This is a genomic window from Bacillus sp. MC1252 (genome assembly GCF_056838025.1).
The window spans coordinates 1,265,271-1,380,613 of sequence record NZ_CM166369.1; the positions used below are offsets into that span (position 1 = coordinate 1,265,271).

Genomic DNA, 115,343 nt, shown 5'->3' on the forward strand with positions numbered 1-115,343 from the left:
ATCTATAGGTAAGAGGTGAACGAGACGTGCTGGATGTAATATGGAAAGCAATTGTCATGCTGCTAGTTGGTACCTTGCTGCTGAGAATAGCAGGGCCTAAATCCATTAGTCAATTAACTGTACAACAAACGGTCATCATGATTTCAATCGGATCGATTATTATCCAACCCTTTATTGAGCATAATTTACTTGAAACGATTTATGCCGCCGCTACATTTATTATTGCACTCGTCATCATGGAAAAATTGTCTATCCAATCTGATTTTTTTGAAAAATTGGTGTCAGGGAAATCTGTGGTCATTTTGCAGGATGGAGAAATGCTTGATCACAAGCTGAAGAAAACGAGGCTCACAAGGGATGAATTCAAAATGCGCTTAAAGCAACAAGGCATCACGGACATCAGCAGTCTCAAAAAAGCTACGTTAGAAGCCAATGGGCAAATTGGCTATGAATTAAAACCTGAGGAAAAACCAGTAACGGTTAAGCAAATGAAAGAGCTGTTTGAACAATTAAGAGAAGAACTAAACATACCAAAAAAGGAATGATTTCAAATGAAAAGAAAAGCAGCGAAAAATGAAGCACTCACAAACAATATGACGCCAACTGAAAGCATGGTACATGACCAAGGTCAAACACAATATGACGAACAATCAAAAGATCGTCAGGCAAACCGAAATTCTCACCAAGGTAAACAAGGGGGAGCATCTCGTGACTAAAAAACATGTGAAGAGCAAGGATATCAAAGACCATAAAAAACCGATGAACCCAGACATCTTAGAAGAGGAATTTGGCAGTGAGCTTGGAGATGTGAACAGCAGCAAATGGATTGATACCCTCATGAAGCCAAAAAAGGATGCTGAATGTAAGAACCAGAAATAGAAAAAACGATCCTCGTGGGATCGTTTCAGCGTGTAGACAAACCCTCGCATTCTTTGTCAGGTCTGCGCTCCGGTGCTCACGAATGTCAAATTCGCTCCGCTCCGGTACTCGTCCTTCCTAGACTTCAAAGGTTTTCTATCACGCTGAAAAGAAGACAAAGGGCTAAAATAAACATCATTTTAGCCCTTTGTCAACAATCTGAAACGATCCTCGTGGGATCGTTTTTTATTTGATATAGCTGCTTTGTCTGCCAGTGATCGTTCGCATGAGATTGGTCATTTTGAGCTCAATCACTGGCTGTGCAACGGTTTTGACAAATGTACTAGATAGGGTAAAGGTTAAGAGGATGGTTAGCAGCAATAAAATCAGTACACTTGATGTATTTAGTGCCCAATCATCAAACCACGTTGTTCTGAGCAGCTTGATGACAAAGCCATGCAATAAATAGACATATAATGTTCTCGTGCCCCATTTTGTAAAGAAGAAACGGCGTGTTGGGACTAATGCAAAGAAGCTAAACGTAGCGCCAAAGGCAAGCAAATACCATGCCATTCGTTTCATAGCCGCAATCAGTCCTTCATCTCCAAGAGAAGAGTATGATTGTGACCCAAATAAGAAGGAATAATCGAATTCATAGAAATAGCAAAACATGAACACGCCCATCAATACAAGAAATGCTGTTATTTTCCCTTTGCTTGTTCGGATGAATTCAAAGTGCTGCTTCTTTAAATAAAAGCCAGCCAAAAACATGGGCAAAAAGACAAACGTACGCGATAAGCTGAGCGTATTGCTAATGCTGTCCACGTAACCGACAAGTAATGCAATCGATAAACTGACGATCATCGCCCAGTGGAACGGCAGTTTGGAAAAAGGAATGAGCAGCAAATTCCAAAAGAATAAACTAATTAAAAACCATAAAGACCATTGCGGATCAATTGGATTTAAATTGGACATACTTTGATCCTGCAAGAGATAATAGTACACAGAATAGATTACCTGGAAAATTAAATATGGAATGATCAGCTTAACGGCGACTTTTTTCATAAAACCAGGCTTTCTAAACCCTTTTGCAAAGAAGCCAGAAACCAAGATAAAGGCCGGCATATGAAATGTATAAATAAACTTGTATAAGTAGAGCAGCCAATCATTATCATGGATGAATGATCGTAACAAATGACCAAAAACAACTAGAAAAATCAGAAGAAATTTCGCATTATCAAAATAATGATCTCGTGAAGATGCCATAACATCACCTTTCCTGCTTCATTTCAAACATAAACGTTCTATGTCCACTGTTCCCTCATTTGCCCCATTTTAAAGTACATTTTGGCTCATTTCGCTATTTGATTTGAAATTGTAGAATGGTTGTAAAAGAAGCGTAAGAAAAGAGATTCATTATACAATCGTGTCATCCGCATGAAATAAATTAAACAGTCTTCGTGTGAAAAGTTATCTTTTTTTATGAGTCCAATGAAGGAACAATGAAAAAATTGTAGAAATATTGTAGAGGAACGAGGCTGGAAAAGGAGTGTAAGAGAATGACTGAAACGCTCGATGGCAAGCGATTAATCCCCGCGGGAGATATCAGAAAATTAGAAAAAGAGAACGAATATTTGCGAACTGAGTTGATGCAGCAAAAAATGCTGTTAAATAAGACGTTAGATGCCATTTTTATATTTGATCAGCACCTCAACATTATCCAAGCCAACGAAGCGACATGCAGGCTTGTACAGACACCGAAAGAAGACCTCCTCAATAAATCCGTTCTAGATTTCCTATACGGCATCCCGAAAGATAAAATTGAATGCTCACTCGAGATTTTTTTTCGAAAAGGTACATTAAAAAGAGAAATCTCCATCCAGCTTGAAAATGGCGAGACAAAATACATTGAATTTGTCGCAGAACATGACGCCTTGAATCAACAATATATTGTGGTGATGCGAGATATTTCTTCAAAGAAAATCTTAGAACGAGAACGCTCCATGAATGAGCAGCTGTTCAAAGATTTGTTTGACCGAGCGATTGATGGTATGGTCATTTTTGATCAGGATGGCTGCATGATCGACGCCAATCACTCTTTTTGTCAGAGCTTTGAGCTTCAAAAGACAGATTTAGCAGATCGTTATTTAAATGAATTTGTCGAAGAAGAAAATCTTCCAGCTTTGCAGCACCTTTTAACGTCATTAAAAGAAACAGGGAAGGCAAAGGGAGAGCTTCCCGTTACCCTTCAATCTGGTCAGCACAAATTATTCGAACTGACCATTACATCAAATGTTATGAGCGGTTTTTATATGTCCATCATGCGGGATATTACAGAAAAAAGGTTAATGGAAGAGAAGCTGTTAAAAAGTGAAGAACGCTTTAGAGAAATATTCGAAAATGCGATGGATGCTATCATCATATGGGCGGACGATGGAGAGATTGTGAGAGCCAATGAATCGGCCTGCCGTATTTTTGAATTACCAATGCATCAGCTGATTGGCAAGAAACTCACAGACTTTCTCGTCAAATCTGATAAGAGATATAGACCGACAAGAAGACGTTATATCAGGAATGATGAAATAAGGGAAGAACTCCTGTTCAGAATGGCAAATGGTCAATTTAAAGAGCTCGAGTTCACCTCGAAGCATGCGGTATTAGAAGGACAGCACTTAACCATTTTACGTAATGTCAGTGATAGAAAGCGAATGGAGCAGGAGCTTCGTGAAAGTGAGCTCAAATTCCGTAAAGTATTTAACGGGTCAATGGATGGCATTGTTCTTTTCGATAATCAATACCGGATTATTGATGTCAATCCTTCTGCAAGCGAACTGCTAGAACTGAAGGACGATCATTTAACTGAAATGAATCTCTTTCATATACTTGCCCCATATCAAATTGAAAATTTAGCACAGCCCACTCAGGCGATGTCATTAGATGAGATGGACAATGAGGTTCCGTTTGTGCTGAGCCACCCAGATCAGCGCATACTGGAATTCTCCTTTAAACGCAATATTATTCATAACATGAATCTAGCGATCTTTAGAGATGTGACAGAGCGGAAGGAACTAGAAGAGCGGGTGAGAAAATCAGATACACTTCATGTGGTCGGAGAGCTTGCCGCTGGAATTGCACATGAAATTAGAAATCCGATGACGGCATTAAAAGGCTTCATTCAGCTGCTGAAAGGAAATATTGAAGGGGAGTATTCACTCTATTTCAATGTCATCACATCAGAGCTAAAAAGAATTGAATCCATTATTACAGAATTTTTGATTTTAGCGAAACCGCAAGCCATTGTGTATGAAGAAAAAAATGTGGTGCAAATTGTAAAAGACACGATGGATCTTCTGCACGCACAGGCGAATCTTGGCAATGTCCAAATGCACCTCAATGTCATGGATGAGATTCCGCTGATCTACTGTGAACAAAATCAATTAAAGCAAGTCTTCATTAACATTTTAAAAAATGCGATTGAAGTGATGCCGCGGAAAGGAAATGTATACGTGAGCATTCAGCGGAAGGGCGAGGAGCATATTGTCATTTCATTGCGTGATGAAGGCTGCGGAATGACAGAGGATAAGCTAAAGCGTCTTGGTGAACCATTTTATACAACGAAAGAACGAGGAACTGGACTTGGTTTAATGGTTAGTTATAAAATTATTGAAGAGCATCAAGGAACCATTGAGGTAGAGAGTGAGGAAGGAGTAGGGACAGTTTTCCACCTTACGCTGCCACTTAGGCAACAGAAACAAGAAGGAGAGCTTTAATATGTATTATACAGTCTATAGCGCACCAATCGGGGCATTATACATACTAGAAAAAGACGGTGTCATTATCGAAGTGGTGTTTGATGATGAACCGTTTTTGGCAAAAAAGCAGACAGCCGATCTTAAAAAAGCAGATACGCCGGTCTTGCGAGAAGCGAAAAAACAGCTTGATGAGTATTTCAAGGGAGATCGTAAAGTATTCGATCTTCCACTCAAGCAAGCTGGCTCTCCATTTCAAGAGCAAGTGTGGGAGGCACTTTCGGCTATTCCATACGGTGAATCAAAAAGCTATGCAGACATTGCAGAAGCGATTGGCAATCCAAAGGCCGTCAGAGCCATTGGACAAGCCAACCGGCGCAATGCCTTGCCTATTTTTATCCCGTGTCACCGGGTCATTGGAAAAGACCGGTCTCTCACGGGTTATGCAGGAACGAAGACAGATATGAAAGCGGTTCTGCTTGAATTAGAAGGCATCCCATTTGTTCAAAAATAAATCGATTGACCTGTTCCAAATGTTTAGTAAACGACATATCCTTTTATTAAGCTAAAAAAGTTGGTTGAGGGAAAAAGGAGGGCGCTAGGATGTTTTGGGGCAAAAAAGATAAAATGTATGCCGTCACGTCACTATGTGTCAAAATGAACGTTTTGACAGAGGAACAAAAAAAAGAAATTTTAGCCAAAACGATCGAAACAAAAAAGCGCGGTGCTCTTAAATGACAAGAACACGGCGCTTTTTTGTGATCAGAGTGAGATGCTTTCAGTGAAAAGTGCATCAATCTCCTCTGTGTAATTGGAAGTGATAATTCCTTTCTCTGTAATGATACCTGAAATGAGATGGTGGGGAGTGACATCAAAGGCGGGATTAAATACGTGAACATCGGGCGGTGCAATTTGTATGCCGTTTAATTCCTTAACTTCCAGCGGGTCGCGCTCTTCAATCGGAATATCTGCCCCATCGCGGGTCGATACATCAAAGGTCGAAAGTGGTGCTGTCACAAAAAACGGAATTTGAAAGTGTTTGGCCAGAATGGCAAGACCTAACGTTCCAATCTTATTCGCTGTATCTCCATTTCGAGCGATTCGATCAGCTCCAACAATGACAGCAGAAATTTGCTTTTCTTTCATCGTATGGGCTGCCATGTTATCTGTGATGAGCGTCACATCCACACCGCCCTGCATCAGCTCCCATGTCGTCAGTCGAGCGCCTTGAAGAACAGGGCGTGTTTCACAAGCATAAATGTGAAGATCAAGATTTTTCTTTTTGGCTAAATAAAAAGGAGCAAGTGCTGTTCCGTAACGGCTCGTTGCGATGGAGCCTGCATTACAAATGGTCATAATACGGTCACCTGATTTAAAGAGCTGGAGAGCATTTTGACCAATTTGCCTGCATGTTTCTTCATCTTCGATTTGAATTTGAATGGCTTCATGGACAAGATCTGTTTTGGCTGCATTCACCGAAGCAGCACGCTCAATGCGCTGAATCAGTCGGTCTAATGCCCAGGCAAGGTTCACAGCTGTTGGACGAGCACTGTTTAAATATTCTTTTAGTCGAGCGACTTCTTGTTGAAAGACATCAATGTCTTCTGTATCAATTCCTTGAGCACTCAGCGCCAGCCCAAAAGCTGCTGTAATGCCAATAGCAGGTGCTCCGCGCACTTTTAACGTCACAATCGCATCATACACATCTTCTTTAGTAAATAAATGCTCAAATACGGTTTCGGCCGGTAATTTTTGCTGATTCAAAATGTTAATATGGTTTTCTTCCCATTCGACGGAACGGGGAACTTCAAATTCTTTAGACAAAACCCGTCACTCCTTTACAGATTGCTGGAATAATGCGACGAGGTCAGACGCTGTTTCCACTGCATGATATTGTTTAATGAATGTTTTTCCGAGCGTAAGTGCTGCTTTTTTCTGCTGAATCCGTTTAGTTGATGATGGAATCGCATCCAGATCAGCCGCATGAGCAAGCCCAATTGTTCGGCGAACAAGCTCACAGCCGGCAAAGCCTGTCGCTTCTTTTAAAATACGGTCAAAGGTTGTTTCTAAAAAGCTGTCCGATACACTAAACGCTTCAATGCTGTCTTCTTTCCAAGCCTTTGTGAACACTTCTTTGAATGTGGCCCATACATTGACAACATGAGCAAAAAGGTGCTGCTGATCCTGTTCATTCTCATGAGATAAAGCATTCAAGAACAGATTGGCAATAAAGTGTCCTATATCAAATCCAAAGGGACCGTAAAAAGCGAATTCTGGATCAATGATCTTTGTTTCAGTCTCGCTTGCAAAAATACTGCCTGTATGAAGATCTCCATGAACCAGTGTTTCAGCTGAGGTTAAGAAAATGCGCTTTAGCTCTGCTGCTTTTGCTTGCACGGCAAGATCCGCCCACAGCGCTTCGGCATCTTCTCTTAATTCCTCTTCGAAGTCATTTGTTTCACTATTAAAGAAAGGGTCTGTGAAGACGAGCTTTTCTGTGATGTCACAAAGATCAGGGTTCGTAAACTGCTTCACGAATTGTTTTTTGATTTTAGGATTTGTGGCAAAGTCAGATGTGTAAAATAGTGTTTTGCCTAAAAATTCACCGACATGATCTGATAAGTGCGGATATTGTTTTCCGGCAATTAGCCCTTTTCTGACGATTTCTAAGTGTGATAGATCCTCCATTGCTGTCACAGCAAGAGCTGTATCAGAATAATAGACTGCTGGTACGAGGTGCGGCGCATATTCTGACTGCTTAATCAGTGCAGCACTTTCAATTCTTGCACGGTCTAATGTAAGCGGCCAGCTCTCCCCAACCACCTTTGCATAAGGCAGTGCCTGCTTGATGATCAATCCTTTTTCACGTTTGTGATCAAAAATATGAAAGACGTAATTTAAATTCCCGTCACCGATTTCAGTACATGTCAAATGACTGCTTTCTTGGATCAAACCAAGTCTAATCGCCAGTGCAACTGCCGAGCTCTCTGTTAATTCTTCATATGATGCCGTAAGTGTAACCAATTGCTTCCCCTCCAAATCATATAAAAAAGCCTCTTTCTCCTGAGAGAAAGAGGCTTGATAGCGTGTATGCTCTAAGCCTCTCTTATCTCTCAGCACATACGTCTGATGGAATTAGCACCGTGCCCTATAAGACAATTGTCTTGGCGCTTTACTTGCTGCGCCCCACTTCACAGTGGTATTAACGGTCGGTTGCTGTTGGGGTCAAAAGGCCAAATCCCTCGCCCAACTCTCGATAAGAGAAATCAATATGTCATTGTTTTGTCTGCATGCATTTCTTAATTCAAGATATTATCAGAGCTGCTCTTCACATGTCAATCTTTTTTCAAAATTGCTTTACAATTCATAAAACAATCCATTACAGTGAGTGTATTGTCACGTAACTTGAATAGAAGGTGAAAAAAATGGAATTCCAGCAATCAGATGTGTTGAAACATTTACCGAAACAGTTTTTTGCGTCGCTTGTCCAAAAAGTGCAGAAAAAAGTGCAGGAAGGAGCTGATATCATTAATTTAGGCCAGGGAAATCCTGATCAGCCAACTCCTCCGCATATTGTAAAAGCCATGCAGGAAGCGGTAGCAAAGCCTGAAAATCATCAATACTCTTCATTCCGCGGGACGGCGAAACTAAAAAAGGCCGCCTCAGCCTTTTATGAAAGAGAATATGGCGTCACGCTTGATCCGATGACGGAGATCGCCATTTTATTTGGCGGGAAAGCGGGACTTGTTGAGCTGCCGCAATGCTTACTGAATCCGGGTGATACGCTGCTTGTCCCAGACCCTGGTTATCCTGATTACTGGTCAGGCGCTGTGCTTGCTGGAGCTCATATGGTCACCATGCCTCTTCTTGAACAAAATGATTTTTTACCTGACTACCATCTATTGCCTGAGGCTGATAAGAAACAGGCAAAATTGATGTACCTAAATTACCCAAACAATCCGACTGGTGCCACTGCAAGTCGTGCATTTTTTGAAGAAACCGTTACGTTTGCGAAAGATCACAAATTGTGTGTTGTCCATGATTTCGCATATGGCGGCATTGGATTCGATGGAGAAAAGCCGGTCAGCTTCCTGCAAATAGATGGAGCGAAAGAGACGGGTATTGAAATTTACACATTGTCCAAAACATATAATATGGCCGGCTGGAGAGTTGGTTTTGCAGCAGGAAATCCCTCTGTCATTGAAGCGATCGAGCTTTATCAGGATCATCTGTTTGTGTCACTGTTTAAAGCTACCCAAGATGCAGCAGCAGAAGCTCTTTTAAGCGATCAAACGTGCGTACAGGTGCAAAATGATCGTTATGAAAAAAGACGAAATACATGGATCGCTGCCTGCAAGGAGATTGGCTGGGACGTAAGTGCTCCAAAGGGATCATTTTTTGCTTGGTTAAAGGTGCCAGAAGGATTTACATCTGAATCCTTTTCTAACTTATTATTAGAGAAAGCGCATGTTGTCGTGGCGCCGGGGAATGGCTTTGGTGCTGGCGGTGAAGGCTACGTCAGAGTAGGGCTTTTAACAAGTGAGAAGCGGTTAAAAGAAGCCGCAGAGCGCATCGCTGCCTTGCAGCTATTTGAAAAAAGCCATTGACAACGTAAAAAAATGGTGGGATAATTCAGGCAATATTGAAGAAAATTGAATATTCTTATCAAGAGTAGGCAGAGGGACTAGCCCAATGAAGCCCGGCAACCGACTTCCATGAAGCACGGTGCTAATTCTTGCAGCAGGCGCTGAGAGATAAGATTCGGATGAATGAGACGAAACCTCTTTAAGGCGCTGCCCAAGCACTTAAAGAGGTTTTTTTATTGAACATATAGAGGACGCAATCGAAAGGGGATTCCTAGTGAGTGAATTACTGGCAACATACGTATTAACACACCGAGAGGATGAACAAATTGACCGTAAAGCGGAGCAGATCGCACTTGGTTTAACAGTTGGATCATGGACGGATTTGCCGCAGCTCAAAAAGGAGCAGCTTAAAAAACATAAAGGCCGAGTAGAGAAAGTGACAGAAAAGGTTGCATCAGCTGAAAATCGCCTGTATCAATCAGAGGTAACAATTGCTTATCCTGAGGCTAACTTTTCAGCAGACTTACCAGCCGTTTTAACAACGATATTTGGAAAGCTTTCACTAGATGGGAAAGTAAAGCTTGTCGATATAGAATTTTCGAATAGGTTTAAAAGAAAGCTGCCTGGACCGGTATTTGGAATAGAGGGGATACGAAAGAAATTAGATGTGTTTGATCGTCCGTTATTGATGAGTATTTTTAAAGGCGTGATCGGCCGTGATATGGCGGATTTAAAAGAGCAGCTCCGTTTACAGGCATTAGGCGGTGTTGACTTCATCAAAGATGATGAAATTTTATTTGAAAGTCCATTAGCCCCTTTTGAAGAACGAATCAAAGAAGGAAAAAAGATATTAAAAGAAACATATGAAGAGACAGGGCACCTAACGCTGTACGCCGTTAATTTAACTGGCAGAACCTTTGATCTTAAAGGTCGAGCAAGGAAGGCCGCTGAACTTGGAGCAGATGCGCTTCTATTCAACGTCTTTGCCTACGGACTTGATGTCATGCAAAGCTTAGCTGAGGACCCAGACATTCAATTGCCTATTATGGCACATCCAGCAGTGAGTGGCGCGTTTACATCATCTCCTGAATATGGGTTCTCACATTCGCTTCTTTTAGGTACATTAAATCGATATGCTGGCGCTGATTTGAGCCTTTTTCCATCTCCTTATGGATCGGTCGCACTTCCGAAAACAGATGCCCTTGGTATCTATGAAGCTTGCGTAAAAGAGGATACGGTTCAAAAAACGTTCCCTGTCCCATCAGCAGGCATTCACCCTGGTATGGTTCCAGTATTGATCAAAGATTTTGGATTCGATCATGTGATTAACGCAGGTGGAGGAATTCACGGACATCCGCGGGGAGCCATCGGCGGAGGGAAAGCATTTCGATCCATTATTGATGCGGTGATAAATGAAGAGCCCATCCAAGAAAAGGCATCATCTTGCCAAGACTTAAAAGCAGCACTTGATCTTTGGGGAAGGGTAGCAGAATAAATGAAAAAACCAATTGTATGTTGTGATTTTGATGGAACGATTACGAAAAATGATAATATTATTCGCATCATGAAGCAGTTTGCACCAAGTGAATGGACGAAGCTGAAGGATGGTGTCCTGTCAAAAGAGATCACGATTCAAGAAGGCGTCGGACAGATGTTTCAATTACTAACGAGTGATCAGAAGGAAGCCATTCAGTCGTTTATTTTAGAAGATACAGAGATTCGAGATGGATTCGAACAATTTGTTGATGATGTAAAAAAAGCAGACATTCCTTTCTATGTGTTAAGCGGCGGTATGGACTTTTTTGTCTATCCCATACTCGAAGGCATTGTAGATCCAGCCGATATTTATTGCAATCATGCATCATTTAAAGAAGATCATATTCAGATTGAATGGCCGCATGACTGCGATTCAGAATGTCAAAATGGCTGTGGCTGCTGCAAGCCCTCGATCATTCGAGAGCTGACTCATGAAAATGACTTCATTATCATGATCGGAGATTCAGTGACCGATATTGAGGCAGCAAAACATGCGGATCTCACGTTTGCGCGTGACTATTTGCTGAATGAGTGTAAAGAGCTCGGGCTCGTACATAAGGAGTATGAAACATTTATCGATTTAAAAGCGCAATTTGTTCAAATAAAGGAAGTGAAGGAATGGCTGACGCAAAGAGTAAACGATGGCAGGAGCTAGCAGACGTCAAACGTGAATTGGCACAAAGAGACTGGTTTTACGGAACAAGCGGCAATTTATCTATTAAGGTGTCGGATGATCCAATCACATTTTTGGTGACGGCAAGCGGCAAAGATAAACGAAAAGAAACGGACGAAGATTTTGTTTTAGTGGATGCAGCAGGTCAGCCTGATGATCCAAATCAACCGCTCAGACCATCGGCCGAAACACTGCTTCACACATATGTGTATGAGCGGACGAAAGCAGGCTGCTGTCTCCATGTCCACACAATCGATAATAATGTCATTTCAGAGTTGTATGGGGATAAAGGAGAGGTTCGTTTTAAAGGCAACGAAATCATAAAAGCCCTTGGTTATTGGGAAGAGGATGCAGAAGCCATTCTTCCTATTATAGAAAACCCAGCCCATATTCCGCATCTTGCAGAACAATTTGCAGCGCACCTTACAGAAGAGACGGAATCAGGTGCTGTGCTCATTCGCAATCATGGCATCACTGTCTGGGGAAAAACAGCATTTGAAGCAAAACGAGTGTTAGAGGCTTATGAATTTTTATTTAGCTATCGTTTAAAATTAACGCTTTATCAAAAGCAGCTTGTTAGATAAAAAGGAGGAAAAACACATGGCGACGATTTTTATTCATAATGAAGAGAACACATTACTTGAAAACGAACAAGAGGTAGCGGCATATTTAGAAAAACAAGGGGTCATTTATGAACATTGGGATATTGAAAAGCTGCCAAACCGGTTATCAGAAAAGTATGATTTAACAGATGAGGAAAAAGAAGAAATTTTGACCGTTTTCCAAAAGGAAATACAGAATATATCTGAACGAAGAGGGTACAAAGCGCAGGACGTGATTTCATTATCTGATGCGACATCAAATCTTGATGAGCTGCTCCAAAACTTTAAGCGTGAGCATCATCATACAGATGACGAAGTACGGTTTATTGTGAGTGGGCACGGAATCTTTGCCATTCAAGGCAAGGATGGCGTCTTTTTTGATGTGAGACTGAATCCAGGAGATTTAATTTCTGTGCCTCCGAATATCCGTCACTACTTTACACTGCAAGAGGATCGCCAAGTGGTCGCAGTTCGCATATTTGTCACAACTGAGGGCTGGGTGCCAATTTACGAAGAAGAAACGGTTTAATGAAAGGAGCTGATCCTTCCGCATGAGGCGGAAGATCAGCTTTTTTTTAGGAAAATAGACATGAAATGAGAAAGAAAATGGTTGATTTTGATCTTCTGCATAGGATAAAATTCTGTTTAATCAATGTGTCAGTCCTGCCCAAATTTGAAGTTTACCCCCAGATATGATTGAGTAAGAGGTCTTTAGGCTGTAAAAAATTAAATAAAATAAGCATATTTAATTTAATTTACAAATAAAGTATAATTTTGGTGTCGGATCATTTAGAACATAGACAGACGAATTCATTGCGGGAGCTGAGATCATGAATATTTATGTAAGGAAAGAACAACTGCTGATGTCCATTGATGAAAAGAGAAAACAAATGGTAGAAGCAGCTCAAGTGGAAGGGTACACAGGTGAGACGACAATTAAATATAGTCAAGAACTGGACAACCTGATGAATGAGTATCAGCATCTTCTTTTTCATGAAAAACAATCTGTTGCATCCCTTCATGATCTTGTGTCCCAAATGAGTCTTCTATCTGTGAACCGGCCCTCTTACTGACATGAAAAAACCGGTCTTGCATAAGCAAAACCGGCTGAACTCTTCAGCTATGCTGAGTGAGCGGAAGGAAGCATGATCATAACGGTTGTTCCTTTATTCACTTCGCTGTGAATATCAATTGTCCCGCCATACATCGAAATGATTCGTTTACACACAACAAGCCCAAGACCTGTGCCTTTTTCCTTCGACGTAATAAAGGGGAGGAAGATATGCTTTAGCATCTCTTCTGGTATGCCTTCACCCGTATCCTTCACTTTAATGATGACATGTTCTTTTTCAGCCTCAATCACAATCTTCAAATGACCGCCATTTGGCATCGCTTCTAAAGAGTTTTTCGCTACGTTTAATACGACTTGTTTAATGTGATCCTTCGTGCAATACACACCAACATCTTGAATCGTATTGATTTGCAAATCAACCTCGACATTATACAGGTTCGCCTCAGAGAAAACGATCGGCATGATCTCACTCACAATTTCTTTTACAGAATTATTCTGCCATTTTTCTGCAGTAGGTTTTCCTAACACAAGAAACTCACTGACTATTTGGTTAATCCGTTTAATTTCTTCCTCTATGACAGAAAAATAGAGCTGATCTTCTTCTGAATGATACTTCTTTTGCAAAAGCTGTATAAACCCGCTAATCCCTGTTAATGGATTGCGAATTTCGTGTGCTGTACTTGCCGCGAGTGTTCCAATTAATTCAATCTTTTGCGCCTCATTTTGATGACGCTCCTGCTGGGTTTGACGCCTTAAAATGATATATTGGACAAGTGTGAATAAAATATTTAATAAAATAAACGCACTGGATAGAGGAACCAGCGTAACGGACAGCACTTCACTAGTTGAAGCACGCTGCGGAAAAACCTCTAGCTTCCAGCTGTTTTCATCTAAATATGTAGATACGGTGCTGCCATTTTCTGATGCTGGCTGCGGCCCACTTGTAAACACAACATGTCCATTTTGATTCAGCATCTTAAAATGAAGATCTGGGTTCAATACATTCATGATATTTCTTAAATAGTCAATTTGAATGGCGGCGACTAAAACATTGGTGACTTCTTCGTTTTCATTCAAAACAGGGACACAAATGGAGAGAATCCGCTGTTTTGTAATTCTACTCACATAGTTATCTGTGATCACGGTCTGCTTGGTCACTTGAATGCGCTTAAAATAATCTCTGAATGAAAGGTTGATTTTTTCCTTTAACGGTGTGGTACTTGCTGTTACATTTCCTTTTTTGTCTAAAAGATACAGGCCTGAAAAACGAGGTTCTTGTTTATAGATTTTCTCTAGGATGTTTTGTACTTTTTTCGCCTCAAGCGGCTGGTCAAATCCCATGGCAAGGGAAGTTAATCTCGCTTCTGTTTCACTAATTAAATAATTCATTTGGTTTTTGTGAATATTTAACATAAGTGTAGCAGTTTGTTTGTTTTTTAAATCGATTTTTTCAGTTTCTTTTTCGTAGATAAAATAACTAATGATTAGGGTTGGAATCATCACCAAAATAAGGTACAGCCTGATCTTCTTCCAAAACCCTTTCAGTATACTCATCATTCATCGCTCCAACGTATTACCTAATAAACTTATTATAGCATTGAACCTATCTTTATTACGATGACTTGTATGATTTTTAAAAAATTAGGTGATTCGTTCTGGTCTCATTTTCATGCTAAAGATGGGTCAACATGTTGACATTTTACTTATTGTTTATTAATGTCACATTAGTGGGTTGCATTTCATAAAGGATGATAAAAAATGGAAAATCATAATGTTGAGAAATCTTTGAAATTATTTATTGTATTATCACGTGCTTATCGCTCAATCAATCATCACATGAACAAACATATTGTCAAGCACGGTCTGAATCCGACTGAATTTGCTGTACTAGAATTGCTGTATCATAAAGGTGATCAGCCGCTTCAGCAAATCGGTGATAAGATTTTACTCGCAAGCGGAAGCATCACGTATGTGGTCGATAAATTGGAGAAAAAAGAACTCCTCAGTCGTAAGGCTTGTGCAGAAGACCGCAGGGTGACATTTGCGCATATTACGGAACAAGGACGAGCTTTGCTTGATGACATCTTCCCAGATCATGCGAAAGAAATTCATGAGATGATCAGTGTGCTGAGTGAAGAAGAGAAGGATGCCTGCATCGATATGCTCAAACATGTGGGGCTGCGTGCAAAGCATTTATATGATCATAAAGAATAAACAAATAAAAAAGGAAGCCGCTGGTGGCTTCCTTTTTTATTTCGCTTTTCTCTCAATCGGTAAAATAAGTACTTCTACGCGTCTGTTTTTACTTCTGCCTTCCGCTGTATCGTTTGAGGCAATCGGTTTGAATTCACCGAAGCCTTTTGTGCTAAAGTTCTCTTGGTCTAGGTTGCTGTTCTCAAGTAGAATACTTAAAAAGTTTACAGCACGAATCGCGCTTAAATACCAGTTTGATTCAAATTCTGAATTTCTAATGGGGACATTATCTGTATGTCCGCTAATGACAATGTCACGAGCAGGGTTAATGACAAGCAGTTTTGAAATTTCTCTTGCTAACGGGACATCCTGCGGGCGGATAACCGCTCGGCCAGAATCAAAGAAGATGCTGTCTTCAATCGTAATGAGCAGACCTTCATCCGTAAGCTTTGTTTCGAGCTTGGAGCCAAGTTTTTTATTTGCAATGAATGAATCTACTTGTTTTTTGACCTTTGTCAGAACCGCTTGGTCTCGCGCTTTTGCTTTGGCTTCTTCATCATCATCTTCTGCTGATTTCTTAGTTTGATTGCTGTTTTCGGTTTCCTCAGTGCTTTGCATGCTGGATTGATCCATGACACCAGTGCCGCCAGTAAAAACAACATTAAAAGACTTGGCCATCTGTTCATATTTCGCAGCATCAATGGAACTAGATGCAAAGAGCACTATGAAGAGGGCGAGAAGAAGCGTAAGAAGATCGGCATAAGGGATGAGCCAAGATTCATCTACATGTTCATCGTCATCATGTTTTTTACGTTTCCTAGCCATTCTGTTTTTCTCCTTCTTCAATGACAAGATTTGCGCGTTCTTTCGCTGGTAAGTACATGAGCAGTTTTTGTTCAATGACTTTTGGAGATTGACCTTCAAGGACAGAAAGAATGCCTTCGATCATAATGAGACGAAGCTTTACTTCTTCCTTAGATTTACGCTTCAGCTTGTTTGCAAATGGATGCCATAACACATACCCGGTAAAAATCCCGAGCAGCGTGGCAACGAAGGCCGCACTGATTGCATGTCCAAGTGCTTCAATATCTCCCATGTTTGCAAGTGCGGCAATGAGTCCGACAACGGCGCCAAGTACACCAAGCGTCGGAGCGTATGTACCTGCTTGTGTAAAGATTAATGCGCCTGACTGATGTCTTTCAGACATGGCGTCAACTTCTTCTGTTAAGACGTCGCGAATAAATTCAGCACTTTGACCGTCAACCGCCATGCTTAAGCCGTTCTTTAGAAAATCATCATCGACTTCCTCAAGGCTAGCTTCTAATGCCAAAAGACCTTCACGACGAGCAATTTGAGCCCAGTTTGAAAAAAGAGGGATCATTTCTTGAATCGTTGGAAGCTTGTTATCTTTGAAAATTTTCCCGAACAATTTTGGTGTTTTCTTAATTTCACTAGATGGGAATGCGATGACAACAGCTGCAATCGTTCCAACAACAATAATCAATATAGCCGCCGGGTTGATAAGAGCGGTTAGACTCACACCTTTCAAAACCATACCGACACTCAGTGCAATAAATGCTAAAATAATACCAATTAACGATGTTTTGTCCATTATCTCACCAAATCCTTTAACTATCTTTTTCTATAGTTAATATCGGTGTGTTCTAGAAGGGTTTTAGTCAGAATATAAAATTAAGACAGTTTCTGTGAAGAAATTTTGAAGAAAGCGCTTTCTATTTGCCGTAAAAAAGAAACTCCCTTATAGATGTAGGGAGTTTCTTTTTTCATTTTGTGGTGTTTCATGTATAAGCAGCTCTTTTAATTTTTCTTCATATATGATTTTGATCAGATCGTAGTTCCAATTTATCATGTGATCCATGTGCTCCACCTCTTTTTCTTTTATCATAAAGGAAAAGAGGCGGGGGAGCGTCAGCGTTCAGTTGGAACTTAGCCACCAGCACATGATGGAGCTGCTCCTCCTTCTTAGGATGTACTTATCTTTTTTTCACAACGATTTCGTCGTGTTCAACATCGACTGTAAATCCAAAAAGGTGTTCTTCTTCAAGCAAAATCTCCGTCATTTGATCCTCGACGTGCTCTTGAATGGTTCTTCGTATTGGACGCGCACCAAATGCAGGATGATATCCGAGCTCCGCGATTTTTTCTTTCGCTTCGTTTGTGACGTGGACCGTTAAATTTTGCTCTTTTAACTGCTCTGACAGTTCATTGATCAGAAGATCAACAATTTTCACTAGATCGTCTTTGTCTAATGAGTCAAATTGAATGATGCTGTCAAAACGGTTCAAGAATTCTGGTTTGAAATAGGTGCTGAGTGAATCAATCAGTGATTGTTCCTCAATTGCTTCTTCCTGATCAGACTGAAAGCCGACTTTAACCGTTTTATCTGTGCTGCCTGCGTTACTTGTCATAATGATGACCGTGTCTTTAAAGCTGACGGTTCTGCCTTGGCTGTCTGTTAACCGGCCATCTTCCATGATTTGAAGGAACATGTGCTGGACATCAGGATGTGCTTTTTCGATTTCATCCAGCAAAATGATGCTATATGGTTTTCTGCGAACCTTTTCAGTAAGCTGGCCAGCTTCATCATGTCCAACGTAACCAGGAGGAGAACCGATGATTTTGGACACGGAGTGTTTCTCCATATACTCACTCATATCTAAACGAATGATCGCATCTTTTGAACCAAATAATTCTTCGGCTAACGTTTTAGACAATTCGGTTTTCCCCACACCTGTTGGCCCAACAAAAAGGAAGGAGCCAGTCGGTCTATGTTTCGATTTTAAGCCAGCTCTGCTTCTTTTCACGGCCTTCGCTACTTTTTCCACGGCATGTTCTTGACCGATCACTCGTGCTTTTAAGCGAACGTCAATTTCTTTCATTTTTGTTTGTTCGTCTGCTTGCAGTTTGCCAACAGGGATGCCTGTTTTTTGTTCCACAATGCCCTGAATATCCTCTGCTGTGACGACATGTTCTTTGTGATCTGTTTTGTTTTGGAGTCTTGCTTCAATCGCTTCTTCTTCATCTCGAAGCTTCGCTGCTTTTTCATATTGTTCTTCTTTTAAAGCAGCTTGTTTTTCAGCGGCGATTTGCGCAAGACGGTTTGTCAGTTCATCTTCACTTGCTACATCAAGAGAGAGGTTCGCTTTTGAACCAGCTTCGTCCATTAAATCAATGGCTTTATCCGGCAATTGACGGTCTTGAATATACCGTGAAGATAATTGAACGCACGCTTTAATGGCTTCATCAGAATAGGTGACACCATGATAGGCTTCATACTTATCTTGAATGCCTTTTAAGATGTCGATCGCTTCATTCTGTGTTGGTTCATCCACGATGACGGGCTGGAAGCGACGTTCAAGTGCGGCGTCTTTTTCAATTTGGCGATACTCTTTTAATGTGGTCGCACCTACTAGCTGCAGCTCGCCTCGTGCAAGGGCTGGTTTTAAGATGTTCCCAGCATCCATTGATCCTTCGGCAGACCCTGCGCCTACAAGAAGATGGATTTCATCTACAAATAAGATGATATTTTTACGACTTTGCAATTCTTTGATTAACTGCTTCATTCGTTCCTCAAATTGACCACGTACCCCTGTGTTCGCCACAAGTGAGGAAACATCTAATAAATAGATTTGTTTGTTCTTTAATTTATTTGGTACATCGCCACTCGCAATTTTTAGTGCAAGTCCTTCGGCGATCGCTGTTTTACCAACACCTGGTTCACCAATCAGAACAGGGTTGTTTTTATTTCTTCTATTTAAAATCTCAATGACTCTTGCGACTTCTTCATCACGGCCAATGACTGGATCAATCAAACCAGCATTTGCGCCATCAGTTAAGTTCCGGCCAAGTTCATCGAGTAAGCCCTTTTGTTTAGGCTGCTCTCCGCTTGGGGCATGTCCTGTTGGCTCGGAGAAGAATGAACTTCCTCCGAACAATTGAGGTCCCATTTTCATTTTTGACTGCTCCATCAAAGAGGTGTAGCAGTCTTCACATAAAACCATTTGGCTGCGGGACGAATTCACTTGCATATTCAGGCGAATAGTTGCTTCATTTACTTGACAATGTTGACAACGCATTTGCCATGACCTCCTTAAATAAAGTTTGACTTTATTTGACCAATGAATGTTAAATAAAATGGTCTATTGTTTGACCATCTTTGACTATAGTATACTCTGACCTATTTTGACTTTCAACTGTTTTGCTCAAAGCCGGATGAAAAATCCTTTTTTGCATTTAATCATGGTTTGTCCTTCTTTTCAAGGAACTTGTCTCATAGGATAAAAAAGAGACAATCGAAAGTGATGGGTGCGGAGGGGTCACATGAAACGTTCAAATGAATCCGCTTTTCAGCTTGCCTTTGTATATGTAGGAACTGTAGTTGGAGCTGGGTTTGCGACAGGAAAAGAAATCGTAGAATTTTTTGTTCGTTTTGGCTGGATTGGGTTGCTGGGAATTCTGATTAGCGGAGCTATTTTTACTCTGCTTGGCGCAAAATTGATGCTTATTTCTAAACGAATTGAAGCAGAGTCTTATCAAGATATGAATCGTTTTTTATTTGGAGCAGCTGCGAGTCGATATATTAATGTCGTCATGTTTTTTATTTTACTTGGTGTCACCTCAGTGATGCTTTCTGGCGCAGGGGCTATTTTTGAGGAGCAGCTTGGTATATCGAAGGAATATGGGATTTTTATGACGATCATTCTGAGCGTCATTGTGCTTTTTAAAGGATCAAAAGGATTATTTGGTGTCAACGTACTCGTTGTTCCGATGCTTATTTTCTTTTCATTGATCGTGTTTCTTGATTCATTTGTTTTTAGCAGCAGTGAAAGTTATGTTCTTGCGCTGCAAATGGGAGAGGGCGAATGGATGTTGTCTGCCGTTTCATATGGTGCCTTTAATTTAGCGCTGTCTCAAGCTGTGTTAGTGCCGGTCGCAAATGAAATGACATCAGAAGCTGTGATTAAAAAGGGAGCGGTCTTTGGGGGCATCATGCTCACACTTATTCTGCTTGCTTGCTTTTTATCTCTTTCTTCATTAGACATGCTGGAGGCGTATGATATTCCAATGGCCCAAGTGGTGTATCAAGTAGCAAACTCTATTCATCTCATTTATTTATTCGTGATCTTCGGTGAAGTCTTTACATCCGTCATAGGCAATTTATATGGGCTGGAAAGACAAGTGAGGGCGTATATCCGAATGAAAAGCATCTATACGATATCTCTTATCCTCCTATGCTGTTATGTGATCAGTAAAATTGGATACGGTACACTGATTTCAACGGTTTACCCTATTTTCGGTTATGTCAGTATCTTTTTTATCCTCTTTCTTTGTCTGAAAAAAGTGCCTAAATCGTTTAATAGGTAAAGAAGGGATAGCCTGCATGAAAAATATGTGGTACACTATCCTCTGTGAAAATTGAACAAAAATCCGTGAAAACGGGAGAGGTTCTAGCAAAACCCTCTATAAAAAACTAAGGACTTGCCGTATCCTTGGATGTGGCACTTTTTATTTTTTATGGCTAGGACACCTCATATACATGTGAAGGTGTCTTTTCTTTTGAGAAAATAGGGGGTTTCATGAGCCTTTCAGATGCAGCTAGTACGGTTGTACTCATCTGCAAAAGGAGGAGAACAGGAATTGAAAAATGAAAAAGCAGTCGTTGTTTTTAGCGGGGGACAGGACAGTACGACATGTTTATTATGGGCACTTCAACAATTTGAAGAGGTAGAAACCGTAACCTTTCATTATAATCAGCGCCATCAAGAAGAAATTGATGTAGCCAAAAGAATCGCTGACAAGTTAGGCGTGAAGAATCATCTATTAGATATGTCTCTTTTGAATCAGCTGGCACCAAATGCTTTAACAAGAGATGACATAGACATTGTGGAAAAAGAAGGAGAGCTGCCTTCCACATTTGTTCCAGGGAGAAACTTAGTCTTCTTATCCTTTGCCTCTATTCTTGCGTATCAAATCGGAGCAAGACATATTATCTCAGGTGTTTGTGAGACAGACTTTAGCGGCTACCCAGATTGCCGAGATGAGTTTGTGAAATCTTGCAACGTCACAGTGAATTTGGCGATGGAAAAACCATTTGTCATCCATACACCACTAATGTGGCTCAATAAAGCAGAAACATGGAAGCTTGCCGATGAGCTGGATGCGCTAGACTTTGTGAAAAATGAAACGCTCACTTGCTACAATGGCATCATTTCTGATGGCTGCGGGGAATGTCCCGCTTGTAAGCTTCGGAAAAACGGCTATGACACTTATATGAAAATGAAGGAGGCGAAATAAATGCTTTCTCAAATCTATCCACAAACGAATCACCCATTTTCATTTGAATTGAACAAAGATATGCATCTATCTGCAGCACATTTCATCCCAAGAGAAGATGCCGGTGCATGCAGCCGCATACATGGTCATACGTATACGATTAATATCACGATTGCAGGAGACAATCTGGATGAATCAGGTTTTCTTGTCAATTTCAGTACGCTGAAAAAGCTCATTCATGGGCAGTACGACCACACGCTGCTTAACGACCATGAAGAATTTTCATCAAACGATCCATACGCCATGCCAACCACTGAGGTTGTCGCAAAGACCGTACATGACAAAGTAGCGGCATACTTATCGACTTTAGCGAACAGACCGACATGTGTTCAGGTCTTTGTCAGGGAGACACCAACAAGCTATTGCATTTACCGGCCGAAACGAGTTGAGCTCAATGGCTAAAGCGATTCCTGTATTAGAAATCTTTGGTCCAACCATCCAAGGAGAAGGAATGGTCATTGGACAAAAAACAATGTTTGTCAGAACGGCTGGCTGTGACTACTCTTGCAGCTGGTGTGATTCATCATTTACATGGGATGGGTCAGCTAAGCAGGATATTCAGTGGCTTCAAGCAGAAGATATTGTGAAAGAGCTGAAAAGAATAGGTGGACAGGCTTTCTCTCATGTCACCATTTCAGGAGGGAATCCTGCGTTATTAAAACAAATGGAATCACTCATTGATTTGCTGCATGAAGAAGGGATCGATACAGCGCTTGAAACACAAGGAACGATGTATCAGGATTGGTTTTTAAAAATTGATGATTTAACCATTTCTCCAAAGCCGCCAAGCTCGAATATGAAAACAGATTTTACGAAACTGACACGTATTATAGATGAATTGAAAAATGGAAACAGATTGCAGCATGCAAGCCTAAAGGTCGTGATTTTTGATGATCGTGATTTAGCCTATGCGAAGGATGTTCATGCGAAATACCCAGAGCTTCCTTTTTACTTGCAGGTAGGAAATGATGACACGACGACAGCTGACGACGCTTCCTTATTGACGCATTTATTAAAGAAATATGAAGCGCTTATAGATCAAGTGGCGCAAGATCCAGACTTGAATCGAGTGAGAGTCTTGCCGCAGCTGCACACGTTATTGTGGGGAAATAAACGAGGCGTATAGAAAGGAAGAGACAAGATGACGACAAGAAAACCAGAAGAATTAGAAGGTGTCACTTTATTAGGAAACCAAGGGACCAATTATTTGTTTGAATATGCACCACAAGTGCTTGAAACGTTCCCAAATAAACATCCAAATAGAGACTATTTCGTAAAATTCAATTGCCCAGAGTTTACATCACTTTGTCCGCAAACAGGGCAGCCAGATTTTGCGACGATTTATATCAGCTATATTCCAAATGAAATCATGGTCGAGAGTAAATCGTTAAAATTATATTTGTTCAGCTTCCGTAACCACGGTGACTTCCATGAGGATTGTATGAATATTATTATGAATGACCTCATTGAATTGATGGACCCAAGGTATATTGAAGTATGGGGCAAATTCACACCAAGAGGCGGTATTTCGATTGACCCGTATACAAACTACGGAAAACCTGGAACTAAGTATGAAGAAATGGCATCGTATCGTATGATGAATCATGATATGTATCCAGAAACGATTGATAATCGCTAATAAATAGGAAAAGACATGCCGGATGACATGTCTTTTTTTATGGCGCAAATATAAGGCTGAAACCATAAAAAAAGAGAAGAGTCATGTCACTCTTCTCATACCAATAGGAATAGAACTTGCTAGGACGGCTGGGGGCTACCAGCTCGTAAATTTATTATACATGGCAGAACGTATGTTTGTAAAGATGAATTGTGTTTTTTGCTTATCTTATTTGCTTTGAGATAAAATAGAGGCAATGAACGAAAAACGGAGGCGTTTGAGTTGGCAAACAAAGAAGAAAAGACAGAGAAGCTGCTGATGGAGCTAAAAGAAGAGCTTCAAATGCTCGAACATCAAAACAAAGAACGATATAAATGGAGTGCCTCCACATTGCTTGGAGTGATTGCACTTTTGATTGATAAAGGCGTTATCACCCCCGAGGAAGTTGACATGTACAAAACGAAAGCGGAAATGCAGACCTTTCATACGCAAAAAGACTGACACTCATATGGGTAAAATAATAAGAAAAGGACATAACAAATTGATGAATCAATTTATGTTACGTCCTTATTTCTGCATCTATTTTTATGGTATTAAACAAGTTTATACATTAAAACATCATCCCAGTATTCATGTTCACTTATTTTAAATTCTTTTATTTTACGTCCCTCTTCTATGAATCCCATCTTTTTGTACAAAGAAATAGCCTTTTGATTTGTAGAGAATACGGCTAAACTAACCTTTTCGATCGAAGGATTCTTTTCTGCCCAATTTAATAACGCTGTTAGCAACATTTCCCCTACGCCTAAACCTCTAAAGCGCTTATGAACCATCAAACCGAAAGAACCTGCGTGGGCAGTTCTTTTTCTATTTGATCCATTTTCAAATGCTATAAACCCAATGACTTTTCCGTCTTTTTGAGCAACTATGTATGTTTCGTTTTCGTTCTCTATTCTTTTTTGTATCCAAGCCTTGTGTTCTAAAAGGTTTTTTTTGTTTTCTTCAGGCGTTGTAAGTAAATAATCTGATTCAGCAATCACTGATGACTGTATGTCTAAAGTAGTATCAGCGTCTTCCATATTCCCAAAACGCACAATGATATCATTTGAATTTTGCATTTTAGTTTCTCCTGTCTAGAGCTAATACTGCATATCATCACTTTATAAAAAATAGAAAGTTGTCTGAAATACCATTCACCTTTTCAACAAATAAATGAACAGCTTTGCTTCGTATTTACGTATGTATCGATAGTCTGAATTGAGGATTGCAAATTAATGTACGGAGTCTTTGATGATTTTATAGTTTTTATGATTAACGACTGTTAGTGAATCCAGTTCTAAATCTCTATAGTTGTCCATGATGGTGACATCCACAATGACAGAGTTTTCATTCACTTTTTCAACTACACCTGTTAAACCATTTCTAAATTCGATCACATTTCCAATTTTTGCAATCTTCAACCGATCCCTCTCCTTTAAAAGCAGATTTCATTCCCTATTAAAAAGTATTTTGCAATATTTTCATACCAATGTAAAGGATAAAGACGTTTTTGTTTCGTTTTCGTTGTACGCTTTTCAAACGAATGGTATATTTAATATTTGATCATGGCAGAAAAGGAGCGGTTTTTTTGACTGAAGAACAAATCCTCACAATACTTGAATCATTACGGAATGGGACGGAGAAGCAAGTGACCATTCAAAAAGATGATTTTTTAACTTTTCGTTCTATTTTGGTAAAGCAAGATGATTTTAAATATTTTCGCGGAATGGCCAAACATCGTGGAGATGTTATTTTTGAATATCTTAAAGAAGCAAGAAGCTAAAGCTTTTTCTCACTAATGAGAGAAAGCTTTTTTATTTTGGCTCTTTTGTCATACTTCAAATCAGCCTGATACATATGAAAAGAAAATGTAATAACCCATAATCAGGAGCATAAGGATGATTATAGGCTAAAAAGGGGCTTTTTTAAGCGCTAACATTTCCAGTTCATGCGCATTTCAACTAGGACATGCCATTTAATGACGGAATTTGGACAGGCATGCAAATCTTTGTGCGTGAAAATAGAAGAAGCTCTTGTTAGAGTGGACAAGTATCTTACGGCCTACTTTGATTAAAGGAGGAATGAGGCGAATGATTAAGATTCATACAGCTCTTTTTGCCATCCTTATGCTGGTAGCAGCAATGAAGATGGACAATATACAAGAGCAGCAAGGCACATTAAGTCACGAACTTTCACAAGCACCTGTTAAGCATCAGCTTTCATATATAGATCAAGATGATCATCATAAGGTAATCCCAGCATTTTCAGAGGGGAAGCGTCAGCCGAAAGTCAAAATGCTAAGCACGTCAACAGAAGAAAAGGCTTCAAAACCGAAGCAAAAAAAACAAGTGAAGTCTAAAACGACGAAAGAGGCAAACTCCAAAAAACAAACGCGTTATTCTAATGAAGAAATGGACTTGCTTTCTCGATTGGTACATGCTGAAGCGAAAGGTGAATCTTACGCAGGGAAAAAAGCTGTAGCAAGCGTCGTCTTAAACAGGGTAGAGCATGGCTCTTTTCCTGACAGCGTCAGAGCGGTTATTTATCAGCGAAATGCCTTCCAGCCAGTATCGAATGGAAGCATCAATGATAAGGCAGATCAAGATTCCGTTAAGGCTGTGAAGCAGGTTGTGAAAGAACATGACAGAACGACAAAGGCTATTTATTTTTATAATCCAAAAACGGCGACAGATAACTGGATTCGTTCCCGTAAAATTGTAGAACGAATCGGCCGTCACGTATTTGCCGTCTAAAGAAAAGCAGCGATCAACAGGTCGCTTTTTTTTGTCTTCAATTTTAAAAATATTTTCAGGACTTGTCTCATAGAATGTGAAAAGAATTTGCTTTTAGACAAGGGGAGGCTACATGAATCGATTTGTAAAAGGGGTCATTCTGCTATCTGTCGCAGCTTTCATTGCGGAGTGTATAGAGTTCTTAGTCAATATGATTTTAGCGAGAGAGCTTGGAGAACATGGGATGGGTCTCTACATGAGTATCCTTCCAATCATCATGCTTGTACTTGTGATCGCTAGCCTAGAGCTTCCAGTCTCCATTTCTAAATTCATTGCAGAGTCGCATGAGCGGCTTCACAAAAGTATGCTCCGCCATGCCTTTAAAATGACGCTTGTGGTGACATGTACAACCACGGGAGCAGCAGCGATTGTACTGCCTTTCATTCCTGTGTTTCAGTCGTATCATCCGCTCATGAAAGGCTTAGTGCTGTCTCTTATTCCGATTATTGCGTTTACCTCTATTGCACGCGGTTATTTTATGGGAAAGCAGCAAATGGGCAGAATCGCCCTAGCAAATATGCTGAAAAAAACGATCCAGCTCATCTGCTTGTTTTTATTTTTCCATTGGTATTCCTTTGATATTGAAACAGCGGTGCTCATCGCCATTGGGGTCATTGTTGCGAGTGATCTTGTCGTCTTTATTTATTTATACTCCCAATACGTCATGGCGAAAAATGCTGTGAATGTGAGGTCTGTTGAACTAAGAGGGAGTGACGTGAGAAAGCGCCTGTTGGCTGTTTCGATTCCGACAACTGGGATGCGCATCTTTCATGCCATCGCCAATGCCGTTGAACCTTTTTTAATCAAAGGAGCCCTCGTTGCAGCAGGTATCTCTGGAACACTGGCTGTTGATCATTATGGAATGCTTGCTGGTGTAGCCATGTCGATCGGTTTCTTCCCAGCGTTTATCGCCCATTCGATCATGATTGTGATGATTCCGAATGTATCTGAAGCCTATGCTTTAGGGCAGTATGATCTCGTGAAAAAACGTGTCAGGCAAGCGATTCTCATTACGTTTGGGTATGGGGTGCCGGCAGTGATGGTGATGTATTATTTCGCTTATCCGCTCACGCAGCTCTTTTTTGATTCACCACAAGCTGCCGTCTATCTGCAGCTGCTCTGGCCGTACTTTTTATGCCACCTGTTTGTGATGCCATTTCAAGCGTGTTTAATCGGTATGGGCCTGATTAAAGACGTGTTCCTACATAATATATGGGTGCATGTCGTCTCATTTTCTATGGTATATTTCCTCGGGTCAATTGAAAGCCTGAACATGATGGGCGTTATATTAGGAATGAACACGGGTATGCTGCTGCTGACTGCGCTGCATTATGCCACCATTTGTAAGGAGCTTGGCGTTTCGATGTTTCTTAGAATGAAAAAAGCTTGAATGTCATCTTTATCGAGAGGGCAAGCTATAAGAAAACTGGGAAGGAAGATCTTGATGAAACGTAAATATCTACCCGCCAGTCTTCTGATGATGACCCTTCTTCTATTTCTGATGAATACAGAGACAGAAGCGAAAGAACCTGTTATGGCGCCGAGGATAGAGGTTCCTACATTAACTGGTGAAACGCAAATCGTTCCGCCGAAAGGAAAACGAACAATCCTGCATTTTTGGACAACATGGTGCCCTTCCTGCAAAATAGAGCTGCCAGCCTTTGAACAGATCGTGAAAGAAAATCAAAGTGATGTCGACATTCTGACCGTTAATTTACTAGGTGCTGAACAAAGTAAAAACGCTGTCGCCCAATTTGTGAAAGACAGAAAGTTTACATTCCCGATCGTTCTTGATGAGCACGGAGAAATGATGAAGAAATATCAAATCATCACGATCCCGACCACCTTTTTTATTAATGAAAAAGGAGAAGTGGTGAAAAACCATGTAGGTCCACTGACGAAAAAACAAATCAAAGAGTGGACGAATTCGTAAAACAAATGTTTTCTGTGAAGAACCAATGGTCATTCCGTTGGTTCTTTTTTAGTGTTCAATTGCTTTTCATCTGAATAAACTGTGCTCAGAAGAGGATGGAATGACCTGCATCAATAATGATAATTATTATCAAAAAGAAATTATAATAATTATTAATTGAAAATTGATCAGAACCTGTTATAATGAGTTACAGACCTATAAAAAGCTTGAAATAGCAGAAATTATAGATGAAAAACGGAACGGGCAACGATTGGTGATGTGAAAACCATTATCAATTAGAGAGGAGAAAACAATCATGAATGAGAATACAGCACTTTATCAAACGACAAAACAAAAGGAATCGAAATGGTCCTTTTACAAATGGACACAGCACGGAGAATTAATGGCAGCAGGGATCTCGGGAATTCTCATCTTGATTGGGTGGGTTCTAAAGGATGAAAGCATGTGGAGTATCCCTCTTTTCATCCTTGCTTTTGTTATTGGAGGTTTTGCAAAGGCGAAAGAAGGGATCGAAGAAACCATTTCGTCTAAGACGCTGAATGTAGAACTTTTAATGATTTTCGCAGCGATAGGCTCAGCTATTATTGGATATTGGGCAGAGGGTGCCATCTTAATTTTTATTTTTTCATTGAGCGGTGCGCTTGAAACGTATACGTCAAATAAAAGCAAGAAAGATTTAACAGCTTTAATGAGTATCGCACCAGATGAAGCGACTTTAATTGAAGACGATGGCACAACCATTCAAATCGCTGCTTCATCATTAACACCGGGCGACCGTATTATGATCAAAGCTGGCGAGCGTATTGCAGCAGATGGTGTGATCCTGAGCGGGAGAACAAGTGTGGACGAATCTGCACTCACTGGTGAATCGGTTCCTCAGGAAAAAGGGCAAGGGGAGGACGTGTTTGCAGGAACTGTGAACTTAAATGGTTCTTTAACAGTAGAAGTAACGAAATATAATGAAGAGACGCTTTTTCATAAAATTATTAAGCTTGTTGAATCCGCTCAAGAAAGTGTTTCGCCAAGCCAAGCATTCATTGAAAAATTTGAAGGTGCATATGTAAAAGGTGTGTTAATCACCGTCGCTATTTTAATGTTCCTGCCTCATTTTGTACTCGGCTGGAGCATGAGTGAAACCTTTTACCGGGCAATGGTGTTTATGGTGGTTGCTTCACCTTGTGCGCTTGTTGCATCCATTATGCCAGCCGCTCTTTCACTTATCTCAAACGGCGCAAGAAACGGGATGCTTGTAAAAGGAAGCGTCTTTTTAGAAAAATTAGGCACAAGCACCATGATCGCTTTTGATAAAACGGGGACGATTACAAGCGGGAAGCCAGCTGTAGAAAAGGTTGTGCTGGCTGAAGGACAAGAGAAAGCTGCTTTTTATCAGGCGCTTTATCAAATTGAAAGTCAATCAAACCACCCATTAGCAAAAGCGATCTCTGATATGGCAAAAGAGCACCAAGTAGAAAGATCAGCACACGTCACCATTGAAGAAACCTCGGGCTTTGGTGTAAAAGCACAATGGAATGGAGCAACGTGGCGCATAGGGAAGAAAGATTTTGCCGGCAAGGCTCCTATGGACCGAGAGATTGAAGAGACGGGTGATCTTCTTTCTGAAAAAGGATATACAGTGGTGTATGTTCAAAAGGATGAAGAAGTCGTTGGCTGCCTTGGCCTTAAGGATCAAATTAGACCTGAAGCTAAAAAAATGATTCAAGAGCTGAATGATTTAGGCATTCAAACGGTCATGCTCACAGGAGATCAACAAAAAACGGCTGAAGCCATTGCGCAGGAAGCTGGCATCCAAACAGTTGTCGCTGAGTGTCTTCCAGATGAAAAGGTACATGAGGTCAATCAACTTAAAAAACAAGGTAACTCGATCATCATGGTAGGAGACGGAATAAATGATGCACCGGCACTCGCCACAGCAGATGTTGGCGTTGCGATGGGCGGGGGCACTGACGTTGCCTTAGAAACAGCGGATCTCATTTTAATGAAGAACAATTTAAATAACCTAACAAAGATGATCCGCCTTTCAAGAAAGATGAATAGAATCATTAAGCAAAACATCATTTTCTCATTAACGGTGATTTGTCTGTTAATTTGTGCGAATTTCTTACAAGTGCTTGATTTGCCTTTTGGCGTCATCGGGCATGAAGGAAGTACGATTTTGGTCATTTTAAATGGACTGCGACTGCTTCGTGCATCTTAAGCAAATGATCATAGCGCACTTGGCTTCATGCCAGTGCGCTTTTGTGCGAAATACAGCAAAAACTGATACAATAGATCAGTAGTAAAACGTGTGAGGAGGATCACGATGAACCGAATGAAGAGCTTGTCTTCTTGGCTAAAGAAAAAAGACATTCAAGGTGCATTTATACATACAAAGGAAAATGTGTTTTATCTATCTGGATACTTCACAGAGCCGCACGAAAGAGTGATGGGGCTGTTTGTGTTTCAAGAGGCAGATCCATTTTTTATTTTGCCTAAGATGGAAGTGGAGCAGGCGAAGAATGCTGGATGGTCAGGCGATATCATTGGTTATGAAGACCATGAGAACCCATTTGATTTCATTCAGTCAGCAGTAGAAAAACGAGGTGTACGAGCGGCTCGACTTGCGATTGAAAAAGAGTCGATTCCGCTTCAAAGAGCAGAGCAGCTCCAAGCTGCCACTGGGGCGGAAACTTTCGTCAGGGCAGAAGAAGAGCTCAATCAGTTAAGACTGATTAAAGATGAATCTGAAATTGCTACACTGAAAAAAGCCGCTCAATTGGCAGATGAAGGGGTAAAAATTGGGGTGAACGCCTTAAAAGAAGGAATCACCGAAACTGAAGTGCTCGCTGTCATTGAATATGAGTTAAAGAAAAAAGGCATTCAAGGCATGTCCTTTTCGACGATGGTTCTCTTTGGCGAAAAATCAGGCGAGCCCCACGGAAATCCAGGGCAGGCAGCCTTAAAAAAAGGCGATTTTGTGTTATTTGACCTTGGTGTGATTGTCGATGGGTATTGTTCAGACATTACAAGAACATTCATCTATCAAGAAGCTTCTGACAAGCAAAAAGACATCTACCAAACCGTCTTGAACGCAGAAATGGCAGCAATTGAAATGAGCCAGCCAGGCGTGAGAATTGGAGACTTGGACTTAAAAGCACGAGGGCTGATCACAGAAGCGGGATATGGGGAGTACTTCCCGCACCGTCTTGGGCATGGTCTAGGGGTGTCTGTTCATGAGTTTCCTTCTATGAGCCAGGCAAATGACGACCTTCTCCAAGAAGGCATGGTCTATACGATCGAGCCAGGTATTTATGTCCCAGGAGTCGGCGGCGTGAGAATTGAAGATGATGTACTGATCACAGCAGATGGTCCAGTCACCTTAACCAATTATCCAAAAGAGCTGACGATCATCAAGTAATGAAAAAAATCACGATGAACGTCCATGCGTTGGAAGTGTCATCGTGATTTTTTGTCACTCTTTTCGATCCTTGTCAACAAAAAAATCATCAATTGATTGAAACGGTTTGATTTTATGTTCTTTTCCTAAAGGATGTAGTGCAAAGCGAGCAGAAAACAAAACAGCCATACATAATATAATCCATATGATAATACCCATCTTGAATTCCCCTTTCCATCCAGTGATTTGTTCAGCTCACATACATCTTAAAGTATGAAACGCTTACCATATCAAGAGAAAGTAGGAGAAAAAATGTCAAACATAAGGGAGATTGCGAAAAAAGCGGGCGTATCTGTGACAACCGTATCACGTGTGATGAATGATCATCCTTATGTCAAAGAAGAAAAACGAGAGCGTGTGCTGCATGCGATGAAAGAGCTCAAGTATACGAGAAACATTCAGGCTGTGCATTTAGCAAAGGGCTACTCTAATATGTTCGGAATCGTTCTTCCAACGATTGATCACTCCTATTTCAGCGGACTTGTCACAGGCATTGCCGAGAAAGCACAGGCACGCGGCCTGCACTTTGCCTTGTTTCAAACGGGGTATGATCCAATAAAGGAAAAAGAAGCTTTGATGAGCTTAAAGGAGCGGCGTGTGGACGGTTTAATCTTTTGCTCAAATGCGCTAAGTGATCGAGACATCTTAAAGTGGCAGGAATCCGGCCCCATTATTTTTTGTCATCCTACACCACATGATGACTGTTCAGCGGTGTCGATTGCACATGATCAAGCATTGAAAGAAGGGCTTCATCATTTAGCGGCATGCGGGCACGAGCGAATTGCGATCGTTCTTGCCAGAACAGAAGGAGCGAATAGCCAAACGCGCCTTCAAGCTTATCAAGATATGATGCAATCGCTTGGGCAGGACATTGATGAGGAATGGATCATTGAAGGGAAGTTAACACTTTTTGATGGGAAGCAATTATTTACAGAATGGCAGGGGATGAAAAATCGTCCCACAGCATTACTGATCACAAATGACGACGTGTCAGCAGGCTTTTTATTAGAAGCGCAGCGTCACCATATAAAAGTAGGGGAATCACCCGCCATACTCGGCTTTCAAAACGAACAATTGAGTGAGGCTTTAGGGATTTCCAGCATTGAAATTCCACTCAAACAAATGGGGCAGGAAGCATTTGACTTGTACGACCGGGCGTTAAAGGGAGAAGCATCAGAAAAAAGAGTGCTGTCATTTCGCCTCATAGAGCGAACAACCACCGTTTTGAAAAACAATCGTTGACGCACGTTTCATCTGTTTTGTACGATAAGAGGGATTGAATAAGAAGGAGGTGGGGATGTTCATGGAATCCTTCACCGTTGATAAAGCGTTAAATAATAATGTCATCATCGCAAGACACCCTTCTTTGGGCGAAGTGGTTCTGATTGGAAAAGGGATCGGCTTCGGAAAAAAATCGGGTGATGTTCTCGATCAAGCGGCATTTGAAAAGATGTTTGTGTTAAAAAACACGAAGGAACAAACAGAATATAAACAGCTGCTTCATCACATTGATGAGAACATGATCGAGCTTGCCAATGACGTCATTTATCATATACGAGAAAAAATGGGACATCGCTTGAATGAGCATATTCATATTGCACTGACCGATCATATAGCCTTTAGTTTTAAGCGGGTGCAGCAAGGTTATGATATTACCAATCCTTTTATGCTTGAGACACAATCGCTGTACCCGAAAGAATACGAGGTCGCAAAGGAAGTCGTTGAACTGATTAACGAGCGGCCAGATATTGAAACAAAGCTGCCAGAAGGAGAGATTGGTTTTATTGCGCTCCATATTCATTCGGCTTTAACGAACCGGCCCTTATCTGAGGTGAACCGTCATTCGCAGCTCATCACGCAGATGGTCCAAGTCATAGAAGATTCCTTTCATATGAAAGTAGACAGAGAAAGTATTCATTATTTACGCTTATTGCGCCATATTACGTTTTCGATTGAGCGTATTAAACGGGAAGAATCATTAGAGGAACCAGAAAAGTTGCTTCATCTATTGAAAAATGAATATCCTTTATGCTACAATACTGCTTGGAAAATGATCAAAATTTTGCAGCATGCATTGAAAAAGCCTGTACATGATGCAGAAGCTGTCTACCTGACGCTTCACCTGTACAGATTGACTAATAAAATTTCATAGTTTCCTTGAAACGTGTAACTGATTCGATCAGGCATGAGTGACTTAAGGTAAATACAGGATAAGATCCTGTTATTTGCGCAACCTTATATCACCATGCCTTTTTTTGTGTTTGAAAGTGAAATGTAAACGGTTAATTATGAAATGTACGTCAGGGAGCAACCCAAATGTATGTTGTAAGCGAAAACAAAAGGAGGTTCAACCAGTGTTTAAATCACTTTTTGGTGTGTTGCAAAAAATTGGACGAGCACTTATGCTTCCAGTTGCGATCCTTCCTGCTGCTGGTATTTTACTAGCACTTGGAAATGCGATGCAAAATCCGCAGCTGATTGATGTAGCTCAATTTTTAAGCAATGATACAATTCAGCTTGTTGCAAGTGTCATGGAAAATGCAGGGAACATCGTCTTCTCTAATCTTCCGCTCTTATTTGCTGTAGGGGTTGCGATCGGTCTTGCCAATGGAGACGGAGTGGCAGGAATTGCCGCGATCATCGGTTATCTTGTCATGAACGTTACGATGAGTGCCGTCTTAATGGCTAACGGATCGATTCCGTCAGATTCTATCAAATTGGCCCAGTTCTTTAAGGAAAGCCATCCAGCGTATATTAATATGCTCGGCATTCCGACCTTGTCTACCGGCGTTTTTGGCGGGATCATTGTCGGGGTATTAGCAGCTTATATGTATAATAAATTTTACAAAATTGAGCTCCCGCAATATCTCGGTTTCTTTGCTGGTAAACGATTTGTTCCAATCGTCACATCCATTTCAGCACTTATTTTAGGGCTTTTGATGCTAGTCATTTGGCCGCCAATCCAAGGTGCACTGAACTCGTTTTCAACAGGACTGCTTGCAGCGAATGAGCCGCTTGCTGCCTTTGTATTCGGTGTGATTGAACGCTCACTTATCCCGTTTGGTCTGCACCACATTTTCTACTCGCCATTCTGGTATGAGTTCTTTAGCTATAAGAGCTTATCAGGAGAGCTTGTCCGTGGTGACCAGCGTATCTTCATGGCACAAATCAAAGATGGTGTTCAGCTGACAGCCGGAACATTCATGACAGGGAAATATCCGTTCATGATGTTTGGACTTCCAGCAGCAGCACTTGCGATTTACCATGAAGCAAAACCTAAGAATAAAAAGCTTGTAGCTGGAATTATGGGTTCAGCAGCACTGACTTCTTTCTTAACAGGGATTACAGAACCGCTTGAATTCTCATTCTTGTTCGTTGCACCATTATTATTTGCAATCCACTGTGTATTTGCTGGATTATCCTTTATGATAATGGATATTCTAAACGTGAAAATCGGTATGACCTTCTCAGGAGGGTTAATCGACTTCTTCTTATTCGGTATTTTGCCAAACAGAACGGCTTGGTGGCTTGTGATTCCAGTAGGTCTCGTGCTTGCTGTCATTTATTACTTCGGATTTAGATTCGCAATTCGTAAATTTAATCTGAAAACGCCAGGCCGCGAGGATGAAGCAGCAGATGGTGCAAGCGGGGCTAAGGCTGGAAAAGCCGATGACTTGCCGTATGAAATCCTTGAAGCAATGGGTGACCAAGAAAACATTAAACACCTAGATGCTTGTATTACGCGTTTGCGTGTCACAGTAAATGATCAGAAGAAAGTGGACAAAGACCGCTTGAAAAAGCTTGGCGCTTCAGGTGTCCTCGAAGTAGGGAACAACATCCAGGCAATCTTTGGACCGCGCTCTGATAATTTAAAAACACAAATGCAAGACATCATTGCAGGCCGCACGCCGCGTCCAGCTAAAGACCCTTCTGCAAAAGAAGAAGTCAGCCAGCAGGTCGAAGAAGTCATTGCAAAACCGCTTCAAAACGAGCAAGGGGAAGAAATCTTTGCTTCACCAATTACAGGGGAGCTTCATCCGATTACAGATGTACCAGATCAAGTATTCTCAGGGAAAATGATGGGTGACGGTTTCGCCATCTTGCCAAAAGATGGAACGGTGGTTTCACCGGTGAAAGGGAGAATTCTAAATGTTTTCCCAACGAAACACGCAATCGGCCTGCAATCTGATGGTGGACTTGAAATTTTGATCCACTTCGGTATTGATACGGTCAGCCTCAAAGGAGAAGGATTTGAAGCATTTGTACAAGAGGGAGATCAAGTAGAAATCGGTCAAAAACTCTTAGAGGTTGATATTGATAAAATTAAGTCAGAAGTACCATCTTTGATGACACCAATTGTATTTACAAACTTAGGTGAAGGACAATTTATTGACCTTCAAGAATCCGGCGAGATCAAAGCTGGTCAAGAAAACATCATGAAAATTTCAAAATAATTTTCATAACTGCCGTTCTTGTTAGATGACAAGCTCGGCAGTATGATATAATATTGTGGATGTATTAATTGTATAAAAAGGAGATTGATAAAAATGGCTCAACAAACATTCAAAGTAACTGCAGATTCTGGAATTCACGCACGTCCTGCAACAGTTCTTGTACAAACTGCTAGTAAATATGATGCTGATATCAACTTAGAATATAATGGTAAAACAGTGAACCTTAAATCTATTATGGGTGTAATGTCTCTAGGAATTGCGAAAGGTGCTACAATCACAATCTCTGCTTCTGGTTCTGATGAAAATGATGCACTTGCTGCACTAAAAGACACAATGAAAAGTGAAGGCCTAGGCGAGTAATGCAACAACTGAAAGGAATCGGTGCTTCAGCAGGCGTTGCGATTGCAAAAGCATACCGTCTGGAAGAACCAGATTTAACAGTTCACCAAAAAGACATTAACGATCCAGAGACAGAAGTAAAACGTTTTGAAGAAGCAATTCATGTTTCAAAACAAGAACTTGAAGCAATTAAAGAACATGCGCTAAAAGAGCTTGGCCAAGACAAAGCAGATATCTTTTCTGCGCACCTTCTTGTGTTAAGTGATCCAGAGCTGCTAAACCCAGTAAAGGACAAAATCAAATCGGATAAAGTAAATGCTGAATTTGCTTTAAAAGAAACAGCGACCATGTTTGTCACGATGTTCGAAGCAATGGACAATGAATACATGAAGGAACGTGCAGCGGATATTCGCGACGTTACAAAACGTGTTACTGGACATTTGCTAGGCGTTGACATTCCAAACCCAAGTATGATTTCTGAAGAAGTCATTATCATTGCAGAAGATTTAACACCTTCTGATACTGCTCAGCTAAACAGACAATTCGTCAAAGGTTTTGCGACAGATATCGGTGGTCGTACTTCTCACTCAGCGATCATGGCAAGATCAATGGAGATTCCAGCCGTTGTTGGAACAAAAGAAGCAACAAAAACGGTCAAAAACGATGATCTCATCATTGTTGATGGTATTACTGGAGACGTCATCATTCAGCCTTCTGAAGATGAAGTGAAAGCGTATCAAAAAAAGCATGAAGACTTCTTAGCTCAAAAAGCGGAATGGGCGAAACTTGTTGACCAGCCAACGGTCACAAAAGACGGCGTTCACGTAGAGTTAGCTGCAAATATCGGAACACCTGAAGATGTAAAAGGTGTACTTGAAAATGGCGGCGAAGCGGTGGGATTGTACCGTACAGAATTTTTATACATGGGCAGAGATCAGCTTCCAACAGAAGAAGAACAGTTCAATGCTTATAAAACAGTGTTAGAGAAGATGGAAGGTAAAGCAGTTGTTGTCCGCACACTTGATATTGGTGGCGATAAAGAACTCCCTTACTTGCAGCTTCCAAAAGAAATGAACCCGTTCCTTGGCTTTAGAGCGATCCGCCTTTGCCTCGAAGAACAGGAGATTTTCAGAACACAACTACGCGCCTTACTTCGTGCAAGTACATATGGAAACTTGAAAATCATGTTCCCTATGATCGCGACGTTATCAGAATTTAGAGAAGCAAAAGCCATTTTACTTGAAGAAAAAGAAGCATTGGTTGCCGCTGGTACAGACGTATCTGATTCCATTGAAATCGGTATTATGGTGGAAATTCCATCAACAGCTGTCATCGCAGACCAATTTGCAAAAGAAGTGGATTTCTTTAGTATTGGAACAAATGATTTGATTCAATACACAATGGCTGCTGATCGAATGAACGAACGAGTGTCATATCTTTATCAGCCATACAATCCAGCCATTTTACGTCTGATTACGCTTGTGATTGAAGCAGCGCATAAAGAAGGTAAGTGGGTTGGCATGTGCGGTGAGATGGCAGGAGATGAAATCGCAATCCCGCTTCTACTTGGATTAGGATTAGATGAATTCTCAATGAGTGCAACATCCATTCTTCCAGCAAGAACGCAGCTAAGCAAGCTTTCTAAGGAAGAAGCTGCATCATTTAAAGAGCATATTTTATCACTTAGCACAACAGAAGAAGTAGTTGATTTCGTCAAGAAAACGTTTCAACATAACTAAGTGAATCAAACCAGACAGGTTCAACTGTCTGGTTTTTTTGTCGAATTTTATCATAATGGGTCATATCGAGCAGAGAGAAGGGCAACCTATAATTAAAAAATGGAGGTGACCAGATTGCCTTTTTCTGACTATAAGCCGGGTGATCAAGTATATGTGATTTATCGAAATCCACATGCAGCAAACGTAGCACAAATTAAAGAAGCGGAAATCGTTTCACATCCATACAACGAAGAGGAGCTTGCACTATTTTTACTGGAAACGTATCATCCATTAGCACCTGATGATGCCGTATTTTCAACATACGAAGAAGCAGAAGCCCTTTATCAAGATTTGTTTGAATAAGGGAGATTTTAGAAAGGATAAAAGCCATCCTGAGCGGTTAAAGTAACGGTATGAAACCTTAAAGGTAAGGATGTGCTAAATATGATCAAACCTTTCGTCCCCCAGCTTGTTTATATTGAACCTCGAGCGCTAGAGTACCCGTTAGGACAAGAGCTGAAGGAAAAGTTCGAGGGTATGGGAATTGAAATAAGAGAAACGACTTCACATAACCAGGTGAGAAATATCCCAGGGAAAAATGACTTGCAAAAGTATCGCAATGCGAAATCAACGCTTGTCATTGGTGTGCGGAAAACATTGAAGTTCGACTCGTCTAAACCATCTGCAGAGTATGCGATCCCATTTGCGACGGGATGTATGGGGCATTGTCATTATTGCTACCTGCAAACAACAATGGGAAGTAAGCCGTACATTCGCACGTATGTTAATGTAGAAGAAATATTAGATCAGGCTGAGCAGTACATGAACGAGCGTGCACCGGACATCACAAGATTTGAAGCCTCTTGTACCTCTGACATCGTAGGGATTGACCATTTGACACATACACTGAAGCGAGCGATTGAATATTTTGGGCAAACCGATCTTGGCAAGCTTCGCTTCGTCACTAAATTTCATCATGTCGATCATCTATTAGATGCAAAGCACAACGGTCGAACAAGATTCCGCTTTAGTATCAACGCTGATTATGTCATTAAATATTTCGAACCCGGAACATCACCGCTCGATCAGCGAATTGAAGCGGCTGTCAAAGTGGCAAAAGCAGGCTATCCTCTTGGCTTTATTATTGCCCCGATTTACATTCACGAAGGCTGGCAGGAAGGGTATAAAGTTCTTTTTGAAAAACTCGATGCCGCCCTTTCAGAAGATGTGAGACACGATATCACCTTTGAAATGATTCAGCACCGCTTTACAAAACCAGCGAAGCGTGTGATCCAAAAAAACTACCCGAAATCAAAATTAGAATTAGATGAAGAAAAAAGAAGATACAAATGGGGTAGATATGGAATTGGAAAATATATCTACCAAAAAGATGAAGAACAAGAACTAAGACAGACATTAGAATCATATATCGATCAGTACTTTCCGTCTGCAAAAATTGAATATTTTACTTAAAGCAAGCCTTTGTGGCTTGTTTTTTTCTATTTAAATTTTCTTACAACTATTGAATGCGGTACCAATTTTGCCGATATACAAAATAAGATACGAAAGTAGGATGTAGGGGTGATGAGATGTTTAAGAAACTTCAAATAAGGATAGCTGTTTTTATCTCAGTTATTTTAATTTTAACCGTTGTGGCAGTTCAAGTGGGTTCCAACATAGTATTAAGACCACTCATTGAACGTGATGCAAAAACCACCACAGCAGCAACGGCAGAAAGCATGAAAGACATCATTGCATTAAGACTTAATGGTTACAGTGATACAATTAACAAACTGGCAACAAGTACACTGACTGAAGATTTTGCACAAAAACAAACAAAACAAACATTGGCATTTGAAAGCGATGAACTAAAAGGCTTACAGGAGCAGGATGAACTCATCTCGCTTGCCTATATTGGAACAAATGATGGCAAAATGTTCGCTTTCCCAGAGTCCGATTTTGGCGAAGGATATGATCCTTCTAAACGAGATTGGTTTATTCAAGCGGCTGAAAAGCCTGATGAGGTCCTGTGGACAGACCCATATATTGATAAAGCAACCAATGAAATGGTCGTCTCAGCCACTAAGGCGATTGTGCGAAATGGAAAAGTCGTTGGAGTTGCTGGACTTGATTTGAAGCTGTCCTCCATTCAATCCTATATAAAGGAACAAAAAATTCCTTATATGGGAACCGCTTTCTTAGTTGACGGCACAGGCACCATTTTGGCGCATCCAACAGAGCAAGGAAAAAACATATCAAAAGTCGCTTCTGTGAAAAAAGCGATCGACAATTCTGGTATTGATGATAACAAACAGCTGACAGTCATATCTAAAATTAAAGAAGCCGATTGGACGATAGGGGTCAGCTTCGAGAAAAAGAAACTGCTTTGGATCACAGAACAAATGAATCAAACAAGTATCATCATATCTGTGATTGCGATTATTCTTGCTATGATCCTAAGCTACTTATTAGCAAGAAGCATTACAACGCCAATCAAGCGTCTGATAGAGCATGTTCGTAAAGTGTCTGAAGGCGATTTAACCAGCTCACTTGAAACAAAGTCCCAGGATGAAATAGGTTTCCTCACGAAAAGCTTTAATCAAATGACAGAGGGCATTAGGGAGTTAATTGAAAAAGTGAAAGGGGCTTCAGACCAGGTTGTGAAATCAACGGATGAAGTGACGCAAATTTCAAATGAGACCTTACTATCAAGCGAACAGATTGCAACTGCCATTCAAGAGGTGGCAACAGGGGCGTCTAAACAAGCAATAGATGCTGAAACAATTAATGAGAAATCAGAGCATTTGTATGAAAAAGTACGTCATATGGGTGAGCTTGCCACGCAAATGCAAGCCAACTCAAAATCATCTGAAGATGCAGGCTATAGAGGGCTCGATGCTCTTGGCCAGCTCGTCCAAAAATCAACACAAGCGAATGAAGAATCGAAGAAGGTAGAGCAAATGCTGCTGGATCTTGAGCATAAAACGAAAAATATTGAAAACGTCGTGACGGCGATCTCTGAAATCTCTGATCAAACGAATTTACTTGCACTGAATGCAAGCATTGAAGCAGCGCGAGCAGGAGAAAGCGGACGAGGGTTTGCTGTCGTCGCAGAAGAAGTAAGAAAGCTTGCTGAACAATCTGCACAATCAACAAAACACATTAGTGAAACTGTGAAACTCATTCAAGATGAATCGAAGAAGGCGGCTGAAGCAATGACAGCAGCAAGTAAAATGAATGAGGAACAAGGTGATGCCATCAATGCAACAGGTGAGGCACTCAGCAGCATCACAATGGAAATGCAGGCACTTGTCGGCTCCATTGACAGCATTCATACACAGATCAATGAAATGACAGAAGAACAGCAGAAAATGAATGATTCCATTCAAAGCATTGCTGCAATTTCAGAAGAATCTGCGGCTTCAGCAGAGGAAGTGCATGCTTCTACCGATGAACAAGTACAAGCTTTAGAAAGAACGAAAACCTCGACCGAAATGCTGAACGAATCAAGCCAGGCATTACGTCAGGCGGTTGACCGGTTTAAGGTGTAATAGAATGGAAAGGAGCCTTGCGACGTGAGCAAGGTTCTTTTTGTATGATAAAATAAGTGCAGAGGGGGTGTTGACATGGATGTCAATCTATTTGGAAAAAAAGCATTGGTAGCTGCAAGCAGTCAAGGTATCGGAAAAGCAATAGTCTTTGCTCTAGCAAAAGAGGGCGCAGATGTAATGCTCTCAGGAAGACATGAGCAGACGCTGAAAGAAACGGTCAAAGAATTGTCCCCGCTTGTAAAAGGGCAGCTGACTTATCAAGTATGTGATGTATCTGACGCCGAGCAAATCAAGGCGCTTGCCCAAGCAGCAGCTGGTGATGAAAAGCGTCTCGACATTCTTGTGAACAATACAGGCGGTCCTCAAACAGGGACGCTCGAGACCTTAACGGATCAAGATTGGATGGACTCATTTCAGCTTCATTTACTCAGCTATATCCGGTTATTAAAAGAGGCCTTGCCTTATTTAAAAAAACGCGGCGCACGCGTGTTAAATATTGCGTCTATGTCGGTGAAAGAACCGATTCCAGGCTTGATGCTGTCGAATACATTTAGACCGGCGATTGCTGGATGGACAAAAACAGCTGCCCAGGAGCTTGCACAAGATGGCATTTTGATCAATACGTTAGCCCCGGGAAAAATTGAAACAGAGCGCGTCAAACAGCTGGACAAGCACCGCGCGCAAACAGAGCATCAATCAGTTGAAGAGATCAAAGCACAAGCAGAACGAGCGATCCCGCTTGGCCGGTACGGACAGCCAGAGGAATTTGCGGCATATGCGGCTTTCCTTTTATCTGAAGCGAATACATATATGACAGGTCAAACACTGATCATTGATGGTGGATTGACAAAGTCTCTTTAAGGAGGAACACGTGATGGCACAAATCAAAACAGTTGGTTTCATTGGAATCGGTGTAATGGGACATAGTATGGCAGGACATTTAATGGATGCAGGATATGAGGTTCTCGTGTATACAAGAACGAAAACGAAGGCAGACGCATTGATTCAAAAAGGCGCTTCATGGAAGTCAACAGTGAAGGAAATCGCAGCAAGTGCGGATGCTGTCATCACTATGGTCGGGTATCCATCAGATGTGGAAGAGATCTATTTAGGGGAAGAAGGGCTCGTGACACATGCTGCTCCTGGTACTTATCTCATTGATATGACCACATCGAAGCCTCAGCTTGCAAAAGAAATTGAAATGAAAGCGAAGGAAAGAGGCCTATTTGCGTTAGATGCACCGGTATCAGGTGGTGACGTAGGGGCGAAGAATGGTACGCTGGCCATTATGATTGGCGGAGAAAGGTCAGCCTATGAAGCTTGTCTGCCTCTATTTGAGCACATGGGTGAGAACATTCAATATCAAGGACTGGCTGGAAGCGGTCAGCATACAAAAATGTGTAACCAAATTGCCATTGCAGCAGGCATGGTAGGTGTCGCAGAGGCAATGGCCTATGCCGAAAAATCAGGTCTTGATCCAGAGCAGGTGCTCAAAAGCATCACAACAGGAGCTGCAGGAAGCTGGTCCTTGTCAAACCTTGCGCCAAGAATGCTGAAAGGTGATTTCGAGCCAGGATTTTATGTGAAGCATTTTATCAAGGATATGGGCATTGCACTTGAAGAAGCAGAGCTGATGGAAGAAGAGATGCCAGGCCTCTCACTTGCGAAGTCACTTTATGAAAAGCTCAGCGAACAGGGCGAAGAAAACAGTGGAACGCAGAGTATTTATAAATTATGGGTAAAATAAAAGCCTGTCCCACGGTTGGACAGGCTCAGCGTGTAGACAAACCCTCGCATTCGTTGTCAGTCCTGCGTGCCGGTGCTCACGAAACTCAAATTCGCTCCAGTACTCGTCCTTCCTAGACTGCAAAGGTTTTTTATCACGCTGAAAAGAAGACAAAGGGCTAAAATAAAGTTCATTTTAGCCCTTTGTCAACAATCTAAAAGGCTGTCCCTCGGTGGGACAGCCTTTTTCATATTATTTTCCGATGAATTGCTGCGTCCAGTAGTTGCCATCTTTCACATAACCAACACCAATATGTGTATAGTTTTTGTTTAAAATGTTCGCTCTGTGACCTTCACTGTTCATCCAAGCTGTTACAACTTCTTGAGGTGACCTTTGACCTTGGGCAATGTTTTCACCTGCTGTTTTGTAAGTGATACCGAATTGCTTCATTTGATCAAATGGAGATCCGTAAGTTGGGCTTGTATGAGAGAAATAGTTTTTATCTTTCATATCTTGAGATTTTGCGCGCGCCGATTTGCTTAATTTTGAATCAACAGAAAGTGCCTTTAATCCTTGTTTTGCACGCTCTTTATTTGTCAGCTCAACTACTTCTTTTTCAAATGCATTTAAGCTGCTGTCTGCTTTTGCTGCAGTTGTGTCTTTTTGGTCAGCTTTTGTGCTGTTATTGTTGTTTGTGTTTTGTTTCGCTGGAGTGCTTGGTTTAGAAGCAGTTGGTTTTTTCACTGATTCTTGTTTTTGTTCATTTTTTGCTTTGTTTACTTCTTTCACCACTTTTGTACCAGTAACAGGTTGACCGCTTTTGATCAGCTTGTTTAATAGAGCTTCGATCTCTTTTTGGTTAGACTTGCTTAGCTTGTTCACATCTGAAGAGATATGTAATTTTGCAGCTAATGTATGAAGATCAATGGCTTGATGCTGTACGTGTATGACTTGTTTCAGGTTAAGCTCCTTTGCATCAGCTGAATGTCCTCCAGTGAACGTAATCAATGCAGCAGCTGTTAGCGCTGAAAAAAAGAATGATTTCTTCTTCATTTTGTAACTCCTCCTAAAATCTTTGTTTTGTTTTCTCACAGAAAATCATAACATAGACTTTTTGTTATAAATGTACCAGCATCCTCCATTGACAAAGCGTGTTTGTCATTTTTGTTAAAGTCATAGAAAGAGCCTCTTCATATCAAAGGATAGGGAATTCTTCCACTTAATGAAAACGACATAAACATACCAATATTTTAAAGTGTTAGTATATTTTTTTGCAGAATAGGGATTGACAGCTTTTTTTCACTTGTTTCGCTGTAACAACTATTACAAAAGTGTTACAATAATGAGTGGTAATTGTAAAAGATTGAAAGGATGAGAGGAGCTACATAAGTGGGAGAGAAACAGCATCAAGGTGCTGCCGAGCAGAAAAAAATCAAGCGCCGGAACGCCTGGAGGATTAATCTCTTTTTCTTCGCTGTATTTAGTTTATTTGCTGTACTTGTGATCAAGCTCGGTGTGCTGCAAATCGTCAATGGTGAGGATTATAAAAAGCAAGCAAACCGAACAGAGGTCAAAACAGCATCATACCCGTCTCCAAGAGGAAAAATGTATGACGCGAGAGGAAGAGTCGTCGTTGATAACGAAAGTGTACCTGCGATCGTTTATACATCAGAAAGCGGTGTGAAAGCGGAGGATAAGATTAAGGTAGCAAGAAAACTTGCGACTTATATAAAAATGGATACTGATTTTTTGAGAGAGCGAGACATTCGAGATTTCTGGCTGGCCAGCCACCCGGAAGAAGCCGATAAGCTTATTTCAAAAGCAGAGAAAAAGGATATCAATGCGAAAGATGTCTATCCGCTTCAAGTGAAGCGTGTGCCAAAGAAAGAAGTAAAGGCCATTGAAAACGATGCAAACGAAAAAGCAGTTGCAGCGATCTACCGAAGATTTACAGGCGGCTATGCCTTTGAGCCTCAAATTGTGAAAGCAATGGACCCAAACGAAGAGAAAAAAGGGGACGAAAAAGTTGCTTTACTCGATGAAACAAAAGAATCAAAACAGACATCATCAGAGAGTTTGACATACGAAGAAATTTCACTTGTATCAGAGCACCTTGATGAACTGCCTGGCGTGAATGTCATCAATGACTGGACAAGAAAATATCCGTATGAAAAGACCCTTTATAATGTACTTGGCGGTGTGACCACACCAGAGCAAGGAATCATGAAAGAGCGTGAAGATTACTATATGGCAAGAGGCTACTCGCGAAATGACCGGGTAGGGAAGAGTTATTTAGAATATCAATACGAGGATTTCTTAAATCCAGAAAAAGCAACCGTTCAATATACACAAGTCGGCGGGAAGCTGCTTGATGAAATCAAGCGGACAGAGGGACGAAGAGGACTTGACCTTGCGCTGACATTTGATATGGAGCTGCAAAAGGAAGTCGACAAGATCGTCGAATCAGAGCTTAGATCCGCTAGTGCAAGAAACTATATGATGGACCGGGCATTTGTTGTCATGATGGATCCTAACACAGGCGACATTCTCGCCATGTCAGGAAAGAAAATGGACGGCAGAGATGTCACAGATTATGCCATTGGAAACTTTACAACGCAATATGAGATGGGCTCTGTCGTAAAAGGAGCCACTGTCCTCTCTGGTTATCAAGACGGGATGTCACACAATCAATCCTATATGGATACACCGCTCTACTTTGCAGGGAGTGGGGGGAAACCGAAAAGGTCTTACAAAGTTCTTGGGTGGGTTAACGACCTTCAGGCGCTTCAAAAAAGCTCAAACGTCTATATGTTCCAAGTAGCGATGAGGATGGCAGGCATCACCTATCAAAAGGATGGTCCTCTGCCAGCAAGACCTGAGCATTTACAAAAAATGAGAAATTATTATGCGCAATTCGGTCTTGGCGTGAAAACAGGGATCGACCTGCCGCAGGAATCAAGCGGAATGCAGACGCATCCTAAGACGGTCGGCGGGCTCTTACTTGATGAAGCAATTGGACAGTATGACACGTACACACCGCTTCAAGTCGCACAATACATGTCGACAATCGCCAATGGAGGCAACCGTGTTCAGCCAAGAGTGGTGAAAAGTGTTCACCTTCCAACGAATAAGGAAGAAGTAGGCCCGGTTGTGAAAAAATATGAGCCGAAGGTGCTGAATACCATTAACAACTCGAAAGCTGATATTGACCGCGTGAAAATGGGCCTGAAAATGGTCACATCAACAGGCGGGACTGCCGCTGGCCGGTTCGGTCAGCATGATGTAGCGGGGAAAACAGGCACAGCCCAAACCTTTTACTATGGCGCCAACCGCAGCTGGTGGGGAAATGCCACGTACAATTTAACCTTTGGCGGATATTATCCTTCTTCTAATCCAAAGGTGGCTTTTAGTGTCGTGACCCCTTATGTCACAGATAAAGATCCTGTCATTAAAACGATCCCGAGTAAAATTGTTGATAAGTACGTTGAATTACAAAAAAAATACGAAAAGCAATAAACAGCAGAGAGCACAGCAAGAGAATGTGCTCTTTTTTGCTGAAAATATGGACGTTTCACTCGATTATGGAAGGAAAATACGGGTTTTCTAGCGAATCTTTTTTATACATCAATCTAAGGACAACCCTAAAAAAATAAAAGGAGGGTCGGACGACGATGGAACAAAAAATGAAAGATTCGAATCAGCTGTATTCGAATATTGATTTACATGCCGTTCTTTCTTCTAATGGCCGCTTTCTCTACATTTCTTCCAACTGTAAACAGCTTTTGCTCTATGAACAAAAGGATGTACTAGGGTGTTTTTTGAAGGACTTTGTTCATAACGAAGATCAATTTCTCGTCGAAAGTTATTTCTACAATCAGCACATGCTAGAGATTTGCCACTTTAGACTGCTAAGAAGTGATCTTACAGCTGTTTGGATTGAAGCAAGCATTGATTTTGTTGCTTGTGATGGTTTAGACAACGAATTAGGTAGAGAAATGATCCTGAAAATGAGGGTGCTGGACTCTGAGCCTCAAAAAGCAGCATTTCAAACAACATCAGACGTGTCAGAACAGTCGTTAGGCAGTCTACCGGCTTTCCAAAATGTCAGTGAAGCTGAAAAGTTAATTGCTATGCTGCCAAATCCGTTATGTATTACGGCGCTTGGGAAAATTGTGTATGCGAACGATGCGATGCTGCAATTAATGGGGGTATGCACAAGAGATGACATGATCGGCAAGTCCACGTTTGATTTTATTGCCGAGGAATACCACGACATAGTGAGAAACCGAATTACAAGGCTGCAGCAAGGCCTTCCAGTCGGAATGATTGAACAAGAATGGAAGAGGAAAGACGGGAGCAGCATTCACATTGAAGTAAAGTCATCGCCTACGATCTATCAAAATCAGCGGGCAGAGCTTTTGCTCTTAGTGGACATCTCATCCCGTAAAAAATTCCAAACCGTCCTTCAAAAAAGCCGAGAGCGGTATCAGCTGCTTATCCAAAATTCAATTGATACGATTGCGGTCATCCATGATCATAAATGGGTGTTTATGAATGAATCGGGCATTAAATTATTTGAAGCCGAACATTACGATAAATTAATAGGAAAGGATATCTTTCATCAAATCCATTCTTGTGATCAGCCAAAAGTCAAAAAAAGCTTGTCGCGTATTATTGAAAGAGCATCAGATTCTGAGATTGTCACGATGAGCTGCCATACGTTTAAGCATAAGCTGATTTATACAGAAATGGTTTGTATCCCAACAACATTCTTTGGAGAAACAGCCGTTCAAATTATTTTAAGAGATATATCCGAGCGAAAGCAGACAGAAGAACTGATGCTGCGCTCTGAAAAATTATCGATTGCAGGCCAATTGGCGGCGGGCATTGCACATGAAATAAGGAATCCATTGACGGCCATTAAAGGCTTTTTGCAGCTCATTAAACCGAAAACAAAAGATCGTGATCAATATTTCGACATTGTTTTCTCTGAGCTGAGCCGGATTGAGGTTATATTAAGTGAGTTGTTAATGCTCGCGAAGCCGCAGCAAACTGCATCGATGCAGACGCTTGATTTGAAAAAAATCATCAGCGAAGTCACGGCTTTGTTAGAAACACAGGCCAACTTAAATGGAATTTTAATGAACACAAGTGACATTGAGGAGGATCTCCTAATGAACGGGGATCAAAATCAGCTCAAGCAGGTGTTTATCAATTTAATCAAAAATGCTGTAGAATCCATGCCGGACGGAGGAAAGGTAGACATTACGGCCAAAGCAGAAAGAGATGGGATACTCGTCACCATTAGAGACGAAGGGGTCGGCATTCCTGAATCAGTCATGAAGCGAATAGGAGAGCCCTTTTTAACCACAAAAGAAAAGGGCACTGGACTCGGCCTCATGGTGACATTTAATATTTTAGAAAATCACAACGGGACGATCCGTGTCGATAGTCAGCCTGAGAAGGGCACCGTGTTTCACATCATGTTTCCTGCAAAATAAAAACAACGGCAAGAGAGCCGTTGTTTCATTCGTCTGTTGAATGTATGGAACGTTTTTCAAGTATAAATTGTTCTAGCCGGTCAAGTCCTTCTTTCAGCGTTTCAAGTGAGTATGCATAGGAAAGGCGCACATACCCCTCGCCTAATGGAGAGAAAGCAGAGCCAGGTACGACAGCAAGTCTTGTACTTTCTAACAGCTCCATGCAAAAATCAAATGAACTCATCCCAAACGATTCAATGGATGGAAAAATATAAAAAGCGCCAGAAGGTTTAATGACCGGAAGCCCCATAGAAATGAGCCGATCATATACATAATCGAGTCTCTTCTTATATTGCTCTCTCATGATGAGTGCATCATCTACACCATTTGTCACGGCTTCAAGTGCCGCCTTTTGTGAGACAGCCGAGGCACAAGACACGTTATATTGATGTACTTTTAATACATGTTTAGCAATTGGAGCTGAAGCAAATAAAAAGCCAATTCTCCATCCGGTCATGCTATGAGATTTTGACAGTCCGTTGACCACAATGGTCTGTTCCTTTAGGAAAGAGGCAATTGAATGATGGGGCCGATCAAATGTCAGCTCACTATAAATTTCGTCGGATAAAATAAAGATGTCCTTTCCTTCAAGCAGCTGGGCAATTTCTTTCAATTCTTCTTCAGAAAGTGTGACACCTGTTGGGTTTGAAGGGTAAGGAAGGACAACACACTTTGTCTTTTCCGTTAATGCATCCTCAATCAGCTTGGCATTTAATTTAAAGCCAGCATTCGTTGTGTCGATATGTACGGGCGCCGCGCCGCACATTCGAATGATCGGTTCATAGCCAGGGTAAACAGGTCCAGGTAAAATGACCTCATCACCCTCAGTCAAAATGGTTCGAAACGCAGCATCAATTGCTTGACTTGCACCTGTTGTGACAATGATTTCTGACTCTGCATCATAATCAAGATTCACTTTCTTCTTGATGTAATGCTGGATCGCTTGTCTTAGCTCTAGGAAACCAGCATTATGAGTATATGAGGTGAAATTCTCGTCAATGGCTGCTTTAGCAGCTGTTTTAACATGATGCGGCGTATAAAAATCGGGCTGACCTATAGTCAATGAAACGACATCCTCATATGACGATACGAGATTTGAAAATGTTCGAATGCCTGAAATTTCAATATCCTTTACTCTTGGATTCAGCAAATGCTCCATTTCTCATCACCTTAAAATATTTATGTTTTTATCCTATTTTACCATTCACTGCATAAATGTCACCTGCGGAAGGGCATCGGATATCATTATATGTAGTCTATTCTCCTATCCATCACAGCATGAGTGATATATTGAAGAAAGAGCAACATTTATTATAGCGTAACCAGCTCGGAAAATACAGGCTGTGATGATGATTAGAAAACGGCAAAACTGCGTAAAATGAAAGAACGTGAGAATGAAGTCATGGGAATGGCTTTCATAGACATACGATCTCCTGAAGGAGGACGATAGATGGAACAATCAGCGAAGACATCGAAAATAGCATTTCTATCCGTGATGAGTAACACATTTGTTGTGATCTTAAAAATCATTGTGGGGCTGTTAACTGGATCTGTTGCTGTTTTATCAGAAGCCATTCATTCCTTTCTCGATTTAATGGCATCTTTTATTGCATTTATCTCTGTTCGTATTTCAAGAAAGCCAGCAGATTCAAAACATCCTTATGGACATGGAAAAGTCGAAAATATTTCTGGAACCATTGAGACCCTGCTGATCTTTGTTGCTGGCATTTGGATCATATACGAATGTGTTCAAAAATTAATGCATCCAGAGCCCGTCAAGCTGCCTGTACTTGGCATTGTGGTCATGCTGTTAGGCGCGCTCATCAATTTTGTTGTATCGAGGGTTGTGAACAAAGAGGCAGAGAGAGTACATTCTGTCGCCATGAAATCGAATGCGCTGCATCTTTTAACAGATGTTTATACGTCATTAGGGGTGGCATTTAGTTTATTGCTTGTTGCATTAACAGATTGGTATTTCCTAGATCCGATCATTGGTATGATTCTGGCCCTTTTTATTATGCGTGAAGCGTTTAAACTCATGAAGGAAGCCTTCCCGCCGCTTGTAGACGCCCGGTTAACACCGGAGGAAGAACAATCGATAGAAGCTATCATTCAAGCATTCAGCCAAGAATTCATTGAATACCATGACTTTCGAACAAGACGGTCTGGTGCAGAAGAATATATTGATTTCCATATGATTGTGGATGGAAAAACTACCATTGAAGATGTTCACCAATTATGTGATCGAATCGAAGAGAAGATTCAGCATGAATTTCCGCATGCACAAATCTTTATTCATGTGGAACCTGAAAGTGAAAGAAGTTCACAAACGTAAAAAGGCGATCAACCTGCCTACAGGTTGTATCGCCTTTTTTTACGCTTCATCTATGAAATGAAATCAATAGCCATAAGCAGTATCGTAATCTTCATACCAAGAGATATAAGCTGTGTCATCATTTGACAAACCATGCTTCATGTCTAAAAAATCAGCTTCGCAAATATCTTCAATCACAGTCATTTCGTTGTTCTTTAATAGTACGACAGTTCCCATCATGAACACCTTTCTTTAAAAAATCCTTGACTATTGTACCATGTGAAGCGCGATTGTCAACAGAAGAATCGAAACAAGACGAAAATATCACAAAATGTTAAAAGGACAGGAGATAAAAGAACTAGAAGTGCCATGATTTTCACAAATTTTCAGTATTTATTCACATAAATCATTCATGACACGCTGATCTAAAATATATGTAAAAGTGTAAAGCTCCATTGATCTTGCTATATCCATAAGATATAATAACGAATGATTATAAGAAATTTATAGAAAACATACATAATAAAGGAGAAATAGGATGGAAACAAACATAGCAGAACCACACATTCAAGAAAAGAAGCATCCTGAGCTAGCAGGCGTGGGCTATCGTTTTCTTGCTCACCTTTTGGACGGTGTCATTATCGGTGTTCCGTATGCCTTCATCATGTTTATTTTGGCGACACTCTTGTTTGTCTCAAGCCCAGAGGCAGCATTGATGCTAGAGGATGACAGCTATTACTACTCTACAACCGTCATAACGGATGAAGAATGGGCTGTCATTATGGGACTTATCTTTTTCTACGTAGGAGCGATTTTGATCGGTATCGTGGTGACATGGCTTTATTACGCCATCATGGAATCATCAAAACTGCAAGGAACTCTTGGCAAAATGGCTCTTGGGATCAAAGTCACAAAAGTAACGGGCGAAAAAGTGACATTCGGAAGAGCAACAGGCCGCTTTTTTGCAAAAGGCTTTTTGTCTCCAATCTTATGTATTGGCTACATCATTGCTTTTTTCACAGAGAAAAAACAAGCACTTCACGATTTGATTGCAAGTACCATTGTAGTGAAGAAATAATGAAAAGAAGCACCTCTGCTAGTATAGTAAGGGGTGCTTTTTGCATAGATCGCTTGTATGGAAGAGGGCAACGTCACATAAAGTAGAATGATAGTGAAAATCCAGGCAGGGAAGGGAGACAATATATTGAGAACAGGAAAAAAGACCGTACAGAAAAAAGGGGCAGGCTTCGGGCTGTTTTTGACAGCACCTGTTTTGGCTTGGGCACTATATGATTTTGCAAATACGATATTTTCATCAAATATGATCACCATTTTCTTTCCATTCTACTTGCAGGAAACGATAGGGGACAGCGCGAGAATGGATCAGATCGCCAGTACCTTTATTTCTTATGCAAACGCACTAGCCAGCTTTTTCCTCGTGATTTTTACACCTTTATACGGTGTGCTAATCGATCGTACAGGAAAGAAGAAGCGCTACATCACGGTGTTTACCCTGATTTGTATTGCTTGTACATTTTTGATGGGGATCTTTGCTGGAATTGATTTCTCAAACGAATGGTTTGGGCTGCCTGTCTCCTTATTAGTGGTGGTCACCTTGTTTGTGATTGCAAAATTTTTCTATCATTCTAGTCTTGTTTTTTATGACACCATGTTGCCCGATCTTGGGACAAAGGATGAAATACCTCTTATTTCTGGATTTGGCATCGCCGTTGGCTATTTAGGAACACTTGTCGGCCTCTCTGTTTATTTACTTGTCGGCAATGACCAGTTTCATGAAGCGTTTATCCCAACAGCACTTTTATTCTTTCTCTTTTTTCTGCCCTTTCTCTTTTTTGTAAAAGATCCTTATCCGCTGCCACAGCAAGTGAAAAAAGCGTCTTTTTTCAGCGGGTATAAAGAGATTATTGGCACGTTCAAAGATATGAAGCAATACAAGCCAGCTTTTATGTTTATGATCGCTTTCTTTTTTATGAATGATGCTTTACAGACAGCAATTGCGATGATGGCCGTTTATGCCAAAATCATCATTGGCTTTACCGCTGGGCAATTTATTTTACTTTATCTTGTATCAACCATTTCAAGTATCATTGGATCCTTTCTATTTGGATATATCACAAAAGCCATCGGGGCAAAGCGCTCGATTACAGTCGTTTATGTCATTTTAATCGTTGCGCTGATTCTGGCTGTGACAGCTTCAACAGAATGGGTATTCTGGGTAGCGGGCAGTTTATTTGGGATCTCACTTGGCGCGAGCTGGGGGGCATCACGGATCTTGATTATTGAGCTGACACCGAAAGAAAAACGCGGACAGTTTTTTGGTCTCTTTGCCTTCTCTGGGAAGGTGTCTTCAATTGTCGGACCGATCATTTATGGCTCAGTCACACTGCTATTTGCAGAGCACGGAAATCTCGCAAGCCGCCTTGCACTAGGGTCTTTACTCATCCTTGCAGCGATAGGACTTGTGATTCATCAATTCGTACGAGAGAAAGCGTAAAGAAACGTCAACTTTTTACCCATGCTGCCGATATAAAAAGTACAATCTTATATAGAAGAATAGAGGGATTTCCGTGGCTTTAAACAAACAAGAAATTTTACTTGACTCTGGTACAAATGAATTGGAAATTGTGAAGTTTGAAATTGGTTCAAATCAATTCGGCATTAACGTGATGAAAGTAAGAGAAATCATTCAGCCAGTTGAGTTGACGGTTGTACCGCACTCTCACCAAGACGTAGAAGGTATGATTAGTTTACGAGGCGAGATTTTACCAGTCATCAATCTATTTTCCTTTTTTAATGTCGAGTCAGATCGGTCCGAACAAGAGAAGTATATCGTGACTGAATTCAACCAACGGAAATTTGTGTTCCATACAGGAACGGTTTCACAAATTCACCGCGTCAGCTGGGAAGAGATTGAAAAGCCGACTGCACTCAATCAAGGCATGGACCGTCATTTAACAGGCATTATTAAGCTTGATGGGAAAATGATTTTCCTTCCAGATTACGAAAAAATCATTTATGATATTGAATCCGCTTCTGGAGTAGAAACGTATCATATGTTTGACGGTGAGAAAGACGAGAGAAGAACAGGGAAGAAGCTGTATGTTGTTGAAGATTCTCCGCTGCTCATGCGTCTATTAACGAATGAATTAACTGAAGCAGGCTATAAAAACATTGTGACCTTTGAAGATGGCAAACAAGCATATGATCATGTCATGGATCTTGTCAGCAAAGGAATCAGTGTGACAGAAGAAATTGATATGATGATTACAGATATCGAAATGCCCAAAATGGATGGTCATCGATTAACAAAACTGCTAAAGGAAAACCCTTTAACGAGCTCCATTCCGATTCTAATCTTCTCTTCGTTAATCACTGAAGATTTGCGGCATAAAGGGGAAACAATCGGAGCAGATGATCAAATTAGTAAACCAGAAATTCATCAGCTCATTGAAAAGGTCGATCACTTTATTATCTAAAGAAAAAACCACTCGGCCTGAGTGGTTTTTTCTGTTTAAAAATAACTTTCCCCGAGTCGTTTGAAGACGGGTTTCGTATAATGTGATTTTTGTTTTGTGGCGGCAGGTTTTTCTTTTAAACCAACATACGTTTGAAGGATTTGTTTTGCTCGGTTTAATGACATATTCGCCTTCGGATTGCGATATGATTGATTTAAATTTCCTAAGTGTGGCAAAAATTCGAAGTCTTCTTTAGTTGGTGGCAGATGAAAATAATAATCTCCAATTTCAATCAGCACGTCGGACTGTTGTTGACTATATTTGGGATTGTTAGAGAAATGTAGGCCCACTTTTCTTCCTTTACCTTCTTGTAATAGTTTTTGCAGCGCACGTTTTTTCAAAAGATAAAGAAACTTGGGATTTGGTGCGGTTTTAGCATGGCGGTTAACAGTATAAATGGCTTTTGCGATGTTTTCTGCTGTAGGTTCTATGTCTTTAGTATGAGCATAATCGTCCATTTTTTCTCTCCTTTGTCTTTCGTCTTCCTGTGCTTAGTATAAATTATACGTTTTTATTGGTAAATTGCAAATGGAGTTATTGTAAAAAGAAAACCTTTGGTATAAAGGGATTAGGGAGGATTAAAAATTTAATGTTTTAGAATCAACCCCCAATACTTCCCCAAAATTATAAATTCATAACCTCTTCAAAAACTTCCACTGATTCTATTTCTAATTATTAGAAAGTATGGATATATATGTCGTTGATCATTGGAGGGGTATTTCCAAGACGGTCAGCAATTACTTTGTCTGGTATTCTTTTGCTTATCAGTATAGTCGCATGAGTATGTCTTAAACCATAAACGGTAATTTTCTTTAGATTTTGATTATCGGCAACTATATTGACAGCATAATTAAGTGAGTTAGGTGATATAGGTTTTCCATTCGTCCGACTAATTAATATGAAATCTTCTTCTTTTAAAGGATGACCAAAGGAAATCTTTAACTCTTTACACCATTTTAGGTACAATTTTAATTGGTTTATTACTTTCCCCCGACTTTATAGTGAGGTAACTATTATTAGTTTTTGGGGGGCCAAGTATGAGAAGCGCAGTATAGTGCGAAATACTTTTTGAGCGCCTTCAAGAAAAATGCTTAATTGTTCAGCAGTAAAAAAATTATCGACAATCATTGTGCTTGGGTTGTCTTTTTTTATTTTAATCTTTTTAAAGCGGTTCTTCTTTATTATTTCGTTTTCGACAGCCGCATTAATACCAATTTTGAAGATTGTATGGTACGCATTAACTGTACCTGGAGTCAATTTGTCTAATAATTAAATGGTGGAATGGTTTTAACAATTGTTTATCTTCAAAAGGAGTTAGTTGGGCGATGATTACATTAGCAGGAAGCATCTGTGGCGGAGCTTGTAGTGTAACAATGGGAACAGCTTGTGCGCCTTGCTTTTATGGCTTAACATTCTTATCAGGGTTTAACATAGGCGAATGCTTTGAAAAAAATATTAGTTAGGTGGTATATAAATGAATCTAGTTCGTGTATTGTGTATTCTGATTTTTATAATATCATTAACGGGATTTATACAAATCATTATAAATAAACAATTTATTTATAATGGGATTATATATATTAATATTCCTATTATCCTTAGCTCTTTCAATCACTATCCCTATACAAAATAAGAATAATAATTCGTAAAGTGAAAACACAATGTAAAAAATGCATCCCTGTTATTGACATATCATCATACAGTCAAAGGTGCAGTTTATCAGGAGCACACCATCTTCATAGCAAAAACACCCCCATACATCCGTCTTCATGTCTCATCTAGCCGTGTCAGCTGGAAAGAATGCGACTCTTTTCATTGAAGGAGCAAAAGAGAGACTTTGAGGTAATAGGGAGTTCTTATAAGAACTGATGGAAATGAAATATATATAAAGTGAACTATTAGATCTTGATAACCACCTATTTAAATAAATGGGTAGTTTCTCAATTTGTATTTCTTTCTTATGTTGAGTCATGATTCCGTCTGAAAGCTTATACCATATGCCAGACAAAAGGGTCGAACATATGGCTTAAAAAATGGACTATTTTGTATGACTAGAATAAGCGCAATAAAAACAACCATTAAAATCAGTGTCATTCGTCATTTTTTTGGCTTCTTCAATGGCGCTTTCACCATTCATGTGTAGACCAATTAATGTACGGCTTGAAGCATCTCCTAGAAACGCACAATCTTCTGTATGTACAACATACTGTCCGTGATCATCTTTTGAATGAATAAAGTAATAACTTTTTAGCATACCCCTCACCTCCAACTTGACTATCCTACTATAAAAATTCCAATAATGTAAAGAATTTTTATTAAAATTGTTACATTTTTATACATATATCTGTTATTTAAAAAAACAAAAAAAGAAAGGATGATCATCTAAATGAACCTTTATAATGAATATGAGATTAAGTTCAATGGGTGTATATGATAAAAGAAAGGAATGTGTCTATTGAAAGACATTTTAGCTCCTTTATTCATCGCTTTGGTCGTTGGAGGGATTGTGTATGTGATAGACGATCAACCAATTCATCCTTTACTTCTCTTTCTCATTTTGTTTATTAGCATTTATGCAGTCGAAAGAATCATTGATTTTGCTTCAAATCGGTTCAATCAACAGAAAAAATAAACGTCCTAGGACATGAAGGACGTTGAAGCCATGAAAAAAAGACTTTCTCAAAAAGAAAGCCCCAGCGTGTAGACAAACCCTCGCATTCGGTGTCAGTCCTGCGCTCCGGTGCTCACGAATCTCAAATTCGCTCCGCTCCGCTACTCGTCCTTCCTAGACTGCAAAGGTTTTCTATCACGCTGAAAAGAAGACAAAGGGCTAAAATGAAGATCATTTTAGCCCTTTTAGATGTTCATTTATTGAACTCCCTGACCTTTTAATTCACGCTGTACATCTAACTCGGCAGCTTCTCTGCTGAACTTTGGCAGTGTAATGAAGTAAAAAAGGAAGACGAGTAAAATAATCATGCCCATTCCGTAATAAATATATGAAATATTCGTCACGAGCTTTGGAAATAGTACCGCAATCAAACCTAACGTCATTGATTGGGCAAACATAGTGAGCGGATCAACCCATCCTGACACACGTCCCATCAGACGAGGGTGGACGATTCTTGGCAACCAGCCGCCAATAACAATGTTGATTGGACCGATGCATGTTCCAATGACAAATGATGTGACATAAAATAACCACAATGTATGGGTAGAACCAAGTACAAAAATGAGAATGCCTGCAATAAGAATCGGAATCGACATGAGATATTGCATTTTCACCTTTTTAGCGAGAACAGAGCCCATTACGCTTCCAACAAGAAGCCCTGCACCGATCGCGATCGTAAAGAAAGATGTATGCAATTCAAAGTGTTCTGGTGAAAGACCATATTTCATTGTAAACATTGGAAGGACTGCAAATGCGCCATTGACAAGACCGAAAACGAAGAAGCCAAAAATTAAGGAAGCCAGTAATTTATTTTTTAAAATATAAATAATGCCTTCTTTAAAATCCTTAAGAGACGTTTTAATGGTCATACTTTTCCAGCCTGCTTGTCCATTTGGCTGACGCGCTTCCATTGGAATGTTACATGAACGAATCAGGATGCCGGAAATAATAAAACTGATCAAATCGATCGTAATGGCACCATGAAGCCCAATGGTTTTATACATAATAGCACCGATTCCAACACCAAACACCATAAATAAACTAAACAGCATTTGATTTAAGCCAGCGGCTTTTGCATATTGATCTTTATTTAAAATCGCCTGTACGAGAGATGCTTCAGCTGGATAGAAGAACTTCGTAATGGCACTTCGTATAAACAAGATCAAGAAAATAAGTGGAAGTGAATTAAAATAAATGACGACAAATAAAACAATTGTCAGCCCAGCTCGTATCCAATCACAATTCTCTGCGACTTTTTTACGATCAAAACGGTCTGCGACCACACCGACCATAAAAAAGACAAAGATGGTAGGGAGTGAATACATTAGCTCTGCCAATGTGGCGTAGGCGGGCTGATGACTAAAATGGTCAAGCAAATAAAAGGCAAACGCCATATTGCCTACTGTTGTCCCCATTTGCGAGGCAAGTGCTGCAAAAAAGAGACGAACAAAATTTCTGTTTTTAAAAATATCCATAAATACGCTCCTTAACCTGAAGATCCCACTTTATATCATATAAAATTTTAACCATTCATACAATTGATTTCTCTTACTGGCTAATGGTCACAGGTGTTCCGTTGGGAACGAGTGAAGCAAGTTCGATGACATCCTGATTATACATGCGAATGCATCCTCTAGAAACAGCTTTACCAATTGAAGACGGGTTATTCGTACCGTGGATGCCGTAATGAATTTTCGAAAGGCTCAGCCAATAGGCGCCAAAGGGACCTCCTGGGTTGGGCTGTCTGTTGACAATATAATAAGAACCTGTCGGTGTCATATTTAATATCTTTCCTGTTGCAATCGGGTACGAACGAATGAGCTGTGATCCAGAAAACAAAACGAGACGTTTCGTTGAAATCGAAACAGAGATGCGGTAAGGGATCGTGCTAGGATCCGGCAACCCAGGAATGATGATGACCTCATTTTGTTCTGGCTCGCGAGCCTGAAGTGACGGATTTGCAGCCTTTAAGGCATCTGTCGTTGTTCGAAAATCAAGCGCTATAGAAGCAAGTGTTTCTCCACTTTTCACCGTGTATCGCAGCATCAAAGGACACTCCTTTTACTCAAATAAAAGAAGCCATAATGTCCGTCACCAGATATACTATATGGACGGAATCAGGCCCACTAAGGTTTCTCCTAACATTTGTCATGAGAAATATCTTTAATTATACATATGCAAGATAGGGCGGTTTGGCTTCTGTTTATACGCGAGATGTGAAAGTGAAAAAGGTTAATTCAGGTTTAGCTAAAAATCGAAGCGGCAGTCTTGTTGTCCCGAGCCCGCGGTTGACATAGATGCGGTGCTGATAGCTGCCGTATAAACCTTCTACATATGTATGGCCATAAGGTGCTGTGAGAATTGGTCCATAAAAAGGAAGCTGTATTTGACCGCCATGCGTATGCCCAGAGAGCTGTAAGTTAATGGGCGCTTGTTTCAGCTCCAGTGCAGCATCAGGCTCATGTACGAGCAGTAAAGTAAATAAATCAGAGGATACTTCCCGTTTGATGAGGTCGTAATCTGGCACGCTCATCATGAGGTCATCCAGTGTAGCGATCTGAATGTGCGCCCCTTCTTTTTCTAAAAGAAACACATCATTTTTACATAATGTAAATCCACAAGCTTCCATCGTTTTCTCATAAAGCTCCACGCCAAATGGTCCGTAGTCATGGTTTCCGCATATCGCCAGCTTACCAAACGGAGCATTCAGCTTAGTCAAATAAGCTTTTGCTTTTTCATGTTCTTCAATAGATGCCTGAAAATCAACTAGGTCACCTGTGAACACAATGAAGTCTGGAGATTCAGCATTGATTTTCTGGACGACGGCTTCTAGATCCTTAGCAGGAAATGTATCGCTTAAATGAACATCACTAAATTGGGCAATTTTAAACTGGTCAAATGAAGCTGGAAGCTGAGCATCTTGAATGGTCAGTGACACGGCATCGAGCATGTGCGGCTCGATGTATCTGGCATAGCCATATCCACATGTTGTAGCCAAAAAGCCGAGAATACTCGCACCAGCTGCTCCTTTTAAAAACTGTCTGCGGGTAAGTTGCTTCATATAAGACTCCTTTAAAAATAAAATTAAGTATAGCATGATATTTGTTAAATCTCCCATATGGTGCACGGAGGGGGAATCATGATATGATAGAAAAATAATGAATGAATAGTCATTCAAAGTGTACAAAGGGGGAGAACAAATGACGAAACAAACAGTGATTGTCACAGGAGGATCAAGCGGAATGGGGAAGGCGATGGCTACCCATTTGGCACTCGGAGGCTGGAATGTTGTGATTACTGGAAGAACAGAAGAAACGCTGGAAAAGACTGCAAGTGATATTAAGCAGGAAGGAGGATCGGTTGCTTACTTCCAAATGGATGTGCGAAAACCAGAGGATGCCGATCAGATGGTGAAGTTTGCGGTGGATACATTTGGCGATGTTGATGCACTCATCAACAACGCAGCAGGGAACTTTTTGGTCCCAGCAGAAAAACTGTCTCCAAACGGCTGGAAAGCGGTCATTGATATTGTGTTAAATGGCACATTTTTTTGCAGTCATGCAGTGGGTAATTACTGGATTCGTCAAAAGAAAAGGGGAAGTATGATCAACATGGTGGCCACTTATGCATGGGGTGCTGGTGTAGGTGTGGCGCATTCAGCAGCAGCAAAGGCAGGAGTTCTGTCTCTTACTCGAACGCTTGCAGTAGAATGGGGAAAGCAGTATCGAATTCGCGTCAATGCCATCGCACCAGGACCAATCGAGAGAACAGGCGGGGCTGATAAACTGTGGGAATCTGAAGAGGCAGCGCAAAAAACTTTAGATAGTGTCCCTCTTGGCAGACTGGGCACACCAGAGGAAATTGCAGAGCTTGCGGCCTTTTTACTATCTGAACATGCGTCTTATATTAATGGAGATTGTATCACGATGGATGGGGGTCAATGGCTCAACCAATCACCATTTTGAATGACCGTGTAAGACCTGCTTTTGATGTGGTATAATCACACAAAGAGAGAAGCAGGTGATGAAAATGGTCGATCCATTAGATATTTTAACGAATATTGAAGATGTTTTCCCGCACTATCAAGCGATCTTCAGTGCGGAAGAGCAAAAAGTGATAGGCTATGAAATTCTAGGAAGAATGAAGCTTGAGTCTGAAACGGTTAGCCTAGGCTCCTTCTTTACGGATTCATCTATTCCTGACGAATATAAACTGGAAGTAGATCAAAAAGTACTTAGTCAAGCACTTGATCTCTTCACAACAGCTGATGAAGATTTGCTCATTTTTATTAATCATGATGCCAATGTTCTCATGCTTGATCATGGCGAAAGCTTTTTAGAGCTTTTAAAGGAATATGAAGCAAGAGGCATTCAGCTTAATCGGTTTGTCATTGAATTTACTGAACATACGTTTAGCGGCGACATTGAACAGCTTTACCATACGTTAACGTATTATCGTACATATGGGATCAAAATCGCCGTATCTAATATAGGAAAAGAAAGCAGTAACCTTGACCGGATTGGCCTGCTTTCACCCGATCTATTAAAAATAGATTTACACGCATTAAGGGCATCCGCTCCTTCCCCTTCCTATGAGTATGTCTTGTACAGCATTTCATTGCTTGCGAGAAAAATAGGGGCGGCTTTAATTTATGAGGACATTGAAGCGAATTTTCAGCTGCAGTATGCATGGAGAAATGGCGGGAGATATTTTCAAGGGTTCTATCTGCATGAGCCTACGGCGGAATTAATCGACCGCAACAAACGAAAAGATCAGCTTAGAGAAGAATTTCAACAATTTATTGCCCATGAGAAAAAGAAGCTTCAAGCTGTTTACGAACATTCTGAAACATTTTATAAACGAATTCACCAAGCTGTTACGACCTTGAAAAAATCATGCCGCACAAATGATGAACTCATACAAAAACTGGCACTCGAACTAACAGATTGCAGCTTTCGAATTTATATGTGTAATGAGGAAGGATTTCAAATCACTGGAAATGTGTTTAAAAAAGAAAAAGAATGGCTGTTTCAGCCGGAGTATATAGAGAAAAACTGGAGCTGGCGCCCTTATTTCCTGGCGAATATTCTCCAAATGAGAATAAGCGGGAAAGGATTTTTCAGCGATATTTACAGTGATTTAGAAACAGGGGAGCGAATACGAACGTTTTCTTATCCGTTAGAGGGAGACATGTATTTGTTTATAGATCTTCCATATGCCTATCTATATGAGCAAGATGGATTAATTTAAAAGCAGCCAGAGCGGCTGCTTTTTTTGATAGAAAAAAGAAATAAAAAAATGGTTGACAATGAAACTGATAATCATTATCATTTAGTTATAGAGAGAAGCTACTCTCTGTTCCCCAACCCCTCTATCAGATCAAGATCCAAAAAACTTGGCGCTACCCCCGCCAAGTTTTTTTTGTGCTTCAATCTTTTCCTTTATGCATAGGACATCCCAAATCCTCCATACATCTTAAATGATGATAGTTAGACGGTAGGAGGGAAAAGTCATGATCAAACGTGACAAGCGGCTGCTGATTGATTTGCCAAGACCAGATCACCCAGATGCAAATGGGGCCGCTGCTGTGCAAGAATTACTCGGCGGGAAATTTGGTGAAATGTCCACATTAAATAATTATATGTTTCAATCCTTTAACTTTAGAGGGAAACGAAAACTCAAACCGTTCTATGACCTCGTATCAAGTATTACAGCTGAAGAATTCGGTCATGTAGAGCTTGTGACAACGGCTGTGAATCTCATGATTACGGGGACCACTCATGGCGGAGATCCAGATACGACACCGATGAAAGCGGCTGTCGATAAACGAAATACACAGCATTTTATTCAAACGGCACAAACAGGCTATCCGTTTGATTCAATGGCAAAACCTTGGACAGGAGAGAATGTGTTCTCAAGTGGTAACCTGATTCTTGATCTTCTTCATAATTTCTTTCTTGAATGCGGGGCTCGTACGCATAAAATGCGTGTGTATGAAATGACGGACCATCCTACGGCAAGAGAGATGATCGGATATTTACTTGTAAGGGGCGGTGTGCATGTTGTGGCATATGCAAAAGCGCTTGAGGTAGCCACAGGAGTAGATGTAGGAAAGATGCTGCCGATTCCAAACCTCGACAACAAATACTTTGACTCTGCGAGGAAATTTGAAGATCAAAACATGCATACGAAGCTGTACACATTTAGTGATACGGATTACAAGGATATCAATAAAATTTGGAAAGGCAGCCACCCGATTGATGGAAAGCCGCTGACAGTCATTGAGGGTACCCCGCAAGGTGCGCCTGTACCAGATTATAGAGAATTACCGGAAGAGTTTGCCCCGGGCATTTCAAAAGAGGATTTTGACGAAATTGCCAAACGGCTCATGAGATCTGCCGGTTTATAAAAAACATCGTGTATGAGATGAGAGAAAAGACTCAAAATAAAAAAACAGATTCTTTTTCTTTTTTTGAATTCAAGAGGAAAAATATCATCTGAGAACACTTTATGGTATGATGCTTTGTAGGACTTGTGTATAATCAATACGGGTTCATCTTGAGTTGTTTTTTTGAAAGGAGTCTTTTTTTAGAATGTCACAATTAATGGGTATCATTACAAGGCTGCAAAGTCTTCAAGAGACAGCAGAAGCTGCAAACGAGCCGGCACAGCGTTATTTCGAAGTGAACGGTGAGAAAATCTGTAGTGTTAAGTATTTCGAAAAGAATCAAACGTTTGAATTGACTGTTTTTCAACAAGGGGATAAGCCAAACACTTTCCCATTTGACAACATTGATATGATTTCGATTGAAATTTTTGAGCTTCTACAATCCTAAGCTGAATCGTATGAAATGTTTTTTCTGAGGATTCCTTCGCTTATTGCGGCAATATACACTTGTCATCATAGGTGATGTACAAATGGAAGATGATAAATCAGCGCATTTTTCGGAAAAGAGACCATTAAAAAGGAGTTCCTTTCTGTGAGTGATTCTTTTTTCTACAATCTTTCTGAAGATTATTTAGCGTTTTCTGATGTCGTCATGAGAATGAAAGACTTTATTCGAAAAGACCCTAGATCCGTCTATGTGTTATCAATCGGCACGGATTCTCAAGTCAATCAGAATATCACAACATTTATGACTGCAATTCATCTTCACCGGATTGGCAAAGGAGCTTGGGGCTGTCTCACACAACAAGTGATCAGCAGGCCTGTGCAAAGTCTTAGAGAAAAAATTTCATTAGAGACAGCGTTTACCCAAAAGGTATGTGCAGACATCCTGGAGGGTCCTTTAACAGAACTGATGGATTTGCTTCTTCCGTTTGCTGAGGAAGGGGCAGACCTTCGTTTTGAAGCCCATCTAGATATTGGCAAAAAAGGAAGTACGAAAGAGCTGATCCAGGAAATGACCGGAATGATCACAGCTATGGGAATTGAAGCAAAAATAAAACCCGACTCATATGCAGCATTTTGCTATGCCAATCGATACACAAAATAAATTCCGTCATTTTTCTCCAAACCTTGTCGAAACGTGCGGTTGACGATTCGATTCTAGTTCCTTATTCTAGCTGTATAGAGAGGAAGCAGACATTCAAAAGCCTGCTAATCAATATAAAAGCATATATGAAACAGGGGGCCTGATGTTGAATGAGCGTCATCGAAAATCGTTTTAATGAAGAAGAGAAAAAGCTATTATTAAACGTATTGCTGAATCAGGAATATGCTGTCGAATTACTAAGCAGTGAGATCAATGATATAGAATGTGGGACAAAAAATGTCGACGACAATACGTATAAGCAATTGATCACATTGTATGACAGAGTAAGGTTTGAGAATTAATATTGGTTTAACATTCTATTAGATACTCGAGGGCTGAGTATCTTTTTTATGCAGAAAAAATCTTTCGACAAATTTCGTTTTAGTTTATGCTTAATATTAAAGGGGAATGTATGATTGATGATCGAGAGAAAAGGGGTCGAAGAAACATGATAGAGATAGAACCGACTCAATTGCTTGAGTCAACAGTAGCGGAGCATATGATTGATGCAGATAAAGTGGCACATGTTCAAATTGGAAATAATCTTGAGCATGCCCTATTGGTCTTGACAAAAACAGGATATACAGCCATACCAGTATTAGATGCTTCTTATCATCTACACGGGTTAATCGGAACGAATATGATCATGGATAAAATTTTTGGTTTAGAACGAATTGAATTCGAGAAACTGGACCAGTTGAAGGTAGAAGAGGTCATGTTAACGGATATTCCAAGACTCAAAACAACTGATCCTGTGCTAAAAGGCGTTCACGCTGTGACGAATAATGGATTTGTTTGTGTAGAAAATGAGGAGCAAGTATTTGAAGGGATTTTTACTCGACGTGTTGTATTAAAGCGCTTAAATGAGGTCATTCATTCCGCGAAAAAATGAGCTGCAGCCCAGCTTATTTTTTTTGCCTTCATAAGTTAAAATTTATATAATGATCATATGGAATAAGAAAAACTTATAGAGGGAGAGGGGACGCCCATGCAGCTTCAAGAGTTACATATGCTTGTTGTGCTAAGTGAAGAATTGAATATGAGAAAGGCTTCGGAGCGGCTCTTTGTCTCTCAACCTGCATTATCTCAAAGGTTGCAAACGATCGAAAAGGAATGGGGAACTAAAATCTTTTTTCGTTCACAAAAAGGGCTGACCGTGACTTCAGCAGGTGAACAGATTATCCAGTTTGCAAAAGAGGTCACGACGGAGCAAGATCGAGTGAGAGAGAGAATCGATGAGCTTGAAGGAGAAATTCATGGCACACTCAAGCTTGCAGTTGCGTCCATTATTGGACAGCACTGGCTGCCAAAGGTGTTAAAGCGGTATGTCGAAAAGTATCCAAATGCCAAAGTATCACTTGTTACCGGCTGGAGTAGTGAAATGCTCAAAAGCTTGTATGAAGACCATGTGCACATTGGCATTATTCGCGGAAACCCTGATTGGAAGGGGACAAAGGAATATTTGATGACTGATCATTTATATTTAGTTGATTCCGTGATCAAGGACGTGGATGAGTTAATTGAGACAGAACGGCCGTTTATTCAATTTAAAAGCGACAGCACCTATTATCAGGAAATCCAGCACTGGTGGCACCAAAAATTTAAAGTTTCCCCAAAGCAGACGATTCTTGTGGACCAAATTGAGACATGTAAACAAATGGCTTATCATGGCATCGGCTATGCCATTTTGCCTTCTGTCACCTTATATGACCACGAAAAAAGTGTTCATAAAACCCCGCTCGTTGATGTAAATGGAGAGCAAATTGGACGTGACACATGGCTTTTAGGCTATGAAGCATCTTTTCAGTTAAAACAGGTTCAAGCATTTGTTGGTGTAGTGAAAGAAATGCTTGAAAGTGATGCAGTGTAAGTACCTTCTGGAAGAGGAGGTGCTTTTTTAGGATAAGTGAACGTTCTTGGTTGAATTCAATTTCTGATAGATTCGCCTATTTATCATACTACGAAAAAAGCAGAAAGCTGGATCAAATGATGAGAAATAAACAAAGAAGAAAGATTGACATACCGAAGTGGGGAAAATATTTACGAGGGAGATGGCGTGAACGTTTTGCAAGCCATCTTTCATTAGAAGAACAAAAAGAGATCGGGATAGATGGTTTTCTATGGCACTTATGCAGCTGGAGAAAGGTTGCATGCCTTGAAAAAGAGGAAGCGATAAACGCATTTCTTCAAACAAAGCATAAATGTACAATTTTTTATCAATTTGTGGACGAAGCATATCTTCTTGAAAACGCTAGTGCACTCTCAATGAATGAATGACCATATAAAGATGGTGATATGGATTACAGCGATATGTATGTCATGGATTGGGAGGAAAATTGGACATTTGTGATGACGCACGAAACCGATTGCGGTCCATATTTTATTCAGAAACATAAAACGAGTGAATCATAAAGCTATGATATCCTGATCATTTTAGAACCGCCTTCCAATTGGAATGAGCGGTTTTTTATGTGGGTTCTTTTTATCTTGAACAACGCTTATTCATAAAAACATTTGACAATGAAAATCATTATCATTTAAAGTGTACATATAATAATTGAAAATGATTATCATTTAGATGAGGTGACCAATAGATGAAAGCACTAATTGCATTTGCGAGTATGTCTGGCAATACGGAAGATATGGCAGCAATCTTAAAGCAAACATTTCAAGGAAAAGGGATAGATACAGAGATGATGGAATTTGATGATACGAGTGCAGAGGATCTTTCTTCATACGATTATGTATTGATCGGTTCCTATACTTGGGGTGATGGAGATTTACCTTATGAAGCAGAGGATTTTTATGAAGAGGTCTCTACTCTTGAACTTAGTGACATCAAAGCGGCTGTATTCGGATCTGGTGATTACAGTTATCCGAAGTTTTGCGAGGCTGTTCATACATTCCATGACATGCTGAAATCAACAGGTGCATCCGTATTTCCTGAAACATTGAAAATGGAGCTTGCGCCAGATACAGATGAGGATGTGGCGTGCTGTCAGGAATTTGCCACCAGCTTTTTAACGTGGGCCTCTTTGTCTGAGAAACGAGTTGAAAATCATGTTTCATAAAGGTGCAACGGCCGTTGCTGCATCTAAAAGTGGTGGATACTTTGTCGCGGTAAAACGAGAAGGTATTTTCCACTACAGTGTTGAGAGCGGGTGGCAGCAGCTGTTTAAGCTCAAGCATAAAATTCATGCCATCAGCTATATTGGGCCTTATTTATTTGGTGTTGGTGAAAATGGAACAGTGATCAGGTCAGGAGATGAGGGCAATACGTGGGCGCTATCATCATTTCCAACAAATGCAGTTGTTTGGTCTATTACAGGGCGCAAAGATGGTTTTGTGTGCGCACATGGAAAACACAGTATTTATGTGTCAACCGATTTCGGGATTTCCTGGGAAATTATGAAGCCGTTTGCTCATGTGAATCAGCCTCCAGTGATTCGTTCGTTATGTGTTGCAGGTGATCACCTTTATATTGGAACACAGATTCATGAGGTTCATGGAGGAATATGGGTGTATGACTTGCAGAGTGAACAGATTTTTCTACTAAACAGAGAAGAGCATCGAATGACAGCTTCTATGCTGTTCTATGAGGAACATCTTCTTGTCTGTGCGTTAGGCTCAAAAAAAGGCAAGAAAGGATCAGTTCAAATTCTAGACTTACATACAAATATTCTACATGATATTCAATCACAGGCCTTCGCTAGAGAAGAATCGTTTTTGGATGTGTCAGAGGATAATGGCATTGTGTATGTGACCACCTCGCAAGACGAACACGGGTTTTCTAAAGTGTATCAGCTTGATATAGAGCAAAAAGAGCTCAAATGGTTTGATACGATCAAAGGACACGGTTTTCGTGTAGCCAATCAAAACGAAAATTTTTTCTGCGCGGGTTTATATGAAAGCAAGTTTGTCAGGCCTTATGAGGAGCCTGCGCTGATTCATTGATAAGGAGGAAGAAAAAGTGACAGAAAAGGTTTTATTGGTGTATGCCACGATGTCTGGGAACACAGAAGCAATGGCAGATTTAATTGAAAAAGGATTAAAGGATGCAGGAGCTAGCGTCGACCGGCATGAAGCGATGGATATTGATGCCGAGCTTCTGAATGATTACTCGCACATTATGTTAGGTGCGTATACATGGGGAGATGGTGATCTTCCAGATGACTTTATTGATTTATATGAAGAAATGGAAGAGCTTGATTTAACCGGAAAAGCGTTTGCTGTATTCGGTTCCGGAGATACATCGTATGAGCATTTTTGCGGAGCTGTTGACTTAATCGAAGAAAAAGTGAAGGATCTCGGCGGTGATATTGTCCTGCCATCAGTCAAAATTGAGCTGAATCCAGAAGGAGACGAAGAAGAGGAATTGATTACTTTTGGCAAACAATTTATTCAACTTCACCAGCAAGAAGCGGGATAATCGGGCCCGCTTGTTTTATTTTCCATTGAAGAGTCAACTCTTTCACTTGTCATTAAAACTCTCCTTTGATACAGTAATGAAGTATAAATTAAGAGGAGGACATACATACATGAAACAAATGGACGCTAATGAAATTATTTCATTTATTCAAAATAGTACAAAATCAACACCTGTTAAAGTCTATATCAAAGGTGACTTAAAAGATATTGAATTTGGTGAACAGGCAAAAACGTTCATCACGGGCAACACAGGTGTTGTCTTCGGTGAGTGGAGTGAAATCCAAGAAGCTCTAGCATCAAACAAAGACAAAATTGAAGATGTTGTTGTGGAAAATGACCGCCGCAACTCTGCGATTCCTATGTTAGACTTGAAAAACATTAAAGCACGTATTGAACCGGGTGCAATCATTCGTGATCAAGTTGAAATCGGTGATAATGCAGTCATCATGATGGGTGCTTCTATTAATATCGGTTCTGTGATCGGTGAAGGTACGATGATTGACATGAACGTGGTGCTTGGCGGCCGCGCGACAGTAGGTAAGAACTGTCATATCGGTGCTGGATCTGTTCTTGCGGGTGTTATTGAGCCGCCATCTGCTAAACCAGTCGTCGTAGAAGATGATGTTGTCATCGGCGCGAACGCTGTTGTTTTAGAAGGCGTGACAATTGGTAAAGGAGCGGTTGTAGCAGCTGGTGCGATCGTTGTCAACGATGTTGAGCCTTACACAGTTGTAGCAGGTACACCTGCTAAGAAAATCAAAGACATTGATGAAAAAACAAAAGGTAAGACTGAAATTAAACAAGAACTGCGTCAGCTTTAATTCATACAATTCGCAGCAGAAGACATAGACGTGGATGATATATCCACGTCTTATTCGTATAGTGGAAAGGAAGCGAGTTCACTTGTTAAATCGTGAGCAATTAATATCCATTCGAAGAGATTTACACCAAATTCCCGAGCTTGGTTTCCAAGAATTTAAAACACAAGCGTATCTCATCAAGCATCTCGGCACGTATTCAAAGGATCGAGTAGAGATTGAAACATGGCGGACTGGACTTTTTGTGAAAGTGAAGGGAATAAATCCCGCGCGCGTATTTGCTTATCGTGCAGATATGGACGGTTTATCTATTCCTGAGGAAACTGGGTATCCATTTCAATCTGTGCATGAAGGGAAAATGCATGCATGTGGACATGACCTTCATATGACCATTGCCCTTGGTATCATTGATTATTTCGTTCACCAGCCAATCAAAGAAGATATCCTATTTATTTTTCAACCAGCAGAAGAAGGGCCAGGCGGAGCTGAACCGATGCTTGCAAGTGATGTTTTGAAAAAGTGGACGCCAGACTTTATTACAGCGCTGCATATTGCACCTGAGTATCCAGTCGGAACGATTGCAACAAAGCCTGGGCTATTATTTGCCAATACGAGTGAACTTGTGATCGATCTTGAAGGAAAAGGCGGACATGCCGCTTACCCTCATTTAGCGAATGATATGGTTGTCGCTGCAAGTGCACTTGTAGGTCAGCTGCAATCTGTCATTTCTCGTAATGTCGATCCACTTGATAGTGCAGTGATTACAGTCGGAACGATTACGGGAGGAACTGCTCAAAATATCATTGCTCACCATGCCAAACTTGACGGAACCATTCGCACGCTCTCACCAGAGTCTATGGAAAAGGTGAGAAAGCGAATTGAAGCGCTAGCAAAAGGAATTGAAATTGGCTACGAATGCAAGGCAACAGTTCGATACCCTTCATCTTATTACGAAGTGGATAATTCAAAGGACCTGACAGAAGAATTTATGTCATATGTAGCCAAAGAAGGGCTTGCGAATGTAATTGAATGTAGAGAAGCCATGACAGGAGAAGATTTTGGCTACATGCTGAAAAAATATCCTGGCTTCATGTTTTGGTTAGGGGTAAATTCAGAATATGGTCTGCACCATGCAAAACTCATGCCTGATGAAAAGGCCATCGAAACGGCTGTAAATGTCATGACGGCTTATTTTAAAAAGCAAGCGGGTGAATGAATAATCGTGCTTCCTCCTGTACACCTTATGACCAGGAGGTGTTCTTGATTATGACAAGAATTGGTGTAGAACCATCTTTATCCGATGTAGAAGAACTTTTGAAGCAAAAAGGGTATGACGTCGTACGTATTCAAAATGAACAACAAATGGATCAGTGTGACTGCTATGTGGTGACAGGACTAGATTCAAATGTTCTTGGCATTTCAGACACAACGACAAAGGCATCCGTCATTACAGCGTCAGGTATGACGGCTGATGAAATTTGTCAAGAAGTAGAACAGCGTGTTCAATAAAGCAAGCAAAAAGAACCGGTAGATTATGAACCCGGTTCTTTTTGCTTTTTCTCTATATCGAGTACTTCTTTCATTTTTTTGCGCAAGATTCGTTCTACCCGCCACTGCTCCATTGTTTCGGTTTTCGCAATGATACGCAGCACGAGGGAAGACGAACCGAACGCCTCCACTCCGACCACTTGAGGTCATGGTCCCTCTTGAATGGTTACTAACATTCAGTATGCTTCGATTTGGAATGAAATGAAGGGTGCCATCAAAGCTTCGAAGCTGTGTAGTTCTAAGTCCGATTTGTTCTACGATCCCATCAAAGCCTGCAACCGTGATATACTCACCTACATCAAATTGTTTTTCTAATAGAATAAAAAATCCTGTCACAATATCACTTACTAGACCCTGTGCGCCAAAACCGATTGCAAGCCCAACAACACCTGCTCCAGCTAGCAAAGCAGTCGGATTATAATGAAATAAGTCGAGGATCATGACAACTAGAATAAAAATCAATAAGTAGGCGAAGATATTTAACGTAAGACTTTGCAGCGACTGAGCTCTTGATAAAGGACTTCATGCTTCTCAGAGAATGTTGAATAGGCACGCTTAATCATCTTGTTTCCTATAGCTCTGATGATAAAATAAATCAAAAAAAATAGCGATTAATTTTAGCGAAATTATACTGCTATTGAGGATGATGGAAACCCAATCTACTTGTTCAAATGCTGTTATGATCTTCAAAATCTTTCTATGTATGCTCTAAAAGAGAAGCTAATCATTTGTTCCCTCGTGCAAGTCATGTTAAACTTTTGTTAGTTGGAGCGAGAGATTGTGACGAATCGTTAATTAAATTTATTATTAATTAATATTGACTAAAAATCGCTTAAGTATTATAATTATATTTGTGAAGTTATTAACTAAATGAGAATTTCATCTTTTGATTCTCATTTTATATACAGCTAAGAAGTCTGTATAAAGATATTATTTTATGGAGGGATTTACATATGGCAGAGCGTTTTGTAGGAAAACAAGCTCCACGTTTTGAAATGGAAGCAGTACTTGCTAACAAGGAATTTGGTAAAGTAAGTTTAGAGGAAAACATGAAGAATGACAAATGGACAGTTCTTTTCTTCTATCCAATGGATTTCACATTTGTTTGCCCAACTGAAATTACAGCAATGAGCGATCGTTATGATGAGTTTGAAGACTTAGATGCAGAAATCATTGGTGTATCTACTGATACAATCCATACGCATCTTGCTTGGATCAACACAGATCGTAAAGACAATGGTCTAGGTGAATTAAAATACCCGCTAGCTGCTGACACAAACCACACAGTATCTAGAGAATACGGCGTTTTAATTGAAGAAGAAGGAATTGCACTTCGCGGTCTATTCATCATTAACCCAGAAGGCGAACTTCAATATCAAACAGTATTCCACAACAATATCGGTCGTGATGTAGATGAGACATTACGTGTTCTTCAAGCATTACAAACTGGTGGACTTTGCCCAGCGAACTGGAAGCCTGGTCAAAAAACACTTTAATTGATAGCTGTAGAAGCAGGAGGGTCTAATTGATGTTAGACCTCAGATTGTTGACAAAGGGCTAAAATGAACTTTATTTTAGCCCTTTGTCTTCTTTTCAGCGTGATAGAAAACCTTTGCAGTCTAGGAAGGACGAGTACCGGAGCGGAGCGATTGTGACATTCGTGAGCACCGGCACGCAGGACTGACACCGAATGCGAGGATTTGTCTACACGCTGGGGTCTAACTGATGTTAGACCTTTTTGTTTCGACACATACAATGGATGGAGGCGCTTCATAATGAAATTACGTCAACCAATGCCAGAACTAACTGGTGCAAAAGAGTGGTTAAATGGAGAAGTAACAAAAGAAGATCTAATTGGTGATAAACCAACATTGATTCATTTCTGGTCAGTTAGCTGTCATCTTTGTAAAGAGGCAATGCCTCAAGTCAATCAATTCCGTGATGAATACAAGGATCAACTAAACGTTGTGGCTGTGCATATGCCGCGTTCAGAGGATGATCTCGATCTAGAAAAAATCAAAGAGGTTGCAAAAGAGCATGAAATCACTCAGCCAATCTTTGTGGACAGTGATCATCAATTAACAGAAGCCTTTGAAAACGAATATGTACCTGCGTATTATGTATTTGATAAAACAGGTGCTTTACGTCACTTCCAAGCTGGCGGAAGCGGTATGAAAATGCTTGAAAAACGTGTCAATCGAGTTCTTTCTGAGTCTGAAAAGACTGCAGAATAGGCTTTCCCCCCATGAATGGGGGTTTTTTCATGGGCAAAAATAGGCGACAGATTGCACAGGATGGACTGTTCATGTAGGTGTTATTCCTAAGAAAAGAGAAAATGAGGGAGTTTATTAAAAAATATCCCTGAAACAAAAAGGTATTACGACCTATTTACATTTTTATTTTGAAATGAAAATGTAAAGATTTTAACTTTTTACTATTCAGAACGTTTTTGCACAAAAGAAATTTCAGTTTGGTAAATAACTATATAAATCAAGTAGTATAAGCATTTATTCAAATTTTTTACAATATTTTAAAGTTTGTCAAAAGCCTATAGTGGCAGTGAAATGGGTGCCGATTTTTCCTCTTTGGCAAAATTTTAGTTGAAAATACCTACCTGATAGCAAATTGTAAAATGATAAAAAAATAGTTGATAAAATTAGTTTTCTAATCTAATATTTACTATAGAATATTTTTTATATGATGAGGGGGAAATCCATTGTTTAATGAGAGGGAAGCGTTACGTTTACGATTGGAACAACTAAATGAAGCAGAAGTGAAGGTCATTCGTGAATATCAAATTGAACGAGATGCGATTTATGCAAAATTAAGAGAATTAGACCGTCAAGGAACAGGTCTAGTGGCAGATACAAAAAAAGAAGTGCGTACAGAGAGAAAGACGGATTCATTGCCTGTATTAGCTGAGCTAGCTGCACAAGAAATGAGAAGCTACCAGCAGCCGGCACAATCACAATCAAACGCTACATCACCTTTAGGAACAGGTCAGCTAAACGGTGCACCTGTAGGTATTCCTGAAGGATCTACAAGACGCAGAAGAGGCACAGCTCGACCTGGTTCAAAGGCAGCTAAGCTTCGTGAAGCTGCGATCAAAACGTTAAAGCGTCATAATGCGGCAATTAAAAGCTCAGAGCTTCAAAAAGAGATTGAAAAAGAGAGCGGTCTTGAAATCCCAAATATGACCACGTTTATGCAAAGCTTAATTAAAATGTACCCTGAAGTGAAGAAGCCTTATCGCGGACAGTATATTTTAGAAGGCGATATTCAAACAGAAGACGAATAAATAAAAAAGAAACTGCTGGGCGTAAAAGCCGGCAGTTTTTTTATTTCTTACATCATGAGCTGATCACTTCTTTTGATCAACTGTATAGACAACCTTTCGTTCTTTAGGCATGTGATCATGCTGTTTCTTGAATCCGTCGATCTTCACTGTCATGACTTCTCCATTACGCTGCACCGCATCGACTTGTGCCTGGAGTGTTTGAACTTGTTCATTTAGTTTTTTCAAAATAGGTTCAATTTCTTCCGTTGTTTGCAGGATGGTGTCTCGTGAGAATGGCTGTGGATTTGTTTGAGCTGACTGGTCAATATCAGCAAAATGAGATGCGATCCATTCCTCACTTTCTGCTAACTGTTTTTGATAGCTTGTGAGCGCTTCATAAAAAATCGCTTCCTTTGCCTTTTCAATTTGCAGTAATTTTTCTTGTGTTTCATAAAAACGCTCCTGAAGATGCCTGACGCCTTCCTGTAATAAATGGAGCTCTGCGTTTTTATCGTTTAGTGTTTGCTGCAGCTTTTCAATCACAGCTGATAATGTATTGCCTTTTTTCTCCTCTTTTGAAAGCAGCTGATCTTGATCCTGTAACCGTTCATTTAATTGTTGAGAGATTTCCTTATATTTTACAACTTTTAAATGCAGCCGGTGCTTTTCTTCTGTTTCTTTTCTTCTATGATAGGTTTCCTTTTGCAGCATCTCATGGAGAAGGACCATTTTATGTAATAATTCCGATTTACTATAGGAGAGATCCTGTATTTTAGATGCAGCATCGTCTTGATCAATGGTCATTTCATCCAATTGTTGTTTTAATTCAGTGAAATCCTTTTTCATCTCATGATATTCTTGAGTTAACTTCTTATTTTTAGAATACGTATATGTGGACTGTAAATCAGAAATCATTTGTTGATATTTGGCAGTTTCAGCTTTTAAATATAAATTCTCTTGAGACAGATCATGGAATAGGGGAGAAGCATGGCGCCGGTTCATAGGTAGACCCTCCTTATTCATGTTACCAATAAAGTATGCGAAATGAGTGTAATTAGAACAACCATATCAAAGGGGATGAGATGATGAGCGTAGTGAATGTGATATTAGCTGGAGGAGCTTCCAGACGTTTTGGAGAACCAAAGGCAAGTCATATGTATCAAGGGAAACCACTGTATGAGCATGTTAAAAAGCAGCTATTGGATGGACAAACCATCATCATCAGTCATCCAGTGCTTCTGCCTTTTTTCGAAGCAAGAGGTGAACAAGCTGTCTGGTTAGATGATGAACAGATGCGCGGGTGCGGGCCGCTTGCCGGCATATATACCGCTATGCAAAAGCAAGATGCAGACTGGTATTTGGTGACTGCATGTGATATGCCTTTCATACGAAAAGAGACAGCCGAGGCATTATCGTCCTATTGCAACGAGCATACAGATGCCGTTGTCCCGCTTGTGCAGGGCAGGTTACAACCTTTGTTTGCGCTTTATCACCGCCGCTGTCTTCCGTTTATTCACGCGTGTTTAAAAGAGAAACAATTAGCGATTAAAGACTTGCTTCATAAGCTTAAGGTGCGCGTTGTTCCAGAGGACGAACTAAACGTGACATCAAACGAATTTCACAATATCAATAAAAGAAGCGATTTACCTGAAAACGGTATGATATGATACATAAAAACGGTGAGGAGAGAACAGCATTGAAGGAGCGATATTCAAGACAAATTTTGTTCCCTCCGGTAGGGGAAAAAGGCCAGCAGGCATTGGCTGAAAGTCATGTCCTGATCGTTGGAGCTGGTGCACTTGGAACGGCATCTGCTGAAGGGCTTGTCCGGTCTGGAATCGGCACTTTGACAATGATAGATCGTGATTATGTAGAGTTCTCAAATTTACAGCGTCAGCAGCTCTATACAGAACATGATGCAAAGGCGCATGTGCCAAAAGCGATTGCGTCAAAAAAACGTCTCCAAGAGATCAATCATGAAGTGACCATACACGCCCTTATTGAAGATGCTGGGGCTGAGCTGTTAAGACCATTATTTCAGAGAGCGGATATCGTCATTGATGCGACAGATAATTTTGAGACAAGAATGGTGATGAATGATTTATCACTAGAAACGAAGACGCCGTGGATATATGGCGCCTGTGTGAGCAGTCAAGGGATGTATATGACCATACTGCCGAATAAAACGCCTTGTTTATCATGTGTTTTCACAGCAATGCCTGTTGGTGGTCTGACGTGTGATACAGCGGGGATTATTTCACCTGCTGTTCAAATGGTCTCTGCTTATCAGCAAACAGAAGCACTAAAATATTTAACTGGGCATGAAGATCAAATCGAGCGGAAGTTTGTCACATTTGATCTATGGCAGTCCACATCGTTTAAAATGGATTTATCTCGTACTAAGCAGCAGGACTGTCCATCTTGCGGCACGAAAAGAACCTACCCATATTTACACGATCAGCGTAAAAAAGCGACGGTCCTTTGCGGGCGGGACACAGTTCAAATCGTGTCAAAGGATTTAACGAATCTATCATTTGAGCATTTAAAAGAACGTCTGTCCTCTATTTGTGAGGTGGAAGTGAATGATTTTTTAATCCATGTACGCTATGAAACATACCGTATTGTCTGTTTCAAAGGAGGACGTGCATTAATCCATGGGACAAATGATGAAAAAGTAGCAAATTCATTACTAGCAAGACTGCTAGGCGTATAGGAGTGAGACGTGATGGAAAGACGACAGCCAATTCCAGTAGAAGAGGCCATGAAAAAAATCAACCAATATCAAAAGCATGGAGAAGTAGAATGGGTCCCTTTAAAGAATAGCCTTGGGAGGTTCATTGCAGAGGATATTGTGGCAGACCATGATGTTCCTGCCTTTGATCGATCTCCGTATGATGGTTTTGCACTTCGGGCAGAAGATACAAAAGAAGCATCAAGCGAGCATCCGATTGAATTTGAGGTCATCGATCATATTGGGGCAGGAATGGTCTCACCAAAAACCATTGGCCCATTTCAAGCCATTCGTATCATGACAGGTGCAAAGATTCCAGATGGAGCAAATGTCGTCATCATGATCGAACTCACAAAGACCTTCGAAAAAGACAGGAAACCTTTTATGTCGTTAAAAAGGCCGCTTCAAAAGGGACATAATATTTCTCGTCAAGGAGAAGAGACGCTCAAAGGGAAAGTGATGGTCAAAAAAGGAACAAAAGTGACCCCAGGCGTTACTGCCATCCTGGCGACGTTCGGATATGCAGTGGTGCCAGTTGTCAAAAAGCCGGTCATCGGCATTATCTCAACAGGCACAGAGCTTCTACAGGTAAGTGATGCAATGATGGACGGCAAAATTAGAAACAGTAATCTCAGTATGGTCTTTGCGCAGATTTTTGAAGCCGGAGGAGAGCCGCTTGATTTAGGTGGTGTATCCGATGATTTCGATCAAAGCTATCATGCAGTAAAAGCAGCCTTGAGCAAGGTAGACATGCTCATCACAACAGGCGGTGTGTCAGTGGGTGATTTTGACTTTCTGCCTGCTATTTATGAAAAGCTAGGTGCAGAGGTTTTGTTTAATAAAGTGGCCATGAGACCGGGCAGTGTGACGACCGTTGCTGCGTTGCCAAATGGTCAATTACTGTTTGGGCTGTCAGGAAATCCAGCTGCCTGTTTTGTTGGATTTGAATTATTTGTGAAACCGATCATCTATAGATGGTGCTTGAAAGAAAATCCATATCCTTCTTTTGCTTTGGCTGAGCTGACACATGATTTTCCAAAGGCCAATCCTTTTACTCGATTTGTCAGAGCAGCACTTCAATTCACTGGCAGCCAGCTGAGTGTGACGCCAACTGGTCTTGATAAATCAAGTGCGGTGACTTCTATTGCTGATGCCAACTGTTTCATCGCTTTGCCTGGGGGAACAAGAGGTTTTCAAGCAGGTGATCAGGTCAATGTTCTGCTATTTCAGCACGAAGGTGGTGGCTCTCCATGCTGGATGCCAAATTAAGCATATTACAGGTGGTTGGCTATCAAAATAGCGGCAAGACCACACTGATCGAAAAGTTATGTCAGCTGGCTGAACATGAGGGGCTTAAACTAGGCTGCTTTAAACATCATGGACATGGAGGGAAACCAGATCGTCTTTTTAAAGAAAAAGATACCGATCGATATGTTCAAGCGGGTGCATTTGCCGCAGGTGTCGAAGGAGAAGGTGAATGTCACTTTTCAATGCAGCACATGACGTTAGAACAATTGCTCATTATGTGTGAACATCTCCCGTTAGACGCCCTCCTGATAGAGGGATACAAACAGGCGCCTTATCGCAAAATCGTTTGCGTAAAGAATGAACAGGAGCTTATCGATCTTTCAACACTCTCCAATATACAAGCAGCCATTTATTTTTCTCAAGCGTTTCAGCTAACCGAAAATTACTCGTTTCCTGTGTTTTCAGCCTTTGAAAAGCGCGGGGTGACATGTGCTTTTAACTTATTGAAGGGGGGCAGCCTTGGTTGAATGAACTTTTTAGAATAAAAAAAGGGCCAATTGATGTGAATGAATTGATTCAGCATGTGACAAGACGAAAGGCAGGAGCTATTACGACGTTTATCGGGACGGTCAGAGAGTGGACAAATGGCAAAAAAACATTGCGTTTAACCTATGAAGCATACATACCAATGGCCGAAAGCATGCTAAGTCAAATTGGACAAGAAATCAAGAAGCAATGGCCTGATACTGAAGTCGCCATTATGCATCGTATTGGGACACTTGAGATATCTGACATTGCTGTCGCGATAGCCGTTTCGTCTCCTCATAGGAAGGCCGCATACGAAGCCAATGAATATGCTATTGAACGAATCAAGGAAATCGTTCCAATTTGGAAAAAAGAATACTGGGAAGACGGAGAGGCCTGGATAGGTGATCAGCTTGAAACGGTTTCTTATCCAGAAGGAAAACCTAGCGATCTTCAACTGAACGAAAAAGAAGGTGATCGGCATGATTAACGTATTATTGTTCGCCGGCCTTGCTGAGAAGGCCGGTAAACAACAAATCATCATTCAAAAAGATCAAACAACGGTTGATGAGATTAAATTAGAATTACAGGAGGTATATGGTGTTGATGCTGCACAAAACGTGATGGTTGCAGTCAACGAAATATATACGAGGGAAAATGCTGAAGTGCGTAGCGGGGACACTGTTGCACTCATTCCTCCTGTAAGTGGTGGATAATAGTTATTAGAGGATTTGGTTATGGCCAGCGGCTGTAACCAATTTTTTATGTGTGAAAAGCTTGTAGAGGTACTTGGGTATGATCTTCGTAAATAAAACATCCCCTTCGTGCTTTAGAAATGTGAGGGTCGAGCTGCTGGATGAGATCATACAATTCGCTGATTCGTCTCACATTAAAATCTGTTTGGGCTTGAAGCTGTTCTTTTAATTCTTTTGTGCTCACAATGCTTCCCTTTTTCTCTTTAATAATATCTACACATCTTGCAGCGTAGTATATTTTGTCATTAGAGGGTCTGCTTTCTTTCATATCAAGTAATTTGAGCTCATGATAAATCTGTTCCCTTTCCTTTCGAAAGTATTGCCATGCTTCTTGTTCCTTTTCATAAAGTAAAATCAATTGCATTTTCAATTTTTCTCTTAACATTCACTTGACTCCATTTCCACTATCATTTAACCTACCTCTATTTTACATTATATGAAAAAATAACGTTTGATCAAGTAAAATCCCTTTATTTTTATTTTTTTAATATGAAAGTATTGATACTAAAGTCTCTGTTGTTCTGTAAAAGAAACCAATCATAGTCCTATAAAGCCGAGATTTGTCGAAATTACTAGGATTATTTTAACAAAAAATTGGTGTGTCTACCTGTGACCATCCGAATCCAAAGGAAAAGGATATTTATTCCGATAGGCATGTTGTTTATTTGATAAAATGTTTTTAGGTAAGTAAAATCAGCGTTTTTTGATATGAATATCGTCTGGTCATGGTGTCATTTGGAGGGTGTCGTTCGTGAAAATAGAATAATAGAAATAGTCCTTCCTCTATGAAAATAAGAAAATCAAATGTTCTATTACTTATTGGCAATCTTTTGATAAAATAGAAAGAACAAGAGCGTGAATGTGCATTTCATACTTGCCTGACATAGAGAGGATGACATTTGATGAAAGAAAAAAGGCAAAAGCCCACGATCATAGGAGTGAGCACAAGACCAACAGAGCACCTGAAAAGAGTGTGGGAAAATCCGGTCGTTTGGCGGCCTTTATGCTGTGTGCTTGTTTTAACAGTCATTATCACTTATTTGTCTGAGCTGGTGAATGCAGGAATGTGGGCAGATTTAAGTTTGCCGATACCCGTTGTTTATGTGGTCACACTCATTGGTCTAATACTTGGGATTGTCATCAATGCTGCCATATATAGGTTCATCGTATTTTTAGCAAAAGGTGATGCTTCGTTTCAGCAGCTGTTTTCAGCGGTACTGTTTATTACACCAATTACGATCATTGGAACGATTATTTCTCATTTGGCGGTCATCCTTTTCCATGTTCCAAAAGATATCACTGTTACATCATTAAACGCACTGATTCAAGTCTCTGGTCCATGGCATGCTGTGTTAGCCAATTTCGATCTATTTGTGATCTGGAATCTTGTTTTAACAGGCTTTTTATTGATCCAAGTCGGCCGTATATCGCCGAGAATTTCTTGGATGATGATAGGAGTCTTTTATGTACTATCTTTCATTTTTCAATATGTAGGAACCACAATCAACATGTCAGTAAGCTGGGGGTAGAATGTCTTTATGAGAAAGAAAATCATCATCGGATCAATTTTTATCATTGTGATTGGTCTATTTATTGGATTTAACATTGCGAAAAATCAATCAAAGCCTGCTTCAACAGCAGCATTTAAAACAGTCAAACTCACGCCAAAAGAAATAACATCTACTGTGATGACACCTGGAACACTTTCATTCTCTGAAGAGCAATTCATTTATGTAGAAGAGGAAAAGGGAAAACTAAATGAAATTGCTGTTAAAGAAGGTGAAAAGGTAAAGGCTGGAAAGCCGCTCCTTACATATGAAAATAAGGAACTGGAGCTTGAAGAGCAGCAGCAAGCACTAGCGGCTGAATCAAGTACACTAAAACGCGAACAACTGCAAAATAGGCTCAGTGAATTAGATAAAAAACAAGCAGGTGAGTCTGGCTCCAATTCCAAAAACGAGCGAGATCAGCTTGAATTAGAACTGAAAGCAGCTGAATTAGAGCAAAAACAAGCTGAGCTTAACCAAGAAAAAGTAAAAGCACAGTTAGAAGATTTAACGATACATAGTAAAATTGAAGGAACAGTCATAACCATTGAGCAAGAGGCTGGAGCAGGGAAGCTAGAAGAGAGAGAGCCGATCATCCATATCGGCAATGAGAAAAAAATGATCGTGCGAGGTTTGATCTCTGAGTATGATGCCATAAAAATCAAAAAGAAACAAAAAGTAAAGGTAACATCTGATGTCATTCGCAGAAAAAGCTGGCAAGGAGTCGTGAAAAAAGTGGGGGTTGTTCCTGCCCGGGCAGCATCCGATACAACTGATGGCAATCAAACTGTTCAATATCCAGTTGAAATAGAAATAAAGGGAAAAAAACCTGAGGCAAAACCAGGTTTTAAAATGATCATGGAAATTGAAACAGACAAGCGCCAAGCGCAAACGATTCCTGAAACAGCAGTAAAAAAAGAAAATGATGGACAACAATACGTTTATGTTGTTGAGAAGAATGTACTGAAAAAAGTAAAAGTAGGCCTGGGGGAAACGTCAGGTCATGTTCTTGAAGTAACAAAAGGTTTAACAACAGCCGATCAAATCATTGCAAATCCATCTGATGACATGTATGACGGAATGGAAGTGAATGCTGAATGATTCAGCTTTCAAACGTGACAAAAAGCTATGAGGTCGCACAAGAAACATTTGATGTATTAAGTGAGATTGACCTTGTCATTGAAAAGGGCGAGTATATGTCGATTATGGGGCCGTCCGGCTCTGGGAAGTCGACGTTAATGAATATCATTGGCTGTTTAGACCGCCCAACCTCAGGGCAATATCATTTTCAAGGAACAGAGCTGTCAGCAGCAAAGGATCAAGAGCTCGCAGTGATTCGAAATCAATCCATTGGGTTTGTTTTTCAGCAATTTCATTTGCTGCCTAGATTAAATGCGAGGAAAAATGTTGAACTCCCGATGATTTACGCTGGTATCGGTCAAAAGGAAAGAAAAGAACGTGCGGAAATTGCACTTCAAAAGGTTGGTTTGGCAGATCGAATGAAACATATGCCAAGTGAGTTGTCAGGAGGTCAAAAGCAAAGAGTGGCGATTGCACGTGCGATTGTCAATGAGCCTCAGCTTATCTTAGCGGATGAACCGACAGGCGCTCTTGACTCAAAAACAAGCTTCTCAATTATGGAACAGTTTACACAGCTGAATGAGGAAGGGACAACGATTGTGCTTGTGACTCATGAAGAAGAAATAGCTGCATATACAAACCGGACGGTCGTTGTGAGAGATGGCCGCCTTGTTGAAGATAGTTGGAAGCAAGGGGACGCTATGAATGAAACTCTTTGAAAATATCAAAATAGCGCTGAATTCTGTTTTAGCTCATAAATTACGTTCTATTTTAACGATGCTTGGGATTATTATTGGTGTTGGGTCGGTGATTGCAGTCGTTGCCATCGGTCAAGGCGGTGAGCAAATGTTGAAAGAATCGATTTCAGGGCCAAACAATACCATTGATATGACGTATACGCCTTCTGATGAAGAGTTAAATGCGAATCCAAATGCCTTATTTGAAGCCGTATTTACTGAAGAAGACATACAAAGCATTAAGACAATCGATGGGGTGAAACAGGTCGCCTCCTCGACTGCACAAGGAATGCAATTGAGATTTCAAGATACGACAGTTGATGCTACAGTTAATGGTATGAATGAAGGTTATATGAATGTGCATTCACTTCAAATAGCAGAAGGACAGGATTTAAAAGATATTGACTTTAGAAGCGGCAGAAGAGCAGCTATCATCTCAGAAGGTGTAAAAAAAGAACTGTTTCATGGACAAAAGGCATTAGGCGAGATGATTTGGATGAACGGACAGCCTGTTGAAGTCATCGGTGTTTTAGCAAAACAGGAAGGAATGTTTTCATTTGATATGAATGAAATATATGTCCCATTTGCGATGCTCACCTCAACATTTGGTTTAAATGAATATGATAAGTTGTCTATTCAAGTAGCGCATGCTGACCAAATGAAGGAAGTAGGGAAAAACGCCGCTGCTTTATTAAATGAAAATCACCATACAGAAGACGCTTACGAAATGATCAATATGGAAGAAATAGCTGCAGGCATCGGCCAAATTACGTCTGTTATGACAACGATCATTGGCTCAATTGCCGGTATCTCCTTACTTGTCGGCGGCATCGGTGTCATGAATATTATGCTCGTTTCTGTGACAGAGAGGACAAGGGAAATCGGTATTCGAAAGGCGCTTGGGGCAACCAGGGCTCAAATACTCGTTCAGTTTTTAATCGAGTCTGTTGTTTTAACACTCATCGGCGGGTTGATGGGGATCGCACTTGGCTTAGGCGGTGCCTCGCTAGTGTCACTATTTGCCGGCTGGCCGTCTCTTGTGTCGTGGCAAGTGGTGTGTGGAGGTGTACTGTTTAGTATGCTCATTGGGATTATTTTTGGGTTAATCCCTGCGAATAAAGCAGCAAGACTTGATCCTATTGAATCGCTCAGGTATGAATAATACTGAGAAGAAAAAGAGCAGCAAATAGTGTGACTTCACCATCTGAAGCTTTTATGCAAATCGCATAAAAGCTTTTTTTAGTTCCATTGAATGAAATGAAAAATGATAGAAATGCTAATACCATGACTTTCATCTTAATGTCACATATTTTTCAGTTTACAAATGGTACATATAAAGGTAAGATGACCATGGTGAAAGATTTTGATAGTTATTGAATGTATTTGATTGTTTTGTATTGATAATGTTGAAAAAAGCGATTACAATAAAGGTGCGCGCAAAATGAATACGTTTTCAAAAGGGGGTGTTTTCATGTTAACACCGGAAAGACATCAACTCATTATCGACTGTTTGGAAGAAAATGATGTCATCAAAATACAGGACTTAACGATTATGACGGATGCGTCGGAATCTACAATCAGAAGAGATTTATCAGCCCTTGAAGAAAAAGGATTCCTCAAAAGAGTTCATGGGGGAGCAGCCAAGATATCAAGTATCCGTCTTGAACCAGATGTATATGAGAAATCTGCCAAAAACCTTCAAGAAAAGTCATTGATTGCAGAGGCAGCTGCTTCACTTTTAAAACAAGGCGATTGTATTTATTTAGATGCTGGTACGACAACACAGCAAATGATTGAATATATTGATCCAGATCAAGATATTGTTGTGGTGACAAACGGTGTTATGCACATTGAAGCACTCATGAGAAAAGGGATTTCTTTTTACCTGATAGGCGGATCAGTAAAGCATCGAACAGGAGCCATGGTGGGGGCCGCAGCTTTGACAGCGATGGAAAATTACCGTTTTGACAAAAGTTTTGTTGGGACGAACGGCATTCATCCCGAGGCAGGGTTTACAACACCTGATCCAGAGGAAGCGCTCATGAAAAAAAGAGCCATGAAGCAGGCGAAAAAAACCTATATCTTATCAGATGCCTCAAAGTTTGGCGAAATATCGTTTTCAGCCTTTGCTAGTTTACAGGAAGCGACCATTATCACAAACGATGCAAAAGAGGATTCATTCGATAATTACCATGAAAAAACGGTTATAAAGGTAGTGAAAACATGATTTATACAGTTACTTTAAACCCATCAGTTGATTACATCGTACACGTGGAGGATTTTGCTGTCGGCGATTTAAATCGTTCAACCTATGACAAAAAATATCCAGGTGGTAAAGGAATCAATGTCTCAAGGCTTTTAAAACGTCACGGTGTTGAATCAAAAGCACTTGGATTCATTGGCGGATTTACAGGCACATATATTCAAAACTTTTTACAAAATGAACAATTACAAACAGCCTTTCACGAGGTGTCAGAAGATACACGAATCAATGTGAAACTAAAAACTGGTGAAGAAACAGAAATCAACGGACTGGGTCCAACTATTACGGAAGTGCAATTTGAGTCGTTTCTATCCCAATTTACTTCATTGACTGAAGGAGATGTCGTTGTATTAGCTGGCAGCATTCCTTCTTCATTGCCTCATAACACTTATGAGCGTATTGCTGAAGTTTGTGAGCAGCAAGGTGTAAGAGTTGTCCTTGATATTTCTGGGGAAGCGTTAAAAAAAGCAGCACATATGAAACCGTTCTTAATGAAACCAAACCATCATGAGTTAGGTGAAATGTTTGAGACGAGTATTTCATCAGCGGCAGAAGCCATCCCTTATGGGAAAAAGCTGTTAGACCAAGGTGCTGAACATGTCATCGTATCCATGGCAGGAGACGGAGCCCTTTTGTTCAGTAAAGAAGGGATCTATCAGTCGAATGTTCCGAAGGGTACACTCATCAACTCAGTTGGTGCAGGAGATTCAGTCGTTGCAGGATTTTTAGCCGGCGTTTCTAAAGGTCTTTCCATTGAAGAGTCATTTAAGCTTGGTGTTACATCAGGAAGCGCTACAGCGTTTTCTGAGGAACTTGGAACAAAAGAGCTTGTCGACACACTATTACCACAAGTAAAAGTCACACGCATTTAAAGGAGGAGTCATCATGAAAATTACAGAACTACTCACGAAGCATACGATTAAGCTTCAATTAGATAGCCAGCAGAAAGAAGCAGTGATTGAAGAGCTGGTGACTGTATTAGATACAGCAGGTAAATTAAATGATAAAGAAGGCTACAAAGAAGCTGTCATCAATCGTGAAAAACAGAGCTCTACTGGTATTGGCGAAGGAATTGCGATTCCGCACGCTAAAACATCAAGTGTGAAAGAACCTGCCATTGCATTTGGCCGCTCGACTGCTGGTGTAGACTATGAATCACTAGACGGACAGCCAAGTCATCTAGTCTTTATGATTGCAGCAACTGAAGGCGCAAACAACACGCATTTAGAAGCACTTTCTCGTTTATCAACACTTCTCATGCGCGAAGAAATCCGAAAGCAGCTGCTCGAAGCGGCTACTGAAGATGAAATCATCGACATCATCAATACGCATGATCAAGACGATGAAGAAGAAGAGGAAGTTAAAGAAGAACCGGCAGCATCAGGAAAACCTGCTAAGATCTTAGCGGTAACAGCTTGTCCAACGGGCATTGCGCATACATTTATGGCGGCAGATGCTTTGAAAGAAAAAGCAAAAGAAATGGGCGTTGACATTAAAGTTGAGACAAATGGCTCTAGTGGAATTAAACATGCCCTTACAGCAAAAGAAATTGAAGAAGCGCCAGCCATCATTGTGGCAGCGGATAAGCAAGTCGAAATGGAACGCTTTAAAGGCAAACATGTCATTGAAGTACCTGTGACAGCTGGAATTCGCCGCCCGCAGGAATTGATCGAAAAAGCAATCAATCAGGATGCACCGATTTATAAAGGTTCAGGCGGAGGTTCTTCAAAAGACGAAAATGAATCATCAGGCAGCGGAAGAAGTGGATTTTATAAGCACTTAATGAGCGGCGTGAGCAACATGCTTCCATTTGTTGTTGGAGGCGGTATCCTCGTTGCGATTTCATTCTTCTGGGGTATTAAGTCGGCGGATCCTAATGACCCTTCCTTCAATTCATTTGCAGCTGTATTAAAAGGAATTGGCGGAGATAATGCGCTTGCCTTAATCGTTGCTGTATTAGCTGGATTTATCGCCATGAGTATTGCAGACCGTCCAGGTTTTGCGCCAGGTATGGTCGGTGGATTTATGGCCTCTGCTGCAGGTGCTGGATTCTTAGGCGGACTAATTGCTGGTTTCCTTGCTGGTTACATCGTGGTGCTCTTGAAAAAAGTATTCACAATCGTACCGCAGTCGCTCGATGGCATTAAACCGGTTCTGCTGTATCCATTGTTCGGTATTTTCTTTACAGGCATTATCATGCATTATATTGTCAATACACCAGTTAAAATGGTGATGGACGGATTAACACACTGGCTTGAATCACTAGGTACTGGAAACCTTGTACTAATGGGCATTATTTTAGCTGGTATGATGGCGATTGATATGGGTGGCCCAATTAACAAAGCGGCTTACACATTTGGTCTTGCTATGATTGCTGCTGGCAACTATGCACCGCATGCTGCTATTATGGCAGGCGGAATGGTTCCACCACTAGGTATTGCTCTTGCGACAACGATCTTTAGAAATAAATTCTCAAAACGTGACCGCGAAGCAGGTATTACATGCTACTTCATGGGGGCCGCTTTCATCACCGAAGGGGCGATTCCGTTTGCAGCGGCAGATCCTCTGCGCGTGATTCCTTCAGCCGTCGTTGGCGCAGCAGTTGCTGGCGGATTAACGGAATTCTTTAGAGTCACGCTTCCTGCACCACACGGCGGACTATTCGTTTTCTGGGTTACAAATCATCCGGTTCTTTATATCATCAGCATCTTAATCGGTGCTGTTGTCACAGCGCTTTTACTTGGTATTTTGAAAAAACCAGTCAAACAAGAAGCGTAATTCAGAAGAGAAGCATCGTGAAGAACGGTGCTTCTTTTTGTTTAATGATCAACAAATTAGGAAAAAATAGCTAAATGGATGGTTGTCTTGTGAATTTTTAATTGACATGTGATAAAGTAAAGTTATTCAATTCACGTTTCAAGTCTTTTAGCAGAAAGCCTTAGGAGGAAGCAGTATTTTGAACGAAGAAAACAAACAAAACGAAAATGACATTCAATCTGATGCGAAGCAAGCCAAAACAGAGAAGAAAAGTTCACTGTTTGAATGGATCAAAGCCATTTTGATTGCACTTGCACTTGTCTTTCTCATCCGTACGTTCATATTTGAGCCGTATGTGGTGGAAGGAGAGTCAATGGACCCAACCCTTCATGACGGAGAAAAGCTGTTTGTAAACAAAACCATTAACTATCTCGGTGGTGTCAAACGCGGTGACATCGTCATTATAAATGGAAAAGATGGTCAGAAAATTCATTATGTAAAACGATTGATCGGCCTTCCAGGCGACACGATTGAAATGAAGGATGATACCCTTTACATTAATGGCAAAAAAGTAAATGAGCCTTATTTAAAAGAGAACAAGGTGCATGCGAAAGAGTATGAGGTGCATTTGACAGGGGATTTTGGTCCGGTGAAAGTACCGAAAAACGATTACTTTGTGATGGGTGACAACAGACTTAATTCCATGGACAGCCGAAATGGACTTGGACTCATTGAAAAGGATCGTATTGTCGGGACATCAGAATTTGTTTTCTTCCCATTTGGTGACATTCGACAAACACAATAAAAGCACCCTTCTCCCTTCTCAAGGCGTGAGAAAGGTGCTTGAATGGACGACCTTTAAAAGAAGGGTCGTTTTTAATTTGGCGTGAGCATCGTGACAATGATCACAATGGCCAAAACAGAAGCGAACACAGACCCGGTGATGGCTAAAACGGATCGAAACAATCCGATCTTTTGATTTTCTTTTCCCCGCTTTTGTAAAAAGCGTTTGGAAAAGAGGTGGACCAGTGTGTAAATGAGAACAAGCCCAATATAAAGACCAAAGTGCTTCGCGTTAAATCCTGTTGCAGATAAATAAATGCCCATAAAGAAAATCAATAAACAGTATTCCATGAGTGTGAGTAATCTCAAATTGCATGAACTCCTTCAACAAATCATTCCAACTTATTATACCATAATGGACAAAAAGCCTTTGTTCTGAGAGAGAGACGTTTCTATCAAACGTTATTCATGTTATACTTCATAATGATGAATGAGTGATGGAGGATTAATAAATGATTGCAGTAAATAATGTTAGTTTGCGCTTTGCTGATCGTAAACTATTTGAAGAAGTAAATATTAAGTTCACTCCTGGCAACTGCTACGGACTAATTGGTGCCAACGGAGCTGGTAAATCAACGTTCCTAAAGATTCTTTCTGGAGAAATTGATGCTCAAACTGGCGATGTTCATATGAGCCCTGGTGAACGTTTAGCGATTTTAAAACAGAACCACTTTGAATACGAAGAGTTTGAAGTGTTAAAGGTCGTCATCATGGGTCATAAACGTCTATATGATGTGATGCAGGAAAAAGATGCGATCTATATGAAACCTGATTTCTCAGATGAAGACGGGATTCGTGCAGCGGAGCTTGAAGGTGAGTTCGCTGAGTTAAACGGTTGGGAAGCAGAAAGTGAAGCAGCAATCCTATTAAAAGGTCTTGGCATTCCAGAGAGCCTTCAATCAAAGAAAATGTCTGAGCTTGGCGGTTCTGAAAAGGTCAAAGTATTACTAGCCCAAGCTTTATTCGGTAAACCTGACGTTCTTCTTCTTGATGAGCCAACGAACCACTTGGACTTACAAGCGATTCAGTGGCTGGAAGAATTCTTAATTAACTTTGAAAATACCGTTATCGTCGTATCGCATGATCGTCACTTCTTAAACAAAGTGTGTACTCATATTGCGGACCTTGACTTTGGAAAAATCCAAGTATATGTCGGTAACTATGATTTTTGGTATGAATCCAGCCAATTGGCACTCAAACTAAGCCAAGATGCAAATAAGAAAAAAGAAGAACAAATTAAGCAGCTTCAAGAGTTCGTTGCCCGGTTCAGTGCGAACGCTTCTAAATCGAAGCAAGCGACATCAAGAAAGAAATTGCTTGATAAGATCTCTCTAGATGACATTAAGCCATCGTCTCGTAAATATCCGTATGTTCATTTTGCGCCAGAGCGTGAAATTGGAAATGATGTCCTTCAAGTAGAAGGTCTATCAAAAACGATTGACGGCGTGAAAGTACTTGATAACGTCAGCTTTATTATGAACCGCGAAGATAAAATTGCGTTCTTAAGCCGTAATGAGCTTGCTGTGTCCACTTTATTTAAAATCCTTGCTGGTGAGATGGAGCCAGACAGCGGGACGTTTAAATGGGGCGTAACAACGTCTCAAGCCTTTTTCCCGAAAGACAATAGTGAATACTTTGAAGGAAGCGACTTAGATCTTGTGGATTGGCTGCGTCAATATTCCCCTAATGATCAAAGTGAAAGCTTCTTACGAGGCTTCTTAGGACGTATGCTTTTCTCTGGAGAAGAAGTAAAGAAAAAAGCAAGTGTCTTATCAGGAGGAGAAAAGGTTCGTTGTATGTTATCAAAAATGATGCTGTCTGGAGCGAATATTCTGCTGTTAGATGAGCCGACGAACCATTTAGACCTAGAATCCATTACAGCGCTGAATAACGGCTTAATGAGCTTTAAAGGGGCTATGCTCTTCTCATCTCATGACCATCAGTTTGTTGAAACGGTTGCAAACCGTATGATCGAAGTGACGCCAAATGGCATTGTTGATAAACAAACAACATATGATGAGTTTTTAGCAGATCAAGACATTCAAAAGAGACTCAACGAGCTTTATGCGTAAATAAGAAAAGACATCCACATGGATGTCTTGGCGTGTAGACAAACCCTCGCATTCTTTGTCAGGTCTGCGCTTCGGTGCTCACGAATGTCAAATTCGCTCCGCTCGGGTGCTCGTCCTTCCTAGACTGCAAAGGTTTTCTATCACGCTGAAAAAAGAAGACAAAGGGGCTAAAATAAAGATCATTTTAGCCCTTTGTCAACAATCTAAGACATCCACATGGATGTCTTTTTTTGATTAAAAAGCCCAATTTCCATTACGGAAGATCGGTTCACGCTTCCCGTCTTTTGTGATTCCATCAATATTCATTTCTTTTGAACCAATCATGAAATCGACGTGTGTAATGCTGCTGTTGACACCAGCTGCGTCTAATTCCTCTCGTTTCATCTCTTTTCCGCCTTCGATATTAAACGCATAACCGCTGCCGATGGCAAGGTGGTTCGATGCATTTTCATCGTAAAGTGTATTGTAATAGAGGATATCCGAGTTTGAAATCGGTGAATCATCTGGTACGAGGGCAACCTCGCCTAAATAATGAGAACCTTCATCTGTTTCAACCAGTGATGTTAAGATATCTTCGCCTTCTTTAGCTTTGACATCCACAATCCGGCCATTTTCAAAGGTTAATGTGAATTCATCAATGATATTTCCGGCATAGCTGAGCGGCTTTGTACTTGAGACAATACCGTTCACACCATCTTTTTTAGGTACGGTAAATACTTCTTCTGTCGGCATATTGGCCATGAAAGATACACCGCGCTCACTCACGCTGCCAGCTCCTACCCAAATATGCTGCTCTGGGAGCTCGATCGTTAAATCTGTACCTGGTGCTGCATAGTGCAGCTTATGGTAGTGACGCTCATTTAATACTTTTACTTTTTCATTGAGTGACTCATCATGCTTTTTCCACGCATCAACAGGATCTGCTTGATCAGCACGTGCGACTTTAAAGATTTGATCCCATAATAAAGCGACAGCCTCTTCATCTGTATGGTCAGGGAAAATCTTTTTCGCCCAGTCTTTTGATGCAGCACCTACGACCGTCCAAGCGACTTTGTCAGATTGGACGTATTGACGATATGTATGAAGTGCTGAACCAGCAGCCTTTTGCTGTGCAGCGATTTTTTTCGAGTCAATGCCTCGCAGAAGGTCAGGGCTTTCCGACAAGATGGTAATAAAAGCGCCGCCGCGTTTTGCGATGGTTTCCATCATCTGTGCTTCCCATTCCGGAAATTGCTCAAAAACATCCTGTGGTGCATGTTCGTATTTTAAACGGGTGAGAACACCATCACTCCAGCGGATATGTACGTTTTTCGCCCCGCGCTCATACGCGTGTTTTGCCACAAGACGAACAAGGTCTGCAGATTCCGTAAACGCCGATACGACCACTTCCTGTCCTTTTTGAACATTCACACCGACTTCAACGATGGTCTTTGCATATTGATCTAGTTGTTTTTTGAATGAACTCATAAAAAACCCTCCTTTAGTCATGTTCATCATATCAGATTTATGACCGAAAAGGAAAATGGGGATCCGCTTTGAAGCCAAAATAAAAAAGCCGCTTTCGTGCGGCTTTTTTAGCGGTTCAGTTGTTTCACAGGCTGTGCATTAGAAGGGGGCATATGTGAAAATGACAGGCTCATTCCTCCTAAAATAATACCCGTTAAAATGACTGTGACAACGACCCGTTTACCTAAATCAAGCAACATGTTTTTCCTCCTTCACGTTTATCCATTTCTCACGATATGATCGAAATGAGGGAAAAAGAAGTAGAACAGGAAGATTATTTTAATGTTTTTTGCAATTTGTCGATGACTTCTAATGAACGCCCTGTTCCAATCGCTACACATTCCAGCGGATTTGCCGCAATATGAACCGGAACGACAATCTCTTGAGAGAGCCATTCTTGAATGCCATTTAAAAGAGCACCACCGCCAGTTAAAATCACGCCGCGGTCTACAATATCACCACTTAGCTCTGGAGGGCTGTCCTCTAACGTGGCACGAATTGCTTCTAAAATATGAAGAAGTGATTCTCGCAGGGCGCCTTGAATTTCATGAGAATCAAGCGTGATCGTTTTTGGAAGACCTGTGACAAGATCGCGTCCGCGCACTTCTAATGACTCAGGCTCATGTTCAATGAGTCCATACCCAATTTCCATTTTCACCTGTTCGGCTGTCCGCTCTCCGATCAATAGATTGTATTTCTTTCTTACAAACGTAATGATATCCTCATCCAGCTGATCTCCTCCAATTCGAATGGAATGACAAGAGACAACGCCGCCAAATGAAATGATCGCCACTTCGGTTGTTCCTCCGCCAATATCTACGACGACGTTTGCAACAGGCTCGTCTACCGGTAGATCAGCGCCGATTGCAGCTGCGACAGGTTCTTCAATTAAATGCACATGCTTTGCCCCGCAATTCTTTACAGCATCACTGATCGCGCGGCGCTCGACAGCTGTTGAACCAGAAGGTGTACATACAACGACGGTCGGCTTTCTAAAGGTAAATCCAATATTCTTTCCTGCTTTTTTCATAATTTGTTTTAGTAAATCTGTTGTCATATCATAATCAGCGATGACACCATCTTTCATCGGGCGGATCGCCACAATTTTCCCAGGGGTTTTCCCAATCATTTCTTTTGCTTCTGATCCGACTGCAAGTACAGTCTTTGTTTCTGTATCTACTGCCACGACGGACGGTTCATTTAAAATAATTCCCTTGTTTTTACTATAAACCAATATGTTAGCTGTTCCTAAATCAATTCCAATTTCGGCATTTTGAAACATGTTTTCACCCAATCTCTATTTTTGCTGTTTTAAACAATTTTACATTTAAAAGTTCAGAGGGCTGCTGTCATTTGTGGGGGTTTGTGATGACCTTGAAATGAATCTGTAAAATTCAAGTCTCATTTTGACAAACACAATAAATTTTCCCTTTGTTTTTTCTTTTATGAAAAAAATTTTTAAGCAGGAGAAACCTTTCGTGAATCTCTTACGTCTACGATATATCAATTGGTGAATACCAGATTGATCTTGAGCTAATGAAAGAAAGAGGGAACGAAATTGAAATCTATCGGAGTCGTAAGAAAAGTAGATGAACTAGGGCGTATTGTTATGCCAATCGAATTGAGAAGAGCACTTGATATCGCAATTAAAGACAGTATGGAATTTTTTATAGATGGAGATAAAATCGTCTTGAAAAAATATCAGCCTCAAGGTGTTTGTCTCATGACTGGTGAGATTACTTCTGAGAATCATGAATATGGAAATGGTCAAATTACATTAAGCGCTGAAGGAGCAGAACTACTGCTAAAAGAGCTGCAAGAAGCCCTTCAGCAGTAAATAAAAATAGCCTGCTCTCTTGCTTCGTGCTGAGAACAGGCTATTTTTTATGAAAAAAGTTCCTTAAAAATGCCCCATCTCCCTCAAAAAATAAGTGGAAAATGGTACAATTGACAAAGAATCTCAGGGCGGCAGGTGGAATCATTTGAACAAAACATATCAAGTGCGGATCGTGTTATCTGTTCTTGCATTTATATTAATCTTAAGCTGGGGTTTCTTTTATTATCTAGGCGGCTATCAAATTAATTGGCCGCTCGATCTAGCCTTTACAGTCGTTGTTTTAGCTGGTATTTGGGTCGTCTCAGGCTATGTGGACCGGTTAAATTTACTTGTGTCAGATTTAAACAAGCGAGAAAAAGAAGCACACGAACTGACGGAGCGGCTGAATCGAATAACAGATAACTTGCAAGAAATCGTCTTTGAAACAAATGAAAAGGGTCAAATCATTTTTTTAAATCAAGCATGGAAACAAATGACGGGCTACGATATAGATGAATGTCTAGGCACGATGTACAATCAGTACTTTGATCAAGAAGAGCGTGTTGTCAAGCATTTGTTATCTGTGATAAAAGAACATAAGGATGCGGGCCGAGTTGAACTGCAGCTCCTCCATAAAGAGGGAAAGAAGGTATGGGGAGACGTTCATTACAAGCTCTACTTTGATGAGCAGCACCAGTTTACTGGAGGTATTGGAACGGTTGCCGATATCACGAAACAAAAGCAGGCAAAGCTCGAGCTTGAAAAATCCAATCAACAATTGCAAATGCAGGCGCAAAAGCTCGCCGTTGCAGGACAAATAGCCGCTGGAATTGCCCATGAAGTCAGAAATCCGCTGACATCAGTAAACGGCTTTTTACAGCTGATGAAAACACAATATCCCGAAAGAACCGATTATTTTGACATTATCTTTTCCGAAATTAAACGGATTGATTTTGTTTTAAGCGAGCTGCTTGTGTTAGCAAAGCCTCAATCGGTCAATTTTCAAGAAGTCCGGCTTCATGAGCTGTTAGAACAGGTGATTACCCTGCTAAAAACAAATGCAGTTCTTTCTAATATTGACCTCAAGCAGCCATTTAAAAAGCAGGATGCTGGGGCTATCTTAGCAGATGCCAACCAAATGAAGCAGCTGTTCATTAATTTAATCAAAAATGCCATTGAGGCGATGCCTGAAGGCGGTAGCATATACATATCAACAGAGAAAGTGATGAATGAATGGAAAATCACCATTCAAGATGAAGGGAAAGGGATGTCTGAAGAGAATATTCAGAAAATATATGACCCTTTCTTCTCAACTAAAAAAGAAGGAACAGGGCTTGGTCTGACCATCTGTGCGACGATTTTAAAAGATCATCACGGAAGAATGGAAGTATCCAGTGAGCTGGGAAAAGGCACAGCTTTTCATATTTATTTACCTGTGTGTCAAAAGAGCAGACAGTAGCAAGGTGAGAGGACGTGATTTCATGACGAAGAAAACTTTATTTGTATATGGGGCGCTTCTAAAACATGAAGAGCACCATGAGGCGTATATGAAAGAAAACAGGCCATTAGCTAAATCAGCTTGGATAAATGGAAGGCTATACGATACTGGTGCAGGATACCCTGCGTGTATTCTCACGGGAAAAAGCACAGTATATGGGGAATTGTATGAGGTGACCGCTGAAACATTGAATAAGTTAGACGCGCTAGAGGAAGGGTATGACAAGCAGGAAATTGATGTCATGACGGATCAAGGACCAAAGGCAGCCATTGCATACACATTACCAGAGCAGATGGCATCAGGGCTGAAGGAAATTGAGAGCGGCAGCTGGAAAGAATACAGACTGTGGCAGCGTCAGCCGTCATCCTTCTATTATTTTGCCTATGGCTCCTGTATGGATGATGCAAGGTTTAAGCTAGCTAAAGTCGATCATTACTTCAAACGAATCGTCGGAGGCGGTGCACTTGACCGCTTTACAACTAGATTTACATTGGTGCGGCCTGATGGATCAAGAGCCGATATGGTAGAAGACGGCGGAGAAACAGAGGGCGTTTTATATGAGGTGCCTTTTGATGCCATTCGTTATTTGTACAAACGAGAGGGTGTATATGAGGGTACTTATCGTCCAGCTTTTGTCGATGTCAAAATGGGTGATCAAGTATATGAGGATTGTTTAACCTTTCTCGTCCTTCAAAAGAGCGAAGAAATCGCTCCGCCAGGTCATTATCGCAGTGAAATTGAAAAAGGAGCAGACCTTTACTTAAGTGAAGCGTTCCGCAAAAAAATTCGTTCGCATATGGATTCATTAACCAAATCGTAGTAAAATGCATGGTAAGTGATATAAAAGGAGTCTGAACATGAAAAAAGAATATGCAGTCATTGGTCTTGGACGCTTTGGCGGAAGTATTTGCAAGGCGCTGAGCGAAGAAGGACTTGAAGTGATGGCCATGGATATGAATGAAGATCGAGTGAACGAATACGCTAAAATTGCGTCACATGCGGTGATTGGTGATTCGACGGATGAATCTGTTTTAAAAAACCTCGGCATTCGCAACTTTGATCATGTCATCGTCGCGATTGGAGAAAACATTCAGGCAAGTATTTTAACAACGATTATGCTGAAAGAGCTTGGCGTCAAAATGGTCACAGTGAAAGCGCAAAATGACTACCATGAAAAGGTACTCAACAAAATTGGAGCGGATCGCATCGTTCATCCAGAGCGAGACATGGGCAGGCGGATTGCGCATAAAATCATTTCCAACAACGTGCTGGATTATCTCGAGCTGTCAGATGAGTATAGCCTCATTGAAATCGTTGCAAACAGCAGACTTGCCGGGCATTCTCTTTTAGATCTTGATATTAGAGCAAGATATGGCATCAATATTGTAGCGATTAAGCGCGGGAAAGAAGTCATTGTTTCCCCGCTGGCAGATGAAATGATCCAAAAAGAAGATATCCTCATTGTTATTGGGGCAGTAGCAGATATTGGACGCTTTGAAAAACGAGAAATGCAGAACGACTATTAAACACTCCGAGGGCGGGGTGTTTTTTTATGATTGTGTACACGACAGACGGACAGTGAAGAGGGGGAAACAAATTGAAATAGGCTCATTTTGTTATGAATAACAGCAAAAGTGATCCCCAATATTTTTCATGCAATTATCACTATTCAGAAATAAAAATCAGTCCTTTTATATGGTTGATTTTCTCTAAATGTCATTGACTGGGCAAACAGATTCGTTTACGATAAGAAACATTATATTGTTTACTTGGAGGAGGCAGTGTCGTTGGATAAGGAGCTTTTCAGACATCAAATTGAGGTAGCTGCAAAGAGAAAAAAAGCAGCCCTAGTGATTAAACATGCGAAGGTTATGGACGTGTTTAACCAGGAATGGATAGACGCTGATGTCGCTGTTGAAAATGGAAAAATAGTAGGGATTGGAGAATACGAGGGAGAGCAGGAGCTGGATGCAGCCGGTCAAATGCTTATACCTGGCTTTATTGATGGGCACGTTCATATCGAGTCCTCCATGGTGACCCCTGCTGAATTCTCCAAAGCTGTCGTTCCCCGCGGTGTGACAAGTGTCGTAACAGACCCGCATGAAATTGCCAACGTTTCAGGTATAACAGGCATCCGTTTTATGCTGGAAGAAGCGAGAAAAGCTGCCTTAAATATATATTTTATGCTGCCATCCTGTGTGCCGGCTGTCAGCTTTGAACGATCAGGTGCTACGCTAAAAGCGAAAGATTTAAAGCCTCTTTATCAAGAGAAAGAGGTTCTTGGTCTTGCTGAGGTGATGGACTATGTCGGTGTAGAGCAGGCAGAAGAAGATATGCTTCAAAAACTGCTCGATGCTCAAAACGAGAACAAATTAATTGATGGCCACCTAGCAGGCTTAACAGACCGATTAATAAACGTCTACCGGACAGCAAATGTCCAAACAGATCATGAGGTGACAACAGCTCAGGAAGCCCTTGAACGTGTAAAACGAGGCATGTATGTCATGCTGAGAGAAGGATCTGTTGCCAAAAACGTGAAAAATGTTTTACCAGCTGTCAATGAGAAAAATGCGAGACGCTTTTTCTTTTGTACCGATGATAAACATTTAGATGATCTCATGGCGCAAGGAAGTATTGATGAGCAGGTGCGTATGTCCATCAAAGAAGGATTGGATCCCTTTTTAGCGTATCAAATGGGGAGTTTAAATGCAGCGGAGTGTTTTGGTCTTAGCACAAAGGGAGCGATTGCGCCAGGCTTTGACGCGGATTTTATGCTCATTTCTGACCTTCATCAAGTAGACATCACAAGCGTATTTATTGCAGGCGAATTGGTCTCACAGCATGGAGATTACCAGCCAAGTGTTGAAAAGATATCACCGAGTCCTGCATTATTACAATCTGTCCATGCAGTGGATGTTCAAGATAAAGATCTTATACTGCCTATCACAGATGATCAAAAGATGAATGTCATTCGCATCATTCCGAATCAGCTTGAAACGAAATTAGAACAAGTATCTCCTTCAGAAATCAATGGACAATTTACTAGTGATACAGAAAGAGATGTATTAAAAATGGTGCTTGTCGAACGTCATCAAGGTTTATCTGAGATTGGGGTAGGGATTGTCAGTGGCTTTGGCTTAAAAGAGGGAGCCATTGCAACAACTGTGGCGCATGATTCTCATAACTTAATTGCTGTTGGCACAAATGATGCCGATATGATCAAAGCCATTGAGACGTTAAAAGAAGCAGGCGGCGGATTGACTGTTGTGAGGGACGGCCAGCCTCTTCATACACTTCCATTACCGATCTCTGGTTTATTATCAGATCAACCAGCACATCTAGTAAATGAAAGTCTTCATGCACTCCATGAAGCGTTAAAAGAAACAGGTTTTGCCTTAGATTTCAATCCATTTTTGACGCTATCCTTCTTGGCACTCCCAGTCATTCCTGATGTAAAAATGACGACAAAGGGATTGTTTGATGTCAGAAGCTTTCAGCATCTCCCAATTCAATCATAAAAGAATGAATGAGAAACCGCATGTATATTTGTATATATGCGGTTTTTTAATGCTGGACGAAAAAAAGAGACACAGCCAATGGCTTGTGTCTCTCAGCGTGAAGACAAACCCTCGCATTCGGTGTCAGTTCTGCGTGCTGGTGCTCACGAATGTCACATTCGCTCCGCGCCAGTACTCGACCTTTCTAGACTTCAAAGGTTTTCATATCACGCTGAAAAGAAGACAAAGGGCTAAAATAAAGATCATTTTAGCCCTTTGTCTGATTACACTTCCATAATGATCGGTAAGATCATTGGGCGGCGTCTTGTTTTTTCATAAAGGAAAGGTGCAAGTGTGTCAGTAATTTCGTTCTTAATTTCTGACCATTGTGTTGTCTTGCGTTCCATCACTTTTTCAAGATGCTTTGAAATCAAATCCTGTGCGTCATTGATGAGGTCTCCAGATTCTCTCATGTAGACAAAGCCTCTTGAGATCAAATCAGGACCAGCAGAGATTTTGAATTCGTTCATGTCCATGCTGACGACAACAATGACAAGACCTTCTTCTGAAAGAATGCGGCGGTCTCTTAATACGATGTTTCCGATATCACCAATGCCGCTTCCGTCGATATACACGTTACCTGATGGAATTTTGCCAGCGACACTTGCTTCGTCACCTTTCAGTGCAAGAACTTCACCATTATCCATGATAAAGCAGTTTTCCTCAGGAATTCCGCAATCATTCGCAAGTTTAATATGCGTTTTTTGCATGCGGTATTCACCATGAATCGGCATGAAGAATTTAGGTTTAATTAAACGGAGCATTAGTTTTTGTTCTTCTTGTCCGCCGTGACCAGATGTGTGAATATTATTTAGTGAGCCATGAATGACCTCAGCGCCAGCACGATAAAGCTGGTTGATGGTACGGCTTACGCTAATATTGTTACCTGGGATCGGTGAAGATGAGAAGACAACTGTGTCTCCAGGATTAATGGAAATCTGGCGGTGAGTACCGTTTGCAATACGAGAAAGAGCTGCCATCGGTTCACCCTGGCTGCCAGTACAAAGAATGGTGACTTTGTTTGCTGGAAGACGGTTGATTTCATTATGTTCAATGAACGTGTTTTTTGGACATTTAATATAGCCAAGATCTTGTCCAATATCAATTGCGGACTCCATACTACGCCCAAACACAGCGACTTTTCGGCCGTTGGCAACAGCGGACTCAATGACTTGCTGTAGTCTGTGAATGTTTGAAGCAAACGTTGCAAAGATAATACGTCCATCTACTTTTCTAAAGATGTCATCAATGCTTTCACCTACGCGTCTTTCAGACATCGTAAATTCTGGGATTTCACTGTTTGTACTGTCAGATAGAAGACAAAGGACGCCTTCTTTACCAATCTCAGCCATTTTCGTTAAATTGGCAGGCTCGCCAACAGGGGTAAAGTCAAACTTGAAATCACCTGTATGTACGATGTTGCCAGGAGGTGTCTTCACGACAATTCCGTAAGAATCTGGAATGCTGTGCGTTGTTCTAAAGAAAGACACCGCTGTTTTTCTAAATTTAATGGTATCTTCTTCTTCATAAATGTGAAGTTTCGTCTGTCTCAAGAGACCGTGCTCTTCCAATTTATTACGAAGTAGGCCGATTGCGAGTTTGCCTCCGTAAACTGGAATATTCACTTGCTTGAGAAGGTAAGGGATACCGCCGATGTGGTCTTCATGTCCGTGAGTGATGAATAGACCTTTGATTTTATCTTCGTTTTTAACTAAGTACGTATAGTCAGGGATGACGTAATCAATTCCGAGAAGCTCATCTTCAGGGAACTTAATACCAGCATCAATTAAAATGATTTCATCTTGAAATTGAACGCCATACGTGTTTTTACCGATCTCACCTAATCCGCCGAGCGCAAAAACTGCCGCCTGATCGTTTTTAACAAATTTCATTCCTCTCATAGCTCCAATACTTTAAAATTTTCACTTTCTCGTTCATAGTCTAAAAAAGCACCGTCTACAGCCTGAATGAATTCAATATTGTAGTTATGTTTTTTCAACTTATCGCGTACGTCTCTTTCAGAAACCGCTTCAACGTATAGTGAATCTGTGTGTTCTCTTACAGGTACCTCAGTAGTACTTGCCTGAAAAAATACCTTATATATCATCCAAATCTCTCCTTAAATACCGTATGTTACACTCGCTTATTCTATTATATTAAAAAAACGCGCATAAGAAAAGGCTCTGAGAAAAAAGGACCTTCAGCAAATGTGCGGAAGATCCTTTTAAGCAATCGATTTTTTACGAAGCATGTCCTTCCATTGTCTTCGAATTTTCTTACGCAGACGACGAAGCATCGCGGATCGCCTCCTTTCGGGATGATGTCATTTTAGGGCAGCAAGTCCGTTCTCTCTTTATACTTGTATTATATGATGTTTCCATTGAATGTTACATGGTTATATGTGGGAAATGGGCGTTTTAAAAGGAATTGGTTTCGAAAGCGGAAATCTTTCTGTATGATGAAGGGGAGAGTGTGTACATAACGAGAGACAGGAGACGAGATATGAATAAAAAAGTCATCTTTTTTGATATCGACGGTACTTTATATGATCATGATAAAAAAATACCTGAATCAACGAAGCGAGCAGTTCGTTTATTAAAAGAAAAAGGGCATCATCTTTTTATTGCATCTGGGCGTTCGCCTTTTTTGATTCAACCTATCTTACAAGAATTAGCACTTGACTCCTTTATTGCGTATAACGGTCAGTATGTCATGTATGAGGGGGAGGTCATTTACGGTAATCCGCTTAAACTGGAGCTGATGGAGCAAATTTATGAGACGGCGGATCGTCATGATCATCCGCTTGTTTTCATGGGGGAAAAAACGATGAAGGCTTCTGTGCCGAATCATCCGTTTATCCATGAAGGGATTGGGACTTTAAAAACAGAGCATCCTGAGCATGATTTGTCTTTCTTTAAAGAAAACGAGATTTTTCAAATGCTGCTATTTTGTAAGGCAGAAGAGGAAGTCCAATACGAGGCGTTCTGCGAAGAAATTGATCTTGTCAGATGGCACGAGCTGTCAACAGATGTCTTGCCAAAGGGCGGGTCGAAAGCTGAAGGCATCAAACGAGTTATCGAAAGACTGCCTTACGATCAAAAGGATACCGTTGCCTTTGGAGACGGTCTGAACGATAGAGAAATGATTTCATTTGTTGGAACAGGTGTTGCCATGGGAAATGCTGTGAGTGAATTAAAAACATTGGCTGATTTTGTGACAAAACCAGTAGATGAGGACGGCATATTCCATGCAGTGACCCATTTAGGCCTCATTGAAGAATAAAAAAGAAGACCCTGGCTAATGGGTCTTCTTTTTATTTTATGATCTGCCGATCGCAACAGAGTTGTCTGGCTCGGCGAATGGCTGATCCTTTTGAATATGATCATAAAACATAATGCCATTCAGGTGGTCAATTTCATGCTGAAAGACGATGGCAGGGAACCCTTTTAAGCGGATATCAATGTCCTCCCCTTCAACCGTTGTTGCCTTGACCCTGATTTTTTCATAACGCGGGACGAATCCAGGGATGGCTTCATCAACAGATAAGCAGCCTTCTCCAGTAGCCAAATAAGCTCTTTTGACTGAATGACTGACAATACGAGGATTGAACAGGGCATAGCTGTATTGCTGCCCATCCTCATCCTCACAGTGAACAGCGATCATACGTTTACTAATATTGATTTGCGGAGCTGCTAGTCCTACGCCGGGTCTCAGTCCATATTTTTCAGCAATGTCTTCATCCTGACTATTTTTAACGAATTCGATCATGTCAGCTAATTGCTGTTTTTCTTCTTCTGTTGGCGGGAGTTCGACCGCTTCAGCTGTTTGCCTCAAGACGGGATGCCCGTCCCTTACGATATCATCCATGGTAATCACAAAACTTCACTCCTATTTCCTTTGTATGTAAAGTATATAAAATGATACACAACATATGCAATGAAATAAAGAAGACCGGCCCTATGAGACCGGTCAAAGGCTTAGACAGCCATTAGCAGCAGCCGCCGCCACCGCCGCCTAAGAATGCTGCGCCTACAATGATCAATAGGATGAAAAGGACGACGATTAAAGCGAATGTACGTCCACCACCGTATCCGTATCCACCACCATAACTTGGATAACAGCAGCCACCACCGTATCCATATCCGCCGTATCCACCATATCCACCATACATACTTCCATGACTATAATTAGACATATTTTTGACCTCCTTTGGAAATACACTCGGCCTCTCAGAAGTGAAGGCGAAGCGTGTAATATAAACTATGTATGAATGCACTATTTGTATAGTCATGAGCCTATAGCTTGAAAAAAATCTTCTTCACCTAAAAAGGCTAACCTCTTTCCTTGTCACAAACGCCTATAAAAATTATAGTGGTATGTGGAGATATAAAGGGGGACCTTTTGATGAAACAGAGGAAAAGAAGCATCAAAGCAGGTGCTGCTTTAGCGGGGATATGTACCCTCTTGCTTGCGGGCTGCGGAGGTCAAAGTCCGTTCAATGAGATGCAAGATGCGATGACGAAAATGAGCGAAAAAGAGGCGACCTTTGAAAAAGAGCAAGGCGCACTGCAAAACTATGAGAAAAAAGAGCAGAAGCTGTATACGAAAATGATTCAAACGACAAAGGACCATACAAAAACAGTGTCAAGCCTTTCTGATCAGGCGTTAGCATCAGCTACGAAACGAGAAGAACATTTAAAAACAGAAAAAGACAGCATGGATCAATCGAAAAAAGAATTGCAAACTGTAAAGGAATCTGCCGGGCGGATACAAGATGCGGCATTAAAGGATAAAGCAGATCAAACGGTGAAATCAATCGAGAAGAGATTTGCGTCGTACGATCAGCTTTACCGTGAGTATCAAAAGGCGTTGAAACAAGATCAGCATTTGTATCAATCTTTAAAGAAAAAAGACTTAGGATACGAGGAACTGAAATCCAAACTGAAGACAGTGAATCGTTCTTACAGCAAGGTCAGAAAAGAAAGCAAGAAGTTCAATCAATATACAGACCAATTGAATGAGCATAAACAGGCTTTGTACAAAGCTGCAGATAAAGAGTCAAAAAAGAGCTGAAAAAAACAGCTCTTTTCTTATTTTTCGACAAAAACAAACATTTGCTATTGTAGTACAGTAGTACACTCTATACTAGTACAGTTCATGCTGTTCGTTAAACAGATTGATACAGCTCACCATAAAAAGTAAAGCGAATACATTTATTTAAATAAAGCCGTTAAATCAATTGACGGACTATTTTTCTTGTTGTAAACTATTCCTTGTTAACAGAAGTTGTATTAGTATTTTGTGAACTATCGTTAATACAGTTAGAAGGACTCAAAAGTAAGCGATCATCCAATGTTTCGACAACACTCTTTGTGGCTATTATATACAGGAGTCATATGAGTATTTTGGGTTATCCTATATCTGTATGTATAAATGGATTCACGACAAATTGACTGTTAAAAGAAAGGAAGAGGTGACTTTAGAATGGCTGCAAAAACAAAAAAAGCAATTGTTGATAGCAAAAAGCAATTTGATGCCATCAAAAAGCAGTTTGAAACGTTTCAAATTTTAAACGAGAAAGGCGAAGTCGTAAACGAAGCGGCAATGCCGGATCTTTCAGATGACCAATTAAAAGAATTAATGCGCCGTATGGTGTTTACACGTGTATTAGATCAACGTTCAATTTCATTGAACCGTCAAGGACGTCTTGGCTTCTATGCGCCAACAGCTGGACAAGAAGCTTCTCAGCTTGCAACTCACTTTGCACTTGAGAAAGAAGATTTCATTCTTCCAGGATATCGCGATGTACCACAATTAATCTGGCATGGCCTTCCGCTAACAAAAGCATTCTTGTTCTCTCGTGGACATTTTGTTGGTAACCAAATGCCTGAAGATGTGTATGCACTTTCACCACAAATCATTATCGGTGCACAAATCATTCAAGCTGCTGGTGTAGCTCTTGGTTTGAAAAAGCGCGGTAAAAATGCTGTTGCAATCACTTACACTGGTGATGGCGGAGCTTCACAAGGTGATTTCTACGAAGGTATTAACTTTGCAGGGGCTTACAAAGCGCCAGCGATTTTTGTTGTCCAAAACAACAGATATGCGATCTCTACACCTGTTGAAAAGCAATCTGCTGCGCAAACAATTGCACAAAAAGCAGCTGCAGCTGGTATCGTAGGCGTACAAGTTGACGGTATGGATGCATTAGCTGTATATGCAGCGACTGCTGAAGCTCGTGAGCGTGCTGTAAATGGCGAAGGCCCAACATTAATCGAAACTCTTACATTCCGTTACGGCCCACATACAATGGCTGGTGACGATCCAACAAGATATCGTACAAAAGAAGATGAAAACGAGTGGGAGCAAAAAGATCCATTGGTACGCTACCGCAAATTCTTGGAAAACAAAGGCCTATGGTCTGAAGAAGAAGAGAATAAAGTCATCGAAGATGCAAAAGAACAAATCAAACAAGCGATCAAAGAAGCTGACGAACAGCCTAAGCAAAAAGTCACTGACTTGATTGAAAACATGTACGATGTGAAACCATTCAACTTAGTTGAACAGCTTGAAATTTACAAACAGAAGGAGTCGAAGTAAGCCATGGCGCAAATGACAATGATTCAAGCGATCACTGATGCGTTACGCACAGAACTGAAAAATGACGAAAACGTTCTCGTTTTCGGAGAAGACGTTGGTAAAAACGGCGGCGTATTCCGTGCGACTGAAGGATTGCAAAAAGAGTTTGGTGAGGATCGTGTATTCGATACTCCACTTGCTGAATCTGGTATTGGCGGTCTTGCAATTGGCCTTGGACTACAAGAATTCCGCCCAGTAATGGAAATTCAATTCTTCGGATTCGTTTACGAAGTATTAGATTCTGTTTCTGGACAAATGGCTCGTATGCGTTACCGTTCTGGCGGACGCTGGCATTCTCCAGTGACAATCCGTTCACCATTCGGCGGAGGGGTTCATACTCCTGAGCTTCACGCTGACAGCTTAGAAGGTCTTATCGCACAACAGCCTGGTATCAAGGTTGTCATTCCTTCAACACCTTACGATGCAAAAGGACTATTGATTTCTGCAATCCGTGACAACGATCCGGTTGTGTTCCTTGAGCATATGAAACTTTATCGCTCTTTCCGTCAGGAAGTTCCTGAAGAAGAGTACACAATTGAAATCGGTAAAGCTGACGTGAAACGTGAAGGTTCTGACCTTTCAATCATCACTTACGGTGCAATGGTTCACGAATCACTTAAAGCTGCTGAAGAACTTGAAAAAGAAGGCGTTTCTGCTGAAGTGATCGACCTTCGTACAGTAAGCCCGCTTGATATTGAAACAATCATCGCTTCTGTTGAAAAAACAGGTCGTGCGATCGTTGTTCAAGAAGCACAAAAACAAGCTGGTATTGCTGCAAACGTAGTAGCTGAAATCAATGACAGAGCAATTCTTAGCCTAGAAGCACCAGTACTTCGTGTAGCTGCACCTGATACTGTATTTGCTTTCTCTCAAGCTGAGAGCGTATGGCTTCCAAACCATAAAGACGTGCTTGAAACAGCTAAGAAAGTTCTTGAATTTTAATTAAATGACAGAGGGGAAAAGAATTTATTTCTCTTCCCCTTTATCAATTACAAGACCGTGTAAACATACACAACAAGGATTCAACAAAATCTAGGAGGCGAAAAACAGTGGCATTTGAATTTAAACTTCCGGACATCGGAGAAGGTATCCACGAAGGTGAGATCGTTAAGTGGTTTGTAAAACCAAACGACGAAATCAATGAAGATGACGTTTTAGCAGAGGTACAAAACGATAAAGCAGTTGTAGAAATTCCTTCACCTGTTAAAGGAAAAGTATTAGAATTAAAAGTTGAAGAGGGAACAGTTGCAACTGTAGGACAAACAATCATTACGTTCGATGCACCTGGTTACGAAAATCTTCAATTTAAAGGCAACGAAGAAGAAGGCGAAGCAAAAACTGAAGCTCAAGTACAAGGTACTGCTGAAGCTGGTAACGAGCCAGAGAAGAAAGAAGTAGCACAAGAAGAAGCGGCAGCAGCAACTGGCGCAGGCGCACAAGAGCAAGTAGATGCTGATCCAAACAAGCGCGTAATTGCTATGCCATCTGTACGTAAATATGCTCGTGAAAAAGGAGTTGAAATTTACAAAGTTGCAGGTACTGGTAAAAACGGCCGTGTGCTAAAAGAAGATATCGACAGCTTCGTTAATGGTGGTTCTGCAACTCAAGAAGCAGCACCTCAAGCAGCTGAAAGTGCGAGAGAAGAAGCAGCTCCAAAAGCGGCAGCAGCTCCAGTTCTAGAAGGAGAATTCCCAGAAACTCGCGAGAAAATGAGCGGAATCCGCAAAGCGATCGCGAAAGCAATGGTGAACTCTAAGCATACAGCTCCTCACGTAACATTAATGGATGAAGTTGATGTAACAAACCTTGTTGCACATCGTAAACAATTCAAACAAGTTGCAGCTGATCAAGGAATCAAGTTAACTTACTTGCCTTACGTTGTAAAAGCTCTAACTTCTGCTTTGAAAAAGTACCCAGTACTTAACACTTCTATCGATGATAAAACAGATGAAGTTGTTCAAAAGCATTACTACAATATCGGAATTGCAGCTGACACTGAAAAAGGCCTGCTTGTTCCAGTTGTGAAAAATGCAGATCGCAAAGCGATTTTCGAAGTGTCTAACGAAATCAATGAGCTTGCAACAAAAGCACGTGATGGTAAATTGGCTCCAGCTGAAATGAAAGGTGCATCTTGCACAATCACAAACATCGGTTCTGCTGGTGGACAATGGTTTACTCCAGTCATCAACCACCCAGAAGTAGCGATCCTTGGTATTGGCCGTATCGCTGAAAAAGCGGTTGTTCGTGATGGCGAAATCGTTGCAGCTCCAGTCTTAGCTCTTTCCCTAAGCTTTGACCACCGTATGATTGACGGAGCTACTGCGCAAAATGCCCTTAACCACATCAAGCGTTTATTGAATGATCCACAATTAATTTTAATGGAGGCGTAATATCATGGTAGTAGGAGATTTCCCAATCGAAACAGATACTCTTATCATCGGTGCAGGTCCTGGTGGATATGTAGCTGCTATTCGTGCTGCACAGCTTGGACAAAAAGTAACAATCGTTGAAAAAGGAACGCTTGGCGGCGTATGCTTAAACGTCGGCTGTATCCCTTCAAAAGCATTAATCAATGCTGGTCATCGTTTCGAGAATGCAAAGCATTCTGAAGACATGGGTATCAAAGCTGAAAACGTAACAGTTGATTTCACAAAAGTTCAAGAGTGGAAAGCTTCTGTTGTGAGCAAATTAACAGGTGGAGTTCAAGGTCTTCTAAAAGGAAATAAAGTAGACATCGTCAAAGGTGAAGCTTATTTCGTAGACAGCAACTCTGTACGTGTAATGGATGAAAATTCAGCACAGACTTACACTTTCAAAAACGCAATTCTTGCAACTGGATCTCGTCCAATTGAATTGCCTACATTTAAATACACGGACCGCGTGATCAACTCAACTGGTGCTTTAGCGCTTAAAGAAGTACCTAAAAAGTTAGTTGTTATCGGTGGTGGATACATCGGTACCGAGCTTGGAACTGCTTATGCAAACTTTGGAACAGAAGTTGTCATCCTTGAAGGTGGAGACGAAATCCTTCCAGGTTTCGAAAAGCAAATGAGCTCTTTGGTTAAACGTAACCTGAAGAAAAAAGGAAACGTTGAAATCCATACAAACGCTCTTGCAAAAGGCGTTAAAGAAACATCTGATGGTGTCACTGTTACTTTCGAAGTAAAAGGTGAAGAAAAAACAGTTGATGCTGATTACGTACTTGTAACGGTTGGTCGTCGTCCAAACACTGATGAGCTTGGTCTTGAACAAGTTGGTGTTGAATTGACAGACCGTGGAGTTGTCAAAACTGACAAACAATGCCGTACAAGCGTATCTAACATCTATGCAATTGGTGACATCGTTGATGGACCACCACTTGCACACAAAGCTTCTTACGAAGGTAAAATTGCAGCTGAAGCCATCGCTGGAGAGCCAGCTGAAATTGATTACCTTGGTATTCCTGCTGTTGTATTCTCTGAGCCAGAACTTGCAACTGTTGGATACACTGAAGCAGAAGCGAAAGAAGAAGGAATCGAAATCGTTGCAGCGAAATTCCCATTTGCAGCTAACGGACGTGCACTTTCTCTTGACGCAACTGATGGCTTCATGAAAATGATCACTCGTAAAGAGGATGGTCTAGTCATCGGTGCACAAATTGCAGGTGTTGGCGCTTCTGATATGATTTCAGAGCTTAGCCTTGCAATTGAAGCTGGAGTGACTGCTGAAGATATCGCAATGACAATTCATGCTCACCCAACATTAGGTGAAATCACAATGGAAACGGCTGAAGTAGCAATTGGAAGCCCAATCCATATCGTGAAATAACGAACCTATAAAACCCTCTCCAAAAAGGAGAGGGTTTTTTAAACCGTTTAAAGAAAGGCTGCTCAAATGTCTCCATATGAAAAACCCCTCATGAGGTGAGGGGTTTTTTCATATGGTTATCTATAAGTGCAAGGTCGAATCGTTAATTTGTATTCACGCGGTCTAATGCATGACATAAGGGTGATAAGATATCCTCTTTACTGCGGACATTTCCTTCAATCTTTACAATGACTTTTTCATCATTGACAAGTAAAATAGCCGGTAATTCCTCTACTTCATTTTTCCAGCCTTTACGATCTTCTTTTACAATCATCTTTGACATTTCCTTTGGGTACTCATTTTTTAAATCGAGTACTGCATCATAATATGGACTTTCTTTATCAAGATTTTCTGCATCAGTAAAAAAGAGAATTCTTGGTTTTTGAATATGACTGACTTGGTCTGTCTGATTCGGTATGATATAAGCAAAAGAGCATGAACTAAGTACAAAGAGCATGGGGAATATAATGAGAAGTGTCCTCATAAAATTCAATCTATTCACCTCAAAATCCTTTGGGGTTATACCAACATTTTTAGGAGCCGATTCCCTGTTAGTCACTCTAGTGTATCATGTCCTTTTTGACAATTTTCGATTGTTACTCAATTGTTACAGAATTGATATGAAGCAAAATACAATTGAAACGTTCCCTCAATATGATGAGGAAAAAGCATATATTGATAAAAAATGATTAAATGTGTCATACAATTAACCGTTGACAACTTAAATGTGACATCATATTATAGAGATAAGAAATAGATTAAACGCTTTCAAACTATAAGTGAAGAAAAGGGGAATGTACGTGGGTACAATTATTTGTCAAGATTGCAATGAAACCATTGATCAATTTGAGAATGAAAAAGTGACAACGCTATATGGAACGTGTGGTCACTGTCATTGCGGTGATGAAGCCTCTGAATAAATAAAAAAGCATGCAGCTCCATTTGGGGCTGCATGTTTCTTTTTTATAAAATTGGTTTTTGTTCCTTAATGACACGGATCATCTCTAGTGTTGAATCTTCAGGTCCTTGGACAGGGAGACCAATTTCAATATTTTTAAAGATATACGAGACATTTTCTTCTGTGATAATTTCGCCTGGGATAAAAATCGGAATGCCTGGCGGGTATACCATGACAAACTCTGCAATGATGCGGCCAGCCGCTTCTTTAAATGGAATCACTTCTGTTGTGGCGTAAAAGGCGTCACGCGGCGTCATTGCTAGCGATGGGATCTCAGGCAGTAACACTTCCGTCACGGCTTGTTTGCCTCCCTCACATGTTGAAGTTGCGGCAATTTCCTTCATAGCCGTTACAAGCGTATCAATCGTCTCATCAGAATCGCCAGGGGTCACGATACATAAAATGTTGTAAAGGTCAGAGAGTTCCACCTCAATTCGGTAGCTTTCTCTCAGCCATTTTTCGACATCATGGCCATTTAGCCCCAGGTCTTTAATCGAGATAATTAATTTCGTTGGGTCATAATCGTAAGTAGAAGCTGAACCGAGTATTTCCTGACCAATACAGGTAATGCCGTCAATTTGATTCAGACGGTTTCTCGCTAATTCAGACAAACGAATCGCTTCATCTGCGAGCGCCTTTCCTTCAGTGGCTAAACGCTTTCTAGCGACATCTAGTGACGCTAAGAGCAAATAAGAAGTGGATGTTGTCGTCAGCATGCTCAAAATCGATTGCACGCGGTCCTTTGAAACAAGTCCTTCCTTCATATTTAAAATAGAGCTTTGGGTGAGTGAGCCGCCGAGTTTATGGACGCTTGTTGCCGCCATGTCGGCACCTGCCTGCATCGCAGACAGCGGAAGCTCATCGTGAAAGTGAATATGCACACCGTGCGCTTCGTCCACAAGGACAGGTACATTAAATGAATGGGCAATCTCTACGATCGTTTTTAAGTCAGCAGAAATGCCAAAATACGTTGGGTTAATCACAAGTAAACCTTTTGCATCTGGATGCTCGGTCAGTGCTTTTTTGGCTGAGTCTGGTGTAATGCCGTGTGAGATACCAAGTTCTTTATCGATTTCTGGGTGAATAAAAACAGGAACTGCCCCAGAAAATACAATAGCGGACATAATTGATTTATGGACGTTACGAGGAACAATGATTTTATCTCCAGGTCCACAGACCGTCATCACCATTGTCATGATCGCGCCGCTTGTTCCTTGAATGGAGAAAAACGTATGATCAGCACCGAATGCTTCAGCAGCTAACTCTTGTGCTTCTTTTATCATCCCTCGAGGCGAATGTAAATCATCGAGAGGTTCTATATTAATGAGATCAATGCTTAATGCATTATCACCAATGAATGCTCTAAATTCAGGATCCATTCCGGCTCCTTTTTTATGGCCTGGAATGTGAAATTGGACTGGATTAGTTGCAGCGTGTTTTTTTAGTCCAGTGTATAAGGGTGTATCATGTTGTGACAATTGCTTTCCCACCTTCATCGAAATACCTGCTATTATTGTGCCAATAACGACAGATTTCATTGCATAAAACAAAAGAATTATATTATGAACTGATCGGAATGTAAAGCATAAAATCGATCGGTTTCTGATAGATCAAGTGCTATAATGAAAGTTCGAATAAGAAATGAGTGTTAAAGTGAGGGACAAGTAAATGGAATATCAATATCCAATGGATGTCGACTGGACAACAGAGGAAAAGATTGCGGTCATTTCGTTTTTTCAAGCCGTTGAAAAAGCGTATGAAAAAGGAATTGCCAAGCAGGAATTATTAAATGCTTATAAACGATTTAAAGAGGTTGTGCCATCGAAAGCAGAGGAAAAGACGCACTCTGCGGCGTTTGAAAAAGGAAGCGGGTATTCTCCTTATCGCACAGTGAAAAGGGCTAGAGAGGCAGAAGAAGCAGCGATTATACGCATGTAAAAAAACGAGCCGTGATAGGCTCGTTTTTTATACAGATTCTTTCTGTGTAAAGCGGTATAGATAAGTCAACGTGCGGAAGGCTTCTTCGATTTTCGATAAAAACTCTTCATTATTCATTTGAACGACTTCTTCTCTAGGCAGCTGAATGCCGCAAAGGAGTTCGGCTTTCTTTACCGTTTGAACACGTTCAAATAGTGTTTTCAGCTGTTCAGCATCAAGCTCACTGTGACGCAGTACGTCTGGTTTCATATGATCTTTAGACCAAACGAAATCTTGCGGTATTTTCTGCTGGATGGTGTCTAGCTCTTTTTCGAATAATTGTCCATACTCACCTTTAACCGGAGATTCATAAATAAGCGCAAACCATACAAATACATGAGTTTTCCAAAGCCCAATTTGAAAATGAGGGAGCTTTTTATACCCGCGCTTACTGTTTGCAAAAGCAACCCACGTATCATTTGGCGGGTTGACTGATCTTCTCGCATGCTTTGCTACGTGTACAAACATCTCATCTCCTGTAATAGAAGAAAGAAGCGGTGCAAAATGATCGCCAAGTGCCTCAAGCTTTGGACGGACTCTTTCTTTTAATACGGTCATTCGTTCATCTAAACCGTCAACTGTGAATGTCTCAAAATCTTCATCTCTAAAACGCATCTCACTCATGTTATGCCTCCTGTATCTTTTCGCTGTTCATATTTTATCATAGCTTTGGTCAAGCTCAAAAAAAGATGCACCATGAGGAGAAAGATTGCAGAACATGATGCAGCGTTTAAAAACATCGAATTTGTGGTACATAACAAATAGGTAAAAACACAATTTTCAGAATGTCGTTGCGGTTATGCGATCGCTTCATACGATATAAGCAAGAACCAATTCTCCTATCGATTGTATTTTTTATCAATGAAAACTGACAAGGAATGAATCATTCTCTGGAAGGGGCGTTGACCAATGAAGCAAATCGTGAAGCAGGGGTATAGACAAGAGAAGAAGAATCGCATCGCTGTGTGGAGATTAGAGGTTGATTATGAGCTTTCTACGCTTCATGAAGCCATCGAGCAAAAAGATGATATCCAAATTGAACGCAGCAAACGAAAGCTTGAGCGCCTAAGAAAAGAATGGGAGCAGCTTCAAGGGTAAAACAAGGTGAGGTAAAAACGAACCAATTCATCGGTTCGTTTTTGTATGAAGCTGCTTTTTTCTTGCTTTTACGTACATAATATCAGTATGCTAATACAAATAGGTACTACATAGAAAAGAGGTTTACAGTCTGATGACAAACTGGGTGGAAATTGACCGTCTTGCAAAGCTTTGGGTAAAAGAAGCAGGAAGCCGCATTAAAGCGTCCATGCAGGAAGGTCTATCAATTGAAACAAAATCAAATCCAAATGATCTTGTCACAAATATCGATAAAGAAACAGAGCGTTTTTTCATTGAAAAGATTCAGTCGACATTTTCAGATCATCATATTTTAGGAGAAGAGGGACAAGGGGAAGAGGTGACCTCACTGGGTGGGATTGTGTGGATCATTGATCCGATTGATGGCACAATGAACTTTATCCATCAAAAACGCAACTTTGCCATTTCAATTGGGATATTTGAAAATGGTGTTGGAAAAATCGGACTGATTTATGACGTGATTCATGACGAGCTATACCATGCAGTCAAAGGAAAAGGCGCCTATATGAACGATACCTTACTCCCGCCTTTAAAAGATGTAGCGATTGAAAAAGCCGTTGTTGGCATAAACCCGACATGGGCGATTGAAAGCCCGCATTTTGACGCCAAACCATTTGCCCGTCTCGTACGTGATGTGAGGGGGACACGAACCATAGGGTCAGCTGCGCTTGAGCTCGCTTATATTGCAAGTGGCAGAAGTGACGCATACGTCACGTTAAGGCTTGCGCCATGGGATTATGCAGCAGGCTGCGTGCTGCTTGATGAAGTAGGGGCTGTTTACTCAAATATTCACGGAGACCGGCTTACGTTCCTAGAGAAAAATAGCATTGTTGCCGGAAATCGATCCATTTGTGAAAAGATCTTGCACGATTACATAAAAGGAAGCGAAAATAATAGATAAACACCATCACTTCATGAGAATGAAGTGATTTTTTGT

At 40.8% G+C, this 115,343-nt stretch carries 121 protein-coding genes, 2 pseudogenes and 3 riboswitches; of the genes and pseudogenes, 90 read left to right on the top strand and 33 right to left on the bottom strand.

What is annotated here, in order from left to right:
* Positions 1-26: 26 nt before the first annotated feature.
* From ACYH0L_RS06345 to ACYH0L_RS06355, 3 genes are read left to right on the top strand one after another with little or no spacing between them, the layout of a single operon-like run.
* Positions 27-545 (top strand): DUF421 domain-containing protein, encoded by a 519-nt coding sequence (locus ACYH0L_RS06345; RefSeq protein ID WP_099727451.1) that lies wholly within the window; start codon positions 27-29, stop codon positions 543-545.
* A gap of 6 nt (positions 546-551) precedes the next feature.
* Positions 552-716 (top strand): hypothetical protein, encoded by a 165-nt coding sequence (locus ACYH0L_RS06350; RefSeq protein ID WP_099727450.1) that lies wholly within the window; start codon positions 552-554, stop codon positions 714-716.
* Positions 709-879, top strand: coding sequence for a hypothetical protein (locus ACYH0L_RS06355; RefSeq protein ID WP_180275515.1), 171 nt, complete (start codon positions 709-711; stop codon positions 877-879). Before ACYH0L_RS06350 ends, ACYH0L_RS06355 begins: the two co-directional genes overlap by 8 nt.
* Positions 880-1,104: 225 nt before the next feature.
* On the opposite strand, the gene ACYH0L_RS06360 is transcribed toward ACYH0L_RS06355, so the two are convergent.
* Positions 1,105-2,124: an acyltransferase family protein gene (locus ACYH0L_RS06360; protein ID WP_099727449.1), complete on the bottom strand. Its 1,020-nt coding sequence runs from the start codon at positions 2,122-2,124 to the stop codon at positions 1,105-1,107.
* 293 nt (positions 2,125-2,417) lie between these two features.
* On the opposite strand from ACYH0L_RS06360, the gene ACYH0L_RS06365 reads away from it, so the two are divergent.
* The 3 genes from ACYH0L_RS06365 (at position 2,418) to ACYH0L_RS06375 (ending at position 5,345) form a co-directional block, all read left to right on the top strand.
* Positions 2,418-4,628, top strand: coding sequence for a PAS domain S-box protein (locus tag ACYH0L_RS06365; RefSeq protein WP_482354427.1), 2,211 nt, complete (start codon positions 2,418-2,420; stop codon positions 4,626-4,628).
* A gap of 1 nt (position 4,629) precedes the next feature.
* Positions 4,630-5,121, top strand: a complete 492-nt coding sequence (locus tag ACYH0L_RS06370; protein ID WP_099727447.1) for a methylated-DNA--[protein]-cysteine S-methyltransferase — start codon at positions 4,630-4,632, stop codon at positions 5,119-5,121.
* Between the two features lie 89 nt (positions 5,122-5,210).
* On the top strand, positions 5,211-5,345 hold the full coding sequence (locus tag ACYH0L_RS06375) for a hypothetical protein (protein ID WP_256499502.1): 135 nt from the start codon (positions 5,211-5,213) through the stop codon (positions 5,343-5,345).
* A gap of 24 nt (positions 5,346-5,369) precedes the next feature.
* Here ACYH0L_RS06375 and mtnA read toward each other — a convergent pair whose 3' ends face one another.
* Both mtnA and mtnK read right to left on the bottom strand, forming a co-directional pair.
* The gene (gene mtnA, locus ACYH0L_RS06380; protein WP_482354428.1) at positions 5,370-6,431 is read right to left on the bottom strand and encodes an S-methyl-5-thioribose-1-phosphate isomerase; all 1,062 of its coding nucleotides are present in this window, start codon (positions 6,429-6,431) and stop codon (positions 5,370-5,372) included.
* A 6-nt stretch (positions 6,432-6,437) separates the two neighbouring features.
* Positions 6,438-7,631, bottom strand: coding sequence for an S-methyl-5-thioribose kinase (gene mtnK / locus ACYH0L_RS06385; protein ID WP_230031145.1), 1,194 nt, complete (start codon positions 7,629-7,631; stop codon positions 6,438-6,440).
* Between the two features lie 80 nt (positions 7,632-7,711).
* A riboswitch (SAM riboswitch) is annotated at positions 7,712-7,869 on the bottom strand.
* A 163-nt stretch (positions 7,870-8,032) separates the two neighbouring features.
* On the opposite strand from mtnK, the gene ACYH0L_RS06390 reads away from it, so the two are divergent.
* From ACYH0L_RS06390 to ACYH0L_RS06415, 6 genes are all read left to right on the top strand, one after another.
* Positions 8,033-9,214 (top strand): pyridoxal phosphate-dependent aminotransferase, encoded by a 1,182-nt coding sequence (locus tag ACYH0L_RS06390; RefSeq protein WP_230031146.1) that lies wholly within the window; start codon positions 8,033-8,035, stop codon positions 9,212-9,214.
* Between the two features lie 52 nt (positions 9,215-9,266).
* Positions 9,267-9,368, top strand: a riboswitch (SAM riboswitch).
* A gap of 99 nt (positions 9,369-9,467) precedes the next feature.
* Positions 9,468-10,688 carry a 2,3-diketo-5-methylthiopentyl-1-phosphate enolase gene (gene mtnW / locus ACYH0L_RS06395; RefSeq protein WP_482354429.1) on the top strand — a complete coding sequence of 407 codons (1,221 nt, stop codon included), beginning with the start codon at positions 9,468-9,470 and terminating at the stop codon, positions 10,686-10,688.
* A complete protein-coding gene (locus ACYH0L_RS06400) occupies positions 10,689-11,384 on the top strand; it encodes a 2-hydroxy-3-keto-5-methylthiopentenyl-1-phosphate phosphatase (protein ID WP_099727442.1) in 696 nt (231 codons plus the stop codon). It begins immediately after the preceding gene.
* Positions 11,348-11,986 (top strand): methylthioribulose 1-phosphate dehydratase, encoded by a 639-nt coding sequence (locus tag ACYH0L_RS06405; RefSeq protein WP_230031148.1) that lies wholly within the window; start codon positions 11,348-11,350, stop codon positions 11,984-11,986. The genes ACYH0L_RS06400 and ACYH0L_RS06405 overlap by 37 nt, the downstream gene beginning before the upstream one ends.
* A 16-nt stretch (positions 11,987-12,002) precedes the next feature.
* Positions 12,003-12,533: a 1,2-dihydroxy-3-keto-5-methylthiopentene dioxygenase gene (locus ACYH0L_RS06410; RefSeq protein ID WP_249704640.1), complete on the top strand. Its 531-nt coding sequence runs from the start codon at positions 12,003-12,005 to the stop codon at positions 12,531-12,533.
* A 301-nt stretch (positions 12,534-12,834) separates the two neighbouring features.
* Entirely contained in the window at positions 12,835-13,077 is a 243-nt protein-coding gene (locus ACYH0L_RS06415; RefSeq protein WP_099727439.1) for an aspartyl-phosphate phosphatase Spo0E family protein, read from the top strand.
* Between the two features lie 47 nt (positions 13,078-13,124).
* Here ACYH0L_RS06415 and ACYH0L_RS06420 read toward each other — a convergent pair whose 3' ends face one another.
* Positions 13,125-14,630 (bottom strand): ATP-binding protein, encoded by a 1,506-nt coding sequence (locus tag ACYH0L_RS06420; RefSeq protein ID WP_230031149.1) that lies wholly within the window; start codon positions 14,628-14,630, stop codon positions 13,125-13,127.
* A gap of 204 nt (positions 14,631-14,834) precedes the next feature.
* Between ACYH0L_RS06420 and mhqR the strand changes: the two genes are divergently transcribed.
* Entirely contained in the window at positions 14,835-15,290 is a 456-nt protein-coding gene (mhqR, locus tag ACYH0L_RS06425; RefSeq protein WP_003211701.1) for a MarR family transcriptional regulator MhqR, read from the top strand.
* Between the two features lie 36 nt (positions 15,291-15,326).
* On the opposite strand, the gene motB is transcribed toward mhqR, so the two are convergent.
* The 3 genes from motB to ACYH0L_RS06440 form a co-directional block, all read right to left on the bottom strand.
* Positions 15,327-16,094 carry a flagellar motor protein MotB gene (gene motB / locus ACYH0L_RS06430; RefSeq protein WP_099728697.1) on the bottom strand — a complete coding sequence of 256 codons (768 nt, stop codon included), beginning with the start codon at positions 16,092-16,094 and terminating at the stop codon, positions 15,327-15,329.
* Entirely contained in the window at positions 16,087-16,881 is a 795-nt protein-coding gene (motA, locus tag ACYH0L_RS06435; RefSeq protein ID WP_256499504.1) for a flagellar motor stator protein MotA, read from the bottom strand. The genes motB and motA overlap by 8 nt, the downstream gene beginning before the upstream one ends.
* Before the next feature lie 382 nt (positions 16,882-17,263).
* Positions 17,264-19,366, bottom strand: coding sequence for an ATP-dependent Clp protease ATP-binding subunit (locus ACYH0L_RS06440; protein ID WP_327925517.1), 2,103 nt, complete (start codon positions 19,364-19,366; stop codon positions 17,264-17,266).
* 244 nt (positions 19,367-19,610) lie between these two features.
* Between ACYH0L_RS06440 and ACYH0L_RS06445 the strand changes: the two genes are divergently transcribed.
* The 6 genes from ACYH0L_RS06445 to ACYH0L_RS06470 all read left to right on the top strand — a co-directional run bounded on the left by ACYH0L_RS06445 (position 19,611) and on the right by ACYH0L_RS06470 (position 23,742).
* A complete protein-coding gene (locus ACYH0L_RS06445; protein WP_230031152.1) occupies positions 19,611-20,654 on the top strand; it encodes a YkvI family membrane protein in 1,044 nt (347 codons plus the stop codon).
* Positions 20,655-20,725: 71 nt separating this feature from the next.
* Positions 20,726-20,770: riboswitch (PreQ1 riboswitch) on the top strand.
* Between the two features lie 157 nt (positions 20,771-20,927).
* Positions 20,928-21,584 (top strand): 7-cyano-7-deazaguanine synthase QueC, encoded by a 657-nt coding sequence (gene queC / locus ACYH0L_RS06450; RefSeq protein WP_482354430.1) that lies wholly within the window; start codon positions 20,928-20,930, stop codon positions 21,582-21,584.
* The gene (gene queD / locus ACYH0L_RS06455) at positions 21,585-22,025 is read left to right on the top strand and encodes a 6-carboxytetrahydropterin synthase QueD (protein ID WP_099728692.1); all 441 of its coding nucleotides are present in this window, start codon (positions 21,585-21,587) and stop codon (positions 22,023-22,025) included.
* Positions 22,018-22,749 (top strand): 7-carboxy-7-deazaguanine synthase QueE, encoded by a 732-nt coding sequence (gene queE / locus ACYH0L_RS06460; protein WP_327925519.1) that lies wholly within the window; start codon positions 22,018-22,020, stop codon positions 22,747-22,749. The genes queD and queE overlap by 8 nt, the downstream gene beginning before the upstream one ends.
* 15 nt (positions 22,750-22,764) lie before the next feature.
* Positions 22,765-23,262, top strand: a complete 498-nt coding sequence (gene queF, locus ACYH0L_RS06465) for a preQ(1) synthase (RefSeq protein WP_034324938.1) — start codon at positions 22,765-22,767, stop codon at positions 23,260-23,262.
* Positions 23,263-23,523: 261 nt separating this feature from the next.
* Positions 23,524-23,742, top strand: coding sequence for a hypothetical protein (locus ACYH0L_RS06470; protein ID WP_044139792.1), 219 nt, complete (start codon positions 23,524-23,526; stop codon positions 23,740-23,742).
* A 92-nt stretch (positions 23,743-23,834) separates the two neighbouring features.
* On the opposite strand, the gene ACYH0L_RS06475 is transcribed toward ACYH0L_RS06470, so the two are convergent.
* Positions 23,835-24,359, bottom strand: a complete 525-nt coding sequence (locus ACYH0L_RS06475) for a GNAT family N-acetyltransferase (RefSeq protein ID WP_482354431.1) — start codon at positions 24,357-24,359, stop codon at positions 23,835-23,837.
* Positions 24,360-24,512: 153 nt separating this feature from the next.
* Positions 24,513-24,701: a YkvS family protein gene (locus tag ACYH0L_RS06480; protein WP_003211747.1), complete on the bottom strand. Its 189-nt coding sequence runs from the start codon at positions 24,699-24,701 to the stop codon at positions 24,513-24,515.
* A gap of 167 nt (positions 24,702-24,868) precedes the next feature.
* Here ACYH0L_RS06480 and ACYH0L_RS06485 point away from each other — a divergent pair, with 167 nt between their 5' ends.
* The 6 genes from ACYH0L_RS06485 to ACYH0L_RS06510 all read left to right on the top strand — a co-directional run bounded on the left by ACYH0L_RS06485 (position 24,869) and on the right by ACYH0L_RS06510 (position 31,420).
* Positions 24,869-25,063, top strand: a complete 195-nt coding sequence (locus ACYH0L_RS06485) for a hypothetical protein (RefSeq protein ID WP_099728689.1) — start codon at positions 24,869-24,871, stop codon at positions 25,061-25,063.
* Positions 25,064-25,370: 307 nt separating this feature from the next.
* Positions 25,371-26,033: a cell wall hydrolase gene (locus ACYH0L_RS06490; protein ID WP_327925520.1), complete on the top strand. Its 663-nt coding sequence runs from the start codon at positions 25,371-25,373 to the stop codon at positions 26,031-26,033.
* A 112-nt stretch (positions 26,034-26,145) separates the two neighbouring features.
* Positions 26,146-27,462: a polysaccharide biosynthesis protein gene (locus tag ACYH0L_RS06495; RefSeq protein ID WP_099728687.1), complete on the top strand. Its 1,317-nt coding sequence runs from the start codon at positions 26,146-26,148 to the stop codon at positions 27,460-27,462.
* A gap of 54 nt (positions 27,463-27,516) precedes the next feature.
* Complete coding sequence (gene stoA / locus ACYH0L_RS06500) at positions 27,517-28,005, top strand: endospore biogenesis thiol-disulfide oxidoreductase StoA (protein ID WP_099728686.1); 489 nt, start codon at positions 27,517-27,519, stop codon at positions 28,003-28,005.
* A gap of 295 nt (positions 28,006-28,300) precedes the next feature.
* On the top strand, positions 28,301-30,220 hold the full coding sequence (locus ACYH0L_RS06505; RefSeq protein ID WP_482354432.1) for a heavy metal translocating P-type ATPase: 1,920 nt from the start codon (positions 28,301-28,303) through the stop codon (positions 30,218-30,220).
* Positions 30,221-30,325: 105 nt separating this feature from the next.
* Positions 30,326-31,420: a M24 family metallopeptidase gene (locus ACYH0L_RS06510; protein WP_256499508.1), complete on the top strand. Its 1,095-nt coding sequence runs from the start codon at positions 30,326-30,328 to the stop codon at positions 31,418-31,420.
* Between the two features lie 54 nt (positions 31,421-31,474).
* Here the strand turns inward: ACYH0L_RS06510 and ACYH0L_RS06515 are convergent, their stop codons facing one another.
* On the bottom strand, positions 31,475-31,618 hold the full coding sequence (locus ACYH0L_RS06515; RefSeq protein ID WP_180275569.1) for a hypothetical protein: 144 nt from the start codon (positions 31,616-31,618) through the stop codon (positions 31,475-31,477).
* Positions 31,619-31,711: 93 nt separating this feature from the next.
* Between ACYH0L_RS06515 and ACYH0L_RS06520 the strand changes: the two genes are divergently transcribed.
* From ACYH0L_RS06520 to ACYH0L_RS06565, 10 genes are all read left to right on the top strand, one after another.
* Entirely contained in the window at positions 31,712-32,701 is a 990-nt protein-coding gene (locus tag ACYH0L_RS06520; protein ID WP_099728683.1) for a LacI family DNA-binding transcriptional regulator, read from the top strand.
* Between the two features lie 55 nt (positions 32,702-32,756).
* A complete protein-coding gene (gene glcT, locus ACYH0L_RS06525) occupies positions 32,757-33,611 on the top strand; it encodes a glucose PTS transporter transcription antiterminator GlcT (RefSeq protein WP_099728682.1) in 855 nt (284 codons plus the stop codon).
* 202 nt (positions 33,612-33,813) lie between these two features.
* The gene (gene ptsG / locus ACYH0L_RS06530; protein ID WP_099728681.1) at positions 33,814-35,913 is read left to right on the top strand and encodes a glucose-specific PTS transporter subunit IIBC; all 2,100 of its coding nucleotides are present in this window, start codon (positions 33,814-33,816) and stop codon (positions 35,911-35,913) included.
* 93 nt (positions 35,914-36,006) lie between these two features.
* The gene (locus tag ACYH0L_RS06535; RefSeq protein WP_003211078.1) at positions 36,007-36,273 is read left to right on the top strand and encodes a phosphocarrier protein HPr; all 267 of its coding nucleotides are present in this window, start codon (positions 36,007-36,009) and stop codon (positions 36,271-36,273) included.
* Entirely contained in the window at positions 36,273-37,991 is a 1,719-nt protein-coding gene (gene ptsP / locus ACYH0L_RS06540; RefSeq protein ID WP_099728680.1) for a phosphoenolpyruvate--protein phosphotransferase, read from the top strand. Before ACYH0L_RS06535 ends, ptsP begins: the two co-directional genes overlap by 1 nt.
* Positions 37,992-38,090: 99 nt before the next feature.
* Positions 38,091-38,333: a transcriptional regulator SplA domain-containing protein gene (locus tag ACYH0L_RS06545; protein ID WP_180275567.1), complete on the top strand. Its 243-nt coding sequence runs from the start codon at positions 38,091-38,093 to the stop codon at positions 38,331-38,333.
* Positions 38,334-38,414: 81 nt separating this feature from the next.
* A complete protein-coding gene (gene splB / locus ACYH0L_RS06550; protein WP_099728678.1) occupies positions 38,415-39,443 on the top strand; it encodes a spore photoproduct lyase in 1,029 nt (342 codons plus the stop codon).
* Between the two features lie 116 nt (positions 39,444-39,559).
* Positions 39,560-41,521, top strand: coding sequence for a methyl-accepting chemotaxis protein (locus ACYH0L_RS06555; protein ID WP_099728677.1), 1,962 nt, complete (start codon positions 39,560-39,562; stop codon positions 41,519-41,521).
* 75 nt (positions 41,522-41,596) lie between these two features.
* Entirely contained in the window at positions 41,597-42,382 is a 786-nt protein-coding gene (locus tag ACYH0L_RS06560) for an SDR family oxidoreductase (protein WP_099728676.1), read from the top strand.
* 13 nt (positions 42,383-42,395) lie between these two features.
* Positions 42,396-43,268 carry an NAD(P)-dependent oxidoreductase gene (locus ACYH0L_RS06565; protein ID WP_099728675.1) on the top strand — a complete coding sequence of 291 codons (873 nt, stop codon included), beginning with the start codon at positions 42,396-42,398 and terminating at the stop codon, positions 43,266-43,268.
* Between the two features lie 231 nt (positions 43,269-43,499).
* Here ACYH0L_RS06565 and ACYH0L_RS06570 read toward each other — a convergent pair whose 3' ends face one another.
* On the bottom strand, positions 43,500-44,300 hold the full coding sequence (locus ACYH0L_RS06570) for a CAP domain-containing protein (protein ID WP_099728673.1): 801 nt from the start codon (positions 44,298-44,300) through the stop codon (positions 43,500-43,502).
* Between the two features lie 336 nt (positions 44,301-44,636).
* On the opposite strand from ACYH0L_RS06570, the gene ACYH0L_RS06575 reads away from it, so the two are divergent.
* Together ACYH0L_RS06575 and ACYH0L_RS06580 are read left to right on the top strand one after the other, a co-directional pair.
* On the top strand, positions 44,637-46,763 hold the full coding sequence (locus ACYH0L_RS06575; protein ID WP_099728672.1) for a peptidoglycan D,D-transpeptidase FtsI family protein: 2,127 nt from the start codon (positions 44,637-44,639) through the stop codon (positions 46,761-46,763).
* A gap of 155 nt (positions 46,764-46,918) precedes the next feature.
* The gene (locus ACYH0L_RS06580; RefSeq protein ID WP_099728671.1) at positions 46,919-48,748 is read left to right on the top strand and encodes a PAS domain-containing sensor histidine kinase; all 1,830 of its coding nucleotides are present in this window, start codon (positions 46,919-46,921) and stop codon (positions 48,746-48,748) included.
* Between the two features lie 25 nt (positions 48,749-48,773).
* On the opposite strand, the gene ACYH0L_RS06585 is transcribed toward ACYH0L_RS06580, so the two are convergent.
* Entirely contained in the window at positions 48,774-49,946 is a 1,173-nt protein-coding gene (locus ACYH0L_RS06585) for an aminotransferase A (RefSeq protein WP_099728670.1), read from the bottom strand.
* Between the two features lie 291 nt (positions 49,947-50,237).
* Between ACYH0L_RS06585 and ACYH0L_RS06590 the strand changes: the two genes are divergently transcribed.
* Positions 50,238-51,122, top strand: a complete 885-nt coding sequence (locus ACYH0L_RS06590; RefSeq protein WP_482354433.1) for a cation diffusion facilitator family transporter — start codon at positions 50,238-50,240, stop codon at positions 51,120-51,122.
* A 63-nt stretch (positions 51,123-51,185) separates the two neighbouring features.
* Here ACYH0L_RS06590 and ACYH0L_RS06595 read toward each other — a convergent pair whose 3' ends face one another.
* Complete coding sequence (locus ACYH0L_RS06595; protein WP_155762186.1) at positions 51,186-51,341, bottom strand: hypothetical protein; 156 nt, start codon at positions 51,339-51,341, stop codon at positions 51,186-51,188.
* A 298-nt stretch (positions 51,342-51,639) separates the two neighbouring features.
* On the opposite strand from ACYH0L_RS06595, the gene ACYH0L_RS06600 reads away from it, so the two are divergent.
* The 3 genes from ACYH0L_RS06600 (at position 51,640) to ACYH0L_RS06610 (ending at position 54,598) form a co-directional block, all read left to right on the top strand.
* Positions 51,640-52,179 carry an RDD family protein gene (locus ACYH0L_RS06600; protein WP_099728668.1) on the top strand — a complete coding sequence of 180 codons (540 nt, stop codon included), beginning with the start codon at positions 51,640-51,642 and terminating at the stop codon, positions 52,177-52,179.
* Positions 52,180-52,305: 126 nt separating this feature from the next.
* Positions 52,306-53,616, top strand: coding sequence for an MFS transporter (locus tag ACYH0L_RS06605; protein ID WP_249704659.1), 1,311 nt, complete (start codon positions 52,306-52,308; stop codon positions 53,614-53,616).
* A gap of 73 nt (positions 53,617-53,689) precedes the next feature.
* Positions 53,690-54,598 carry a chemotaxis protein gene (locus ACYH0L_RS06610; protein ID WP_367307702.1) on the top strand — a complete coding sequence of 303 codons (909 nt, stop codon included), beginning with the start codon at positions 53,690-53,692 and terminating at the stop codon, positions 54,596-54,598.
* 35 nt (positions 54,599-54,633) lie between these two features.
* Here the strand turns inward: ACYH0L_RS06610 and ACYH0L_RS06615 are convergent, their stop codons facing one another.
* The 3 genes from ACYH0L_RS06615 to ACYH0L_RS06625 all read right to left on the bottom strand — a co-directional run bounded on the left by ACYH0L_RS06615 (position 54,634) and on the right by ACYH0L_RS06625 (position 56,891).
* Positions 54,634-55,095 carry a YkyB family protein gene (locus ACYH0L_RS06615; protein ID WP_008356877.1) on the bottom strand — a complete coding sequence of 154 codons (462 nt, stop codon included), beginning with the start codon at positions 55,093-55,095 and terminating at the stop codon, positions 54,634-54,636.
* A gap of 217 nt (positions 55,096-55,312) precedes the next feature.
* The gene (locus ACYH0L_RS06620; RefSeq protein WP_482354434.1) at positions 55,313-55,603 is read right to left on the bottom strand and encodes a tyrosine-type recombinase/integrase; all 291 of its coding nucleotides are present in this window, start codon (positions 55,601-55,603) and stop codon (positions 55,313-55,315) included.
* A gap of 1,072 nt (positions 55,604-56,675) precedes the next feature.
* The gene (locus ACYH0L_RS06625; RefSeq protein WP_034324450.1) at positions 56,676-56,891 is read right to left on the bottom strand and encodes a hypothetical protein; all 216 of its coding nucleotides are present in this window, start codon (positions 56,889-56,891) and stop codon (positions 56,676-56,678) included.
* A gap of 192 nt (positions 56,892-57,083) precedes the next feature.
* Here ACYH0L_RS06625 and ACYH0L_RS06630 point away from each other — a divergent pair, with 192 nt between their 5' ends.
* Complete coding sequence (locus tag ACYH0L_RS06630) at positions 57,084-57,269, top strand: hypothetical protein (RefSeq protein WP_230031165.1); 186 nt, start codon at positions 57,084-57,086, stop codon at positions 57,267-57,269.
* A gap of 236 nt (positions 57,270-57,505) precedes the next feature.
* Here the strand turns inward: ACYH0L_RS06630 and ACYH0L_RS06635 are convergent, their stop codons facing one another.
* The 3 genes from ACYH0L_RS06635 to ACYH0L_RS06645 all read right to left on the bottom strand — a co-directional run bounded on the left by ACYH0L_RS06635 (position 57,506) and on the right by ACYH0L_RS06645 (position 60,369).
* Positions 57,506-58,783, bottom strand: a complete 1,278-nt coding sequence (locus tag ACYH0L_RS06635) for an MFS transporter (RefSeq protein WP_099728663.1) — start codon at positions 58,781-58,783, stop codon at positions 57,506-57,508.
* A gap of 73 nt (positions 58,784-58,856) precedes the next feature.
* Complete coding sequence (locus ACYH0L_RS06640) at positions 58,857-59,354, bottom strand: L,D-transpeptidase family protein (protein ID WP_099728662.1); 498 nt, start codon at positions 59,352-59,354, stop codon at positions 58,857-58,859.
* A gap of 157 nt (positions 59,355-59,511) precedes the next feature.
* Complete coding sequence (locus ACYH0L_RS06645) at positions 59,512-60,369, bottom strand: metallophosphoesterase (protein ID WP_482354435.1); 858 nt, start codon at positions 60,367-60,369, stop codon at positions 59,512-59,514.
* Between the two features lie 139 nt (positions 60,370-60,508).
* Here ACYH0L_RS06645 and fadH point away from each other — a divergent pair, with 139 nt between their 5' ends.
* From fadH to ACYH0L_RS06720, 15 genes and pseudogenes are all read left to right on the top strand, one after another.
* Entirely contained in the window at positions 60,509-61,273 is a 765-nt protein-coding gene (gene fadH / locus ACYH0L_RS06650) for a 2,4-dienoyl-CoA reductase (RefSeq protein ID WP_099728660.1), read from the top strand.
* A gap of 64 nt (positions 61,274-61,337) precedes the next feature.
* Complete coding sequence (locus ACYH0L_RS06655) at positions 61,338-62,558, top strand: EAL domain-containing protein (RefSeq protein WP_230031184.1); 1,221 nt, start codon at positions 61,338-61,340, stop codon at positions 62,556-62,558.
* A 262-nt stretch (positions 62,559-62,820) separates the two neighbouring features.
* On the top strand, positions 62,821-63,717 hold the full coding sequence (locus ACYH0L_RS06660; protein WP_034324437.1) for a manganese catalase family protein: 897 nt from the start codon (positions 62,821-62,823) through the stop codon (positions 63,715-63,717).
* A gap of 184 nt (positions 63,718-63,901) precedes the next feature.
* Positions 63,902-64,144 (top strand): YkuJ family protein, encoded by a 243-nt coding sequence (locus ACYH0L_RS06665; protein ID WP_003212254.1) that lies wholly within the window; start codon positions 63,902-63,904, stop codon positions 64,142-64,144.
* Between the two features lie 144 nt (positions 64,145-64,288).
* Positions 64,289-64,804, top strand: coding sequence for a ribonuclease H-like YkuK family protein (locus ACYH0L_RS06670; RefSeq protein WP_099728659.1), 516 nt, complete (start codon positions 64,289-64,291; stop codon positions 64,802-64,804).
* Between the two features lie 149 nt (positions 64,805-64,953).
* Positions 64,954-65,145, top strand: a complete 192-nt coding sequence (gene abbA, locus ACYH0L_RS06675) for an antirepressor AbbA (RefSeq protein ID WP_003210802.1) — start codon at positions 64,954-64,956, stop codon at positions 65,143-65,145.
* A gap of 146 nt (positions 65,146-65,291) precedes the next feature.
* Positions 65,292-65,735 (top strand): cyclic-di-AMP-binding protein CbpB, encoded by a 444-nt coding sequence (gene cbpB, locus ACYH0L_RS06680; protein WP_034281593.1) that lies wholly within the window; start codon positions 65,292-65,294, stop codon positions 65,733-65,735.
* A gap of 96 nt (positions 65,736-65,831) precedes the next feature.
* Positions 65,832-66,713 (top strand): LysR family transcriptional regulator, encoded by an 882-nt coding sequence (locus tag ACYH0L_RS06685; protein ID WP_099728658.1) that lies wholly within the window; start codon positions 65,832-65,834, stop codon positions 66,711-66,713.
* 119 nt (positions 66,714-66,832) lie between these two features.
* Positions 66,833-67,255 (top strand): annotated as a pseudogene (locus ACYH0L_RS06690) (DUF4275 family protein).
* Positions 67,256-67,437: 182 nt separating this feature from the next.
* A complete protein-coding gene (locus tag ACYH0L_RS06695; protein WP_099728657.1) occupies positions 67,438-67,914 on the top strand; it encodes a flavodoxin in 477 nt (158 codons plus the stop codon).
* On the top strand, positions 67,904-68,797 hold the full coding sequence (locus tag ACYH0L_RS06700; RefSeq protein WP_327925461.1) for a WD40/YVTN/BNR-like repeat-containing protein: 894 nt from the start codon (positions 67,904-67,906) through the stop codon (positions 68,795-68,797). Before ACYH0L_RS06695 ends, ACYH0L_RS06700 begins: the two co-directional genes overlap by 11 nt.
* 49 nt (positions 68,798-68,846) lie before the next feature.
* Complete coding sequence (locus ACYH0L_RS06705; RefSeq protein WP_327925470.1) at positions 68,847-69,272, top strand: flavodoxin; 426 nt, start codon at positions 68,847-68,849, stop codon at positions 69,270-69,272.
* A gap of 109 nt (positions 69,273-69,381) precedes the next feature.
* Positions 69,382-70,092, top strand: a complete 711-nt coding sequence (dapD, locus tag ACYH0L_RS06710; protein WP_099728654.1) for a 2,3,4,5-tetrahydropyridine-2,6-dicarboxylate N-acetyltransferase — start codon at positions 69,382-69,384, stop codon at positions 70,090-70,092.
* Between the two features lie 34 nt (positions 70,093-70,126).
* A complete protein-coding gene (locus ACYH0L_RS06715; protein WP_327925460.1) occupies positions 70,127-71,305 on the top strand; it encodes an N-acetyldiaminopimelate deacetylase in 1,179 nt (392 codons plus the stop codon).
* Between the two features lie 50 nt (positions 71,306-71,355).
* Positions 71,356-71,598, top strand: coding sequence for a YkuS family protein (locus ACYH0L_RS06720; protein ID WP_003211408.1), 243 nt, complete (start codon positions 71,356-71,358; stop codon positions 71,596-71,598).
* 23 nt (positions 71,599-71,621) lie between these two features.
* On the opposite strand, the pseudogene ACYH0L_RS06725 reads toward ACYH0L_RS06720, so the two are convergent.
* A pseudogene (locus ACYH0L_RS06725) lies at positions 71,622-72,318 on the bottom strand (mechanosensitive ion channel family protein).
* 272 nt (positions 72,319-72,590) lie between these two features.
* Between ACYH0L_RS06725 and ahpA the strand changes: the two are divergent.
* From ahpA to ACYH0L_RS06740, 3 genes are all read left to right on the top strand, one after another.
* Positions 72,591-73,133, top strand: a complete 543-nt coding sequence (gene ahpA, locus ACYH0L_RS06730) for a biofilm-specific peroxidase AhpA (RefSeq protein WP_003211758.1) — start codon at positions 72,591-72,593, stop codon at positions 73,131-73,133.
* A 279-nt stretch (positions 73,134-73,412) separates the two neighbouring features.
* The gene (locus ACYH0L_RS06735) at positions 73,413-73,871 is read left to right on the top strand and encodes a TlpA family protein disulfide reductase (RefSeq protein WP_327925459.1); all 459 of its coding nucleotides are present in this window, start codon (positions 73,413-73,415) and stop codon (positions 73,869-73,871) included.
* A 482-nt stretch (positions 73,872-74,353) separates the two neighbouring features.
* A complete protein-coding gene (locus ACYH0L_RS06740; protein WP_099728736.1) occupies positions 74,354-74,935 on the top strand; it encodes a Rok-like winged helix domain-containing protein in 582 nt (193 codons plus the stop codon).
* Positions 74,936-74,998: 63 nt separating this feature from the next.
* Here the strand turns inward: ACYH0L_RS06740 and ACYH0L_RS06745 are convergent, their stop codons facing one another.
* The gene (locus ACYH0L_RS06745) at positions 74,999-75,916 is read right to left on the bottom strand and encodes a coiled-coil domain-containing protein (RefSeq protein ID WP_099728737.1); all 918 of its coding nucleotides are present in this window, start codon (positions 75,914-75,916) and stop codon (positions 74,999-75,001) included.
* Positions 75,917-75,999: 83 nt separating this feature from the next.
* On the opposite strand from ACYH0L_RS06745, the gene ACYH0L_RS06750 reads away from it, so the two are divergent.
* From ACYH0L_RS06750 to moaD, 6 genes are read left to right on the top strand one after another with little or no spacing between them, the layout of a single operon-like run.
* On the top strand, positions 76,000-76,581 hold the full coding sequence (locus ACYH0L_RS06750; RefSeq protein ID WP_180275570.1) for a molybdenum cofactor guanylyltransferase: 582 nt from the start codon (positions 76,000-76,002) through the stop codon (positions 76,579-76,581).
* A 29-nt stretch (positions 76,582-76,610) separates the two neighbouring features.
* Positions 76,611-77,627, top strand: a complete 1,017-nt coding sequence (locus tag ACYH0L_RS06755; protein WP_249704666.1) for a thiazole biosynthesis adenylyltransferase ThiF — start codon at positions 76,611-76,613, stop codon at positions 77,625-77,627.
* A 9-nt stretch (positions 77,628-77,636) separates the two neighbouring features.
* Positions 77,637-78,914: a molybdopterin molybdotransferase MoeA gene (locus tag ACYH0L_RS06760; RefSeq protein ID WP_180275571.1), complete on the top strand. Its 1,278-nt coding sequence runs from the start codon at positions 77,637-77,639 to the stop codon at positions 78,912-78,914.
* Entirely contained in the window at positions 78,896-79,420 is a 525-nt protein-coding gene (gene mobB, locus ACYH0L_RS06765; RefSeq protein WP_327925458.1) for a molybdopterin-guanine dinucleotide biosynthesis protein B, read from the top strand. Before ACYH0L_RS06760 ends, mobB begins: the two co-directional genes overlap by 19 nt.
* Positions 79,417-79,908 carry a molybdenum cofactor biosynthesis protein MoaE gene (locus ACYH0L_RS06770; protein WP_327925457.1) on the top strand — a complete coding sequence of 164 codons (492 nt, stop codon included), beginning with the start codon at positions 79,417-79,419 and terminating at the stop codon, positions 79,906-79,908. Before mobB ends, ACYH0L_RS06770 begins: the two co-directional genes overlap by 4 nt.
* Positions 79,901-80,134 carry a molybdopterin converting factor subunit 1 gene (gene moaD, locus ACYH0L_RS06775; protein ID WP_041108823.1) on the top strand — a complete coding sequence of 78 codons (234 nt, stop codon included), beginning with the start codon at positions 79,901-79,903 and terminating at the stop codon, positions 80,132-80,134. Before ACYH0L_RS06770 ends, moaD begins: the two co-directional genes overlap by 8 nt.
* A 46-nt stretch (positions 80,135-80,180) precedes the next feature.
* Here the strand turns inward: moaD and ACYH0L_RS06780 are convergent, their stop codons facing one another.
* Positions 80,181-80,558, bottom strand: coding sequence for a Rok-like winged helix domain-containing protein (locus ACYH0L_RS06780; RefSeq protein WP_099728743.1), 378 nt, complete (start codon positions 80,556-80,558; stop codon positions 80,181-80,183).
* Positions 80,559-81,075: 517 nt separating this feature from the next.
* Between ACYH0L_RS06780 and yknW the strand changes: the two genes are divergently transcribed.
* The 8 genes from yknW to lepB all read left to right on the top strand — a co-directional run bounded on the left by yknW (position 81,076) and on the right by lepB (position 89,362).
* Positions 81,076-81,702: a YknW family membrane protein gene (gene yknW / locus ACYH0L_RS06785; protein ID WP_099728744.1), complete on the top strand. Its 627-nt coding sequence runs from the start codon at positions 81,076-81,078 to the stop codon at positions 81,700-81,702.
* A 9-nt stretch (positions 81,703-81,711) separates the two neighbouring features.
* A complete protein-coding gene (locus tag ACYH0L_RS06790) occupies positions 81,712-82,821 on the top strand; it encodes an efflux RND transporter periplasmic adaptor subunit (RefSeq protein WP_327925456.1) in 1,110 nt (369 codons plus the stop codon).
* Entirely contained in the window at positions 82,818-83,519 is a 702-nt protein-coding gene (locus ACYH0L_RS06795; protein WP_249704673.1) for an ABC transporter ATP-binding protein, read from the top strand. The genes ACYH0L_RS06790 and ACYH0L_RS06795 overlap by 4 nt, the downstream gene beginning before the upstream one ends.
* Positions 83,506-84,699: an ABC transporter permease gene (locus ACYH0L_RS06800; protein ID WP_099728747.1), complete on the top strand. Its 1,194-nt coding sequence runs from the start codon at positions 83,506-83,508 to the stop codon at positions 84,697-84,699. The genes ACYH0L_RS06795 and ACYH0L_RS06800 overlap by 14 nt, the downstream gene beginning before the upstream one ends.
* Positions 84,700-85,008: 309 nt before the next feature.
* Positions 85,009-85,764 carry a DeoR/GlpR family DNA-binding transcription regulator gene (locus ACYH0L_RS06805; RefSeq protein WP_099728748.1) on the top strand — a complete coding sequence of 252 codons (756 nt, stop codon included), beginning with the start codon at positions 85,009-85,011 and terminating at the stop codon, positions 85,762-85,764.
* Positions 85,761-86,672 (top strand): 1-phosphofructokinase, encoded by a 912-nt coding sequence (gene pfkB / locus ACYH0L_RS06810; protein WP_230031173.1) that lies wholly within the window; start codon positions 85,761-85,763, stop codon positions 86,670-86,672. The genes ACYH0L_RS06805 and pfkB overlap by 4 nt, the downstream gene beginning before the upstream one ends.
* Before the next feature lie 13 nt (positions 86,673-86,685).
* Positions 86,686-88,578 carry a PTS fructose transporter subunit IIABC gene (locus ACYH0L_RS06815; RefSeq protein WP_230031174.1) on the top strand — a complete coding sequence of 631 codons (1,893 nt, stop codon included), beginning with the start codon at positions 86,686-86,688 and terminating at the stop codon, positions 88,576-88,578.
* A gap of 211 nt (positions 88,579-88,789) precedes the next feature.
* Complete coding sequence (lepB, locus tag ACYH0L_RS06820; RefSeq protein ID WP_327925469.1) at positions 88,790-89,362, top strand: signal peptidase I; 573 nt, start codon at positions 88,790-88,792, stop codon at positions 89,360-89,362.
* Between the two features lie 71 nt (positions 89,363-89,433).
* On the opposite strand, the gene ACYH0L_RS06825 is transcribed toward lepB, so the two are convergent.
* Positions 89,434-89,709 carry a hypothetical protein gene (locus ACYH0L_RS06825; protein WP_230031175.1) on the bottom strand — a complete coding sequence of 92 codons (276 nt, stop codon included), beginning with the start codon at positions 89,707-89,709 and terminating at the stop codon, positions 89,434-89,436.
* A gap of 143 nt (positions 89,710-89,852) precedes the next feature.
* Here ACYH0L_RS06825 and ACYH0L_RS06830 point away from each other — a divergent pair, with 143 nt between their 5' ends.
* On the top strand, positions 89,853-91,472 hold the full coding sequence (locus tag ACYH0L_RS06830) for an ABC-F family ATP-binding cassette domain-containing protein (RefSeq protein WP_034324367.1): 1,620 nt from the start codon (positions 89,853-89,855) through the stop codon (positions 91,470-91,472).
* A gap of 234 nt (positions 91,473-91,706) precedes the next feature.
* On the opposite strand, the gene ACYH0L_RS06835 is transcribed toward ACYH0L_RS06830, so the two are convergent.
* From ACYH0L_RS06835 to mreBH, 3 genes are all read right to left on the bottom strand, one after another.
* Positions 91,707-92,939, bottom strand: coding sequence for an aminopeptidase (locus ACYH0L_RS06835; protein ID WP_099728753.1), 1,233 nt, complete (start codon positions 92,937-92,939; stop codon positions 91,707-91,709).
* Between the two features lie 107 nt (positions 92,940-93,046).
* Entirely contained in the window at positions 93,047-93,178 is a 132-nt protein-coding gene (locus ACYH0L_RS06840; RefSeq protein ID WP_003210922.1) for a protein YkpC, read from the bottom strand.
* A 74-nt stretch (positions 93,179-93,252) separates the two neighbouring features.
* Complete coding sequence (gene mreBH, locus ACYH0L_RS06845; RefSeq protein ID WP_099728754.1) at positions 93,253-94,260, bottom strand: rod-share determining protein MreBH; 1,008 nt, start codon at positions 94,258-94,260, stop codon at positions 93,253-93,255.
* A gap of 276 nt (positions 94,261-94,536) precedes the next feature.
* Here mreBH and ACYH0L_RS06850 point away from each other — a divergent pair, with 276 nt between their 5' ends.
* The 5 genes from ACYH0L_RS06850 (at position 94,537) to ade (ending at position 99,810) form a co-directional block, all read left to right on the top strand.
* Complete coding sequence (locus ACYH0L_RS06850) at positions 94,537-94,815, top strand: AbrB/MazE/SpoVT family DNA-binding domain-containing protein (RefSeq protein ID WP_099728755.1); 279 nt, start codon at positions 94,537-94,539, stop codon at positions 94,813-94,815.
* Between the two features lie 145 nt (positions 94,816-94,960).
* Positions 94,961-96,253: an ATP-binding protein gene (locus tag ACYH0L_RS06855; RefSeq protein WP_249704678.1), complete on the top strand. Its 1,293-nt coding sequence runs from the start codon at positions 94,961-94,963 to the stop codon at positions 96,251-96,253.
* 22 nt (positions 96,254-96,275) lie between these two features.
* Positions 96,276-97,112: a gamma-glutamylcyclotransferase family protein gene (locus ACYH0L_RS06860; RefSeq protein ID WP_249704680.1), complete on the top strand. Its 837-nt coding sequence runs from the start codon at positions 96,276-96,278 to the stop codon at positions 97,110-97,112.
* A 37-nt stretch (positions 97,113-97,149) separates the two neighbouring features.
* Positions 97,150-97,818, top strand: coding sequence for a potassium channel family protein (locus tag ACYH0L_RS06865; RefSeq protein ID WP_008345123.1), 669 nt, complete (start codon positions 97,150-97,152; stop codon positions 97,816-97,818).
* 261 nt (positions 97,819-98,079) lie between these two features.
* The gene (gene ade, locus ACYH0L_RS06870) at positions 98,080-99,810 is read left to right on the top strand and encodes an adenine deaminase (protein WP_327925295.1); all 1,731 of its coding nucleotides are present in this window, start codon (positions 98,080-98,082) and stop codon (positions 99,808-99,810) included.
* Between the two features lie 263 nt (positions 99,811-100,073).
* Here the strand turns inward: ade and rnjA are convergent, their stop codons facing one another.
* Together rnjA and ACYH0L_RS06880 are read right to left on the bottom strand one after the other, a co-directional pair.
* Positions 100,074-101,741: a ribonuclease J1 gene (gene rnjA / locus ACYH0L_RS06875; protein WP_099725993.1), complete on the bottom strand. Its 1,668-nt coding sequence runs from the start codon at positions 101,739-101,741 to the stop codon at positions 100,074-100,076.
* A gap of 5 nt (positions 101,742-101,746) precedes the next feature.
* Positions 101,747-101,956, bottom strand: coding sequence for a DNA-dependent RNA polymerase subunit epsilon (locus ACYH0L_RS06880; RefSeq protein ID WP_099725992.1), 210 nt, complete (start codon positions 101,954-101,956; stop codon positions 101,747-101,749).
* Between the two features lie 395 nt (positions 101,957-102,351).
* Between ACYH0L_RS06880 and ACYH0L_RS06885 the strand changes: the two genes are divergently transcribed.
* Positions 102,352-103,131, top strand: coding sequence for a Cof-type HAD-IIB family hydrolase (locus tag ACYH0L_RS06885; RefSeq protein WP_230031179.1), 780 nt, complete (start codon positions 102,352-102,354; stop codon positions 103,129-103,131).
* Positions 103,132-103,167: 36 nt separating this feature from the next.
* Here the strand turns inward: ACYH0L_RS06885 and def are convergent, their stop codons facing one another.
* Together def and ACYH0L_RS06895 are read right to left on the bottom strand one after the other, a co-directional pair.
* On the bottom strand, positions 103,168-103,725 hold the full coding sequence (def, locus tag ACYH0L_RS06890; protein ID WP_099725990.1) for a peptide deformylase: 558 nt from the start codon (positions 103,723-103,725) through the stop codon (positions 103,168-103,170).
* Positions 103,726-103,837: 112 nt separating this feature from the next.
* Positions 103,838-104,020: a YjcZ family sporulation protein gene (locus tag ACYH0L_RS06895; RefSeq protein WP_142353653.1), complete on the bottom strand. Its 183-nt coding sequence runs from the start codon at positions 104,018-104,020 to the stop codon at positions 103,838-103,840.
* Positions 104,021-104,253: 233 nt separating this feature from the next.
* Here ACYH0L_RS06895 and ACYH0L_RS06900 point away from each other — a divergent pair, with 233 nt between their 5' ends.
* From ACYH0L_RS06900 to lpdA, 5 genes are all read left to right on the top strand, one after another.
* Positions 104,254-104,922: a YkyA family protein gene (locus ACYH0L_RS06900; RefSeq protein WP_249704684.1), complete on the top strand. Its 669-nt coding sequence runs from the start codon at positions 104,254-104,256 to the stop codon at positions 104,920-104,922.
* Positions 104,923-105,333: 411 nt separating this feature from the next.
* Entirely contained in the window at positions 105,334-106,449 is a 1,116-nt protein-coding gene (gene pdhA / locus ACYH0L_RS06905; RefSeq protein WP_012009823.1) for a pyruvate dehydrogenase (acetyl-transferring) E1 component subunit alpha, read from the top strand.
* 3 nt (positions 106,450-106,452) lie between these two features.
* Positions 106,453-107,430 (top strand): pyruvate dehydrogenase complex E1 component subunit beta, encoded by a 978-nt coding sequence (gene pdhB, locus ACYH0L_RS06910; RefSeq protein WP_012009824.1) that lies wholly within the window; start codon positions 106,453-106,455, stop codon positions 107,428-107,430.
* Positions 107,431-107,537: 107 nt separating this feature from the next.
* Positions 107,538-108,878: a dihydrolipoamide acetyltransferase family protein gene (locus tag ACYH0L_RS06915; RefSeq protein ID WP_327925294.1), complete on the top strand. Its 1,341-nt coding sequence runs from the start codon at positions 107,538-107,540 to the stop codon at positions 108,876-108,878.
* Positions 108,879-108,882: 4 nt separating this feature from the next.
* Positions 108,883-110,295, top strand: a complete 1,413-nt coding sequence (gene lpdA / locus ACYH0L_RS06920) for a dihydrolipoyl dehydrogenase (RefSeq protein ID WP_099725986.1) — start codon at positions 108,883-108,885, stop codon at positions 110,293-110,295.
* Positions 110,296-110,437: 142 nt separating this feature from the next.
* Here the strand turns inward: lpdA and ACYH0L_RS06925 are convergent, their stop codons facing one another.
* The gene (locus ACYH0L_RS06925) at positions 110,438-110,818 is read right to left on the bottom strand and encodes a hypothetical protein (protein ID WP_230031187.1); all 381 of its coding nucleotides are present in this window, start codon (positions 110,816-110,818) and stop codon (positions 110,438-110,440) included.
* Between the two features lie 316 nt (positions 110,819-111,134).
* Between ACYH0L_RS06925 and ACYH0L_RS06930 the strand changes: the two genes are divergently transcribed.
* Positions 111,135-111,254, top strand: coding sequence for a GapA-binding peptide SR1P (locus ACYH0L_RS06930; protein ID WP_078061763.1), 120 nt, complete (start codon positions 111,135-111,137; stop codon positions 111,252-111,254).
* A gap of 43 nt (positions 111,255-111,297) precedes the next feature.
* Here ACYH0L_RS06930 and ACYH0L_RS06935 read toward each other — a convergent pair whose 3' ends face one another.
* Positions 111,298-112,770 carry an aminotransferase class I/II-fold pyridoxal phosphate-dependent enzyme gene (locus tag ACYH0L_RS06935; protein WP_099725983.1) on the bottom strand — a complete coding sequence of 491 codons (1,473 nt, stop codon included), beginning with the start codon at positions 112,768-112,770 and terminating at the stop codon, positions 111,298-111,300.
* Positions 112,771-112,960: 190 nt separating this feature from the next.
* Here ACYH0L_RS06935 and ACYH0L_RS06940 point away from each other — a divergent pair, with 190 nt between their 5' ends.
* The gene (locus tag ACYH0L_RS06940; RefSeq protein WP_099725982.1) at positions 112,961-113,230 is read left to right on the top strand and encodes a UPF0223 family protein; all 270 of its coding nucleotides are present in this window, start codon (positions 112,961-112,963) and stop codon (positions 113,228-113,230) included.
* Positions 113,231-113,257: 27 nt separating this feature from the next.
* Here the strand turns inward: ACYH0L_RS06940 and ACYH0L_RS06945 are convergent, their stop codons facing one another.
* Entirely contained in the window at positions 113,258-113,893 is a 636-nt protein-coding gene (locus tag ACYH0L_RS06945; protein ID WP_099725981.1) for a DUF1054 domain-containing protein, read from the bottom strand.
* Positions 113,894-114,178: 285 nt separating this feature from the next.
* Here ACYH0L_RS06945 and ACYH0L_RS06950 point away from each other — a divergent pair, with 285 nt between their 5' ends.
* Both ACYH0L_RS06950 and ACYH0L_RS06955 read left to right on the top strand, forming a co-directional pair.
* A complete protein-coding gene (locus ACYH0L_RS06950) occupies positions 114,179-114,367 on the top strand; it encodes a hypothetical protein (RefSeq protein WP_024424761.1) in 189 nt (62 codons plus the stop codon).
* Positions 114,368-114,500: 133 nt separating this feature from the next.
* Complete coding sequence (locus ACYH0L_RS06955; protein ID WP_099725980.1) at positions 114,501-115,307, top strand: inositol monophosphatase family protein; 807 nt, start codon at positions 114,501-114,503, stop codon at positions 115,305-115,307.
* Positions 115,308-115,343: the final 36 nt, after the last annotated feature.

Coding starts and splice junctions, on each gene's coding strand:
- ACYH0L_RS06350 (WP_099727450.1), top strand. CDS start 552: ATGAAAAGAAAAGCAGCGAAAAATGAAGCACTCACAAACAATATGACG.
- ACYH0L_RS06360 (WP_099727449.1), bottom strand. CDS start 2,124: ATGGCATCTTCACGAGATCATTATTTTGATAATGCGAAATTTCTTCTG.
- ACYH0L_RS06365 (WP_482354427.1), top strand. CDS start 2,418: ATGACTGAAACGCTCGATGGCAAGCGATTAATCCCCGCGGGAGATATC.
- ACYH0L_RS06370 (WP_099727447.1), top strand. CDS start 4,630: ATGTATTATACAGTCTATAGCGCACCAATCGGGGCATTATACATACTA.
- ACYH0L_RS06375 (WP_256499502.1), top strand. CDS start 5,211: ATGTTTTGGGGCAAAAAAGATAAAATGTATGCCGTCACGTCACTATGT.
- ACYH0L_RS06390 (WP_230031146.1), top strand. CDS start 8,033: ATGGAATTCCAGCAATCAGATGTGTTGAAACATTTACCGAAACAGTTT.
- ACYH0L_RS06400 (WP_099727442.1), top strand. CDS start 10,689: ATGAAAAAACCAATTGTATGTTGTGATTTTGATGGAACGATTACGAAA.
- ACYH0L_RS06405 (WP_230031148.1), top strand. CDS start 11,348: ATGGCTGACGCAAAGAGTAAACGATGGCAGGAGCTAGCAGACGTCAAA.
- ACYH0L_RS06410 (WP_249704640.1), top strand. CDS start 12,003: ATGGCGACGATTTTTATTCATAATGAAGAGAACACATTACTTGAAAAC.
- ACYH0L_RS06415 (WP_099727439.1), top strand. CDS start 12,835: ATGAATATTTATGTAAGGAAAGAACAACTGCTGATGTCCATTGATGAA.
- ACYH0L_RS06420 (WP_230031149.1), bottom strand. CDS start 14,630: ATGAGTATACTGAAAGGGTTTTGGAAGAAGATCAGGCTGTACCTTATT.
- mhqR (WP_003211701.1), top strand. CDS start 14,835: ATGGAAAATCATAATGTTGAGAAATCTTTGAAATTATTTATTGTATTA.
- motB (WP_099728697.1), bottom strand. CDS start 16,094: ATGGCTAGGAAACGTAAAAAACATGATGACGATGAACATGTAGATGAA.
- motA (WP_256499504.1), bottom strand. CDS start 16,881: ATGGACAAAACATCGTTAATTGGTATTATTTTAGCATTTATTGCACTG.
- ACYH0L_RS06440 (WP_327925517.1), bottom strand. CDS start 19,366: ATGCGTTGTCAACATTGTCAAGTAAATGAAGCAACTATTCGCCTGAAT.
- ACYH0L_RS06445 (WP_230031152.1), top strand. CDS start 19,611: ATGAAACGTTCAAATGAATCCGCTTTTCAGCTTGCCTTTGTATATGTA.
- queD (WP_099728692.1), top strand. CDS start 21,585: ATGCTTTCTCAAATCTATCCACAAACGAATCACCCATTTTCATTTGAA.
- queE (WP_327925519.1), top strand. CDS start 22,018: ATGGCTAAAGCGATTCCTGTATTAGAAATCTTTGGTCCAACCATCCAA.
- queF (WP_034324938.1), top strand. CDS start 22,765: ATGACGACAAGAAAACCAGAAGAATTAGAAGGTGTCACTTTATTAGGA.
- ACYH0L_RS06475 (WP_482354431.1), bottom strand. CDS start 24,359: ATGCAAAATTCAAATGATATCATTGTGCGTTTTGGGAATATGGAAGAC.
- ACYH0L_RS06490 (WP_327925520.1), top strand. CDS start 25,371: ATGATTAAGATTCATACAGCTCTTTTTGCCATCCTTATGCTGGTAGCA.
- ACYH0L_RS06495 (WP_099728687.1), top strand. CDS start 26,146: ATGAATCGATTTGTAAAAGGGGTCATTCTGCTATCTGTCGCAGCTTTC.
- stoA (WP_099728686.1), top strand. CDS start 27,517: ATGAAACGTAAATATCTACCCGCCAGTCTTCTGATGATGACCCTTCTT.
- ACYH0L_RS06505 (WP_482354432.1), top strand. CDS start 28,301: ATGAATGAGAATACAGCACTTTATCAAACGACAAAACAAAAGGAATCG.
- ACYH0L_RS06510 (WP_256499508.1), top strand. CDS start 30,326: ATGAACCGAATGAAGAGCTTGTCTTCTTGGCTAAAGAAAAAAGACATT.
- ACYH0L_RS06515 (WP_180275569.1), bottom strand. CDS start 31,618: ATGGGTATTATCATATGGATTATATTATGTATGGCTGTTTTGTTTTCT.
- ACYH0L_RS06520 (WP_099728683.1), top strand. CDS start 31,712: ATGTCAAACATAAGGGAGATTGCGAAAAAAGCGGGCGTATCTGTGACA.
- glcT (WP_099728682.1), top strand. CDS start 32,757: ATGTTCATGGAATCCTTCACCGTTGATAAAGCGTTAAATAATAATGTC.
- ACYH0L_RS06535 (WP_003211078.1), top strand. CDS start 36,007: ATGGCTCAACAAACATTCAAAGTAACTGCAGATTCTGGAATTCACGCA.
- ptsP (WP_099728680.1), top strand. CDS start 36,273: ATGCAACAACTGAAAGGAATCGGTGCTTCAGCAGGCGTTGCGATTGCA.
- ACYH0L_RS06545 (WP_180275567.1), top strand. CDS start 38,091: ATGGAGGTGACCAGATTGCCTTTTTCTGACTATAAGCCGGGTGATCAA.
- splB (WP_099728678.1), top strand. CDS start 38,415: ATGATCAAACCTTTCGTCCCCCAGCTTGTTTATATTGAACCTCGAGCG.
- ACYH0L_RS06555 (WP_099728677.1), top strand. CDS start 39,560: ATGTTTAAGAAACTTCAAATAAGGATAGCTGTTTTTATCTCAGTTATT.
- ACYH0L_RS06560 (WP_099728676.1), top strand. CDS start 41,597: ATGGATGTCAATCTATTTGGAAAAAAAGCATTGGTAGCTGCAAGCAGT.
- ACYH0L_RS06565 (WP_099728675.1), top strand. CDS start 42,396: ATGGCACAAATCAAAACAGTTGGTTTCATTGGAATCGGTGTAATGGGA.
- ACYH0L_RS06570 (WP_099728673.1), bottom strand. CDS start 44,300: ATGAAGAAGAAATCATTCTTTTTTTCAGCGCTAACAGCTGCTGCATTG.
- ACYH0L_RS06580 (WP_099728671.1), top strand. CDS start 46,919: ATGGAACAAAAAATGAAAGATTCGAATCAGCTGTATTCGAATATTGAT.
- ACYH0L_RS06585 (WP_099728670.1), bottom strand. CDS start 49,946: ATGGAGCATTTGCTGAATCCAAGAGTAAAGGATATTGAAATTTCAGGC.
- ACYH0L_RS06590 (WP_482354433.1), top strand. CDS start 50,238: ATGGAACAATCAGCGAAGACATCGAAAATAGCATTTCTATCCGTGATG.
- ACYH0L_RS06595 (WP_155762186.1), bottom strand. CDS start 51,341: ATGATGGGAACTGTCGTACTATTAAAGAACAACGAAATGACTGTGATT.
- ACYH0L_RS06600 (WP_099728668.1), top strand. CDS start 51,640: ATGGAAACAAACATAGCAGAACCACACATTCAAGAAAAGAAGCATCCT.
- ACYH0L_RS06615 (WP_008356877.1), bottom strand. CDS start 55,095: ATGGACGATTATGCTCATACTAAAGACATAGAACCTACAGCAGAAAAC.
- ACYH0L_RS06625 (WP_034324450.1), bottom strand. CDS start 56,891: ATGCTAAAAAGTTATTACTTTATTCATTCAAAAGATGATCACGGACAG.
- ACYH0L_RS06630 (WP_230031165.1), top strand. CDS start 57,084: ATGTGTCTATTGAAAGACATTTTAGCTCCTTTATTCATCGCTTTGGTC.
- ACYH0L_RS06635 (WP_099728663.1), bottom strand. CDS start 58,783: ATGGATATTTTTAAAAACAGAAATTTTGTTCGTCTCTTTTTTGCAGCA.
- ACYH0L_RS06640 (WP_099728662.1), bottom strand. CDS start 59,354: ATGCTGCGATACACGGTGAAAAGTGGAGAAACACTTGCTTCTATAGCG.
- ACYH0L_RS06645 (WP_482354435.1), bottom strand. CDS start 60,369: ATGAAGCAACTTACCCGCAGACAGTTTTTAAAAGGAGCAGCTGGTGCG.
- fadH (WP_099728660.1), top strand. CDS start 60,509: ATGACGAAACAAACAGTGATTGTCACAGGAGGATCAAGCGGAATGGGG.
- ACYH0L_RS06655 (WP_230031184.1), top strand. CDS start 61,338: ATGGTCGATCCATTAGATATTTTAACGAATATTGAAGATGTTTTCCCG.
- ACYH0L_RS06660 (WP_034324437.1), top strand. CDS start 62,821: ATGATCAAACGTGACAAGCGGCTGCTGATTGATTTGCCAAGACCAGAT.
- ACYH0L_RS06665 (WP_003212254.1), top strand. CDS start 63,902: ATGTCACAATTAATGGGTATCATTACAAGGCTGCAAAGTCTTCAAGAG.
- abbA (WP_003210802.1), top strand. CDS start 64,954: ATGAGCGTCATCGAAAATCGTTTTAATGAAGAAGAGAAAAAGCTATTA.
- cbpB (WP_034281593.1), top strand. CDS start 65,292: ATGATAGAGATAGAACCGACTCAATTGCTTGAGTCAACAGTAGCGGAG.
- ACYH0L_RS06685 (WP_099728658.1), top strand. CDS start 65,832: ATGCAGCTTCAAGAGTTACATATGCTTGTTGTGCTAAGTGAAGAATTG.
- ACYH0L_RS06695 (WP_099728657.1), top strand. CDS start 67,438: ATGAAAGCACTAATTGCATTTGCGAGTATGTCTGGCAATACGGAAGAT.
- ACYH0L_RS06700 (WP_327925461.1), top strand. CDS start 67,904: ATGTTTCATAAAGGTGCAACGGCCGTTGCTGCATCTAAAAGTGGTGGA.
- ACYH0L_RS06705 (WP_327925470.1), top strand. CDS start 68,847: ATGTCTGGGAACACAGAAGCAATGGCAGATTTAATTGAAAAAGGATTA.
- dapD (WP_099728654.1), top strand. CDS start 69,382: ATGAAACAAATGGACGCTAATGAAATTATTTCATTTATTCAAAATAGT.
- ACYH0L_RS06715 (WP_327925460.1), top strand. CDS start 70,127: ATGATATATCCACGTCTTATTCGTATAGTGGAAAGGAAGCGAGTTCAC.
- ACYH0L_RS06720 (WP_003211408.1), top strand. CDS start 71,356: ATGACAAGAATTGGTGTAGAACCATCTTTATCCGATGTAGAAGAACTT.
- ahpA (WP_003211758.1), top strand. CDS start 72,591: ATGGCAGAGCGTTTTGTAGGAAAACAAGCTCCACGTTTTGAAATGGAA.
- ACYH0L_RS06735 (WP_327925459.1), top strand. CDS start 73,413: ATGAAATTACGTCAACCAATGCCAGAACTAACTGGTGCAAAAGAGTGG.
- ACYH0L_RS06745 (WP_099728737.1), bottom strand. CDS start 75,916: ATGAACCGGCGCCATGCTTCTCCCCTATTCCATGATCTGTCTCAAGAG.
- ACYH0L_RS06750 (WP_180275570.1), top strand. CDS start 76,000: ATGAGCGTAGTGAATGTGATATTAGCTGGAGGAGCTTCCAGACGTTTT.
- mobB (WP_327925458.1), top strand. CDS start 78,896: ATGCTGGATGCCAAATTAAGCATATTACAGGTGGTTGGCTATCAAAAT.
- moaD (WP_041108823.1), top strand. CDS start 79,901: ATGATTAACGTATTATTGTTCGCCGGCCTTGCTGAGAAGGCCGGTAAA.
- ACYH0L_RS06780 (WP_099728743.1), bottom strand. CDS start 80,558: ATGTTAAGAGAAAAATTGAAAATGCAATTGATTTTACTTTATGAAAAG.
- yknW (WP_099728744.1), top strand. CDS start 81,076: ATGAAAGAAAAAAGGCAAAAGCCCACGATCATAGGAGTGAGCACAAGA.
- ACYH0L_RS06790 (WP_327925456.1), top strand. CDS start 81,712: ATGAGAAAGAAAATCATCATCGGATCAATTTTTATCATTGTGATTGGT.
- ACYH0L_RS06795 (WP_249704673.1), top strand. CDS start 82,818: ATGATTCAGCTTTCAAACGTGACAAAAAGCTATGAGGTCGCACAAGAA.
- ACYH0L_RS06800 (WP_099728747.1), top strand. CDS start 83,506: ATGAAACTCTTTGAAAATATCAAAATAGCGCTGAATTCTGTTTTAGCT.
- ACYH0L_RS06805 (WP_099728748.1), top strand. CDS start 85,009: ATGTTAACACCGGAAAGACATCAACTCATTATCGACTGTTTGGAAGAA.
- pfkB (WP_230031173.1), top strand. CDS start 85,761: ATGATTTATACAGTTACTTTAAACCCATCAGTTGATTACATCGTACAC.
- ACYH0L_RS06815 (WP_230031174.1), top strand. CDS start 86,686: ATGAAAATTACAGAACTACTCACGAAGCATACGATTAAGCTTCAATTA.
- ACYH0L_RS06830 (WP_034324367.1), top strand. CDS start 89,853: ATGATTGCAGTAAATAATGTTAGTTTGCGCTTTGCTGATCGTAAACTA.
- ACYH0L_RS06835 (WP_099728753.1), bottom strand. CDS start 92,939: ATGAGTTCATTCAAAAAACAACTAGATCAATATGCAAAGACCATCGTT.
- ACYH0L_RS06840 (WP_003210922.1), bottom strand. CDS start 93,178: ATGTTGCTTGATTTAGGTAAACGGGTCGTTGTCACAGTCATTTTAACG.
- mreBH (WP_099728754.1), bottom strand. CDS start 94,260: ATGTTTCAAAATGCCGAAATTGGAATTGATTTAGGAACAGCTAACATA.
- ACYH0L_RS06860 (WP_249704680.1), top strand. CDS start 96,276: ATGACGAAGAAAACTTTATTTGTATATGGGGCGCTTCTAAAACATGAA.
- ACYH0L_RS06865 (WP_008345123.1), top strand. CDS start 97,150: ATGAAAAAAGAATATGCAGTCATTGGTCTTGGACGCTTTGGCGGAAGT.
- rnjA (WP_099725993.1), bottom strand. CDS start 101,741: ATGAAATTTGTTAAAAACGATCAGGCGGCAGTTTTTGCGCTCGGCGGA.
- ACYH0L_RS06880 (WP_099725992.1), bottom strand. CDS start 101,956: ATGATATATAAGGTATTTTTTCAGGCAAGTACTACTGAGGTACCTGTA.
- ACYH0L_RS06885 (WP_230031179.1), top strand. CDS start 102,352: ATGAATAAAAAAGTCATCTTTTTTGATATCGACGGTACTTTATATGAT.
- ACYH0L_RS06895 (WP_142353653.1), bottom strand. CDS start 104,020: ATGTATGGTGGATATGGTGGATACGGCGGATATGGATACGGTGGTGGC.
- ACYH0L_RS06900 (WP_249704684.1), top strand. CDS start 104,254: ATGAAACAGAGGAAAAGAAGCATCAAAGCAGGTGCTGCTTTAGCGGGG.
- pdhA (WP_012009823.1), top strand. CDS start 105,334: ATGGCTGCAAAAACAAAAAAAGCAATTGTTGATAGCAAAAAGCAATTT.
- pdhB (WP_012009824.1), top strand. CDS start 106,453: ATGGCGCAAATGACAATGATTCAAGCGATCACTGATGCGTTACGCACA.
- lpdA (WP_099725986.1), top strand. CDS start 108,883: ATGGTAGTAGGAGATTTCCCAATCGAAACAGATACTCTTATCATCGGT.
- ACYH0L_RS06925 (WP_230031187.1), bottom strand. CDS start 110,818: ATGAGGACACTTCTCATTATATTCCCCATGCTCTTTGTACTTAGTTCA.
- ACYH0L_RS06940 (WP_099725982.1), top strand. CDS start 112,961: ATGGAATATCAATATCCAATGGATGTCGACTGGACAACAGAGGAAAAG.
- ACYH0L_RS06945 (WP_099725981.1), bottom strand. CDS start 113,893: ATGAGTGAGATGCGTTTTAGAGATGAAGATTTTGAGACATTCACAGTT.
- ACYH0L_RS06950 (WP_024424761.1), top strand. CDS start 114,179: ATGAAGCAAATCGTGAAGCAGGGGTATAGACAAGAGAAGAAGAATCGC.
- ACYH0L_RS06955 (WP_099725980.1), top strand. CDS start 114,501: ATGACAAACTGGGTGGAAATTGACCGTCTTGCAAAGCTTTGGGTAAAA.